Source organism: Legionella quinlivanii (genome assembly GCF_900461555.1).
Lineage (GTDB): Bacteria > Pseudomonadota > Gammaproteobacteria > Legionellales > Legionellaceae > Legionella_C > Legionella_C quinlivanii.
This window is the reverse complement of the sequence record NZ_UGOX01000001.1, coordinates 505,172-620,514: the sequence shown is the minus strand read 5'-3', so window position 1 is coordinate 620,514 and position 115,343 is coordinate 505,172. Positions and strand designations below refer to the sequence as shown.

The following is a 115,343-nucleotide window of genomic DNA, read 5'->3' as shown; positions in this document are numbered from 1 at the left end:
CAAAACCGAAAAAGTGCTCGCCGACACGCCCTTTATTTTGCCCCTGAGAACCTAATACATCACGGTCTCCCTGGGCAAGAACCAGCGGCAAGGATTGACCCAAATCTTTAACACTATCATCTGCAAGAAAACGTCCATTGACGGTTTTAGGCTCTTTATTTTCAAATTGAACCAGATGTCCCTGATATAAATCTTTCTTCACACTGCCGCGAAGCTTCCCTTCAAATACCCTAAGCTCAGGTTCCCACTTACAGGCGGTCATGATTTTGGGTTTGCCGCTGGAATATTCGCCAAAAGCAAGCTCCTGTTCCTGAACCTGCATGCCATAGGCTTTTGCTACTGAATTGGCAAAATATTCCAATACGGCATTGGTGTTTTCCACCTCAGGATCAGAAAGCCTGACTTTTTGGTATATGGCTGTGGCCGGGGTCTTCACCAAGTCAGGCAATGACTTGATGGCATTGGTTTTTTCCAGACGATCTTTTGGCGGCGACACTTTACCACTAGGCGTATCATTGTAGTCCTGCTTGATTAACCATAAATCAAGCTTTTGCTGACTGGGATTGTTTAAGTTTCCAGTTTTTCCCTCTTTTTCAATTAGCTGACTAAAATTCAGAAGCTGCCCATAGTTTGCATGAGCAGGTTCGGCAACCAGTCTTTTAATTGTTTCTCTTAACTGATTCATTGGCATGCTATTATCAAAAACAGCAGGCATTACCTCACTGATTCTTTGTCGAAAAGCAGGATTGATTTTGACACCCAGAAATCCTGGCTCAACCCCACCAGGCTTATCCCCAACATAAAAAAATTCGCCGAGTACGGTGCCTACGGGATAATGCCGATTCTCTCCGCGAGGAGGAATGATGGTTGGATCAATTTTTTCATAACTCATAATCAACTTATCCTTAAGAAATAGCAGCTGTCCAATTGATTAATTTTTGATTATTTATAGTAAATATTATACAATGCCTGGGCTGATTTTGTTTTAAATTTTTTATATAAGCTATTTAATAGCTAGATAATATCGGTTTCAACTGGTTAGATAAAGTAAAAATCCTGATAGGAGTTGAGTTATGGCAAAAGAAGTAAGGATAGAAAAAAGAAGAGACAATAGAAATATATTATCCAGAACGATTGGAAAAGTGATTCAGAAAGCAAAGGATTATTCCTCTGCTTTGACCAACACCATCGCTTTGGTATTCAAATATAACGCCGGAAAAGATCTCAATGCCTTTCATCATCTTCTGGAAGACCGCTTCAGAGAGCTGCCTATAGATCAAACCAAGATTCTTGATGTTCCAGTGATTTCTCCGAGCATTTTTCCACCCAGACTTGTGCAACGAGTCGTTGCTATCGGCAATCCCTACGTGCTTTTGGAAATTGAAAAACTCCCCTGCGCGCAATCGTTTAAAAAATGGTACGAAGACAACCCCGAGAAGCCTCCCATTAAACGCGGTCGAGCATTTTCCTCAATTCTTGAAGCGATTGGCATGGGAATTCTCACTGAAGATCAGAAAATTCACGATGACTTTCTCGATCAAATGCACAGTTTACAATTCAGCGGAGTTAAAGATCCTAAACACCCCAATCATCAGTTTCAAACGAATTTTCTCGAGGTAATAAAAAAAGAAACCGACGATTTAATTGAAACGATCAAGGCACGCTCTGGAAATAATGAAGCAATTGAATTAGATTTTCTGGTATTCTCCTTAAAGATTTTTCTCAAATCCTTTTATCCTAAATCGGACTGGAGTGACGAGAACTGGATCAATCAACTGGCCCGGCAAATTGAAAATGTGTCTCATGAAGCATTCAAGAATATTATGGATCCCTACGGGAATATTCAGTCACTGCGAGCGCTTGCCGCCAAGCATTTGGACCCCTTTATTGACAAAATTCTTGAAGATGAAGAGCCAGCCTATCTAAGCGCCGACTATGTAAAAAGAACCAGCCGGGATATTAAAAAGCAAATCATAATTGCTTTGCTCTTTGCAGGGGGAGATAACATCAGACGCCTTATTGAGCACGGTCTGGTTAAATTCGGACAGGATGAAATTTACCAGAAATATTTTTCCAAAGGGGTGACGCCTTCCGATTTGCAGACTTATGTGAAAGAGTTAGAGCGCCTGATAACCATTATCTATGCTCAACCCGGAGAGGCCGAAGAAGATTTCGTTATTGAATTTGAGGGCGAAGAATTTTTCGTTAAGGAAGGCGATCAGCTGCATTATACCACCTGGATTGCGACCACTGATGAAAAAGAATGGGGAGAGCATGCGCGGGAGTATAATCCGGAAGCGAATAAAGACAAACACAAGGAGTTGAAAGCTGACTTAACATTTGGTGCAAATCGGCGCCGCTGCCGTGGAAATATTGTCACTCACGAGATAATTCATGAGCTTTTCATGAGAATTTTGAATGAATTCGAAATTGAAAGCTTTGTCAATGGCCAAAAAGGGATTCATCCTATGAAAAAGGATTTTAATAATGAGGTGGATGGACCAGTTACCGTTAGATATACACCGAAGGCCGCTCAGAAACCAGGGGTTGAGAAGGGATGCGTCAATTCAGAAGAGCAGCGGAACCCCGAAAATACCAGTAAGGTGAAAGACTGTTACAGAGGCTTGGCTGAAAAAGGGTTTATAAGTCAGTTAAATAAAACAGAGCTTCCAGAAGTTGTCCAGGCAATGGACGTCGCTTTTGAGCCCGAAACTGAAGGTTTTTTAACCATGACCTAATCATGCTCACTGCCGTTAAATTAAGAAAATTCTGCAATGACCTGTAATGATATGGACCCATTCTCCTATCAAACGGCTTCGTAATGAGCCAAGATTAAGTTGATATCCACGAGATATCTTAATCAACAAGGAGACGGGTCCATGAAAGAGATTACCCTATTAGGAATAGATTTGGCAAAGAATGTTTTTCAATTGAAAGGATTAGATAAACATCATAAGGAGGTTTTTAAGAAGAGATTGAGTCGAAGCAAACTGGAGTCATTTGTGCGAGGCTTGCCAAGTTGTACGATCATGATGGAATCGTGTGGAGGCTCAAATCACTGGGGCAGAGTGTTTGGCACGATGGGTCACGAAGTAAAATTAATAAGCCCGCAACATGTCACGCCCTATGTAGGGAATCATAAGAATGATGACAAGGATACCGATGGGATATTGGAGTGCGGAACAAGACCCCGCACCAAGTTTGTCACTGTAAAAACGCTAGAGCAACAAGATATGCAAAGCACATTACGTATTCGAGAACGATTAGTAGGTAATCGAGTAAGTTTGAGTAATCAGATAAGAGGCTTACTACTGGAATACGGCATAGTAATACCCCAGGGTTTTTCTCATTTGAAGAAACATATTAGCCAACTTCTTGATGCAAATAGCAACGAGCTGAGTGAAGAATTAAAAGAAGGGATTAGCGATTGTTATGAAGAGTTTAAAGAGTTGAGTAAACGCATAGCCTATTATGATAGGAAAATAGAGACTATCAGCAATAAGCATGAGTATTGTCGCTTACTTCGCACGATACCTGGAGTTGGTCCGATAAGCGCCCTGGCACTTTATGCGGCAGTTGGTAATGGAAGCCAATTTAAAAATGGGCGGATGATGGCTGCGCATATAGGATTAGTCCCCAAGCAATCGTCCAGTGGGGAAAAACATCGGCTTTTAGGTATTATCAAAAAAGGCCATGCTGATTTAAAGAAACTACTTATTCATGGAGCCAGAGCGGTTGTTTATCATGCAGGTAAAAAAACAGATTGGCGAAGCGAATGGATCACTGCTCTATCTTCCAAGAAGCATACGAATGTGGTGACTACTGCTGTAGCGAATAGAACAGCTCGAATTGCATGGGCGGTATTGCAATCATGTAAACCGTATCAGGCAAAAAATGATGAATTAGTAGAAGGTAGCGCGTGTTACCCACAGCCTTATCATGCTCTCCGCAAGAATGAGGGGCTCCTAGCATGATAAAACTATGGATAACACGCGCGCTGATTAGAAATAGAAAGAGTACGTAGTACCAAGCAAGGCGATTAATCGACTATGTAAACAGGTAAGAACCGGCTTTCTCAAAACCTGACCAACCTGCCGACTATAAAAAGTCGTTTTGTAGATAGGAGAGAAAGCGCTGATTTTCATAGAGGCCAGAGTCAATAGACTCATTAACAGGTCGAATATATAGGTGCAATCTTACTTCTATTTATTTGTTGATTATAATTTTGCTTGTAAAAACGAATGGGTCCATATATAGGTTGGGCCCTTGGCCCAACCGCTCAATAATCTAATTTTAAATAAGCTTCAAACCACCCATGTAAGGCTGTAAAGCCTCCGGAATATGGATATTTCCTTCTTGATCCTGGTAATTTTCCATGATAGCGACCAGCGTACGGCCAACCGCCAGACCAGAGCCATTTAAAGTATGAACCAACTGTGTTTCCTGCGTTTCAGGATGGCGATAGCGAGCCTTCATTCGTCTGGCCTGGAATGCTTCCATGTTGGAGCAGGATGAAATTTCTCGATAGGTATTCTGACTAGGCAGCCATACTTCGAGGTCATAGGTTTTGGCAGACCCGGCTCCCAGATCACCGGTACATAAGCTGACCACACGATAAGGCAAACCAAGGCGCTGCAAAATTACTTCGGCATGGCTGGTGAGTTTTTCGAGCGTTTCATAAGACGCTTCCGGCTTGGTTATCCACACCAGTTCTACTTTTTCAAATTGATGCTGTCTTATCATTCCTTTCGTATCTTTGCCGTAGGAGCCAGCTTCACTACGAAAACAGGGAGAATGACAGGCGTGCTGTATTGGTAAGTCCTGATGAGGAATAATGCAATCTCGTACGGTGTTAGTGACCGGTATTTCTGCGGTTGAGGTGAGATAATAATTCTGATCACCAGTTAACTTGAACAGGTCATTCTCAAATTTGGGTAATTGCCCTGTTCCCAATAGGCTGTCTGCATTGACAATATAGGGCACATAAATCTCATTATATCCGTGCTCCTGAGTGTGAATATCCAGCATAAACTGAATCAAGGCCCGATGCATGCGAGCAAGCTGCTGTTTCATCACTACAAAGCGGCTGCCAGTTATTTTTACAGCCAGAGAAAAATCGAGCAAGCCTTTCGCCTCACCTAACTCGTCATGCGATTTAACTGGAAAATCAAAGCGAGGAACCTCGCCCCAACGACGTACTTCCCTATTCTCTGTTTCATCCTTCCCTGTGGGAACTGTTTCATGAGGAATATTGGGAAGAGAAAGTAACAAAGCATCCAGTTGTTTAAGAACGGCTTCCAACTCCTGCTTGTTTATTTCCAGCTGTTTTCCAAGTTCGTTAACCGCATCACGCATCGGTTCAATATCTTCGCCGCGTGATTTGGCAATCCCAATCATTTTGGAACGTTGATTACGCTCGTTTTGTAAAGCCTGCGTGGCCACCTGCAATGATTTGCGTTGTTCCTCCAGCTTCAGGAATTGTTCTGTATCAAATCGAAAGCCGCGTGTTGCCAGTTTCTCGGCAATCAGATGGGGATTTTCGCGCAACAACTGGATATCCAACATGAATTCACCTCAATTATCATATAACCAACGCCAGAACTAACCGATGGTTAATTCAGCATTCCATTGTAAAACACGGCCCGACTCGATTTTGCCATCCAAAAACTTCAAAACGTTATCTACAATGGCGGGTTCGTCCACAAACTCAAGGACCATCGGCAAATTAAAATGCATATCCATTAATTTGACCTCTCGCAGTTTGCCTGTATGACCAAAGCCCTTCACTCCGCGAAAAATAGTGGCGCCCTTTACTTTCTGATCATGAAGATAGTTATATATCTCATTCAGCCAGGGAGAATCCTCACTAAGATAAATACGCACGACTTTAACCTGCATCAATATATTCCTCCAAGCCAGCGTCCCAAATGCATGCCAAGAAAAGCCAATCCTAAAGCTAATAAATTATTCAATACCACATTCAAACAGGCAGTCCAATATTGACTATCCTGATAGAGCATCCAGGTTTCCCATGAAAAACTGGAAAAAGTGGTGAATCCACCGAGAAAGCCTACCATAAAGAATAAGCGCCAGTAATCGCTGACAGCAAATCGCTCTAACAGCAAAATCATTAAAAAGCCAGCCAGAAAAGAGCCAAAGCTGTTAACTATTAATGTGCCATAAGGAAAACGGGAGCCCCAGAGTTTCAAAGCCAGGAGACTGGTTCCCAAACGCGAAACAGCGCCTAGTCCACCGCCTGCAGCAACCAATATGACTGACCACATAGTTCACCTGATTATTAAGATCCATTTAAGTAGATTGGCCTTGACCTAATGACGCAGCCTTAAAAGCTTAACCTGACTCCCTTACCTTTCTCGGCTTGTCCCATAAGTATCTACACATCTCTTAATACAGAGTCTACTCCTCGCTTCTACGTCCCTCGGCTTGTCCGGGGGATCCAGGAATCTCATAGAGAAACACTGGACCCTGCGGACAAGCCGCAGGGCGTAGCTGTGATGTGTAGATACCTATGGGTTTGCCCGAGGGATCCAAATCTCATGCCAGGATTGGATCTCTGGATCCCTCGGACAAGCCGAGGGACGTAGGTAAATATTTTAAAGCAGCGCATTGGCCCAACCTACGATAATTCCCTTACCTGACAATACCTCGCGATGATTCATTTAAAGCATCAATCATTGGTATCACCTCTGGGCAATCAACCTGCATCTGCTCTAACTCAGCCACCGCTTGCTGAACCGTTAATCCTTTCCGGAAAATAATTTTATACGCCCGTCGCAGACCATCAATCGCATTGGATGAAAAACCGCGTCGACGCAATCCGACGGTGTTAATTCCGCAAGCAGAAGTCGTATGTCCGGCAATCATTACATATGGTAATACATCTTTGGTCACATAAGTTGCCCTTGCGATAAAGGCATAAGCACCGACCTGGCAGAACTGATGAACAGCTGCATAAGGACCAATGATGGCATAGTCATGAACAGTCACATGACCAGAAAGCGCCGCATAATTGACCATAATAATCTGGTTACCAATCATACAATCGTGGCCAATATGAGAGTAGGCCATCAGGAAATTGCCATTGCCAATACGTGTTACGCCGCCTCCTTTCACAGTGCCGCGGCTAATCATACAGTATTCGCGGATTACATTATCATCACCAATCTCCAGACGAGTCGGCTCTCCCTTATAAGTAATATCCTGCGGCTCGTCACCTACGGAAGCAAACTGAAAAATTTTGTTGTTTTTTCCAATAGTAGTCGGTCCTTGAATTACCACATGAGGCCCAATCCATGTACCTTCGCCTATTTCAACATCGGCTCCAATAATGCTGCCAGGACCTACAGAAACCCCACTCGCCAATTTGGCCGAGGGGTGAATAATTGCACCTTCATCTATCACTTTTTCACTTCCTTCGCTGCACTCATTAAATCAGCGGAGCAGGCCAGTTTGTCGCCGACAAATGCCTCGCCATGCATACGCCAAAAATCTCGTTTTTGCCCTACAAGTTTTACTTCCAGACGAAGCTGATCGCCCGGAGTCACTATCTGTTTAAACTTTGCGTTATCAATTCCGGCAAAAAAATAGATAAACTCGTGGCCCTCTTTGGGGCGCCGTGAAAGGTTGGACAAAATTGCGCTAGCCTGAGCTAAAGCTTCCAACATTAATACACCCGGCATAATGGGATTACCTGGGAAATGTCCCATAAAGAATGGTTCATTAATGGTAACGTTTTTAATTGCAATCAAATAATCCAAGGACTTATACTCATGCACTCTATCCACCAGGATAAATGGATACCGATGCGGTATAAGCTCAAGAATTTTTGGTATATCTATGGCCTCACTCATGTAATATCTCTCAATCTTTGATAATGCCTTCAATTGAAACGCTTTTGCCTAAACAACTGAAACGAATCAATCTTCTCTCAACCGATCTTTTTCTAATCTGACAAGCCGTAAGATATAATCGTCAAGACGTTTAAATCGTGCCGCATTACGCCGCCACCGATGATGCTCACTAACCATTGTGCCCGACGAATAAATTCCCGGCTTGCTTAATGACTTGTTCACCGTTGACATACCGGTTATTACCAGATCATCTCCCAAAAGAAGATTCGCCGCTACGCTGCATGCCCCGCCAAGGATACAATGAGAACCAATTTGGGTAAATGCTCCGATTACAGTACAGGCAGCAATTGCAGTATGCTGGCCTATGTTAACATCATGTGCGATTTGAACCAAATTATCTATTTGTACTCCACGGCCAAGCCAGGTGTCTCCGACTACCCCTTTAACGATCACCGTGTTGGCTCCAATAGTAACCTCATCGCTGATTACTACTGAGCCTGCTGCAGATAAAGCAGACCATCGTCCCTTGACTTTATAGCCATGAAATGGTTCAGCTCCAATCACGGCTCCACTATCGATCATGCAATGTGATCCAATAATGACGCCCTGCTCCAAACTCACATTATTCGCTATTCGAGTATTTTCACCAACGACTACATCGGAGGCAATCGAACAATTAGCACCAATATGGACATTTTGACCCAGTTTGACATTCTCAGCAATCCGGCTATTTGCCTCAATAGAAATATTTTCAGCTAGCGTCGCAGACGCATGGATTACCGCATGAGGATGAATTGCAGCCAAAGGAATTTCCTTTGATTCTGCAAACAAAGCGTGTATGGCCTGTGCAGCAGTCAAGGGATTAGAAACAGCAATGGTGCTGACAGGAGAATCGGATACATGGCGTGATGCTAATAACACAGCGCCCGCCTGTGTGTTTTTCAACATTTGCAGAGGCAGGTGGCGATCATAATATGCAAGTTCAGAGGAATTGGCCCTGAGAAGAGAGGAAAACCCCTGGATGGGCAAGCTGGGATCCCCAACGATTGCTCCATCCAGGTAATCAGCCAGAAAGGCCAAAGTATAAAAAGATTTCACGAATTAGTTGATTTGCTTCAGAACCTGATCAGTGATATCCAGTTTGTCGATGCTAAATGGAGTCGCATCTTTTTGCAGAATTAAATCATACTTTTCATTCTCAGCTACTTTACTGATTGCTTTACGGATTTTGCCGTATAACTCTTCCATAGCTTCATTATGAGCAGTACTTAATTCCTGCTGGTATTGCTGACCTTCCCTTTCAAAAGTTTGTTGTTGAGAAACAATTTTTTTCTCCATATCTTTTTTCTGGGTTTGGCTCATGACAGTGCTGTCGCGTTTAAACTTTTCCATGTCTTTTTTCAGACTTTCTTCCATAGCAACCAGCTTGTCACGTCTGGGCTTGAATTCTTTTTCCAGTTTTTGCTGAATGGCTTTCATCTGACTGGAAGTTTGCATGATTTTTTGCAAATCAACCACACCAATTTTTGACCAGTCTGCAAACGCGTTAGTCATACCCAAGCTAAACAACAATGCAATAAATAACCCGCTTACACGCTTCATGTTTTTCTCCTGATTTCAAAGCCACAAATGCTAGCACAAATTCATAACACTTGCGATAAAGGGAATCAATATCTCTGATAAAAAATTTAGGCCTGTTGAGGGGACAATCTTTCTAAAAACACGGGCAAAAGTAGCCTTTGAGACTGAACCGACAAATAAGCCCCTCCTCTACCCTAAGAGTCTACGTACCCCGCTTTATGCGGGGTATCCATAACAATGGTAGTGAGTTTTAAAATGCTTTTGCCAATCAGACGCATTCCCTACGTACCGCGCATAAAGCGCGGTACGTAGGGGTGATGTGTAAATGCCTTGTCGCGGTTTCCAGGAATGCTTGTAAAAGGTCTGCCTCTGACTAAAATCCGGAGGTCAGTGAGAACTGGAAGAATTGCTGTTCGTCACCAGGCTGCATATTCAAGGGTTTCGCAATACTAAAGGCTAATGGGCCAAAAGGTGAACGCCATTCTACAGAAAGACCTGCTGAATAACGCATTGGACCATCCCCCCAGCCAGCCAGCGCTAATGGGGTTCCACGAACAAACACATTACCGGCATCAACAAAAGCCATTGTTCGAATATTGTCCCGGCTTAAAGGATAGGGCAAGGCGATACCTGCACTGCCATTGACCAGGAAATTCGCTCCCATCGCATTACCGACGCTGTCTCTGGGTCCCAGAGTATAAGTCTGGTAGCCGCGTACCTGTCCTGGTTGAGCAATACCCCCAGCGTAGTAGTTTTCAAAGAAGGGCAAGCCCTGGTTGTTAAACCCGTTTCCGTAAGCAATATTTCCCAAGAGTGAGAAAATAAAGCCATGCATTAAGGGATAATACATATGTGCTGAATAAGAGGTTTTGTAATAGTTCAAAGAATCTGAGGTCGCAGGCAATGCAAATAACAAGCTGGCCTGTTGATTCATCCCTCGCGTCGGATAAGGCATCTGATCATAGGTATTACGGCTCCATCCCGTAGTCAGGCGAATCTCATTAAAGCTTCGTCCGTAGATATTGACAAAGTTCTGGATCTGCTGAGAAGTACCGACCGATTTAATAAATAAATTCTGGAAACCATAGCCGAACTGCACACTGCTGTTTTCACTCAGCAACACGTTATAATTGACGTCCCCTCCTACACGATCCGAGGTGTAGGCGCTAATATCGAGTTTGCCGGGATCAACTGTCTGATAGTAAATGTTGACTCCACGCCCTACACCGGTATTGGTATAGAACGGGTTGTAGTAGCTCAGGTTATAATCCTGACCGTAATAACTTGCATTAAATGAAAAGCCCAGTGAACGGCCAGTTCCCATAAAATTATGCTGATTCACCGAAGCATTAAATTGCGGACCATTAGTACCATAGCCTAAGGAAGCAGTCGCCTCAGCTGAGGGAGCCTCCTCCATCTGCACATCCAGATCGACCTGATTGTTAGTGCCTGGAACAGGATTTGTTTTGATATTGATATCTTTTAAATAACTTAATAGCCTCAGTTGCCGCTCAGATTCTTTAATATTATGCAAAGAAAGCAAGCCGCCTTCGTTCTGACGAATCACGCTTCTTAATACGTAATCACCGGTTTTGGTATTGCCATGGAAATTAATCCGGCGAACGTACACATGGCGGCCAGGCTCAATCACAAACGTAATAAAGACCGTTTTGTCATTTTCATCAATGCGCGGCTCGGCATTGATTGCCGGAAACCCATAGCCTATATCTCCAAGGGCGAGACCAATGGCTGAAATACTTTCGGTTACTTTTTTTCGTGAAAACACATCGCCCTGCTTCACCTGGACCAAGGCATCGATTTTCTCTTTCGGCAATATGGTTTTACCCGCCAGTGCATAACCCGCGAAGCGGTATTGCGGACCTTCTTCAACATGAATATTGATATATACATCTTTTTTATCAGGCGATAGCAATACCTGGGAAGAGACCACATTAAACTTCAGATATCCTCTATCCAGATAAAAGGAGCGGATAGACTCAAGCGACGCATCCATCGCAGCTTTAGAGTACTGATCTTTTTTACTAAAGTAAGTAAAGAGATTACTGGTGGACAGCGACATTTCAGATAGTAATTCATTATCTGAAAAGTCATGATTGCCAATAAAGCGAATTTCTTTAATACGGGATACCCGTCCTTCAGAAACCGTGACGTTGATGGCCACGCGGTTTTCAGTCAGCTGGGTAACCTGGGATTCAATACGGGCATTATATCTGCCGCGGCCGTTATAAGCCTGTTTTAATTCTTTTTCCAAGCGCTCTAATGAAGAACGTTGAAATACTCTGCCCTTTGCCAATCCCATTTGCTTAAGCAGTTCTTTCATTTTATCGCTGGGAATTTCGGAGTTACCAGTCACGGTAATCGAACCGATAGTAGCACGCTCCACTACATTGACAATCAGGGTATTTCCCTGACGCTCCAGTGATACTGATTGAAAGAAGCCGGTATCGTATAAAGCGCGAATAATTTCTCCAGTAGAAGAAGCATCCACTTCTTCACCCACCTGTACTGGTAAATAATTGAGTACTGTCCCCACACTCACGCGTTGTAAACCAACAACCTTAATATCTCTTACGATAAATCCACCGGCCGCATGCAGTTGTATCGAAAGCGTAAGCATCGCGGAACAACAAACACCTAATACTAATTTTTTACTGACTTTATTCATTATTATTCTACGTCCAGTACTGCTTAAAATTTTGCCGACCAATCTTTTTTTATCGGCAGGCTTGGAGAAAAACAATTGCACCCTTTTATCGGAACTGATCTATCCTGTCAAGGATTGCTTGTTATCCGCAGGAGCTGCAACTCATAAGATCTTGTCATAAACAGGGGCCTATTTTAACCTGTCAGGCGGGAGAGATCATTAGTTAAAGCTAAAAACATTAATGTTACCAAAAAGGCTAAACCGATATATAAGCCTATTGTTCTAAATTCGTCTGACAATGGTTTTCGTCTAATCAGTTCGATCAAATAAAACAGCAAATGCCCCCCATCGAGCATAGGAACTGGCAAAAGATTCAATACTCCAAGGCTTATACTGACCAATGCCAGGAAAGAAAGGTAATAGGCAATGCCGCTTCGACCTGACTCGCCTGCACCCTGGGCGATTCCTACCGGACCACTTAACGTATCTAATCCCAGCTGTCCAGTTACAAAGCGCCCGATTAGTGAAAAAGTCGCCCCTGTAAGTTCAACCGTTTGCTGCATGGCAATTTTCAGAGCAGGAAGAGGAGCCTCTCTTTGCAGACGCAGCCATTGACTTGGCCAATTCACTTTTTCCGATTTAACCCCTAAAAATCCGTCGACTTGTCCATCAGTCTCTTTCGCACCTATTGTCACAGGAACTTCCAGCAGTTTTCCATTTCTTAAAACTGATAAATGCATCACCTGGTCAGGATGTTCTTTTACGAAATCCACCAGGAACAACCAGTCGTTTAATTTCTGCTTATCCATCATCTCGATGCGATCCCCTACCTGAAGACCCGCCTGATCGGCAGGCGAGCCGCTCATCACCTCACCGACTACCGGTGGTATCGAGGGTATAAAAGGCACAATACCAAGACTGCCTAACAGGTCCGGTTTCCTAGGATTGATTTCCCAGTTTTTGAGAGAGAGCCAAAGCGTTTTATGCTCACCATTGACCATTGACTTTACAGTCAGGGATACTTTCTCATCACTTCCCACCAAGGGCATGAAGGCATACTGAAAATCTCGCCAGCTGCTGATTTTTCGATCTTCCATAGCCACAATTTCCTGTTTTGCAGCCAGACCGGCATGAGCAGCAGGAGTTCCCGGTTTAATTTCATCAATCATCGGAGCAAGCGATTTAATTCCGATGATTAAAACAAGCCACAGACAGATAAATGCAAATAGTAAATTAAAAGCGGGGCCGGCAACGACGATGGCGATACGCTGCCAAACCGGCTTATTATTGAACGCCAGATGTTTTTCTTCCGGAGATACCTCGCCTTCACTTTCATCGAGCATTTTGACATAGCCCCCCAGAGGAAGGAGCGACCAGGCGTATTCCGTACCCTTTCGATCATGCCATCTGGCAATCACTTTTCCAAAACCGAAAGAAAAACGCAATACCTTGACCCCGCACAAACGGGCAACCCAGAAATGACCAAATTCGTGAATGGTTATCAGCAGAAAAAGGGCGAGAAAAAAATAAAGCAGCGTTAATATCATGGCATTATCCAGACATCCAGAACCAACCGTAAAAAAATGGCGCTGCGGCAATCATACTGTCCAGGCGATCTAAAATACCGCCATGTCCTGGTATTAAGTGGCCGGTATCCTTAATCTGCACACGTCTTTTAAACATACTGATAATCAAATCGCCAACCAGCGAAATCAGAATAACGGACAGTGCCATAAGAAACCATCTGATTGCACTATCTGGTTTAAAATAAGAGTAACCTGCTACTGCAACTGCCAGAGCCAAACCCAATCCTCCGCAAAGCCCCTCGTAGGATTTACCGGGACTTACTGCAGGAATTAATTTATGTCGTCCCCATTGCTTTCCGGCCATGTAAGCGCCGATATCCGCCCCCCAGATCAGCAGGAGAAGATAAACGACCAGTGCTTTTCCCTGAGGGAGAGCAAACACATTAATCATGCTTTGGCCAAACAAAGGTAATAATAGTATAGCTGAAAATGCGATGATGCCCGGCTTTCCCCAATAAGCCTGCGATTGAGGAAATCCGACCAAGGCAGCAATAACCAGCAGCCAGGCCAATAACCCGGGAATAAGCCAAATTTCATAAAAAAAATAACATAGAATGGAAGCCGCAATTAAACTGGCCATAAATACCAGTTTCAAAGGAAGCCGGGTAATTGGTACCAATTGCAGCCATTCTAATCCGCAGGCCAGTACCAGCAAGAAAATAACCGCAGCGAAAAACCAGTAATTCGCATAATACATGCCCAGTAAAACCAGAGGAGCCATTACCAGTATGGTTAATAAGCGCTGTACAAACATTAGACACTCCCTCTGATTTGCTCTGAGGTTTTACCGTAGCGTCTTTGCCTTTGGCTAAAGCTCTCAATTGCTTTTTCAAATTCGGCGCTGGAAAATTCAGGCCAGGAAACAGGTGCAAAATAGAGTTCTGTATAGGCAATTTGCCAAAGAAAAAAATTACTGATTCGATGCTCGCCGCTAGTTCTTATAAATAAGTCAGGATCAGGAATTTTGCGGGTATTCAGATAGTCGGCGACCAGAACTTCATTAATAGCTTCCAGTTTAATTTTTCCGCAGGAAACATCTTTTGCTATTGATTGTACAGCCTGAACAACATCCCAGCGCCCACCATAATTAACAGCGATATTCAGGAGCAATTTGCCATTGTTAACGGTTAGCTCTTCCGCTTTTTTCATCTCTTCGCATAAGGCGGCAGACAAATATTCCCTGTCGCCTAAAAAACAGAGACGAATCCCGTTCTGATGCAATTCATTGACTTCTTTATTAAGGGCATTCATAAATAATTGCATCAGAAATTCAATCTCTGGCTCTGGACGTGACCAGTTCTCACTGCTAAAAGCAAACAGGCTTAAAACCGAAACGCCTTTTTCAAGACAGCATTTAATTACTGTTTTGACGCTATCTACTCCAGCACGGTGCCCTTCAACACGATGCATACCGCGTTGCTGCGCCCATCGCCCATTGCCGTCCATCACGATAGCTATATGTTGAGGTACCTTAGTATTCAAGCTTACACCTTAATATCGCAGAAACAAGAGTTACAATGGCCGATAGTCTAACTGCTTTATTAAAAAATATTAAGCCCTTTGGTAAATATGATGACAGCTTAAGAAAAGGCATGCGTATGACAGTAAAGCATACGGCACACCATGAAAAATGAAGTGGAGTGAAGGCTGGTAAAATTAAGTGTCCTTTTATAAACTGACGAGCACAAAAAACAACGGAGCTTCATTAATGAATAAAACAATAGCCGTCCTTTTGGGCACAGGCCTTGGTCTGACGTCAACCGTATCGCTTGCAGATGCTTTCCAGACTACTTCATTGCCTCAGGGTTATAAAAACACTTTGGTTGCTGATTCATCAACACCCGGCAGCGACACCAGTACCCAAACTCAAACCGATGATGGAAAAGACGATAAAAAAGGAGAAGGTAAATGCGCTGCTGGCAAATGCGGAGCGGGTAAATGCGGTTCTTCCAACTAATTATTTGCTGAAGATTTATGCCAAGCGTTTCAAAACCAATAGCCGGTACGGGGCTGGGATTAAGAACCGGCTTTTTAAAGGAATTGATTCATACCTCAGATATCGCCTTTAATTTCCTTGAGCTTGCTCCCGAAAACTGGCTGGGAATTGGCGGATGGCGGGCCCGTGCACTTAGCGCCGTCAGGGAACGATTTCCGCTAAGCGCACATGGTTTAGGACTCTCTATTGGCGGCATAAGCCCTATCAATACTCAGTTCCTCGATCAGCTGATGTTGTTCTTTAAACAGTACGGCATTCAGCAATATACCGAGCACCTGAGTTATTGCAGTGATGAGCAGGGTTATCTGTATGAACTATTGCCCTTGCCTTTTACTGAGGAAGCAGTAAAGCATGTGAGTGCCAGAATTCGCTTTGTTCAGGATTATCTGAGCATGCGCATTGCCTTTGAAAACTCGAGCTATTACTACTGCCCTGCGCAAGAGATGACAGAAATAGACTTCATTAATGCGGTGCTTGCGGAGGCGGATTGCGACCTATTGCTGGATATCAACAACCTTTATGTAAATAGCATCAACCATCAATATCAGGCAAAAGAGTTCATCATCAAGCTGCCTGCCCATAAAATTCAACTTGTTCATGTGGCAGGTCATGAGTCTATTGATAATGATTTAATTCTCGACACGCACGGCAGCCCGGTTTGCCCGCAAGTCTTAGAGCTTTTACAGTTCCTGTATCAGCAGAAAGGCCTCATACCCACCTTGCTGGAACGCGATCAAAATATCCCGGAATGGTCTGAATTGATGCGTGAAACCAGAGCAATCCAGCAATTGCAGAGCAATATATGAGCAATTCAATAAAAATCCTGCAAACGACATTTACCAGCTCTTTACGCCAGTCAGAACAATTAGCCGACACTTCGAGAATAAATCTCTACCACAACCTGGTATTTTCAAGCTTTAATGATTTGATTAAGCCCTGTTTCCCTGTATTAAAATCCATTCTTTCGGTTTCACTTTGGGAAGAGCTAATTCGCGATTTCATTCAAAAACACCCAGTTTCCACACCTTTGTTTTATCAAATTCCAGGGGAATTTGTGCGCTTTCTTCAGGAAAGCGCAAATCTCTCCAGGCACCCTCCTTTTCTGGCTGACCTGGCCCATTATGAATGGATGGAGCTGGTGATTGAACTGGCTGTGGAAGAACAGATACCTGTTATAAAAGTACCGCCACTGAGGAGTGTTTTTCGATTTAGCTCGACCGCCGCCATGCGGCATTACCACTACCCGGTTGAACAAATCAGCCAGAATTATCTACCGCAGCAACCCGAGGACTCTTTTCTGATTATTTGGAGAGACGCCAATGACAAAGTGGAATTTATGAAAATCAGCGCCTTTGTTTATCATTTGCTAAATCATATGACAGAGAGCAAAACCTCAGCCAGCAGCACACTCGATCTGGAAAATCATCCACAAAGAGAGGAGCTGACTCCTCTTTGCGAAAGACTGTTAAACGATCTGATAGACAAAAATATTTTATTTCCAGCCCGTTAATCACTCAAAACGCAAGCCCCCTTGCCATCGGCACTCCATTGAGTATTGATCGTGTAAACGCTGCTGCAATCCGCATTTTTACAAATCATGTTAGCTGGAATCACCTGGCAAGCACCCGCCCAGCCATTGTTATTGAATGCAATGGACAAAGCCTTTGCTCCCGCGGGAAGATTGGCTGTGCCTGTGCGTCCATTGACGGTTGCAGCTGCTATCCAGTTCCCTTGTGAAGCGTCTGAATTGTAACTTAGGCTTAGTTGAGTAATTTGCCCGAGATTTCCTGCATTAAAATTAACGGTTACCGCCTGCGGCAAACCATCTTCATGAGCTCCACCTGAAATGTCGGCTTTTTCAGGGATATCGTAATTCTCACCCGATAATTTGCCGCCATACTGAAATGGATTGTAATTAAAATAGTTCATAATCACCCAGGCATTGGATGTTGTGCTCGGTAAGGTATTGGCATTCCAGCCAAAGGGAATGGCGAAACGCTTACTGGCGTAAAGGTAGGCTTGCCCCGATTGATTATCGAGGCTTACGAAATTCTCTTTGGGGGTTGCGCCGTCAAAACCTGCCGCCAGATACTGATCGTTTCGCAAATGCTTGATTCCCTGCTGCATGCTGGTCAGATCAGCCTGCAATGGGCTTATGTCTTCACCCTTTTGAGAATAATAATCAATAAGCGACTGAACCATATTAATAGCCCCCGCAGTCCATTCGGTCGACATAATATTTTCAGGATTATCCCCGGAATTATTATGCAAGGTATACCCTACTCCCCAGAGCTCGCCTTGCTGGTAATAACCGCCCTGCGCTTTGATTTTTTTCCAGATAGCCTTAGACGTTCCGTCGCCAAACCATTTGTCAACGGTTTCTGGCCCTAAGGAGGCAATTCCCCAGGTGTTAATATCAATAGCCATCGCAGCCGCCGAGTCAGAGGTGTCGGGTTGCCAGTCAGAGAGGGAAGAAGGAATCGGTGCGGTGCCATGCGTATAAAAAATGCCATGCTTTTGATCATAGGCCCCATTATAAATGAAGCTTAGTAAGCCCAGCGTTTTATAACCATTCACAGTGGTTCCACCATTAAGCATTACATCAACTTGCTGCAAAGCCTGAGTCAGTTGCGGGGTTTGCTCGCTGTTTTGCAGCACTTTCTTTAAAATCTGCAGGCCGCCAAGCGCTGAAAAATTATTTTCAACTGAAATTTCCCCTTGCGGTATCGGTCCCTGGTTTCCTTGTGAACCGCCCGGCGCGTAGTAAAAGGCACCAATTCCAGCCTGCATCGCAGAAAATGCACTGAGACTATTCATTGCATTGATTAAGGCGGGAGAATTGGCGGCTACTTTACCGTCATTCAGGAGTAATTCTGCCTGCAAAGGACCTATTAATTGTGCCCAGGCATTTTCTCCGGTAATCGGTTTCCAATCTGACCAGGTAGATACGTATTCAAAAAATTGTGCAGGATGCTTATCGGGATCATTTTTGGCTAATTCTTCCGAGTCGTAATCCCAGCTGAGCTCTTCCTGATAGCGTCCTTTATAAAAGGGATCTTTATTATGGAAATCAGCCGTGATCATCCGAAAAGTGAAGGCTTTACTGGCGTCGCTTATTGAGTTCTGATACCCATATTTAAATTGCTTGTCAGTGGCGCGATTATCCTTGTTCATAATCGCTTGCAACTGATTGCCAATCAATGTTTTTGCCTGTTCGGCTTCCAGATAATTATTTTTGGCAGCCAATGCCAGGGCGATTTGCCAGGTCGCGGCATCGTAAATATCCGCACCATACTTCATATCCGTTCGTTCAAGCTGGGCTTGCGCCTGTGCCATGTCAAGATCGCCGCCTTGCTGAGGCGGCAGGCCGCGTCCCAGAATAGCATAGGGATCATTGTATAAACTGTCCACAACGCTGCAGGTATCTGAAGGTTTACAGATATAATCACCGAAATATTTGTCAATATCTTCCTGATTGCCCGTATAGTAACTCAGTGGAACCGATTGGCCATCCTTACTGCTTACCAGAAGATCTTTGGAAACCAGAAAGCTGACCAGCTCGCGGATTTCCTTATTCTGCGCATCCTCTGCAAATAATGCTCCTGGATTGCAAATAAGACTGCTGATCGCCAGGACCAGGGGAAGTTTTCTCATCAGTTTCGCTCCGGCTAGAATATCAGGCCGGATTATAAAATTACCATAATAACAGAGAGCGTAAATTTACTAATATTTACGCTTTTTTAGCGATTGGCTTGTCCTGGGGGCGTGTTTTTGTAATTTGACTCGATAGCCTGAATTTCGCTTGCCGCTTTTTCGCTTTCTTCATTAAGAGGGGTATTAAACCAGCTGGCAAGAATTTCCTTCGCCAAATCGTCAGTCAGCAATCGATTGGATAACGCAAGGACATTGGCATTATTCCACAAACGAGAACCCGCAGCGGTTTGAGCATCAGTGCATAAGGCGGCTCTGATCCCAGGAATCTTGTTAGCGACGATTGAAGTTCCTGTGCCTGTCCAGCAAAAGAAAATACCTTCCTGGCAAGCTCCCGAACTGATTGCTTTAGCTGCTTCCTCAGTTGCAACGATCCAGGACTCATTGCTACGCGATCGCAGTGCGCCAAATAACACCGGTTCGTGTCCTGACTTTCTCAACGCTTCAACTACAAAATCATTTACTGGATAAAGCTCATCGCTGCAAACTGCTATTCTCATCGCTATCACTCCCAGCCTGACTATTTGACCAGATTAAAACCGGCATCAATCCAACCCTGTGATCCGCTCTCCAGAGAATACACCTGCTCATAACCCATTGCCTGCAGATTATCCGCAACCAGAGCACAGCGAAAACCGCCGCTGCAATACACCACGATTGGAGTCTTTAAATCTGAAATTTGTTTCTCGATATCGCGCTCAATAACTCCTTTGCCTAGATGGACAGCTCCTGGAATATGCCCGGTTTCCCATTCATTGGTTTCTCGTACATCAATGAGCTGAAAAGATTCATTGCTATCCATTTTTTCTTTCAAAGCGAGCGGAGAAATCTCTTTAATGCGTTGCTTTGCCGCTGTCACTAACTTCAAAAATCCGGGAGAATGTTGTTTCATAATAATCCTTAAGGAGAAGTGTCTCTATTATAGAAATAATATCCTTTTTAATTTAAATAAAAAAACATTGCAATCGACATCGAATGCTCGCCTAAACCTGTCCGATAAGTATATACTTAGAGATCTAATCTTTCCTGCTCAGGAAGATTTCCTTATTCTCTAATTTTGTCGGAGTTACCCCATGCAACAAAGAAAACCATTAGTATTAATGATTCTTGATGGCTGGGGCTATAGCTGCAACCAGAACCACAACGCAATCGCCGCAGCAGACACTCCTCAATGGGATGACTGGTGGGCACATCGGCCGCATATCTTGCTAAACGCCTCTGGACATGTCGTTGGTTTACCTGATGAGCAAATGGGCAATTCAGAAGTGGGGCATATGCATATTGGTGCAGGCCGTCTGATTTATCAGGATTTAACCCGTATCAATCACGCCATAGAAACCGGAGAATTCGAGCAAAACGAATTATTTCTGACTACTATTCAGCAATTAAAAGAAAGTGGCAACGCCTTGCATGTAATGGGACTTTTATCTCCGGGAGGAGTTCACAGTCATCAAAATCACTTATTTGCCTTTATAAAAATTTGCCATCAGCTTGGATTTTACAATGTGTATCTTCATCTGTTTTTAGATGGCCGTGACACTCCGCCACAAAGTGCCTTAAGCAGTATCGAAGCTCTGGAAGAACAGCTTGAGCGTTATCCGGCAGCACATATTGCTTCAATCAGCGGGCGTTATTTTGCTATGGACCGCGATAAGCGCTGGGAAAGGATAGCACCGGTTTATCATATGCTGACTCAAGGCAAGAGCCAATACCATTTTGACAGCGCAAAAGAAGCAATCCAGCAGTTCTATGCAGACGGCAAATCGGATGAATTCATTCCGCCTACTTTGATTGAAGAACATAAAGCGATCGAAGATGGGGATGCTCTGTTCTTTTTTAATTTTCGTGCCGATCGCGCAAGGCAGCTCACTGAGGCATTCATTAACGACTCATTTGAGGGCTTCATTCGTCATAGAAAACCAGAGTTGGCTGCCTTTATCAGCATGACTCAGTTCTCAAAAAGCTTACACACCGCAATCGCATTTCCACCGATTCCTTTAAGGAATACGCTCGGAAAAGTGCTTGCCGATTATCGGTTAAACCAGCTGAGGATTGCGGAAACGGAAAAATACGCCCATGTCACCTTCTTTTTTAATGGCGGATCAGAACAGATTTTCCCCAATGAGGATCGCATACTCATCCCCTCTCCACCTGTTGCTACCTATGACTTGCAACCGGAGATGAGCGCACCTCAATTAACCCATGCCCTGGTGGATGCGATTAACAGCGATGCCTATGATGTGATCATTTGCAATTATGCCAATGCCGATATGGTGGGCCATACAGGCGATTTTAACGCCACAAAGAAAGCAATTGAGTGCCTTGACCGTTGTATGAGTGAAGTTTGGCAGGCTTTGGAAAGAAAAGACGGCTGCATGCTAATCACCGCTGATCATGGCAATGCGGAATTAATGTATGATGAAAACACCAGCCAGGCACACACCGCTCATACCTGTGAAATGGTTCCCTTTGTTTATGTGGGTAATACCCAGAGACATTTTAAAGTCAGCCAGGGTACTTTAGTGGATATCGCGCCGACCATTCTGTCTCTGCTTGATTTATCAAAGCCGGATGAAATGACAGGACAAGCCCTTCTGGTGGAAGATCATGCTCATTCTGTCTAATTTCAGGTGTTATATTTCAGGATTTGTCATTGCTCTTTGCCTGGCAGGTACAGGCTATGCGGCTGATAGCTCCTCTGTATTACAGACCAAAACCAAATTAAAGCAGCTGGACACGCAAATTAATCGTCTCAAACAAGTGTTGGCAAATGCCAATGATCGCCGCGGTCTGTTGAATCGTGAACTGGCTGGCACCGAAAAACAAATAGACAAAGCCATTCAACAGCTGCGCTCCATTCAAACTGATATCGATAGCAAGAAACAAAAAATTGTAAGCCTGGAACAGCATATCAGCGAATTGAATCAGCAACTGATAAAGCAGCAGCAACAACTGGCAAACCATATCCGCACCCGCTATCAAATAGGAGGTTATCAGCCGGTTAAATGGATTATCAATCAGGATGAACCCTATTCTATCAGTCGCCTGCTCACCTATTATCAATACATCGTTCAGTCACGGCAACATATTATCGATGCGATTGATAACACGAAAAAGAATTTAACCTCCAATCAGAAAAGTTTACAGGATGAACTGGCTGAACAGCGCCAGCTACAACAGCGGCTTCATATTCATCAGGCCCAGTTACAGGAAGATAAACACTATCATAAGGCAGTTATCCAATCGCTGAGTAAAGAAATCCAGAGCAAAGAGCATACACTGGCGGAGTTTGAACATAATAAAGAGAATCTCTCCAATCTTTTAAAGAATCTGGCTTTGAAAAGCGTCGCCTTACCTAAACAAAGCTTTAACCAGATGCGGCATAAACTTCCACGCCCCATTCAAAGCCGTTCTCTTCAACGGATGAATCAGGGCGTGACATTTTTTGCCGGAGAAGGAACACCGGTTCATGCCGTCTCTTCGGGCAAAATTGTCTTTAGCGATTGGCTTAATGGCTATGGGCTATTAATCATTATTGATCATGGACAGGGCTTTATGACCCTGTATGCGCACAATCAATCCTTATATAAGCGCAAAGGGGCAACTGTACAGCAAGGAGAGCAAATTGCCTCCGTTGGACACAGCGGCGGGATAAAACAAAACGGTCTATACTTTGAGGTGAGGCAACGTGGCAAAGCTGTTCCACCACTTGAATGGTTAGCTTGATTTGTGTAATTTGACAATCATCGACATAATAATAAACATCAGCCAGAAGTAGTCAAATCCAGCTTGGTGATTCTGTGATCGTTAAGAAAGCAGTTGTGATAAACGGATTTTTCGGTTTCTGTCCCGTATGCTGTGTTGATCATGCTCGAAGTAATAGCCTGAAGCTGACGAACCCCGGCATTGCAAAAGCAATTTCCGATAGAAGTTTTCTTCTCAATAGACTCTCTGGCATTTATATTGCTTCATGTAATTTGACATCGGAAGGTGACCGCATGATGCGTGGCACACTATCCAAGGAGAACATTATGCGCAACAAACGGTTTTACTCTGGTGCTCTGGCGACAGTATTAACAACTGCGTTTTTGTTTCCAGCTCAACTCTATGCAACTGATGCCTCGGCAACAGCGACAAACACCAATTCAGAGGGGAATAAAAAAATTCCATTGGAGGATGTCCAACGCTTCTCAAATGCCTTAAGCCAGATTAAAAAATATTATGTGAAACCGACTGACGATAAAGAGCTGTTTGATAATGCCATTAAAGGCATGCTAAGCGGTCTGGATCCACATTCCACTTATCTTGATGAAGATGCATTTAAAGATTTGCAAACTTCAACAAGCGGTGAATTTGGCGGTCTGGGTATTGAAGTCACCATGGAAGAAGGAGTGGTGAAAGTAGTCACTCCTCTGGTTGATACACCAGCCTATCGTGCGGGTATCAAAGCCGGTGATTATATAATCAAACTGGGCAACCAATCCGTTCAGGGCATCACTCTGCAGGAAGCCGTTGATTTAATGCGCGGAAAAGCGGGTACGACTATCGATTTGACCATTCTGAGAAAAGGTGAAAGCAAACCACTGGTATTCTCTCTGGTTCGTGAGAAGATTCTTATCAAAAGCGTGAAAAGCAAGCTCCTTGATGACAATTACGGTTATATACGCCTGACCCAGTTTCAGGCAATGACCGGTGACGATATGGAAAAAGCCATCGCTCAACTGAAACAACAGGCTGGCGGCAATCTGAAAGGCCTGATTCTTGATCTTAGAAATAATCCAGGAGGATTGCTGGATTCAGCGATTCAGGTATCCGATGCGTTTCTGGATACCTCGAAAGATGGCAAGCAGGAAATGATTGTCTACACACAAGGGCGCTTACCCGGTTCAAAATTCACGGCACTGGCCAATCCAGGAGATATTTTGAATAACGCTCCAATGATCGTTCTAATCAATAATGGCTCAGCTTCAGCTTCCGAGATTGTTGCCGGGGCTCTTAAAGACAACAAACGGGCAATTATTGTCGGCACACAAAGCTTCGGTAAAGGCTCTGTACAGACTATCCTGCCGCTTGACGATAAACGGGGAATCAAACTGACAACGGCCCTTTATTATACGCCATCCGGTGTGTCTATTCAGGCCAAGGGTATTACTCCTGATATCGTCATCGATGAAGTCACTGTGGCAAAAGACGATAATAAAGCCAATTTCACCGGCTTTTCAGAAGCTGATTTAAGCGGCCATCTGGCAAACACCAGCGAACAAACCAAAAGCGTCGAACACTCTAACAAGGATGATAAAACGCTTCTGCATGAGGACTATCAACTGTATGCTGCCTTGACTATTCTCAAAGGTCTGGCTGTTGCCCGTAACTAAATCAAAAGCCTCTCCTTCTACGTCCCGCGACCAGTTCGCGGGATCCACGATTCGAATAACACCACTGGATTCTGCGTATAACCCGCAGAATGGCGCTGCCTTAAGGCTTTAATCCTCTCTCTCCACGTCCCTTGGCTTGTTCCTGAGAGATGGTCACACAATTTAACCATTCTATAAGAGCCCCCTGTAAGAGCCCACATGCCCCCTGTAAGAGCCCACATACCCCTTATAAGAGCCTACGTACCCCGCTTTATGCGGGGTATCCATAACAATGGTAGTGAATATTAAAATGCTTTTGCCAATCAGACGCATTGCCTGGATACCCCGCATAAAGCCTGAGGGATCCCCTCATAATTCTCTCCCTGCAACGAGTATCTCTATTTGCAGGGCCTCGACGGCTTTATCATAATCAATTCTATATTTAAATTTCCTTTGTATGATTCGACAGCCGAGATAGAACAAAGAAAGCACTCGTTTTTTTTGGGATGTGTTGGCTTGAAAAGAGAGATGCCATCGCTTGTTTTCAGCAACGAAGCCGGTTAAATAAGCAATTAAAGTAGCCAACATAGCAATCATTAGTAACACTTGAATTCGCTCTATTGATTTTGAGTAAGCATGTTCAAAGCTAAAGCCATATTGAGATGACTTTAAATCTCGAAAATTCTGCTCTATTTGCATGCGTTTGAAATAGATTGAAAAAGGGTTAAACGATGTTTCTGTATTGTTTAATGAACTTGCTAAAAGCCAAGGTTCATTGGCTGATTTTGAATACACCTTGTCTTTCTTGCTTTGCGCTTTCTTTTTGTACTTATTAAAACGTGTACGTTTTTTTCCGGATAGCTTTATTAAATAAAGAAATGTTTCTATTGGGTCTGTTTTAGAGACAATGCCCCACCCCAGAGATTGCCCTTGTTCGGTCGCCTTTTCCTTTGAATCACAATAATATTCCCAGTAAGTATGGGTATCCAATCGATAACATATATTACCCCGAATACGGCCAACATAGTCCCAACCTTGTTTTAACACCAACCGAAACCATGAATTATAAAAACCAGCATCCGTAACTAATATCGGGAGACTTGTCTCAGGCAGAACTTGCTTTAAATTCTGTAAAAATAAGTGATGCGCTTTGTCACTATTTTCATATTGGCGAGGAAATACCTCTTCATAGACTGATAACGCACGGCCTTTAGCGACTAATGAGGCTCTAAGCAAATAATGCGTTGTATTAGGAACATGGCTCCAATCTACCAGGATAATAGGACGACTATTTGTTCCAATTAACCTATGGGCTGTTTTTTGGTATATCGAGAATCGCTCTCCATGCAGGTTTTTATTCCCTAAAAAACGATCACAGCGTTTAATATTATTCTTTTCTTGAGCCTTATTTTTTAATGCTCGCCCCAACTGAGTTAACGACAGCTTTTTTTCCCTGAGTAAGGCATTGATAAATAAATTAAGCGTATTAAATCGTTTTCCATGGATAGTACTTGATAGCAAATTGTGTAAAAATCGCTTTATGTGCATGAGATATCCTAATCAAAATTGTTCGCAAAACTATTTGATCATATATCTTCATGCACTGCCACTTTTTAATATCCTTATTTATGAGGGGAGCCCTCAGGCATAAAGCGGGGTACATAGGGATTTAACATTATAATTATAAATCAATCGGTTATATAAAATTTGCGACCATCTCTCAGGAACAAGCCGAGGGACGTAGCAGTAGGAGTTAAAGCCTTAAGTAAGTGTCATTAGGCCCCTTTGCCTAACATTGAGTTCGGAGTGGTACACCCCTACTTAACTCAATGGCAATGGGGCCTAAAGTATATCCCTTAATAAAACCTTAACCATTTCTGACTATAATTAGACCAATATAAATAACTAATGAGCAATATAATGGCTAGAGCAAAGCGGGATAATTCTTCGTTAAAAGCGTTAGTTGTAGGAGATGCAAATAGTGCATGGTCTGAGTTCCTGGAACCTACCATTCGAAAATCCAGGACAGCGCAAGGGGAAACTAACACAGAAAACTCTTCTGTTGTTAGAATCCGAAAACCTCTCAGAGAACCTACTGAAGGCGAGTTAAGACGACATCGGAACAATCCCTCTGCTCTTCAGGCAAATATACTGAGTCAGGATCATGCCCCTTTTTTGAATCTGGTAAATGCCACAGCCGAACCCGCGCGAGCCAGGATGCATGTGGGTAAAGATGAGAAGAGCGCGGATGTGCTCATTTATGTCGTTAACCTATCCAGTGACCAAAATAATATTGAAGAATTAAAAGCAAATATTAACACTTATCTCCAACAGATGCGCCCGGATACACGATTGATTTTAGTAGGAACTCATCCTTCCTCGGGTCTGTTTGACTTTCCCCAAACATCCGACAATGAGGAGGTTCTGAACAGCCTTCGAGGTACTTTTGCGGCAAGATTAATTCATGTGCTTAACCTTCCGCCCAATCCTATAAACCCTTTCGGTGCGAATCCTAAAGATAAAGAAATAGAGAATTTTATAACACAACTCGATTTCTATGCGAGCAACAGGCCGACACCCCAGGTACAGTTATCGCAACCGGCCACTCTAAGTCACACAGCTCCAGCGGTTGAAAACGCAAGAACACCACGCCTGAATTTAAATATTGAACTCGAGTTTCCCTCTCCACCCCAGCAATCGCCAGCTCAACCTTCTCCTGCGCCGCAGAATGTATCTCTGAACCGACATAATTATCCAAAGTCATACCATGCGATGTGGACCAGGCAAACACTCCCGCATTTATCCATGGAGAAAAGGAATTATCTGGCAGCGAGGACTATCCTTGAAGACTATGCACTGAGAACCTCGGATACCGCGAGCAGATGGCAACGGGCGGGGCATTTTTTTGCGCACCCGCGGCGTGGCCACACCGAAATTATTAATAACTTTTTAAAGAATTATACCGGTGAGGAGAATGTTCCGGCATTGCTTAGCGCACTCCAGCAGACATTGAAAAAAGAAATCAAAGAAGAGTTTAATCCTAAAGGAAGTCTTGCAGTCCGTATGGATTATATTGAAGAGCAGTGTAATTTGAATGATGATAATCGAATCATAAACCACCAGGAAATCATTGAGGCCAGACAGGAACGTATCGATGCAAAAAAACCCCAAAGCTTGTGCTAACTGAAATAAACATCTTGATATGCAAAAAGCATATCAAGAAGTAATATTTTCAACCGGGACGCGCAATTTCGGCAGAGCTATTATCTTCTTCGGCAGGGGCATTATTGGCGGCCTCTACCGCGGGTTCCACTGACTGAGGTCGCATATGGTTTAGTGCATCGCGAAATTTATCTGTTTTTTCAATATCTTTCTCTCTTTCCTGAGCAGGATTATCTACGTCATCAAGACTGTCCTTTTTAGTAGAATCCTCTGTTCCCAGATTATCCTTAAAGCTTAAATAAGCCTCCCGCAAAGCTTCCCCACGTTGAATTTTTTGTATTTCCTTATAGGCCTGATAAGACTCCCTCATTGACATTTTGTGCATGATGGACTGACTTAACACATAGGAGACACTTCTAAAAAAGCTCTTCAGCGCATAAAGCAGACCCAAACCTTTACTGCTTTTGGCAGCAATTTCCTTAAACTGCGAATTATTCTCCAGATTTTTAGCCTCGTTATAACGCATATTGATAGGCACAGCAGGATCGCGAAATTTATCTACAAGTTTTTCGCCAAACTCAGACAAATCTTTATTTTCTCCGGGTTTGATTTTGCTCATGTGATCATTGATGATATGGGTTACATTGTCGACAAACCGGTAAGCTTTGTATTGATTGGTCTGAATATTATCAAGCCCCATTTTCAAATCGTCCATTGACAGGCTGTCAGCTTGCCCTTCACTGATTAATTTATCCCGGTTATTCTTATAGTAAGTGCGCAATTCATTGATATATTGAGTTTTAAATGGTTCATTCAAACCTTTTCCAGACTGTACGATCGCCGGAATGTATACTTTACTTAGCAATTTTTCAAACTCGCTATCCAGTATTTTTCCTTTGCGCTCACTATAGTCTTCAGAATAAGCGTTGCCCACCTCATTCAGATAGCTCAATTTGTTAGAAAGTGCCTGCATTTTGAATTCGATATCTGTTTTTTCCTGAGGACTTGACGCTTTATTCAGATCGTCATTTAACTGGGCCATGCGGCTAGCCGTTTCTGCCTTTAAAATCGTCATAAACTGATCTTGCTGTATAATAGCCAATTTATCCTCATACGGCAGATCCAGCTCGCTTAACATAGATTCAAAAAAGACATTCAGTTTCTGCATTGTAGGCAGAAGCATAGTGCCTGGTTTCAGATAAAGATCGTCTTCCATACGGCTTATTTCTGCCAAAACTCCTTGATATAATTGTGTTTTCAAGGTGCCTGCTTTTGCAGTGGCAATATCACCAACGGTAGCGCCAAGTTCTCCCATCTGCTCACCGAAGCGTTTAAGTTGAGCCAATAAGCCTTTTGACTTCCATAATCCACCTACCTGCGACCCTTCCGAAAGCTTTTCAAGACCACGTAAAATCTTATCCGCTTCTTTTTTCATTGTCTCGGGATTGGCTAGTTGCTCACGCGTATATCCCTTAAATTTACGTCCCTTATCCACTTCAAGACCAAAATAATCGGCTAGCTGCTGCTGTTTGTCTGCAACATAGGCAGAAGCAGCAAACAGGCCGTCAACTCCCTTCTGAATGTTTGATCTGGCCGCCTGGAGCTCTTGTGCGCTCTGACTTTGCACCTGTGCTGGACTTACTACAGAGCTATAAGACGTTAATACTTTGGCAACTGAGGCATATTGCTCTTTTAGTTCAGGGGTCATGCTGTTCAGGGTATTCCAGGATGCTTTTAACTGCATGAGCACATCTTTTAAAACAGTTAATTTGGTAACCAGTGAATCGTCATTGTTCATTTGTTCAAAAGCCGCCAGCGCTTTTTGCAAATTATATAAATTATTTTCCAGATCCTTTATTTGCTTCACCACTTTGGGATCCGCTGGATCCTCCGCATGGGGCGGCATCTGTATTCGGTCATTGACCTGTGTCGATAAATTATTAATACGGGTAGTTCTGACATACTCACTCAGCTTGCCAATTGATGTAGATAACTCCATCTCCTGAATCGCAGCGAAATTACCTCGTAAATTATTAATTGAAGAAACCTGAACTGGAGATAATTTATCGACAGCAGGTAACGGCTCTCTTTCTTTGTTGGAAAGATCAGTCAGAAACAGCTTTCGAGTATTCAGCTCTCTGAAAAAATCAGGGTGCCGTAAGTCAGCATTGATTTCTGCTAACTGTGCTTTATCTCCGGAATTAAGCGCTGCGGTTATTTTTGCATCCAGTTCCTTATTCGTATGATAAATAGTAGCCTGTAGTCTTAAATATTCACTTTTTAGATAAGTCAGATCGTTCTCAGAAACTGCTTCTGAAGAGTCGACAGCTTTTTTGATTGTATCAAGCATGGTGGGCAATATTTGCTCGACGCGTTCAAGAGCATCTAATCCCATAACGCCCTGCCCACTTAGTGCTGCCGTTGTCTCGGGTGCCAATAAGGCCTTCTGATCTCTTGCGGCCAAAACCTCCTCATAGGGAACAATTTTTCCTTTGAATTTTTCCGCGAGACTAAACTCTGCTTCATTAATAATTTCCAGCTTAAGATTTTCAGCATTTTGTTTATCATCATAATATTTCAAAATCTTTTGTCTTAATCCACCAACCAGATTCACTTCTCCGTGCCAGTAACCGCCGATATCATTCATCAAACCACTAATATCCGCTTTTTTCAGTTTCTCAACCCCTTTCCAGAAGCCAGCGAACCGGCCTGCGGCCGGCGGTGCTTCTGTAGCATTAAGAGCGGATACAATTTGCTTATCCAGCTCAACATTAAAGGTTGCAACTGCCGATTGAATCACCTGATAAGACTGCTTTAATCGCTGCTTATCCTCTAAGCTGATATCCGCCAGATTTTTTCCGGCATATTGATTAAGCAGGTCAAAAAACTCTTTTGCCTGGGAAGCTTTAAACTCCAGCTCCTGTATTTCGGTATAAGACGCTACTCTCGATTCATCTAAAGCATGAATACGGCTTTGCGCTATGAATGATTTGGCCGAGCCTACTTTAGCCACTCTGAGCACATCAGCCGCATTCGCATCAGGAAGCTTTTTAACGGCTTCTGATTGAGCTATGCGTGCTTCAATGGCATCCCGTAGAACGGTTGCCTGTTCAACAATTGGATCAGAAAGAGTACCCGGTTTTAAATAATTTCGACGTTCAAAATCGTCAGCCAAAGTAATCAAAGCCGTTAATCCTTCATTGCCCCACTTGATATAAGCTTTTATTGTTTCCTCAGAAAGGTTATTTCCTTCGGCCACAAGCCGCTCATTGATCTCTTTAAGACCTTTTATGGCTTTTCTGGCAGAAGGCAGAGCGCTCAGCGTATGCTTATCACTGAATACCGCATCAATCAATTGACCTATTGCCTGCTGTTTTTTTGCGGATGTCTGTAAGGCTTCAGGACTTTGCCTGGTATCGGGATTTATCGCAGTTGCCGCAGAATTTAGCAACCGCGGCAATTGATTCAATAATCCGCTTAGCACATTCCCTTGTAGTGTAGTTTTATCGCCTTCCTGCAGTGCATTGACACCTTCTCCCAGCAGAAGCCCGGCGCCGCCGGCCAAATCCAGATGCTCATATTTTTCTTGTAAACCTAAGGCTTGCACCGCAGAAGCGAGATTGTTGTATACGGGCTGGATAAGATCCATATTTTCCCGCAATAATTCCCTGATCTCGGGTGCCGCTTCATTAAAACTATCGAGAGCCTTGTATACATTATACAGATCATGGGCAATCTGTATCTGATTGCTTAAAACACTATGCACCATTCCCAATTTACTTGAAGAATCAATCTTCTGCCATATTTCGGCCTTGGCCGCGTTCTCAGCATAATATAAACTATTAATCAGTTTTTTTATGGATGCAACCTGTGGAGGATCCTTGTCAAGATCAGTATAGGGAACGCCCTCTTCATTAGGGGTAAGCTGTTCACTAATTGGCGCACTCAAACTGGTTTTCAGCCGCTCATTCAAGGCGGTTCGAGCATTACGAATCGTCATAAATAAGGGCAGCGCAGGTGCAGTTTCAACAGCTGCTGGTACTACTGCTACTTTGGCAATAGGTTCCGCTGGAAGTATTACATCTGCAAGAGCCAAAAACGATTTAACCTCTGTATTCCATAGATCCGCAACCTCCATAGAGCGCTGTAATTCCGAAAAAGCAGGTAAAGCCATCTGGTTAATACGGCTCTCTAAAAACGAAGCACGAATTTTATCTTCCGATGTCAGGGCATTCTTGTTTCTGAGGCCGCGCAGCTCATGCAAATCTTTAACCAGACTGTTCCAGGGAATAGCCCTTAGCTCGGGGGCGGCCTTTTGGTCCTGATAGTTTGCTGAATCCAATATTTCTTTAATTTTATTGGTTAATGCAGGAAAATCAGGCGCAGGACTGCTGATAACTGCTTTGCACGCAGCAAATAGTTCACTTATTCTTGGGGTTCTGTCAGCATCTGAGGACATGAGAAAAACACTTTAATAGTCTGAATGCTTAAATTATAGTCAAAAATGAAATGCTTATTAGTCTTAGCCCCAATCCTCTTGGAAAATAATGGAGACTTTAGCAAACAACCAGTATACTCATTCTCTTTTAATGTATTTTGGCTTCGCAGTATCAATTAGTTCCAACAGCTGAAGCCAGTATGGGCTTTGGTATGCAAAAATTGTTTGGTTATGCGTTTTTACTGGCGTTTACTTCGTCTGTTCAATCCAGTGTTGAGCAGCATTTTAATGAGATCCGGCAAGATCCTAATGCTTTATACGCGTTTCTTAAAGAAATGCCCAAGGGCGGGGAACTGCATTATCATCTAGCAGGTGGCGCCTACCCTGAAACTATGATTGAACTGGCAGCCAAGCAGGATTATTGTTTGAATCCGCAGTCATTTGGTATCAATAAAATCAGTGAAGCCTGTAACGGAATAAAAAGTAATCAAATACTGAGCAATCCTGAATTGTACGACAAGCTTGTCCGAGCCTGGTCAATGAAGGATTTTATTGCGGGTAAGGAATCCGGGCATGATCATTTTTTTGCCACCTTTTTCAAATTCACTAATCTGATCATGGACAATCACATCCCGCTTCTTGCAGAAGTCATGCAGCGCGCCAGCGAGCAGCAGGAAGAATATATGGAAATCATGATGATGCCCGATTATGCCAAATCCACAGTTGTCTCAGAAAAACCTGATCTGGCACAAGGCTTTGAAAAAGCGAGAAAGCTTCTTCTTGATGATCCAGCCTTTGTTCAGGAAATCTCAAATACAGTAAAAGTCAGCGACCAGTTACTGCCAGATACCAGAAAGTTTTTGGGCTGTGACAGCAAACCCGAGCAATCCGTTTGCCATCTAACGGTAAAATTTCAGTATCATATTCTTCGTGAGCAGCCTCTTCAAAGCTTTTTTATGCAGGCGCTGCATGGATTTGCCGCCGCCTCCCAATCAGAAGCAATCGTCGCCATTAATATGGTACAGGCAGAAGACGGCATTATCTCCCTTAGAGATTATAAAAAACAGATGGAAGTGATTGACTTTCTGCACCAGCAATATCCGCAAGTCCACATTGCACTCCATGCCGGTGAATTAAAAGCCGAGGATGTGATGCCAAAGGAGTTGAGATTTCATATACGCGATGCCGTGTTAACCGGACATGCAGAACGAATAGGTCACGGGCTTGATATTGGGTTTGAGGATAAAGCCAATGACACGCAAAATTACATGAAAACACACCAGATCCCGGTAGAAATCAATCTTACCAGCAATGAGAAAATATTTAATATTAAAGGAAAAGAACATCCTGTTCATTACTATTTAAAGCAAGGCGTGCCTCTCGTCTTGTCGACAGATGATGAAGGTATTCTGCGAACTGATCTGACACGCCAATATGTGAAAGCAGTAATTGAACACGACATTGACTATCAGACACTAAAGCAGATGACTCGTAATGTACTGACCTATGCCTTTTTACCTGGCAAAAGTATCTGGGTTGATCCCGCCAGGCAAACTCTGGTTACTGAATGTGCTGATTTGAACAGCGCCGGCTGTAACAGTTTTGTAAATGGGAATCAAAAAGCAAGTTTGCAGCGAAAGCTTGAACTAAGGCTTGCTGCTTTTGAAAAACGCTTTGATAATTAATCATCAATCAGGAAGAATTATATGTTAGGGAAAACCGTTTGTGTTGCCAGTCTTATTTTGTCCTCTTCAATTAGCCATGCTGGCTTCTACATCGGCGCCAGTGTCGGACCTGAGGGAGCTGAATTCAGACAAAGATCACATGTCATCCGCCCGGGTACTTTTGACGTAATCGATAAGAATCATTTTTCCGGCACAGGCGTTTTCGGCTCCATCTTCGGAGGTTACCAGTTGCGCTATCAGCGCTATAGCCTGGCTGCTGAAGTGAATGGAAATTTGAGCTCGGTGGAATATGAACTGAACAATAAGGAATATATTCATCAAACGCTCTCAAAAACCACATTCACCGTAAAACGAAGTGCTGGAGTCAGTATCCTGCCAGGCTTTTTTCTCGCCGAAAACACGCTGATATTTGGCCGCGTGGGCTACAGCAACGCGCGAGTAAAAATTAGCGAATCCGATCCCACTATTCTTAGCCAAACTAAAAACCGCGGAGGCATTCGCTATGGTTTAGGTTTAAAACATGCCTTATCAACTAACTGGTGGCTGATGCTGGATTACAGCCAAATTAATTATAAGGGCATTAAGAGTGCTGTGTTTGAACCTTTTGGCGGAGTGTTAAAACAGACCAAAATCACGCCAAACACCGCTCAAATGGGGCTAGGTATAATTTATGATTTTGATCAGCCTAAGGTATATGTGAAGTAAAACAAAAAACCTTGATGCCTGTCTTGGGCATCAAGGTCCTTTTTCTTAGTTAAAAGGATCGCGTCTGATAATGGTGGAATCACGCTCTGGACCCGTTGAAAGCATATCGACAGGTATATTCAGTAGCTCCTCAATTCGTTTCAGGTAAGCCAGTGCGTTGGCTGGCATCTGCGACATTGACGTCAAATCAGCGGTTGATTCAGTCCATCCGGGCAATTCTTCATACACCGGTTCAAGACCTTCAAAATCCTCTGCCGATTGAGGCGGACGAGTCAGTAATTGCCCATTCTTATCACGATAGGCTACAGCAATTCGCAGCGTTTCCAAACCGTCCAGTACATCCAGTTTGGTTACACATAAGCCGGTGATACTGTTCAGTTCAATCGACCGGCGAAGCAAGACGGCATCAAACCAGCCGCAACGGCGAGGTCGTCCGGTAACTGCCCCAAACTCATGCCCACGCTCTGCCAGACGCTTTCCAGTATCATCCTGAAGTTCAGTTGGGAATGGTCCGCCACCCACACGTGTCGTGTAGGCTTTGGTGATCCCCAGAACATAGTCAAGATAGCGCGGACCGAACCCTGCGCCATTAATCACACTTCCAACACAGGTATTGGATGAAGTTACGAAGGGATACGTCCCATGATCAATGTCGAGATAAACACCTTGTGCGCCTTCAAACAAGATTGAATCGCCTTGTTCACGGTGGGTATGCAAGCTGGTGGTCACATCACAGACCATCTCCTTTAACTCAGCGGCCCACATCTTCGCATCGCGAAGAACAGGCTCTAACTCAACCTCAGGCTGTTGATAATAATTTTTAAGAACAAAATTATGATAATGTAATAGCTCAGTCAGTTTTCGGGCAAAACGGTTTTCATCAAACAAGTCGCTGACTTTCAAAGCCCGGCGAGCTATTTTATCTTCATAGGCAGGACCAATTCCACGCCCTGTCGTTCCGATAGCTTTGCTTCCCTTTAGTGTTTCACGGGCTTTATCGAGAGCAACATGATAGGGTAAAATCAAGGGACAGGCCTGGCTGATTTTCAGACGCTCACGAACATTGATTCCCTTGGCTTCCAACTCACGAATTTCCGCAAGCAGGGCTTCTGGCGAAAGAACAACGCCATTGCCGATATAACAGCTGACATGAGGCCTGAGCATTCCGGACGGGATGAGCCGCAATACTGTTTTTTCACCGTTAATTTTCAAGGTATGGCCAGCATTGTGACCGCCCTGATAGCGGACAACAGCCTTGACGTTCTGGGTCAGTAAATCGACAATTTTACCCTTACCTTCATCGCCCCATTGCGTACCAACTATTACAACATTCTTGCCCATAATTAAACTCTTACTCTATAAACTGGTGAATAATGGAGAGGAGAATAACTCCCGCTAACATACTGAGAAACCCTGCCATGCGAATTATTTTCACAACAAAATGTCTCAAAGAAAAAAGGGTTAAGCGAACTTAACCCTCTTCAACAAAATAAAAAATTATATCAGTTTTTCTTTGTTGTATCACCACTTTTTACTAAAGAATGTCTAAAGTAGTCAAAAAAAGAACTGCTTTGATCCAATACCAATAAATCCTGTTTACTGGCAAAACTTCCCTCGTAGGCCTTTAAACTGCGGTAAAATGAAAAGAATTGAGTATTCTGACCAAAAGCCTCCGCGTAAATGGCTGCTGCTTCGGCCTGGCCCTTTGCCCGAATAATCTGGCCTTCGCTTTGCGCCTTCGCCAAGGTTACAGTCACTTCAGCATCTGCTGCCGCCTGAATAGCTTCTGCTGCAGCCTGACCATCGGCTCGATGTCGATTGGCAATTTTTTGCATGTCAGCCCGCATGCGTTGATAAATGGCGTTACTGGTGTTAGCCGGTAGTTCAATTCCCTTGATCCTGACATCAACCACATCAACCCCCAAGCCCTGCGCCTGCTGTTCCGCTTTTTCACGCAACACATCAACCACGTCGTCTCTGCCGCCTGACACCACATCAGAGATAGTTCGCTTGCCAAATTCAGCACGCAGCCAGGTATTCAATTGCTGCTCCAGCAAAGTTTCAGCTTTAAACTCATTTCCACCGGTAGACTTAAAATACTGAGCCAGATTGCCTATGCGCCATTTAACATAATAATCGACAATCACATCTTTCTTTTCCTTAGTTACAATACGCGAGGATTTAATGTCCAGGGTTTGCAGGCGTGTGTCGAATAAACGCAGACTCTCAATAAACGGCGTTTTGAAATGCAAACCAGGCTCGAGCACCTTAACCTTATCAGTCTGTTTATCAATAACCAGACGCCCCAGGCGTAAAAGAATCCCTTGCTGGCCCTGATTTACAGTGAAAACACTGGCTAGTATGACCACCAAAATGAAAAACGCCAATACGACCAGAGTTGTTCTTAAAGCATTCATCTATTAATTCCTCACTTGTCGATAAGTTTGCCGGATTATCGGGCGTGTGGTTGCATGATCGTCATACTCGCCAGCGGCAGAACTTTCCTCCAGATTGGCAGCCACTTCCTCCACAGCAGGTTTGGGTAAAGAAGCTGTCACTGCGTTATGCGCCAGTTTATCCAGCGGCAAATAAAGTAAATTCCCTGATTTGCTATCTACAATAATCTTGCTGCTCTTGCTTAATACCTGTTGAATGGTATCAAGATACATTCTTTCGGAGGTTACAAGCGGGGCCAGATTGTATTGCGGTAATAAGGCCAGAAATTCAGCGACCTCACCTTTCGCTTTTAATACCACCTGCTTTGCAAAAGCCTGTGCTTCCTCACGAATACGCTGGGCATTACCTTCGGCGATAGGAACTACCCTTGCCTTGTAAGCATAAGCCTGTTCCTTAAAGCGCTTTTCGTCCTCTTGCGCCTTAATGGCGTCATCGAAAGCGTCCTGAACATTCTCAGGCGCTCTGGCAGGCTGCGGAGACACGTTGACAATCACAATTCCGGTTTTATAACTGTCAAGAATTTTAATCAGAGAGTCCTGTACATGCGTTGCCCATGCTTCCCGGCCTTCGGTGATGATTTCATTCAATGTGGTAGTTCCAACGACCTGGCGCAGCGCGCTTGATGTTGCCTGTTGCAAACTTTCCTGAGGATCAGTCACATTAAAAAGATAGGCCTGCAGATCGCCAATGCGGTACTGAACGGCCAGTGAGACTGAAACCAGGTTTTCATCCTTGGTCAGCATATGTCCTGAATAGGAATAGTCCGAAACACGTTCAACATTTCTTACCACTTTTGATTCTATAATACGAGGTATCCAGTGCGGCCCAGGCCCTACGGTTTCTACATATTTGCCAAAACGCTGAATTACAGCCTGCTCGGCGGGATCCACAATAAAAATGCCTGAAAGCGCCCAAAGAATGAAAATAACCAGTAAAGCCAGGAATGCCAGCATACCAGCACTTTTTCCAGGTACGCTTGAACCCGGATCGCCTTCCTCACCAGAATTTCCCCCCAGTAAGGTTTTTTTTAATTTATCCTGAAAGCGTTTGAGGGCTTCGTCTAAATCAGGCGGCTGATTTTGACCATTCCATTGATTTTTATCTTTATCTTTGTCTGGTTCTTTCCATCCCATTGAGTTCTCCACCCGGTACGTAAAGCTAGGATTCTAGGGCTTGCCGGAAGTTTAAGCAAGCCTCTGTACCAAACTCTGGAACAGGAATTTATTCATTTTTTCAAAACAGGTATGCGAAGCTTCGCCCGCATACCATCTCAAACTGCGGCCAAGAATCTAGATCATAAATCGTTCTTGCGCCTTTTCCTCTTCCTGCTGGGCTATCTCATCAAGAAGTGCTTCCAGCTTGTTATCCAAAGCTAATGCCGATTTGTTGTGAACACTGCTTTTATTGCTTTCAATGAGGTTATATATAGTACTTGTACGGGTACCTGCCCCTTTATCGGACGTTGCATATAATCTCACTTCATCCCAACTGTTAAACCGGCCTTCCCCCAGATTCCAGAAGCCAGCGGCCCAGGGATTCCCGCCGCAGCAAGCCTCATTGCGATTTTTATAAAATAACCGGGTAAAAACCGCCAATTTAATTTCATCACTACTAAAATGTCTATCCTTTTTCTTGTCTGGAATCTTTCCTTCAGCCTCTTTCTTACGATATTTAAGAGTCGCTTCCAATACCAGGTTTTCCATTTTTTGGGTCACTTTACCTGGATTACCCGCTAAATGAGAGAAAAAGCCGGATTCCGGGTAGAAAATTTTATGCCATGTGTTCTTGGCGTGTAATTGCAGGATAATAAACTTCGAACGCTTGTAGCTATTTTCGGCATAACTTGCAATCTCACTCGCAAGCTGTTCCCGGTATTGGGTAAGCAATTTTCGATGATTTTTACTTTCCGGAACAGTTGACCCGCGGCATATCAGCATAGCAATACCTGCCAGTAGAGAATTTATTTTATTCTTATCCTTTTCATTGCTCAGATGCTGACAAAGCACGTTGATTGGGCGATCCTGTGTATTTCCTGTGGGATCACAAATTGGAGTGTTGACTTTATCTGCAAGCAATTTCTCTTTATCTGCGCTCGATTTCTCTCCATCTGCAATTGATTGTCCTTTAAGCAATACTTGTAAGGCATCAATTTTTGCGTAACGAATGGCGATAACAAAAGGAGTGATTCGGGTGGCGGGATTGTAATAAATTTCAGGGTTTGCTCCGCTTTCAATCAGCATCCTGACCCCTTCAGCCCAATCATCTCTTACCGCTTGATGAAGGGCAGAATTCAAAACTTTGCTTTTTTGCGCAACACGGAATGCGGTCGGTTCATCCAGTCTCGGTTTTCTTAGCAATACCGCCTTAAGACTCTCTGCATCTCTTGTCTGTACTGCTCGAGCAAGCAGAGTAAAACCATTCTCGTCTGTAGAATCAATCAGACGCATCATCCCCACAGGCGCTTCATCGTCGTGCTCTTCAACAAGAACCCGAAAACGCGCATCCCTGGAACCCCAGATTTGCTCTTCAGCTTTTCCTTTAAGAGGCATAAAGTGGCCTAACAGAGGCGGAATCAGATCAAGCTTCTTCTCACGCAGCGCAAAATGAACCGGTTTGCCGCTAATGAAATTATCATGAGGCAATATATAGCTTATATGAGGTATTAAATTCAGCTCATTCGCATCATGTTTTAAAATGAGATAGTTAAGGAGAGTGAAGTTGCCAACGCCTGTAATTTCATACTTTTGCTGGGCCAGAAATCCCAGTTCTTCTTTTGATATTTCCCCGTCTTCTGATAACTCCAGGTAATCTCTCTGCTCCTCATCGGCATTAATGGATTTCAAATAACTCAAAAATTTCGACAATTCGCCGTCTTTCAGTACAGAATCCAGTACACTGAAATCAATCATTTTCAATAATCCTCTTTGTTATTAGAAGTCGGAGCCATTTAAAAGAGCATATTACACAGGCTGAAGTCCAAGTTCAAAAATTCTTTACTAATTAACAAAAAATTTCTCAATTTATTACTCACAGGCACGCCGTCATCTTGAACGCAGTGAGAGATCTCCCAAATCTGACAGGGCATGACACAGTTTGATGAAGACTCTCGAAATTGCTTTCTCTATTAATCCCCTGGTGTCGATTTCATAATGCGCTTAATGATCTATTAATAAACAAATGCTATAGTATCTTATTTTTGGAAATCCTATGGCGATAGCACATCCAAATCTGCTTAAACTTGCAATGGAACTGGGCCTTTATAACAATCCCGAAGGCCTTTGTCATGGCTTTACCATCCAGTGGATAGAGGCTTGCCTTAGCAGTGATGCAGATGAGCAGCGTTTTGAAAAATGCATCGCAGAAATTGCTGCCTCTTCTCCAGAGATCCTTACCGCGGAAATTAAGAAAGCCAGACTCAAAAGCGATAATGCGGAGTTGCTTTCGGAAAGAGAGCAGGAACTTATTGAGATCTATCAAACCGTACGCCGGATCTGTATTTTCCATAATCCCAGTAACTTTTCAGAATTATTCAATACCGGATTTCCAGTGCTTCAACGGCATTGGGAAACAGTTTCCTCAGCCATCTCTACAGAAGCTATTCAACAGCAAGGTGGACTTAAGGACTTATACTCCGCGTCTTTTGTGTTTAAGCCTGAAGAAATCAAAAGCTATCTTACAGAACTCAATGACTTACTGGAATTCAAGGAGCGGGCTGAGAAACTGAATGCGCCTGTGGCCCTGCTTTTAAATAATGCGCATCATGCCATTGGACTGGTCTATAAGCCCAATCAGGGATGGAGTTGTCGTGACATTAATCAGGATTTTACGACAGATAAGGCAGTAGCCAAAGATCCGGCGTTACTAACCGATTTTATTCATACGGCCTATAGAAATAATAGCCCCTATATTGCCTTTAATGCTCGCGTTATCCGAACCGCTTTTGCTCAGGCAAACCCGGATCTAGAGAAAAAACTGGAGCTATTTAAAAACTCACATGTGATTAACGAAGAAATGGCCCAACGACATGATGAGTATGCAAACCTGGCTTGGATTGCCGCAGTATCTGGCGATAAGACACTTATCAGTAAGTTGTCTGAATATTCAGCCAATCTGGATTTTCAGGGTATGCAGGGGATGACGCCTGCCTGCATGGCTGCCCAAAATGCTTATCCTGAAATCCTGAGTGAATTAATCACTATGGAAGCCGATGTCAATCTGCCTAACAATAGTGGCGAAACACCTGCATATATTGCAGCTAAACAAGGATTGAACGCCATCATCGAGGTCCTTGGACCAAAAGCGGATCTGGGTAAAACAACCAACGAAGACAATGTCTCTCCACTGTTTGCGGCTTCCCAAATGGGCTTTACCGATACTGTTGTATCATTAATCAAGCATGGGGCCAGTCCAAATCAGCGAACTGCCAAGGGAGCGACCAGTTTAATAATTGCAGCCCAGAAAGGCCATCAGGAAATCGTACAGCACCTAATCGGACTGGATCATACGGATGTAAATGCTTTGGATAATGGTAAAGCAAGCGCAGTCTACGTGGCAGCACAAAATGGTCATGACCAGATTGTCAGGCTGCTGGCCGAAAAGAAAGCCAACTTAAATCAGCCAAGAGATAATGGTGACACACCGGCAATCATAGCGGTCAAGAATAAACATCTTGCCGTAATTAGAGAACTTGGAGTTCATGGAGCTGATTTAAATCAGGAAAATTCAGAGGGCCTTACACCCTGCCTGATTGCAGTCGAACAGAGAGACAGCGCGATGATTAGGGAATTAAGTGCTCAAAAAGCTGATCTGAACGCAGTCAACAGCGGTCAGATGTTTCCCATATTTCTGGCAGCGCAACTGGGTTTTGCGGAGATTGTCGACATTCTGGCCGAAGAAGGCGCCAATTTAGACCAGATTGCCTACAATGGCGCCACTCCAGCCATGGTTGCTGCATTTGAAGGTCATACGGAAACAGTAAAAACTCTGATTGCTCGCAAGGCAAATTTTAATTTATCCACTGCGGATGGTATAACCCCGCTTTATATGGCCTGCGAACTGAACTTTCCTGAGATTGTGAAACTTTTGCTGGACATACCAGTAGACACCTCAATTGCCTTTCGTGCAACTCCGGCTCAGCTGAGAGAAATTATTATAGGTAAAGGTATGAGCGCAATTCAACGAATGGGAAACTTTATTGCTGCAGAATCCCCGGATAGCGAAGGAAAAATAAAGTTGCTCCCGAAAGATATTGCAGAGATTTTAGGGCATCAGTCGATTGTGGAGCTGTTTACTCAGTCTGCAAAACTCAAAACAGAGGCGGTTTTTAGTGACCCGCGCTGCTTTTTTAATCAACCATTGTCCAGAGCGGCATCACTTGAACCGGCTATCAGCTCCCCGGAACGATCTATGCCTCTGTAGAGGCATACAATCGATAAATAACAGCCTAATCTGCTACTTGATGCGACTTGCGGGGTTGCTTCATAACCAAAAAAATCGTCTTTGCAAGCATTAGCGAAGCAATCCAGATCCAAACTTTGTTCAAGGTTCGATCTGGATTGCTTCCCTTTGTTCGCAAAGACAATAGGTTGGTTGTTTCTTCCTACCGGTCTTCTTTATTTTTTAATAAAAATAAGATCCCAGACGTCATGGCCTAAACCCTGTCCCCGTTTTTCAAATTTGGTAACCGGTCGGGTTTCCGGTCTTGGCGAATAGCCTCCCTCGGTCATTTTATTGACAAGGGTATTCTCGTTTGAAAGAACCTCCAGCATTTGCTGGGCGTACTCTTCCCAATCGGTAGCACAATGAATAAACCCGCCCTGCTTAATGGCAGCAGTCAGAGTTTTTATTAGTTCAGGCTGAATTAAACGCCGCTTATGGTGGCGTTTTTTAGGCCAGGGATCGGGAAAAAAAATCTGTACTCCCGCTAGACTATCAGGCGGAATTTGCTTTGTGAAAATCTCAACCGCATCATGGACGACAATGCGGACATTCTCTATATTTTTTTCATGAAGATCGGCGATAATACTCCCCACTCCTGCTCGATGCACTTCAATACCAAGAAAATTCTGTTCCGGATGCGCCTCGGCCATAGCCAGCAGGGAGGCTCCCATCCCAAAACCAATTTCAACCACGGTTTCTGCATCCCGTTTAAACAGCTCTGACCAATTCCAGAAAGTGCCAGTAAAAGGCACCTCATAATGCGCCAGTAAATTATCCAGTGCGAATTGCTGCCTGTTACTGATGCGCCCGGCTCTCAGCACATAGCTTTTAATAGTACGTTTCATAAAACCTGCGATACAATAAAAAAGGGAAGGAGTATAACAAAAAAGCGAGAGTCTCGACCAGCACCAGAAAAAAGGGTATAATCCATTATCTTTGGTCTACAAAGCACTTTTTGATTGCATAATTTGACATTTTTTGCTATAAAAGCGCTCTTGTATTATCCCCGGCTGATTTGTGGCTTAAGCCTTTAATTCAAGCCCAGCTAGATGTAAATCTACAGAACCTTTGGAGCAACAATATGTCAAGAGTATGTCAGGTAACTGGCAAGCGACCAATCACTGGTAACAATGTTTCGCATGCCAATAATAAAACCCGCAGACGTTTCCTGCCTAATATTAAACGACGTCGTTTCTGGTTTGAAGAAGAACAACGTTTTGTCACACTCAGAGTCAGCACTAAAGGTCTTCGTACTATAGACAAACTGGGTATTAAAGCAATTGTTGACAAACTTAGAGCCGAAGGCGAAAAAGTTTAACTGACTGAGGAATTTCAAAATGGCTAAAAAAACCAGGATCACATTAAAATTAGTATCCACCGCTGGAACAGGGCATTTCTATACTACTAGAAAAAACCCAACTACTACTCCGGAAAAACTGGAATTCAATAAATTTGATCCCGTTGCTCGTAAGCACGTACCTTACAAAGAAGCAAAAATCAAATAAAAAAAAGCCTCCACTTGAGGCTTTTTTTTCATCGTGTTTAAAGCTCATCTAAAATTATCTGCTTGTTCTTTTGCAATTAAACCCACTCAAAATAAAAAGTTTTGATTCTTGTCCAATCCCCTACTGGATAATCCAAGTGAATCAGTTAAACTTACTAGTATAAACGCGGGTAAACAAAGAGGATTTGAATGAAACCATCGTTGCAGCTCAGTATTAGTCAGCAGCTGACATTAACCCCACAGTTACAACAGGCAATACGCCTGCTTCAGTTATCCACCCTGGATTTACAACAGGAAATTCAACAGGCGGTTGAATCCAATCCCATGCTTGAGGCAAGTCCCAATGAGGATAAGGAGGATTCTTCAGAAGCAGATCACCAAATCCCCGATGAGTTTGCCGACTTCCAATGGTCGCAACTGTACTCCAATAGCGGAAAACGTAGTTTGTTTGAAGATAATGATCTTAATTATGATAATCTGCATTGCACCACCACTAATCTGCAGGATCATCTACGCTGGCAGCTAGAGCTGACTCCGATGAGCGATGTGGATCGGGTAATTGCCACTGCAATTATTGATGCTATTGATAACGATGGCTTTTTAACACAGAGCCTGACAGAGCTCCATACCAGCCTGGATAGCGAAAGCCATCCTCTCGAAATGGATGAAATTGAGGTGGTGCGGCATCGCTTGCAGCATTTTGATCCCGTAGGCTGTGCCTCAGTCAATCTTTCTGAAACCCTTTTAGTACAGCTTGAACAACTACCCGGTGAAAACAGCGATGTCGAGCTTGCCAAGGAAATTATACGAAACAGCATCGAATTACTGGGCCAGCACAATTACCGGCAGCTTATTAAAAATTACCAGACTAGTGAAGAACAGTTAAATCGTGCCTTACAGATCATCCAAAAGCTTAATCCAAAACCTGGCACAGTGATTCAGGAAGAAATTACCGAATATATTATTCCGGATGTTATTGTCAAAAAAATAGATGGCCGGTGGCAGGTATTATTAAATCAGAGTACCCTCCCCCGTTTATCAATTAATAATCAATATGCTTCATTGATTCAAAGAGCGGACAATAGCCCCGATAATCAATTCCTTAAAAATAATCTTCAGGAAGCCCGCTGGTTTTTAAAAAGCATTCAAAGCAGGCAGGAAACCTTATTAAAAGTTGCCAGTTGTATTGTCGATTATCAAATGGATTTCTTCGAGCATGGTGATGAGGCGATGAAACCGTTGATCCTGAACGATGTCGCTCAGGCTCTGGATATGCATGAGTCCACTATTTCCAGAGTGACTACGCAAAAATTTATGCATACCCCGCGCGGCGTGTTTGAACTTAAGTATTTTTTCTCAAGTCATGTCGCCACTTCTACGGGCGGCGAATGCTCATCAACGGCTATCCGTGCAGTAATAAAGAAACTCATTGCTGCAGAAAATAGAAAAAAACCGCTGAGCGACAGTAAAATTGCAGAGCTTATTGCACAACAAGGGATACAGGTTGCCCGTCGTACTGTAGCAAAATATCGGGAGGCAATGGGGATACCCCCTTCCAATGAAAGAAAAAGTATTTCATAATGTAGTTGTAATCAAAGAAGGAGAAATGTTATGGAAATTAATTTTACAGGCCATAATGTTGATGTCACCCCTGCTTTAAGAGACTTTACTAAAGGTAAATTCAATAAGCTTGAGCGTCATTTTGATAAAATAACGGCAATCCATGTAGTTTTCGATATCGAAAAGCTGGTAAAAATTGCTGAAGCGACTATCTTAGTTGCCAAAGCCGAGATTCATGCTCGAGCCGAATCTGAAGATATGTATGCAGCCATTGATGTGTTGGTCGACAAACTCAACCGCCAACTCATCAAGCATAAAGAAAAAATTCAAACCCACCGCGAATAATTAACCGATTAAAAGTTAAATCGGGCCTTTTGGCCCGATTTTTTTCTGCATCACTTCCACCTTCGCACAAGGGTGTCAACATAAGAAATTCTCCTTAAATCCTCTCTCCCCTGGGGAGAGAGTTAGAGAGAGGGGATTTCTCTAGTAAACTTACTCCATATCACCAGTATATTCACCAAAGCAAGCCATACTGTTTAATTTCGCGCGTTTCAATAAAGCAGCCTGTGCTTTCTCAACATTCTCTGATTTCCCTTTCCATGCTTGCAGACAGTCTTCCTGTAAGGCTCTGCCATAAGAGAAACTTAATACCCAAGGCTGATAACCTGTGCAGTTAATCGCATTCAAATTGGCAGTAGCCTGCTCCGGACTTTGACCGCCTGAGAGGAAATTGATTGTTGGAACCGCTGCAGGAACCATGTTACGGAATACGCTGATCGTGTAATCAGCTACTTCTTCAGGAGTAGAAAATGGATTATGTTTTTTACCGCTCGTAATCATACTTGGCTTCAGAACAATGTTTTCAAGCTCCACCTGATGAATGAACAGTGAATGGAAGAGTTCGTGCAGAACCATTTCGGTCGCCTGGGCGCAATGCTCGATATCGTGATCTCCATCCATTAATACTTCAGGCTCAACAATAGGTACTATCCCGGTTGCCTGACAAATAGAAGCATAACGAGCCAGCATTTCGGCACCAGCCTTAATTGCCGTTAAACTGGGGGTGCAATCGGTAATTGAATACACATTACGCCATTTAGCAAAGCGCGCACCCAATTTTTTGAAATGAGCCAGACGCTCAGCCAGACCATCAAGTCCCTGAGTAACTTTTTCATCATTGGTGTTGGGCAATGTAATCAATCCCTTATCCACTTTAATGCCAGGCACAATCCCTTTGGCAGCAAATAATTCAGCAACAGACGTTCCATTCTGGTCGCGGTGTTCAAAGGTTTCTTCAAATAAAATCACGCCATTGATGTACTGCTCCAAACCCTCTGTGTTTGCCAGTAATAAACGGTAATCGCGGCGATTCTCTTCCGTATTTTCCACATTGATGGTTTCAAAACGTTTGCCGATCGTCCCGCTGCTTTCGTCGGCGGCCAGAATACCCTTGCCATCTTGTAAAAGCTGATCCATTGTCGTTACCAATTCATCATAATTCATAGTCACTTCTTCTCCTCATTGTTTCTTATTTCAGGATTTATTCAGCTTTGCATCAATTGGAGCTGCAATCCGGTTTTTGAGTTACCGTGAAATATACTTTTCGCGTATAACCTGTTGAGTAGCAAATCCTTTGGATTTTAACAGTTCAAAAGACTCGTCGATCATACCCGGATTTCCACATAAATAAACTATATCTTCTTCTGGATTCAGACTTAATTCGGTAAACGCGTGCTGTACATAGCCGCTGAACTGATGCTCAATTAAGGATTCGCTGGGCTCACGGCTTAACTGCGCTCTGAAAATGACCTGCTGCGGAAACGCCTTGGCTAGCTCAAGAAACTCATTTTCATACAGGACATCGTTGCGGGTTTGTCCACCAAACAAAATAACCAGCTTGAGATCGGGATCCATTTCCATACGACGCTTTAATTCAGGCAGCATTGCCCGGTATGGAGTGACTCCGGTACTGGTCGCTACCAGCAAATACCGCTTCGGCGGCTCTTCCTTTAGCGTCAGTCTTCCAAAGGGACCACTAATCTGAATCACGTCCCCTGGCTGCAGATTAAATAAGAATGCTGTGCCAGGGCCATTTTCTACATAACCTGCCGCAAACTCAATGCGATTGTCACACAATGGAACATTGGCGATACTATAGCTGCGCTTTAATTGTTTGCCATCCCGGTCGAAATGAATACTAATGAACTGACCTGGCAAGTAAGTAAAAGGCGGATCCTCTTGGAGTTCAAATATAAAATGCTTTACTTTTGAGGATAACATGAAAGCATCAGCTAGTTTGGCAGAGATAGTTTTGACTGGCATTATTGAATTACCCGATAAAAAAAAATTTAATATAGTAAAAAAACTGTATTTGCAAGAGATCTCTTTTTAAAAAAGTATATAATTAAACCATGAATAGTGCAGATTTAATTCAAATGATCGGCAATTTAAGTCGATCCCTCTTTCCTGTACAGTCCCTGATTTCCGGATTGGCCTATATATTGGGCATTTTATTCTTCATGACCGCGATTGCCAAACTGCGAAAAATTGGAGATTATCGCGCCAATTCATCTTCACAGGAAAAAATGTTTGGACCCATCGCCTATATAGTAGGCGGAGCTGCTTTGCTTTTTCTTCCCTCAGCAGTTTCTTCCTTATCAAATACGGCTTTCGGGGTTGGAAATATATTGCAATACGCTAATTATAATCCCACAAATATCTACAGCTCAATGGACTTGGTCATAAGAACCGCGGGATTGATCTGGTTTGTTCGCGGCGCTGTACTGCTGACTCATGCCAGTGAGCCGGGAGTGCAAGATGGCCCAAAAGGCCTTGCTTTTCTGGCTGGAGGTGTGTTTGCCATGAATTTTGATAATACCATTGCATTCATGGGCTGGATTGTCAACCAGTTGACCTCATTGGCACTCACATTCCGCTATGTTTAGCAGGGCGGCCAAAAAGCCAGCCTGTTGATTAATCCCCTTCCTTACAGATTTTCAAATCATTTTCTTTGGCGAAATCCATAATAGCCTGGTATACCTGCGGGCTGGTTTCTTTAAGTTTGGGATCAAGTAAAACGCATTTGTAGCCTTCTGCATTAACACTTGGCTGTAATAAGGGAGAGTATCGAATTCGACGATTTTTAAAACTGGCTAAGGTACCGCTCATGCGCTCAGCCCAATCGCTGGGACGAAAGGTTTTTCCCTGCTGAGTTACCCCTTCAATTACAATTTTCTTATCATCAGAATCAGACATTTCAAACGCATAAACAAAACAGTATGCCTATTATAGCATCATATTGAAAAAACAACGACTCGCAAAATTACTCTGACAGAAAATATGACATTCTAAATCAGAGCTATTCTTCTGGATCTAATTCAGGCTTAATCACTCAAGAGCAATAACGAATAAACGCTAACCGCTGATTATAACAAATTTATTAGAAAAGGATAATCATGGCGAGACACTTGCCAATTATGCTAGGATAATTCAATTTTTATGTAGCAGGTATTAGCAGTGAACCCCAAAGAGAGTCATTCCGGGATCTATTTACTCCCCAATCTTTTTACAACAGCAAGTCTGTTTGCAGCGTTTTATTCCATTGTCGCCTCATTAAAGAACCAATATGAAACGGCTGTCATTGCTATTTTTATTGGCATGCTCGCTGATGGCCTGGATGGCCGCATCGCACGTTTGACCAACACACAAACCGCTTTTGGCGCACAATACGACAGTTTATCGGATATGGTCACTTTTGGAGTAGCCCCTTCGTTGCTGGTTTACAGCTGGGGATTGGACAGGCTGGGTAAAATTGGCTGGCTGGTTGCTTTCGTTTACACAGCCGCAGTCGCCTTGAGATTAGCCCGTTTTAACACCCAGGTTGAGGTAGCCGATAAGCGCTATTTTCAGGGCCTGGCCTGCCCTCCCGCGGCTGCAATTGTCTCTTCTTTCGTATGGCTTTGTTTTCAAAATGAGTTTAATCATCTTTCTATTGTCATTCTAACTGCTGCTATTACAGTGATTACCGCAGTACTGATGGTCAGCAATATTCGTTATCATAGTTTTAAAGAAATTGATTTCAAAGGCAAAGTACCTTTCTTATATCTGCTGATCACCGTTATATTATTTGTGGCGATTGCTGCCAATCCCTCAGTTGTTTTATTCATTGGATTTGTTCTTTACGCATTATCCGGACCGCTTCAGCTTCTGGTATCGCTGCATAAAAAGCGGCGATTTGAAAAACAGCCTCCGGCAGAATGAGTGTGCTGGGTTTAGCTGTGGCTAAGGCTTAACCCCTGCTCCCTACGTCCTCCTCCTGTACTCCCTACGTCCATCGGCTTGTACTCCCTACGTCCCTCGGCTTGTCCGAGGGATCCAGGAAACTCATAGAGAAGCACTGGACCCCGCGGACAAGCCGCAGGGCGTAGGGGGGTGTAGATACCGATGGAACAGGCAACGGGCGTAGGTGAATATCAAGTAGGTGCCATTCGGCTAAGGATTATCCCACTATTATTCCGGCTCTCCAAATCGGTTATTGATCAACGCGACTAATGCCTTTTCCATTTCAACTTCATCAGGGCCTTCAATCACCAGCTCCAGCTCACTGCCCACTCCACCCGCCAGCATCATCACGCCCATAATGCTTTTCCCATTGACGGTTTTTTTGTTGAAAGTCACATCGATCTGGCTCTGATAACGTGCAGCCAGGGCAACAAATTTGGCCGAGGCTCTGGCATGTAAACCGAGCTTATTAATAATTTTTACTGTGGTTTTTATCATAAACTCTCATCTGCAGTGAATCGGTTATTAATTTTTATCCGGGGATTATTTGGTGCTTCCATTAGTCGATTAAAAAGCTCTTTTTCACAAGTCAGCCCGCGGCATATTCCAGTAAATTCCGGGTCGGAAAACTGAACAATGATATCACGCAATAATTTCAGATGACGCTCGCTTTGATTTTCAGGAACGGCCAATCCAATGATTAAATCCGTTAGCTGCCGGTCTTCAGCACAGAAATCAACAGGATGCAGCAAGCGGATGAAACAGGCTCTAGCCTGATTTAAATCCTTAACACGCACATGGGGAATGGCGATACCCTGGCCAATTGCCGTACTACCCATGCTTTCTCGCTTCCAGTAAGCACTGAAAAGATCTTCACGATTTAATTCAGAAAAACAATCGCTTAATATCTGGCTAATCTTTTGTAATACGGCTGCTTTACTTTTAGAATTTGAATCAATATTGACACAATCAGGAGCCATTATTTGAGCTAAGAACATGCAAGCCTCTCCAAATCCGGCCTTGTTATATAAATAGAAAACCCGTCGTCTTTGCGAACACAGTGAAGCACTCCAGATTGAATCTTGAGCAAAATCAGGAACTGGATTGCTTCGCTGACGCTCGCAAAGACGGTTTTGTATGCACCTGTCTTCATTTATGCAACAACGCCTCCAAATCCGCAGAGTCTGTATTTTACTGCTCTTGCCTACAGAGCACAATCTTTGTTTTATATCTCAAACCAGGCACAGAGAGGCAGGTGATCAGATAAGGTTCTCCAGGGTTTCCCATGCAGACAAAGGGCTTCCAGAGGTTTTAAACCCCGATAATAAATACGATCCACGCAAAGCGTGGGTTTTATAGCTGGAAACGAACGAGCGGGTTCACCCTTCAAAGTTAGAAAGGCTTCATATATCTGAAGTTCTTCCGCCAAAGGTTTAGACAAATGCAATCGCCAATCATTAAAATCACCGGCCATGATCAGAGGTTCATCCTCTGGAATAGACTCTGAGATTCGCTGCATCAACGCCCGGCATTGAAACGCCCGTTCGCGTTTGAATAATCCTAAATGTACGCAAAGCAAATGCAGATTTTTTTGTTCACTCCCCTCGCCGATTTTAATTTGACTATGAAGAATGCTTCTGGAAGCGCGGTTTCGACTGGATAAGTTAAGATTTTCAAAGGCCTCGAAGCTATATTTGCTAAGGATTGCATTCCCATGATGACCCGATTGGTACACAGCATTCTTGGCATAAAGAAAATGAGGCCATTCTTTTTCAGCAATATATTCAAACTGCGGTCTATCTGGCCATTTCCCAATTCGCTTTTCTCTGCGAATATGAAGTCCCTGCACTTCCTGTAAAAAAACAAAATCAGGGCTCAGACCAGATAAGGCCATACGCATTTGCGGTAGTAAAAACCGAAGTCTTCCCGCGCCAAAACCTTTGTGAATATTGTAGGTAATTATTGAAAAGGTTTTTCCAGATGTTGCCATGGAGCTCTTTGTCAGATGCCTGTATATCAAGAATACCACTATTTCCTGGTGCTGAAACAGATAGTTCCATATATTTCAAACTCGATGCAACAAGGTTTTATTGAAAGTTACCAGCGCATAGCTCACAATAGCGTCCCATCTTTGGACACAACGAATTAATCAACATCATCTGATTCAACCAGGAACCAACCATGTATCATAATTTAGGGCTTAACTATGACCGCAGCATTGATGATGTAGTCGCTGAATTAGAAGGAATTGACCCGGAGGAAGTGAAACAGCTTAGCATCGATTCACTTGATTCCAGTCTGTTTTCTTATGAAGACCTGCTCACTATTAGTCAGAAAGCCCCGGGATTTATTGAAGGCCTGGATATTAGCAATTTAAACCCTAATAAATTTGATCTGCAAAAACTGGGGGAGTTCTTTTCACAGCTGCCCGAACAATTTTTAAAAATCGGGATTAATATAAGAGGATTAAAACTACAGCCCATTGATAAAGTCTGCGGCTTAATAACCAGCCTGGCATCCACAGCAATACACCATTTGGAATTATCGGATAATGCCACCGACGAAATGAATATTGATGGAATCAATGAAGAGAGTTTTTTTGACCGCAGCCCCGAAGAAATTATTAAAATGGCTCGCTCATTACCTCCTCATATTCATTCATTGGCTCTGGTTAAAGCAAATATTCACAGCGGAAACTACCGAAATCTGATTCTTTTTTTACAAAACCTGCCTGAAACAGTGACGAGTCTTGATTTAAGCGAAAACTCATTTGATAATTTAAATTTCGGCCAGATACTGCGCATTTTAGCGTCTATTCCCAAACAGGTGACCTCACTTAAGCTTTGCAATAACAATCTGGGCAGATTTTCCAGGGTAATGGCTCTATTATGCGACGTATTACCTAAAAATCTGATTAAGCTGGATTTAAGTTTCAATGATTTTGCCGGAGCTTTTATCAATTTAAAGCCACTTGAGCAGCTCTGTAAATTAAAATTAGCCGGTAACAACTATGAAGCATTGCATTATCGAGCGCTAAGACTTCGTTTCCAGGGCTTGCCTGCGCGGGCAACACAAGTTATGTTCTGCTTCTCTCATCCGGAAAATCAAAGAAGCTCCTACATAAACCCGGCCAACTTCAGCTTTGCTGATTGGAATCAATCCAGCATGAAACAATTTTTTGATGTTCAGAGGTTATTTCCTCAGCCCGCTTCGTCTGGTCGATTCAATTTCTTTCCCCTGGAGGGTAGCGACAGTCAGCCTTCAGATGAGGTCAATGAAACTGACAACACAGTCTCGTTAGCAAAAGACGGAACATCTCCGAGAAGACCGTTTTAGAACTATTGCAGATTGAAACAGATCAGGGTAGATTGTTTTGCCTGATATCAACCTGGTATAGCTTCAAACCGGAATTGTTTTTTGAGGATTGGAATGTCCTGTCGATTTGAGCTTAGCAACAGCGAGCCTTGGAACTTGTTTATAGAGGTTAGTGCCGAACTCACATTCCTGCCGCTCGAGAAAGAGCAAAACCTGCAAATAATCATCAATGCGTTAACTTCGCAATTTTCTCATATGAGAAAGGTCACTCTTGCCGGCAACGGTTTAATGCAGTTCGATTACGAGGAGTATGTCAGTATATTACGCGCGCTTCCAAAAGGGCTGCGCAATCTCGATATATCCGCTAATTATTTAGATCGTTTCAATATTGAACAACTGGTATTTCTCGGGTATGTATTGCCCGCCCAATTACGCTGTATCAAAGCAAACAGGAATAACCTTCCAACACAACTGCTTGTTTCGTTTCTTAATGGACTTGCATGTAATTTGCCTTTACTGGAACAACTGGATATACGTTACAACCCACTTCCATCCTACAACAGCTTTGCGCTTGTCAGCATCTGGCAGGCGTTGCCAAGAACCTTGCGGCAATTGCTCGCAGATAGTGTCGATCTGTCAGAGTATCCCCCGGAACAGATTATTGAGCTTATTCCTCATTATCCTCTTTCTTTACGCAGCCTGCACATAGACTTTTGTTCAGGAGGCTGGAGTGCTCAATTAGTATTTTCCTTATTGAGACACCTGCCGCCTCATCTTAAAAAACTGATAATTGCCATTCCTTTTCCTCAAAGCATTTCGCAAAGCATGCTAGAAGCCTGGAAGACAGTACCCAAACATATCAATGAAATTGAAATTCTGGATACTAGTTTACAAAGAGACTGGATCAGTAGTTTGTCTGTTTTTATTGAGAACCTGAAAGTAGAAAAACTAAATCTGGCTTATAATAATCTGGGTCTTGTTGAACCAGCAGATGCGGTACTTTTAACTCGCTCCATCTCTCCTTCCACAAAGCATCTGGACTTATCCAACAACCAATTGTTAAAGAGTAACATACCCTTCTTTTTTGCCGGACTTTCAAAGGGATTAAAAACCCTTTTTCTTCACGGCAATGGTTTTGAACGCCTTAGCAGAGAAGAACTGATTGCTTATTTCAAGTTTCTTCCCCCTGGCGATATCCGTATTCATTTTGGTAAGATGAAGATTACTCCCAGAGAATTTGAGACTTCCAGGTATATAAATTACTCTCCTTTTTTATCAACGGAGCCTATTTCGAATGATAGCCCTATCATTGGCGATCCTGTCCATTTAAGCGAAAGTATTAATTTATTGCGCCATAGCTTCCACTGTCGATTTTTCAAAACGAAACATAATTTAGTGCAGCCCCCAAAAGAAAATACTACAGAGTTCACCCAATGCTCCTCTCCCACGATTTTGATGCCGTCTCCCAAGCATCCGCAATCAATTAGCTGGCTTCAAAGCAGATAAGTTCAGATGGTTTTAGTTATACTATAACGAGTCAACTGATTTAAACATTGCAGAGTAATTATGGACAACTTATATTTTGATATTCCCGGCTTTCAGATTGCCGGTAGAACCTGGGGTGACAAAAGTCTGCCTCCATTACTATGCCTGCACGGCTGGCTGGATAATGCCAACTCGTTTGAACCTCTGGCTCCCTTTTTGAGCGAAAAATTTTATGTTATTGCCGTAGACTTGCCCGGGCATGGTTTGTCATCTCATTTACCTGACGGATATCATTATCATTTTAGTGATGGCATTTTCACTGTGTATCAGATTATTAAACAGTTGGGTTATGAGAAAATTCATTTACTGGGGCATTCGATGGGAGCTTGTCTTGCGAGCCTTGCAGCCGGTGTACTTACGGAGAATATTTTGTCGTCGGTCTTAATTGAAGGTTTAGGCCCCTTGTCCTCTTCAGAGGAAACATGTAGTGAACAACTTTCCAATTATATAAAACGCAGCCTTTATAGTCCTGCCAAAGCGGCCAAACCTTATCCCTCTCTTGAACTGGCAGCACAGGCAAGAGCCCAAAACGGCCACTTACCCATTGAGTATGCACGAATTCTCTGTCAGCGCGGTGTGGATGAACAAGTAAAAGGTTATTATTGGCGGCATGACCGTAAATTGATTCACCCCACTCCACTGCGAATGACCGAAGGGCAGGTTCTTTCCTGTCTCAAAGAAATTATTTCCCCAAGCTATCTTATCTGGGCCGATAATGGCTTTGGCTTTCCCAAGGAAGCAATGGAAAAACGAGTCCAGGCTGTTAAAGGTATCCAGGTGCAGATGTTGTCAGGCGGTCATCATATTCATATGGAAAATCCGGAAACGGTTGCAAAAGCTATGCAGAGTTTTTACAAATCGCTTGAATAAGCCTTACAGGAATAGCATGATTAAGAGATGCCCGGTCAAAGCGACCGGGCTTAAGAAAGACGATTAGCTACATGAGTTGTAGTTAATAGCGACAACGCCTAATGATTTTTTGATGTCGTCGACTGAGTAGCCCAGGTCTTTCGCTGCGCTAATCATACCGCAACCGCCTTCATCAAATGTCTCATAAGGTGTCCAGTAATCCATATTAGCTTTAACCATCACGTCAAAAGCCTTTTTAGGATCCCAGCCAGCCTGATTAGACAGTGTGTAATACAATCTGTTATACACACCACTGGAGAAGTGAACGTCCAGACTGCTATCGTATTCGTCGGCGGAATCGATTGACATACCATCTTTACTGGGTACATCCATATAACGCAGAGTTTCCCAACCGCTGTCTTCTTTCATGATTTCAGCGCCGATCATCCAACTGCTTTTGCCCACTGAATAATACTCAGCTGCCATTGCCGCCATGTCAGAGAATGACTCGTTCATTCCGCCTGATTGACCATAGTATTCCAGTCCGGAATGCTGTTCAGTAAATCCGTGGCTTACTTCATGGCTGCCGACACCCAGAGAAACTAATGGATACATAAAGGTATCACCATCACCGAAGGTCATTTGTTTGCCATCCCAATATGCATTTTCATAACCTTGACCATAGTGTACGCGCATTACTAACTGCATGGGCGAACCATCTCGTTTCTTCAACGCTTCTACACCATACCAGTCGTGGTACATGTGTTTGATTACATAACCCGCATACAATGCATCATTGGTTGGTGAATAGGCGCCATTGTCGCGATCATAGCCATCCGCTTTGTAACCAGTCCAGAAAATGTCCTCATCCCCATCATTCTTCTTACAGGAGAAACTCATGGGCTTGTTGGTTGAATAATAACTATGCTCCATATCCACTACACGGACTTCTTTATTCTCCATATAGCATTTATTGAGCAGTTTGGAGCGGGTAATTTCCAGGAGTGGAAGATCACGGCCATAACTCACTTCACCTACTTTGCTGTTACCGCCAAAGCCTTTCCCTTTAACCGCAGCACGCCCTGTCTTGATATCATTCCATTGGACAAATGGTTTTAAAGTATCAGCGTCCAGAATTGCGGAGGGTCTTTCCGGAATACGGTCATCATAACGAACATAAACGCTTACTTTATAAGCCCAGTGCGCCTTGTTTTGTTTATCGATAAACACTACCGGCGTAACTTGCTCTTCGCTGACATCATTTAAATTATATTGCGCTTTGAATTGATTCAGCGCCGCGTCGCCATTTTTTATAAAATCAGCAGATGGTTTGCCTAATTCCGCTTTTAAACCGGAATACACTTTACCATTCATTGAAACCTTGCCTTTTCCAGCTACCAGGCTGTTCGCCGCATTGGTGCTATGAAGAATGGCATAACCACCGATTACATTATAACCCGCATATTGCTGCTGCATACGGACATGGTTTACATGATTTTTATCAGTGCTTTGCTGCAAATATTGCAGACTATCGTCAGACGTCGACAGACCTTGCTGTACCCCGGGTAAAGCCAGATGAAACTGTTGTTGGAGATTCTGCAAAGACGCATTTTGTAACTGCACAGGCTCGGCTGCATGGGCAGAAGAGGCAATGATGAGTGACAAACCTGCTGCAAGAGGTGATAATTTGAGATTGTAGTGCATTAATACTAACTCCTTAAGCTAATACACATGAGGCAGCTCGTCCCAGAGAGCCCATGTTGTTAAAAAACACCAGACTTGACTCAAAAAATTTGACAGCCTGACTTTGAAAAGTCTGGTAACAACCAACCAGTAAAAACAACTAACTGAATCGGTTTCCGAATTCCAGCTTAAAGCATCTGAGGTTGGCTTATACCAAAATCCGTGAAAGCAATTCTATCAGCTAGCAGTCAAACTACCATAGTTTTATTTAATTTTAAATTGTTAATTTTTAATCTGTTAATCGCCCATTATTTAAAGAATACCTTATCAGGCTTTTGCACTTGTCTGCTCTTATACTGTACAATACCGCTTTCTTTTTTTTCGTGCTTGGCATGGCTACTATTATTACTGATATTGATTTGGCGGCTCATCAGCTCATCCGGGGTGATATTGTGGCCATTCCCACAGAAACCGTTTATGGCCTGGCAGGAAATGCCAGCGATGAAGCAGCTATCGCTAAAATCTATCAACTGAAAAACAGACCCCTAAATCATCCGCTGATAGTGCATGTGGCATCGGATAGCGATTTGCTGGAATGGGTAAGTTATATTCCTCCTTATGCGTATAAACTTATGGAGAAATTCTGGCCTGGTCCTTTGACTTTAGTGTTCTCAGTCCGCCCTGGAAAAATCAGCCCATCAGTGACAGGCGGTCAGTCGACCGTCGCAATACGCTGCCCGGCTCATCCCATTGCCCAAACTCTGCTTCATAGCCTGAACTTTCCATTAGTGGCTCCCTCCGCCAATCCTTTTGGAAAAATAAGCCCGACCACCGCCGAACATGTCCAGGACAGCTTCCACAATGATTCATTGCTTATTCTCGATGGCGGTCGAGCGACAGTAGGTATTGAATCCACTATTATTGATGCGACGCATCCTGAAAGTTATCAATTATTACGAGCAGGCATTATCAATGAAGAAACACTGGATACCTTTCTCAATGCAAAAGCCTTGTCTTTAGAAAATGAAACCCGTGTTTCAGGCAGGCTAAAGCAACACTATCAGCCCGAAAAAACACTTTTTTATTTTGATAACCAATACAGCCTTAAACAATTTATTCAAAACCAATCGCAATCGGTCTACGCCCTATGCTTCGAGAAGCTTAGTCTGCCAGCTATTCATGCCAGTTATCAATTACCTGCCGATGCCAGCGAACTCGCTTATGAGCTTTATTTCCAATTACGGCGTGCTGATAAATCGGAGGCCGTAGTCATTGCCATCGAACTGCCTCCTGATACTGTAGAATGGCAGGGAATACGCGAACGGATTATCAAAGCAGGAAGACCTGGAACGTAAAAGGATAAAACCCTGAATCTATTTAGAAGCAATCTTGCCGGTATCATGCCGATATGTTCGAGCATCTGGACAATATTAAATTCTTCAGGCAGAATCCATCCAATTTTTGCAAGTTAACTAAGTCATGAAGAAAATTCTGGTATTACATGGCCCCAATTTGAATCGGCTTGGAACTCGGGAACCAGAGGTTTATGGAACATCAACCCTGGACGAAATCAATCAACGCTTACAAGAAGATGCCGGCAAAGCCCAAGTCTCAATTGTCTGTCTTCAAAGCAACAGCGAGTCAGAATTGATTGACAGAATCCATCAGGCCGCGGATGAACAGGTAAACCATATAATTATCAATGCCGCCGGCTTAACCCATACCAGTATTGCTCTTCGTGATGCACTGGCTGCTGTAGCCATTCCATTTATTGAAGTACATTTGAGTAATATTCATTCACGCGAAGTGTTTCGCCACCATTCTTTTTTGTCCTCAATCGCGGAGGGTATAATTTGCGGCTTTGGTGCCAATAGTTATTACCTTGCATTGCAAGCGATTGTGAATAATTAATAATTTTTAGAGAGTAACCAATGGATATCCGCAAAATCAGAAAATTAATCGAACTACTGGAAGAAACCGGTATTTCAGAAATAGAAATTAAAGAAGGCGAAGAGTCAGTGCGCCTAAGCCGTCATTATACGATGGAAGCGCCGCAAGCCGTCCGTTATGCTCCGCCTCCTGTTGCGGCTCCTGCCAACCAGGCCAGCCCTATGCCGGCTACTGCGGAAAACAAGGAGAACATTACAACAACAGCGAAAGGACATCGGGTCAAATCACCGATGGTCGGCACGATGTATACCTCTCCCTCTCCTGATGCTCCTGCATTCGTTACGATAGGCCAGACTGTTAAGGCCGGCGACACACTTTGCATCGTCGAAGCAATGAAAATGTTCAACGAAATTGAAGCAGATCGGGCAGGCAGAATTGTCGATATTCTGGTGGCTAACGGGGAGCCGGTTGAATACGACCAACCCTTGTTTGTGATTGAAGAATAAGGGAGTCCTTATGCTTAGTAAAATTGTAATTGCCAATCGCGGAGAAATTGCCCTGCGAATTCTTCGTGCCTGCAAAGAGCTGGGAATTCAAACGGTTGCTGTACACTCCGATGTGGATAAAGACTTGCTTCATGTGCGGCTGGCCGATGAAACGGTGTGCATTGGTCCTGCTCCCTCTCAAAAAAGCTATCTTAATATTCCGGCTATCATCTCGGCCGCTGAAATTACTGATGCCGTAGCCATCCATCCCGGTTATGGATTTTTATCAGAAAATGCCGATTTTGCCGACATTGTTGAGCAAAGCGGTTTCACCTTTATTGGCCCGCGCGGCGACACTATTCGTCTGATGGGAGACAAGGTTTCTGCAATTGCCGCCATGAAAAAAGCGGGCGTGCCCTGTGTTCCAGGCTCAGATGGTCCCCTGACTGATGACGACAAATTAAACTTGTCTCTTGCCAAGCAGATTGGCTATCCAGTTATTATTAAAGCCGCAGGCGGAGGCGGCGGACGAGGCATGCGGGTTGTTCATTCTGAAGCCAACCTGCTTAACGCAATCGCCTTAACCAGCAGTGAAGCGAAAGCGGCCTTCAATAACCCGATTGTCTACATGGAGAAATTTCTTGAAAATCCTCGCCATGTGGAGTTTCAGGTGCTGGGCGATGGAAAGGGCAATGCTATCCATTTGGGCGAGCGTGACTGCTCTATGCAGCGCCGCCATCAAAAAGTGATCGAAGAAGCGCCAGCTCCCGGTATTACAGCAGACCTTCGCAAGGAAATTGGCGATCGCGTAGTGAACGCCTGCCGTGAGCTCAAATACCGCGGTGCAGGAACCTTTGAATTTCTTTATCAGGACGGTTGCTTTTATTTTATCGAAATGAATACCCGTATCCAGGTAGAACATCCGGTCACCGAGATGATCACCGGTATCGATTTGATTAAAGAGCAAATCAAAATCGCCAGCGATTTGCCATTCACTCTTAAACAAGAAGACATTAAGCTGAAAGGCCATGCGGTTGAATGCCGTATTAACGCGGAAGATCCCAGAAACTTCATGCCCTGTCCCGGAACAATTCGTCTGCTGCATCAGCCAGGAGGGCCTGGAATTCGCTTTGATTCGCATATCTATAGCAGCTACACCGTTCCCCCCAATTATGACTCCATGATTGGAAAGCTTATCAGTTATGGGGAAACCCGGGCAGAAGCCTTCGCGAGAATGCGAAATGCGCTCGATGAAATTATTATTGACGGGATTAAGACCAATATTGAATTACACCAGCGCATTCTGCGTGATAAAGCCTTTATGCAGGGTGGAACCAATATTCACTACCTGGAAAAAATGTTGAAGGAATAAGGCTGTGTGGTATCAAATACAAATTGAAAATTGTCAGCATGAGCAGATTGAACTACTCAATGACTATTTGGAAAATGCCGGCGCCTTATCCATTACGCTCACTGACAAAAATGATGATCCGGTATTGGAACCAGCGCCAGGCACAACCCCTCTCTGGCCCGATGTCGTCATTAATGCCTTATTTTCAGAAGAGAGCGAGGCGCTGCAGACATTGAACAATCTGCAATCCGATTTCCCAATGCTGAACTCTCATATGGAGTCACTTCCAGATCAGGATTGGGAGCGAAGCTGGATGGACGATTTTAAACCCCAGCAGTTTGGCAAACGCTTATGGATTTGTCCTTCCTGGCATACTCCCCCTGAACCCGAAGCGGTGAATCTCATTCTGGATCCAGGTCTTGCCTTTGGAACTGGCAACCACGCGACCACCAGCCTTTGTCTGCATTGGCTGGGAAATAACGATGTCAGCGGTAAAACGATAATAGACTATGGTTGCGGCTCCGGGATCCTGGCACTGGCAGCGCTTAAACTGGGTGCAAAGAAGGCCTATGCGGTAGATATCGACCCGCAGGCTCTGCAAGCGACCGAAAATAACGCGATCAGCAATAATTTACTTAACGAGAGCTTGTTAATTAGTTTACCGGACGCGCTGACTGAACCGGTCGACCTGATGATAGCCAATATCCTTCTTTCTCCCTTGCTTCAGCTAAAAAATGTATTTCACAAGCTGCTAAACTCAAAAAGCAGATTGCTGGTATCAGGCATTTTGAATGAGCAGGCCGAGGGCCTGGTTAAGGAATACGAGGATCGCTTTGCATTACTGCAAACCCACAATCATGAGGGATGGAGTTTGCTGGAATTTATCCGCAATGAATAATTCATTGAAATCTCCACTATTTTCCGAAAAAAAGGCTACAGGAGTATTTTATGGCTGAACAACACTGGCAAACTTTTTCTCCAAAACGTGCATTGCTTAGTGTCTCCGATAAACAGGGGATCGTCAGTTTGGCTAAACTGCTGAATGAATATGGCGTCGAACTGGTAGCTACCGGCAATACCGCTGTAATACTTCGAGAACAAGGCTTGGCAGTCACCGATGTCAGTGATTACACTGGCTTTCCTGAAATTATGAATGGGCGTGTCAAAACCTTGCATCCCGCGATTCATGCAGGCATCCTGGCCAGAGGAGAACAAGATTCTCCTGTCTTGCAGCAACATGGAATCAAAGCTTTTGATCTGGTTATTGTTAATCTTTATCCCTTCGAGCAAACGATTAGCAATCCGGAGTGTAATTTTGACAGTGCGATAGAAAATATAGATATCGGCGGCCCGTCAATGATACGAGGCGCTGCCAAAAATCATGCGCATGTCTCGGTTATCGTGAGTCCGGCTGATTACGATAAACTCTCTGAATATATTAAGGCAGGAAAGAAACCCGCGCACTGGAATTTCGAGCTGGCCAAGAAAGCCTTTGCTCATACAGCCGCCTATGACGCAGCCATTGCCAATTATTTTGGAACGCTGAATGAAAATAAAATTCCCAGCGGCTTCCCTGATACCCTGACCTGCCAGTTTACCAAACATTTTAATTTACGCTATGGGGAGAATCCTCATCAGCAAGCTGCGTTCTACCTGGAAAAAAAAGCATCTCCTCATTCATTGGCTCGGGCTGAAATCATCCAGGGCAAGGAATTATCTTATAACAACCTGCTGGATGCAGATGCCGGTTTTGATACCATCAAATCATTTACCAGAGAACAGCCTGTCTGTGTGATTGTCAAACATGGGAATCCCTGCGGTATTGCGCAGGCTAAAACCCAGTTACAAGCCTATATTAAGGCCTATGAATGCGATCCGGTTTCTGCCTATGGCGGTATTCTCGCCTTTAATGGCTGCCTGGAAGCAGAAACAGCACAGAATATCCTTTCTCGGCAATTCGCCGAAGTCATTATTGCGCCGGCGATTAGCGCTGAAGCCAAAGTCATTCTGGCAGGCAAACCAAATATTCGCGTGTTGGTTACGGGCGGCATAGCACCTTCCGAGCGTTTCGAACTGGATTCACGTCGAGTGGAAGGCGGCTTATTAATTCAGGAACACGACAGCTTTCCCATCGCCTCAGAACAATTCAAAATTGTTACCCGACAGCTCCCCTCCGAGCAGCAGAAAGAAGATCTGTTATTTGCCTGGGCGGCAGTAAAACATGTGAAATCCAATGCCATAGTTCTTGCTAAACATCATGCCACCATTGGTATTGGTGCAGGTCAAACCAGCCGCGTAATGAGTACCCGAATAGCCCTCTGGCAAGCCAAAGAGCGCCAGTTTGATTGCCGGCAAGCGGTCATGGCATCGGATGCTTTCATCCCCTTCGCGGACAGTGTGGAAATGGCCATTGAGGCAGGCATTACCGCCATTATTCAGCCGGGAGGCTCAATCCGGGATAATGAAGTTATAGAGGTAGCCAATGCCGCAGGCATCAGCATGATATTTACCGGCTTTCGCCATTTCAGGCATTAATAAAAATACTTATTTAAGCTTCCAAAAGTGATTAGCCCGATTATAATCAACCGGGCTATATCGAAGACTTGGAGCGCTTAGTCCTTAATCAATCCCAATTCTTTAACCGCTGCTTTCTCTTGACGCAATTCTTCAAGAGTCGCCTGGAATTTAGCTTGTCCGTAGTCGTTTAAAGGCAAATTCTCAACTACCGACAATTTGCCATTCTGTACGCGGCAAGGGTAGGAGAAAATTAAGCCTTTATCGACACCATACTCGCCATTTGAACGAAGGCACATAGAAAAGGATTCATGAGATACGGTATCGGTCACCAGATGATTCACACCCTGAATAATTGCATTGGCCGCAGACGCAGCTGAAGACGCGCCTCTGGCTTTGATTACTGCAGCACCGCGCTGCTGAACCGTAGAAACGAAAGTTTCTTTGAGCCAGCTTTCATCATTAATGACTTTGGCCGCTGACTCGCCTTTAATTTTTGCATTATAAAAATCAGGATACTGTGTCGCAGAATGGTTACCCCAAATAGTCATTTGCGTAACATCCGTTACCGGCACACCCGCTTTTTTAGCCAACTGGGTGCGGGCACGTAATTCATCCAGCATGGTCATCGCATAGAAACGATCACCAGGAACATCTGGCGCACTGTGCATAGCAATCAGGCAGTTTGTGTTGCAAGGATTTCCAACCACAAAAACACGGACGTCATCTGCTGCATGATCATTAATCGCCTGGCCTTGTTTGGTGAAAATACCGCCATTAATCTGCAATAAATCAGAGCGCTCCATGCCTTGTTTACGCGGAACCGCCCCCACGAGAACAGCCCAGTTAACGCCATTCATCCCGTCTTTTAAATCGGCAGTACAATGGATTCTTTTCAGCAATGGAAAAGCACAGTCATCCAGCTCCATAGCTACACCCTCAAGAGAAGGCAATGCCTGCTCAAGCTCCAGTAAATTCAGTTCCACTTCGGTTTCCGGACCAAACATTTGCCCTGAAGCAATACGGAACAGTAAGGCATAGCCAATCTGACCAGCAGCTCCAGTCACTGCAACTCTAACACGATTACTCATTATTTTTTTCCTTCTCTAACCATTGTTTGACTAAAAAAAGCGCCGCAATGCTGCGGGCTTCAGAAAAATCGGGGCGTAATAAAAGCTCATTGCTAGCATATAATGGCCATTCAATAACCTCCGGAGGTTCAGGCTCATCTCCAGATAATGACGCCGGATATAAGTCCCTGGCCAATACGACATCCAAACGCGCCCCAAAATAACCCGGAGCCAGGGTGAGAGAGTGTATCCAATCCAAACGCCTGGCTCCAAACCCTGCTTCCTCGCGCAACTCCCGATCAGCGGCCTGCAAAGCTGACTCTCCCTTTTCAATCAGCCCCTTGGGAAATGCCACTTCATAGGCATCAATCCCGGCAGCATATTCTCTGACCAGCAGCAAAGATTCGGAAGGTGTCAAGGCAACTATTAATACAGCCCCATGCCCATGATGACGAATCCGCTCATATACCCGCTGGGAACCATTGCTAAATTCTAATTGCATTTGCTCAATAGTAAACAAATTGGATTTTGCAATCACGGTTTTTTGCTTACAAACAGGTTTTTCACGCATTGATAAACTATCCCATCTTGTTAGCGCGGAGAGGATTAATTTTAATCACTCCACTTCTTTGCTGCCAAACAGCCCCTTGTGATATTATTACACTTCCACATAAGTCAGTCTAATCCGAGTCAATGATTCCAACATCACTGTATATTCATGTTCCCTGGTGTATTCGTAAATGCCCCTACTGCGATTTCAATTCACATAAAAGCCCTCAGGAGTTGCCGGAGCAACAATACGTCCAGGCTTTACTAAATGATCTCAAACAGGATCTCATTGATTTTCCTCAACGGCAAATTATTTCCATTTTTATTGGCGGAGGTACGCCCAGTTTATTATCAGCGAGCGCCTATGCCTGTCTTCTGGAAGAAGTTGGCAAACTGCTGCCCCTGGCCGAGGATATTGAAATTACCATGGAAGCCAATCCTGGCACGGTAGAACAGCAACGTTTCCGCGGCTATCGTGAAGCGGGAATTAACCGTCTCTCGCTTGGCATTCAAAGTTTCAATCCAAATCATTTAAAAACCTTAGGCCGGATTCATGATGAAAAGCAAGCGCATTTCGCCATAGAAACAGCCCGCAGCGCAGGATTTGATAATTTAAACCTTGATTTAATGCATGGATTGCCCGGACAGACTATAGAACAGGGACTAGACGACCTTAAGCAGGCACTGGCCTATGAGCCTGAGCATTTATCCTGGTATCAGCTAACGCTTGAACCCAATACTGTTTTTTACAAGCAACGCCCTGTCCTTCCAGAGGATGATGAGATCGCTCTCATGGAAGAACAAGGCTTTGCCCTGCTGCAGCAATCTGGATATCAGCGCTATGAAATTTCTGCTTTTAGCAGAAAAAACAAGGCATCCCGGCATAATCTTAACTATTGGTTATTTGGAGACTATTTTGGTATTGGTGCAGGGGCGCATGGTAAGATAACCCAGGAGCTCACTACACCGAAGATTGTTCGCACTAATAAATACCGCCAGCCTGCTGACTATCTTAATAAAGACAAGCCCTATTGCGCCGGTAAAGAATCAATTGATGCCGACTCCCTGCTTTTTGAATTTTTCTTAAACACCACCCGCCTGGAACAGGCCATTCCCTTTGAACTGTTTACAGAAAGGACCGGATTATCTAAAAGCCTCTTGCTTGGCAAGTTAAAAAAAGCTGCTGACCTGAAACTAATCGTTCTTCAGGATGACTACTGGCAGGTAAGCCCTTTAGGAAGACAATTCACCAACAATCTGCAGGAACTTTTTTTGCCCTGAGACTCTTATAGCGGTTTATCAGGAATAGATTCTAGCTAACCCTTCACAAGCTTCGCAGTTTAACTGATAATGACTATTTAAATCGCCACTGCTCAGGAGAGGTTATGCTAAGCTTTTTGCTGTTTGTTTTTGTGGTTGTACTGGGTTATTTATCCGGGTCTGTCTGTTCCGCCGTTATCGTCAGCCGCATATTCTCCCTTCCCGATCCAAGAACAGAAGGCTCACAAAATCCTGGCGCCACCAATGTGCTTCGGCTGGCCGGAAAAAAATACGCAGTCATTGTTCTATTATGCGATGTGCTGAAAGGTCTGGTCCCCGTTCTCATTGCAAAAATTTTGCATGCAGGACCTGCAGCAATCAGCTTTACCTGTCTTGCAGCGGTACTAGGCCATATGTACCCCATTTTCTTTGATTTTAAAGGCGGAAAAGGAGTAGCTACAGCCATTGGCGCTTTTCTTGGCCTGCATTTTGTAATGGGAGTTGTGGTCATCGCCACCTGGCTTTTAGTCGCTAATTTCACCCGCTATTCATCGCTGGCCTCAATAATCGCAATATTGCTTGCCCCTCTGTATGCCTTATTAAGCCTCGGCAATCTGGATACTTTTCCGCCGCTCTTTTTTATTGCCCTGTTTGTTTTATATAAACATCGCGACAATATTACCCGGCTCATCGACGGCGAAGAGCCAAAGCTTCACTTCGGCCGCTCGAATTTAAAAAATATGACGGAGGAAATCCTTACGGAAACCGCTGAATTTACTTCACACGAAGCTGCAGAAGAAGCAGTAAACCAGGCTCCGATGCATGATAAGGTAACGGAACTTCAGCCTAAAAAACCTGCAAAAAAACGAAAACCAAAGCCCACTCCCCCTTGAGGCGAAGGGATTTCCGGTTGTCTGGAACCGGAAATCCTTTATAGCAGACTACAAAGGCCAACGCGCTTTCACATCAATGGCAGCATCATTATCCTGCCGGCCAGCCAGCAAATGTAAACATCCGGTATAGGCAATCATCGCCCCGTTATCAGTGCAAAACTCTAAAGGTGGAAAAAAAACGCGTCCCCCCAATTGAGCGGTCATGCTCTCTAAACTCTGGCGAAGCTTAAGATTCGCGCCAACTCCCCCTGCCACAACCAGCGTATTAGCCTGTGTAGATTCCATTGCCCGCTTGCATTTAATAAGCAGCGTATCGACAATTGCCTGTTGAAAGGCATAGGCAATAGCGGATTTGCTTTCTTCACTTTTATCACTGTGATTCCAGGCATTTAAAGCATGCGTTTTTAGCCCGCTGAAACTGAAGTTCAAACCCGGTCTGTCAGTCATAGGGCGTGGAAATGCCGGAAGGCTATTTCGTAAATGAGCGGGACAGGTGTCCGCCAATTTTGCCAGCTGTGCCCCGCCAGGATAAGCAATACCCATAAGCTTGGCTGTCTTATCGAAGGCTTCGCCCACCGCATCATCAACGCTTTCCCCGAGCAGCCGATACTCATTCAGTTCATTAATTTCAATTAGCTGGGTATGCCCGCCTGAGACAAGCAAGGCAAGAAAAGGAAAGTCCAATTCTTTTGCCTGCATTTTAGCCACTAAAATATGCGCTTCAAGATGATGAACTGCTAAAGCCGGAATCTGCAATGCAAACGCTAAGGTTTTAGCAAAACAGGCACCGACTAACAAGGCGCCGATGAGACCTGGGCCGGCGGTGTAGGCTATAGCATCAATGGCAGATTTCTCCAGACTGCTTTTACTCAATACCTCATCAAGCAAGGGTACGAGATGATTAATATGATCCCGGGATGCCAGTTCGGGAACGACTCCGCCATATTGTTGATGTAAAGCGATTTGTGAATAGAGCGCGTGAGCCAATAAACCTTTATCAGAGTCATAAAGCGCCAGGCCTGTTTCATCACAGGACGATTCGATACCTAAAACCAGCATTAAAAACCTCAAAAATCAGTTACCGCCAGGCGAAACCAGGGAAAGAAATTGCAATATTAACAAACTTACTTCAAACTGGCATGGAAATTGATTACAATTATTAAACTAAAGTCAATCAATAAACTTGACCTTAAGCGGATCTGGCACTAGAATTGCCAACCTATTGTGTTTAATTATATCAGAGGACTATTTAATGCCCACCGTTCGTGTGAAAGAAGGTGAAAACCCCGAATACGCACTTCGCCGTTTCAAGCGCTCCTGTGAAAAAGCAGGTATCCTGACCGAATTACGCCGTCGTGAATTTTATGAAAAACCCACTGCTGAACGCAAAAGAAAGCAAGCTGCTGCAGTGAAACGTCACCTTAAAAAAATCTCACGCGATACAACTACCCGTCGTGCTATCAAACATCGTCGTAAAAAAACATCATGAGTATTAAAGATCGCATTAGTAATGACCTGAAAGACGCCATGCGTGCCAGGGACAAGCAACAGCTTGAGACCCTGCGGCTCATTACTGCTGCAATCAAACAGGTCGAAGTAGATGAGCGCATCGATGTGGATGATGCACGTTTGTTAGTTATCCTGGATAAACTTGCCAAACAGCGTAAAGAATCCATTAGTCAATTTACCTCTGCTGGCAGAACCGACCTGGTTGCTCAGGAAGAATATGAGCTGGGCATCATCGGCAAATATTTGCCAGAGCCTCTTTCTGACGAAGAAGTTATGACCTTGGTCACGCAAGCAATTGCTGAACTTGGCGCTGAAAAAATGAGTGATATGGGCAAAGTAATGGCGCATTTAAAACCCATGCTGCAAGGCCGTGCCGATATGTCTCAAGTCAGTGCTATCATCAAGGCCAAACTCAGCTAATTTTCCGGGAAACATACCCAACATGTCTGGCTTAATTCCACGGCCATTTATCGATGAGCTCCTAAACAGAACTGATCTGGTGGAGCTCATCGAGCATTATGTTCCCTTAAAAAAGCGCGGCAACAGCTATATCGCCTGCTGCCCGTTTCATAATGAAAAAACCCCCTCTTTTAATGTCGTAGCCAAAAAACAGTTTTTCCATTGCTTTGGCTGTGGAACCAGCGGAAATGCCATCAGCTTTATGATGTCTTATCTGAATCAAAGCTTTACCGATGCAGTCGAAACACTTGCCGTTCGATTAGGAATGACTGTTCCCAAAGAGCTCGCATCAAGCGAGGTCAAACAAGGGCCTAATCTTTATCAGTTACTTGCCAGGGTTACACGACATTATCAAGCTTTATTAAAAACAGCTCCCGCCGCCGAGGCAGTTAACTACCTGCGTCAGCGCGGATTGACGGGTGAAATCGCTAAACAATTTCAATTAGGATATGCCCCAGCGGACTGGAATGTTCTCGAAAAACACTTTGTTGCGGATAAAAAAGGGTTAATTGATACCGGGATGCTGATTAAAAAAGACAATGGAAAAACCTATGATCGCTATAGAAACCGTATTATGTTTCCCATTCATGATCGCCAGGGAAAAATTGTCGGCTTCGGCGGAAGAGCAATAAGCCCTGATCAACAGCCTAAATATTTAAACTCCCCAGAAACGGTCCTCTTTCAAAAGAATCGCGAACTATATGGACTATATCAGGTTTTACAACAGCCTCGCCAGGATCAGATCATTGTTGTAGAAGGCTATCTCGATGTGATTGCCTTGGCTCAGTACGGCATCAATAATGCAGTGGCCGCCCTGGGAACAGCGACCAGTTCCTATCATGTTCAGATGCTCAGCAAATATTGTAAACAGCTCATTTTTTGCTTCGATGGTGATAAGGCAGGACGCCAGGCTGCCTGGAGAGCACTGGAAAACTCATTACCGCATTTGAATACCGGTATGGATGTCCGCTTTGTTTTTTTACCCGAAGGACAGGATCCCGACAGTTTTGTACGCGAGGCAGGCCGCAATAAATTTCTTGAAATGCTGCAATCGGCAGTCTCTTTGAATGACTATTTTATTTCAAATCTTTCTGAAAATCTTGATTTGCATAGCATCGCCGGAAAAACACAGTTTATTAATCTGTCCAAACCTTATCTGGCTAACATGCCGGAAGGCACTTATAAGCAACTATTGATTAATGAGCTTTCACAGATAACCCGTCTTGAAAATCACCGCATTGAGCTAGTAATTACAGAACAGAATACCCCATCCCAGCAGGTAAAGCCCAAAAAAGGGATCAGCCGCTCCCCCATTCGCCTGGCGATTGCATTGCTGATTCAAAATCCCGAGATCTATTCAGAGGCTCAGCAACAGATTAATCTGCAACTTCTTGGTGGTAAGGAACAAGAAATTTTAAAGCAATTGATTGAGCACGTTGCGGCAAATCCCAAGATTAATACTGCGTCTTTAATAGAACAATGGCGAGACACATCCTTTTTTGAATCGCTTAATAAGCTGGCTGCCTGGGATCATCAGGTTCCTGAAGAAGCCTTGACCAAAGAGTTCCTTGATATTATTATTTTTTTACAAAAACAGAATAGCGGTAATAAAATTAATGAATTTCTTGAAAAATCCCGAAAAGAAGGCTTAACTCTTTCAGAGCAAATGCAATTGCAAAACTTGTTAAAGCAACGCCATCAAAACAGGCGTGATAAAAATTAACACATTTTTGCTGGCATGTTTTTGACGTGAGGGTTATAATCAAAAACATTTTTGTAGATTCCCCTTCATTATCTGACTAAGTGCCTATGAACATAAATGACCAAGAACAACAACGCTCACAGATCACTAAAGTCATTAGCCTAGGTAAAGATCAAAATTACCTGACTTATGCACAAATAAATGATCTGCTTCCCAATATTGTTGATACCGAACATTTTGACGTTATCATCAGTATGCTGGAGAGCATGAATATTAAAGTCTTCGAGCTCCCGCCGAGCGACGATGAACTAGCACTTCTTGGTACGACTGAAGAAGCACCGGAGGATGTGGAAGAAGCCGCAGCCGTATTGGCCTCCGTCGACAAAGAAACCGGCCGTACTACCGATCCGGTTCGTATGTACATGCGCGAAATGGGTACAGTTGAACTGCTGACTCGCGAAGGCGAAATCCGGATTGCCAAGCGTATTGAAGAAGGGATTTATCAGGTCCTGCGCTCATTGGCGCACTACCCGGAAACGGCTCAACTAGTACTTGAAGACTACGATCGCGTACAACTAGAAGAAATGCGTCTGAGTGAAATCATCAGTGGTTTCGCCGACAGCGAAGAAGAGGCGCCGCCCTCAAGTATTGGCTCCATGTTGGATGAAGGCCAGCAAGACGAATTACTGGTTGAAGAAGTTAATCTTGATGATGAAGACGAAGACGGCGAAGGCGGAGGCGGCCTTGAAGCAGATGACGGTCCTAATCCCGAAATAGCCAAGGTTTACTTTGACGATCTGCGCGAGAAATACGATTTTGCCATGACGGCTTTACGCGAAAAAGGACGCAGCAACAAACTGACTGTTGAAAAGCTTGACTCCATGGCAGAATCCTTCCTGAAGCTGAAGCTGACTTCCCGTCAGGTTGACAAATTGACGCGCCACTTCCGACTGCTGAGAAATCACATTCGTGAGTTTGAAAGAAGCATCATGCGTTTGTGTATTGAAAAAGCAAGAATACCGCGCAAGTTGTTTATTGAGACATTCCCAGGTCAGGAAACTGATTTAAACTGGTTACCTGATTTAATCAAGATTCATGGCAGAAAACTTGATATGGCTCGTCTCGAAGAGTACAACGACGAAATCAAGCGTCTGCAGAGCCGACTGGCTGCTTTTGAAGAAGAATTTGGTTTAACGATTAGTGAAATCAAAGACATTAACAAGAAAATGTCTATCGGAGAAGCGAAAGCCCGCCGTGCTAAAAAAGAAATGGTGGAAGCGAACCTGCGTCTGGTAATTTCAATTGCCAAGAAATATACCAACCGCGGCTTGCAATTTCTTGATTTAATCCAGGAAGGGAATATCGGTTTGATGAAAGCTGTTGATAAATTTGAATACCGTCGCGGTTACAAGTTTTCAACCTATGCCACCTGGTGGATTCGACAGGCAATTACCCGTTCGATTGCAGATCAGGCGAGAACCATCCGTATACCGGTTCACATGATTGAGACAATCAACAAACTGAATCGAATTTCGCGGCAAATCCTACAGGAAACCGGCAGAGAGGCAACACCTGAAGAACTGGCAGCTAAAATGGATCTGAGCGAAGATAAAATTCGCAAAGTTCTCAAAATAGCTAAAGAGCCGATTTCGATGGAAACCCCAGTAGGCGATGACGACGATTCGCATTTAGGCGACTTCATCGAAGACGTGAATATCGAATCACCAATTGCACGAGCAACTGCTGAAGGCCTACGAGAAGCGACTCTGGAAATATTGGAAACACTAACCCCCAGAGAAGCCAAGGTACTGCGCATGCGTTTCGGCATCGAAATGAACACCGACCACACTCTGGAAGAGGTCGGCAAACAATTCGACGTAACCCGCGAACGTATTCGCCAGATCGAAGCCAAAGCCCTACGCAAACTCCGCCACCCTTCACGCTCAGAAAAACTGAGAAGCTTCCTGGAAGGCGACGACGATTAAACCCAGGAGCCGAAAGGCTCCTGAAAAAGTTCAAAAAAAAGTGGTGTTACACATAATTTAAGATTACAATAACACCTTCTCTCCGGGCCTATAGCTCAGTTGGTCAGAGCAGCGGACTCATAATCCGTTGGTCCTAGGTTCAAGTCCTAGTGGGCCCACCAATAAAATCAAGTAGTTACGGTAGTTTTCAGAAAGTTCGAAAAAGTCATGTAGACGTAATGTAGACATAAAAGGAACTTAAGGTTGAGATCTAAAAATAATGAGTAACTTTCTAATAGGCTTATTTACTTTAACTGGAACCTTAAGTGGTATATGGTTAAAGGATTACCTAGAACATAAGACCTCCCGTTTAAATTCATTGAAACAGAAAGCCATAGCTACCTATATTTTGTGCAATCACTTACGAAAAGCTCTAATAGTACAACAGATAGTTTGTAAAGGGATAATAGAAGATCCAAATTACAATTACGCACAGCTTAAGCAAGATCGCCCTGACACAGTATTAGAAGATCTTGAGAAAATGGAAATTTTGATTGTTGAAAATTTTAGCAACTTATATGAGGACTTTTTGCAATTTAACTCGATGATAATTAGTCACTATCGATACTTGCTCAGGATAATGAGTAATAAACAACAAATTTCAGTTAATACGGATGAACTTAAAACTGAAATTGATAGTTATGAATCCCAAATGACTAGGTTAACTAATAACTTAAATCAAAAACTTAAAGAGCAATTTATAAATAGACCAGATATCTATCCAAATTTTTATAGATATAAAGCTGCAGTAATTAGTTTTTGGCAAAACTTCTTTAAAAAGGACTTCAATTAAATCCTGGCCCATCACCATATCCGGGGGATAGAGCCATTTAAAAGGACTTTCACTATGCTACAGGATTTTTTAAAAGACAAAGTTACATTAGTTAAAAATAATGGTACAAAGGTTAGATCTGAAATTCCTGCACAAGTTTCTTCAAATAGAATAATCATATTTGATTCCTCATTACCTATAGAGGTTGGTGATCATATTCTAAGAGAGTTAAAAAGTGGTCTCGTTGAAGATTTTATAGTTGATGATCCATGTTTTCAAACTGGACATGGAAGTATCCCAGACTCATTTCAAATCAAAGTTCACAGAAGCGGTGAACCAACTGCCAAACCAGAAGTCATTATTAATCAAATTTCAGGAAATAATGCACGCATTAATATCCACTCAACCGATAATTCAACAAATATCGTTGGCGACCACAACCAATTGTTTTCAACAATGAATCAGTTAATAGAGGATAATATAGACTCTGATGATGAACGCGAACGACTGAGGGGCTTAGTATCCGAATTAAAAGAAAACGTTGGTAAGCCAAACTTTAAAAATGCATATGATAAATTCATTGAGGGTGCAGCCAACCACATGACAATTTTTGTTCCCATTATTTCAGCGCTATCATCACTTCTTTAGTAAGTTGTGTCATAGTGACTAATCATGAAGAGTTTAATTTTTATATATGGACTTGATCAAATATTACACGGATGAAATAGTAAAATACTTTGGCCATATTTTATCATGGCTATATAATCTGATATCTAAATATACTCCTGAATTTGTGAGTGCAGCTGAGTCCAAAGATTCTATATTTGGTTTTGCAGAGTTTATATCTGCTCTTGCACTTTTAGTAATTGTCTACACAGTAACTGATATACGATATAAGTTTCGTGTTTCCGTAGCTCCAATTCCACTGTTTAGAATTACTTATTACTCAATAATCATCATTGGCATTACCGCTCTTTTTTCAGATGTTTGGTTTGCTAAACAATATCATTTGCCTGCATTTTTAAATGACCAAATTTTGGTACAAGGATTATTGGCCGGTGTCTTTCTAGTATTAGTAGTCATGTGGGTTCATTATGCTTTTATCAACCCATCTATTTTTGGTAAACGTAATTACAAGAAATACGCCCAGCATATTTACCATCTTATTCTAAAAGGCTCTGAACATGATTTATCTATCATGGCTGATGAATTAGCAAGATCTGCCAAACCTATAGTTCAATTTTCTAAGACACTACCAACTCCATGGGAAAGAAATGAAAAAACTGACAGGGATAAACATTCTATAGAAGATTATGCATACGAACTACTTCTACTAATTGGCAATAAAAAATTCTGTAGGCACATTATTTCCTCATCGCCACATACTGCAATACTTATATTCGATGAAATGACAAAACTAGAAAAGTACAATCTGCCGATAGGCCAGTTTGCCGAAAATATTACTGCAGAGGCTATCAGCAACAGTGATTCTCTCTTGTTTCACGAAGAGCATGGGTATGAGTCAGGTTTAATTGGATATATTAAACCTTTTAGCAATGCTATTTATGGTAATAGTGAATTAATAAACCAACTAGCAACAGAACACCGATCCCCTTTAGATATTAATTATAAATTCATTAGAGGTTGGAACGCGCAACAATTTGCAGCATACACACGTTGTGTTCTAATATTCCTAGAAGACTATCTAAAGAAAAAACTATGGGTACAGCACTCGTATCCGTTACATAGAACATTAGATAATATTGAGAAGTCTTGTTCGGATTTATACAAACTTGATAAGGTAGAAATTGAATACCAATCTGATATATATCAGCGCCTCCAGGTTGTGGTCGATTTTGTTGCGGATTTTATCAGTCTAATTGATAAACTCAATGAAAAGCCACCTTGTAAACTTAAAAGAAAAGAGAATGATTGCATCAAAAACAATGACATATACGATAAAATAGCAGATCTACAGTTTAAAATCATTTTTGAAGCCTCTTCTGTTACAGCGCCTTCAGATACATCTTGGTTTATTCAACATAATTCAATCTGGAGTCGATTCTTCGGAATCACTGCACGTAATGAGACATATAAAATTATACAATTTAAGTTAAGACGCCTTCTTTATAATGAAATCAAATATTTTGAAAAATTTATAAATTATAAATCTGCAAGAACTCTTGGTTTTTGTTTAAATGTAATGGGACTGGTGATAAGTACTCGTAAAGATAGCGGCAGGGCATATTATCCACTTCGATACATAGCAATTAAATGGACAAAAAAAAATTATTTATCTCTTAGAAAAGAAAATCCTGATGTTGCAGATGCCTGCCTAATGGGCTCAATCAGTTTTGACAAAGAAAATTCAAGACTGGTTAAAACCTACTTCAAAGGATTAAACCTCGAAGCACCAAAAGAATACTTGGATTTAGATTCATAAAATAAAATTTTTCGTAATCGGTATGAGAGCATTCCCATATTAGCAAGCGTAGGTCGGGCGCTTACTAATAGGTGACCCCTTTTATTGTTACGGGATTAAATTGTAGTAGTTCAAACTTGATCTGACAGTTGCCGGTTTTTAAGAAGTGTCTGTCAGGTCAAATTCAGTTTATAAATTTTTCCATCCAGATTGGTTTGCTATCCACCAAAGTTTGCATTGGGGTTCGTCCACAACACATTTTGCCCTGATGGGTTCGCTCATTATTGTAGTAATAAATCCATTCGTCCAGATCTTTCTGAAGTTCATCCAGATTATCGTAAAGTTTCTTACGGAATGTCACCTGGTAAAACTCCTGTAAAATTGTTTTATGGAAGCGCTCACAGATACCATTGGTTTGTGGTGATTGCGCCTTGGTTTTTGTATGTTCGATATTGTTAATCGCTAAATACAACTGGAAATCATGCTGTTCCACCTTTCCGCAATACTCAGTACCTCTGTCGGTTAAAATGCGCAACATCGGCAGTTGATGGTGTTCAAAGAAAGGTAGAACTGACGTGGTCAACCAAAATGTTACACCCCAGTTAAGCAACTTTCATTAATAAATCGCTCTGTTTTTCAAATTGATTTGGGCTTAAATATCCCAAATATGAATGTAATCTGTGGCTGTTATAGAACATGGTGATGTAATTCAAAATGTCCTGTTGAGCTTCCCATCGGGTTTGATAATTTCGCCATTGAACTCGCTCTTGTTTTAAGCTGCCAAAGAAACTTTCAACAACGCTGTTATCCCAGCAATCACCTTTTCTGCTCATGCTCCCAATGTATCCTTTGCTCTTTAATAAATTGCGGTATTGGTAACTAGCATATTGAGCTCCTCTATCTGAATGAACAATAAGCCCTGCTGGAGGTTTTCGCTGCCAAATTGCCATATTCAGAGCATCACAAACCAATGTTGCTTTCATTCTGGATCCCATGCTCCAACCAACCACTTTCCTTGAAAATAAATCCAGAACGACTGCTAAATAAAGCCAGCCTTCCTGTGTCCAGATATAGGTAATATCTGATACGTAGGCTTTATTGGGCTCGCTTGTGTTAAAGCGCCTATTCAAAACATTTTCATAAACCGGCTGTTTATGGTTGCTATTGGTAGTCACTTTATATTTTTTTCGATAACGAACAAAAACTTTGGCTTCTTTCATTAAACTTTGAGCTCGCCTTCGACCTACTGGATAGCCTAATATATTTAAAGCATTCTTCATCCTGCGGCTTCCATAACAATACTGGCTCGCTTCAGCTATTTTCTTCACCCACTCAATAACCTCCTCATGCTCAGGATCATCTGGTTTATTTCTCTGGCGTTGCTGATAACTGTAATATCCATGCCGTGTAATGCCCAGGAGTTGGCACATTAAGCCAACTGGCCAGGTCTTCTTATTTTGGGCGACAAACGAATATTTTATTTCGTTTCTTGAGCAAAGAAGACCGCGGCAGATTCAACCGATCATTGCAACACCTCGTTCAATTTATCTGCTGGAGACAGAAAGTTCAATGTTTTCCTAGGTCTTTCATTTAATTCTTTAGCAATTCGATCCAAATCAAATTGAGAATGAATACCTAGGTCTGTTTTTTTAGGCATATATTGTCTCAATAGACGATTAGTATTTTCGTTGGTTCCTCGTTGCCAAGGCGATTTAGGATCACAAAAATATACCTTTATTTCAGTGTCGATTGTAAATTTTTTATGCTTTGCTAATTCCATTCCACGATCCCAAGTAAGCGATTTTTTTAACTGGTTTGGAAGCTCTATAATTTTATTGGTAATAGCGTGTACAACACTGGCTGTATCGTTACCTGTAAGCTTAACTAACAAAGTGAATCTAGATGTTCGTTCAACTAATGTAGCAACGTAAGATTTATTTGAGCCGCAGATTAAATCCCCTTCCCAGTGACCTGGTACAGTGCGACTATCAATTTCTTTTGGCCTATCATGAATAGATACAGCATCTATAATCCCGCCTCGTGCGTTACCTTTTGTGTTAAATTTCTTGGACTGCCGCATGACTCTCTGTGTCCGCAGATGCGTCAATAGTTCTTTCTTTAGATGACCTCGAGATTGGACATAAAGTGTTTTATAAATAGATTCATGAGAAATATTCATAGCAGTATTATTCGGATAAGTACGCTTAAGATAACCAGATATTTGTTCTGGTGACCACTTGTTTGAAAGCTTATCTGCAATTATATCATTCAACAGTATATTAATTTGGAGCTTGGATTGTTTAGGGCGTTTTGCTCTTATCCATGTTTGTTTATCCGCTAATATGGCTCGATATTTTGAAATTCCTCCATTACGATTTATTTCCCGAGATATAGTCGACGGTGAGCGATTTAATGTCTTTGCAATAGTCCTGATAGATAAATTTGCTGATAAACCACGTGATATTTCCTCCCGTTCATACAAAGTTAATGCTTGTTTTGAGCGAATAGATTTAACAGGCTTTATACCACCGGATTTTTGTAGGAAACAAAAAATTGAACCCGCATGCTTGTTAAGCTGTCTTCCAATTTCACTAAGTGATTTGCCTTGCGACCATAAAGACCAAATTACATCTTGCTGATGTTCTGTAAAACTCCGTTTTGATAAAGCACGCACCATCGTCTCTCCTAAAAAGTTAACTATAACAAATTAGGTGTTGCAATGATCGGTTGAATCTGCCGCCGCCTTTTTTAAGATTTCCTTTTCCATTTTCAGGCGTTTATTTTCTTCCTGCAGGCGACGTATCTCTAATTGTTCTGCTGTTAACTTCCCATTTCCTCGAAATGCTTGCCCATCTTGTTCTTTGTGTTCTTTTATCCAGCGACTTAGTAGCGCTTGACCAATGCATAAATTATTTGCTGCTTCTGTTACCCCGTAACCTTGCTCTAAAACAAGACTAATTGCATCCAGTTTAAATTCTTTGGGGTATTTCTTTCTTATCGTCATTACTTTCTCCAGTTAAGTGCATTATCTCTTAACTGGGGTGGTCAAATCTATTAAACCACGTCAGTTAAGCTGGGTCGAGAAAAAAAAACTGATCTCGCGACAACCCTTGTACGGGATAAGCGATTTCGAATAAGAGCAGTTGCCAGGGCACTGCAGGTTTCTCGCTCCCACTTAACGCAGAGGTTGAAAAATATGGAACACTCCAGAAAACAAACGGTTAAAATACGTGATCAGGAACTACTGCCTTACATTCGTGAAATAACGGATAAACGGAGTAGCTATGGCTATCGTAGGGTTACAACGCTTCTTAATCATGAGTTAAAAAAGACAGGTCTTGCCTGCGTCAATCATAAACGTGTCTATCGTATTATGAAGCAAAATCAATTATTACTGCCGGCGTATGGCAAAAAACAAACACGAGTACATGATGGGAAAGTCATTACATTGCATAGCAACACTCGTTGGTGTTCAGACTGTTTTACCATACAGTGCGCTAACGGTGATAGAGTTCATGTCGCTTTTGCAATGGATACTTGTGACAGAGAAGTATTAGGCTATATTGCCTCGACAGTGGGCATTGATGGAGAAGCAATCAGGGACTTATTGCTAGAAAGTGTAGAGTATCGGTTTGGTGCAGCAGAATACATGCCCAAACAGATACAGTGGTTAACTGACAATGGCCCTTGTTATGTGGCAAGGGACACTGTTTCTTTTGCAAGAAACCTGGGCTTTGATGTGAGGACAACACCAGCATATAGCCCTGAAAGCAATGGTATGGCAGAAGCGTTTGTTAAAACGTTTAAACGAGATTATGTCGCTTTTTTTGATCTTGATGATGCGCAGACTGTTATGAAAAAGCTTCCTGAATGGTTTGACGATTACAACGAAGTTGCGCCTCATAAAGGCTTAAAAATGATGGCTCCCAGGGAATATATCAGGAGCTTATTAGCGGTGAGTTAGGTGGTTCGGTTTTATAGGGGCAACTCCATAACCGAACCGTCAGGTATGACTGGTTAAGCCAATTTTTATTCGAAAGTATTGCAGAGGTACAGCTTCATGCGACACAATGGTTATGGATGTACAATAATGAACGTCCTAATACGGCTATCGGAGGCATTCCTCCAAGACAAAAATTGGCATTAGTTGCCTAATTCCTCTATTTTTGGCTTCAGTTAAAAAGGGGGGGATTACCATATAAACGAGCGTCTTCAGTTTGTTACACTTTTTTTGTTATAATATTGGTTTACAATCAATTAGTGAACTAGCTTAGCCTTGAAGAATTCAACTTGTTCAAAAAGAACAGGCAAAAAGGCTTGCCGATGATCCTGCACATCACTTACACTTTTCAGTGTCACATCGCAGCCCATAGAACGAAATATACGATATGCTAAAGCTGAGTTGCTAAATGGTACATCCGTATCACCTCGACTACCAACTAACAATAGGCTGGCCTTTGGTGTAAATTGGTATCGGTTAAATTCACGACGTAACTGCACTAAATGTGGTTCTGTTCCTTGTTCAAAAGCATTAAATAATGCCGGATGTAATAATGCCTGTGAATTTGCAGGTAATGCCATTAGAATAGTATCGGCATCATGTTGACCATCAAACAATTCTGGAATTATTTTATCATAGGGATGCTGAAATACTTCGCTCAAGTCGGGCCAATATTGTTGGTAATGGTATAATGAATAAAAATAAAACGCTGAATAAAAAGCGCCCTTTCTCTGACCATTAAATAAAATATACTTCAATGTTTCATCCATATCATAAGGTCCGGCACCAGGAGCAGCAGCTGTAACGGTTAATTCAGGAAAATCCTTTTCAAGAGCTTCCAACACTGCCAAGGTTGAAAATCCACCTTCCGAATAACCTGCTAAAAATAATTGGCTAGTCACAGTCAAAGATAATTGTTCCGCTAATTCCTTAGCTGCTATTAATGCATCTATACTGGCTGATGCAATAGTAGGTGCATCAACATAGGGATGCAAATTTAAAGGACTGTCCCCATAACCTAAATAATCTGGCATCACTAACATCCAACCATTGACATTACTAAAAATGGCGGAATAAAAATCATAACCTGGTAAAAATCCATCGCTAGGAACATCATTATGCAGCACTCGAGTACCATGAAGATACATGACAACCGCCAAGGATTTTATATGCTTGGGAATAATCACTAGGCCGGAAGCTTGGGTTAACTTACCACCTGGGCCTGTGGTTTGATAAGTAATTTTATATAGCTGACTATCATATTGAGATTTTTGATTAGAAAAAGGAGGCAGCCTTTTAAGCCGCTGCAATGCTTCCACCTTCGTCATCTCACCCAGTAATTGGTAATTCAATAAATGGGAAGCATATGATGCATTAAATAACAGTACCAGCCATACGCCTAATACTATGTTTGACAAAAATCTTTTCATAATAATTTCTTCAAGAAAAAGGCCAGTCCTTATAATGAAGCTTCGTTAATCACATCCAAATATGATGCTAGGCTTTTCAGATCATCAAACTCAAACAATATTTTTAAAGGTAATGAAATATTAAATTTAGCCTCAATCCGCGTATTTAACTCTACTGCCTGCAATGAGTGGCCGCCAAGCTCAAAAAAATTATCTGTTATACCAACTCGCTCCAGTTCAAGTATGTCTTGCCATATTTTAGATAAAACAATTTCAGTTTCCGTTAGAGGAGCTATATACTTAGCTTGCAGCTTTGATAGATCAGGCTTAGGTAATCCTCCCAGATCGACCTTACCATTAACAGTTAACGGAAACTTGTCTATCAATATAAACTCTGACGGTAACATATAGTCAGGCAAGACTTGTTTAAGATTATGCCGAAGCGAGTTAATTAGTTTTTGGCGTAGGTCATTATTTTCCACCATATTGGCTGCACTTTCAGAGACCACTACATAAGCAACTATGCGTTTATCACCATTGAGAGTTTCTGTAGCCAACACCACCGCATCATTAACGAGCGTATCAGCTAATAAAACAGACTGAATTTCACCCAACTCTATTCTAAAACCACGGATCTTAACCTGCTGATCAACCCGGCCTAAAAATTCTAAGTCACCACAAGGTAACCAACGAACTAAATCACCCGTTTTATAAATGCGTGTGCTGCTATTGGGATCCATAGCATCGTAAAAAGGATTCATTACAAACTTTTCAGCTGTTAAAACTGGTTGGTTTAAATAACCCCGAGCAAGTCCACTACCACCAAGATACAACTCTCCTTTGACACCGATAGGAACCAGGTTCATTTCTTTATCCAACACATAAGAATTCCTGCTACTTAATCCTTTGCCTAATGATATTTTTTTAGTTGTATTTAAATAATTGGGGGTCAGCTGTTTCCATAAACTAAATGTTGTATTTTCTGTTGGCCCGTAAACATGCAACAAGCGTTCAGGTGCACTATGTTTCATTATTTTTTTTACAGCCTGTAGCGAGCAATCTTCTCCACCAAATAACAGATACTTTAAGTCCTTTACTACATCAGGTTTAATGATAGAGAAAAGATTTAACAATGCCGTAGTAAGAAATAATGTATCTACTTTTTGCTCATGAATAATCATTTGTAGCTTACTAGCATCAATTAAAGAATCCTTATTGATAATAACTAGCTTTGCACCATTTAGGAGAGCTCCCCATAATTCAAATGTCATTGCATCAAAAGACATATTCGAAGCTTGAGCAACGATATTGCTTGGACCTAAGGGTAAGTAATTTGAATTACAGACTAATGAGACAACATTTTCATGTTCTATCATCACCCCTTTAGGCTGACCAGTTGAGCCAGAGGTATATACTATATACGCCAAATGGCTCGAATTTAAACTTGACAGTTGCGCATCAAGATTATTTGTTGGCTGTTTCGTTAACTGTTGTGCAAACACCTCATCATCTAAACAAATGGTTTGTTTAGTAATAATGGGGTTCTTCAATAAAATATGACTTTTCGTTAATAGTATTGTAGGCTTTGCATCATTTAAGATATAGTTTAAACGTTCATTAGGGTAGTTGGGATCTAAGGGGACATAAGCCCCACCAGCTTTTAATATTGCAATAATACTCACAACCATATCAATGGAACGCTCGACACAAATACCAACCAAGGTATCTGGCTTTACATGATGCTCAGTCACTAAATAATGCGCTAATTGATTTGCCTTCTCATTTAATTCACGATAAGTCAGTTGATGCTCTTCAAAAACTAATGCAATCGCATTTGGGTTAACGATTACGTGTTCTTCAAACAGTTGATGAATACAACGATCTTTCGGATAATTTATCTGGATATCATTCCACTCAACAAGAATTTGATGACGCTCCGATTGAGGTAGTATAGGAATTTCTTTGACTGGCTTATTCGGCATTTCCAACAAAGCATGAACCAAGCCTTCAAGACTCGTTTGCACATAACTTAGTACACGCTCTGCACTTACAGAACAGTCTACACATAACGTAAGTTTAAATTCTACACCATAGTCAGTAACTGATAGGTCAAATGGGTAATGGGTATATTCCTCACTACTAAGGTGTTCTATATTGTTTTTAACAAAAACACCATTTTCATTATGTAAAATTTCGCCTAGTTCAACCGGTGCCGAATGCCGATAATTTAAAATAGCGCTAAACAAGGGTGAGCCAAACGGAAGATTCGCACACTTTTGGGCCTGAACTAAGGGGGTTTGCTCATAATATATTAAATCTTGAAGTGAATTTTGTACTTGTTTTATTATTTCAACAGCACTACACCCATCCAACTTAACTCGCAGTGGTAATGTATTAATAAATAGTCCTAGCATGCGTTCAGCACCAATTACTCCTTGAAGCCGACCAGATAACAAGGTACCAAAAACCACATCATTAGAACCACAACAGCTTGCGACAACCATTGCCCAAACTGCATGAAAGATCACTGCAGGGCTAACTTTTAAATCTTTCGCAATTTTTCTAATCTGGTGACAAAGCTCTAATGGAATTATTTTTTGAAGTTCGATTATTTCGCTACTGTCAGTTTGAATATCAACCAAATTAAATGGCGTCGAAGGTTGATCTATACCGGCCAGATTTTTTTGAAAATGTGTTACAGCATCACCCTGCCTAACCTGATTCAAAACATGAGCTATAAACTTACTATAAGGCACTACTGCCGTCAGGTTATCACCTAACCCTGCTTGATAAAATAAAACCTCTCTTCGAATAACTTCTATGCCAATATGGTCAAATATAATATGATGGTATTGCAACAAAATGATATATTCTTCTGAATTAAAGTCGTGTACTATTTTTGATCTCAGTAATGGAGCTTGATTTAAATCCATTTGCTGTAATTCAGGTGCACAGAGATCTTGCATGTATTTTAAACAATCACTCTCTGCTTCTAACTTAATCCAACTAACTGGTAACTCAGCTTGACGACAAACTACCTGAACAGGGGTTGATAAATTCTCCCACAAAAAGATTGTACGCAGTACATCATAACGATTAATTATAAACTGCAATGCATCCAGAAATTTATCAACTTCTGGTTTACTCTTAATTTTGAACAAATCACAAAGAACATATGGGTCACCATTTTTTTTCACACGATGATGAAATAAAACTCCTTCTTGCAGTGGACCAAGCGAATAAATATCTTTTATATTACCTACGCCACCAGGTACTTGATTCACAACAAGATCAATCTCTTCAGGACTGAGCGATACCAATTGCAACATTGCTGGAGTAATATGCTCACAACCTGTTGGTATTAAACTCTCAGTGGTCTTTAAGGATGGAACCTTATGCTCAATGGAGTTTTCAATTGATAAAGCTAGATCCATTAAAATAGGTGTGACAAACAGCTGATGAGCAGTCATTGTTATATGATGGTGCTGCAAGCTCTCAACTAATTTCATAACCAACAGCGAATGGCCTCCCAGCTCAAAAAAGTTATCAGTAATGCCAATGCGCTCGACGCCCAATACTTCCTGCCACTTCTCGCATAAAATTTCTTCTATTTCATTGCGAGGTGCTACATATTTTTTCTTTAAAGCATCTATTGCTGGTTCAGGCAGCGATTTACGATCTACCTTACCATTTGGTGTCAACGGCATACTGTCCAGCAATACAAAGGCAGCCGGAACCATATATTCAGGCAGTTTTTTTCCAAGGTGCTGACGCAATGAATTAATTACTTCGGACTGTGGACCATGAGAAATATCCTTATGAAGCACGACATATGCGACTAGAATTCCACTAGATTTATTGGAGTCTTTAACAATCGTAACTGCGTCTTTAATCATTTTATGCGAAAGAAGCGCACAATCGACCTCTCCCAACTCGATGCGAAAACCTCGGACTTTGACCTGAAAATCTTTCCGGCCAATAAATTCGATATTTCCATCTCTTAAAAGGCGCCCAAGATCGCCTGTCTTGAACAATCGATCACCAGTATCAGGATGAACGATAAAGCTACTCTTGGTTTGCGCATCATCACGCCAATAGCCGAGCGAAACTCCAACTCCACCTATGTATATTTCTCCCACAACGCCATAAGGGGCTGGGCGTAAATCACTACTAAACACAAATAAATGTTGATTAGTTAAAGCTTTACCATAAGGAACGCTTTTAACAAATTTAGATGTTTTATCTATATAGTAAATACACGAAAAAATAGACGCTTCAGTATTGCCCCCTAAGCTAATCTGAATTGCATTTGGGAACTGGACTCCTATTTTAGATGGTAAGTCAGTTGGAATCCAATCTCCTGCCATCATAATCAGCCTTAGCTGATAATTCACGCTTTTAGTATCGAGCTTCGTTAGAATTTGCATATAAGCAGGAACGGTATTCCAAATCGTAATTGATTCCATTTCCAAATATCGTTCCCATGCATTCACATCCTTGGTTTCCTTTTCCTGCGGAATTACAATAGTACCGCCAACAGACAATAAACCAAAAATATCGAAAACAGAAAGGTCAAAATTTAAGTTTGATAAAGCTAATACGGTGTCAGTATCAGTTAAATTAAATCGCATGCATAAATCATCAATGGTATTAGCTGCACCTTCATGTGAAATCATTACTCCCTTTGGTACTCCCGATGAACCTGATGTAAATATCACGTATGCGAGGTCACTTGGACTGCTACGTAAATCCAACCCGTTCATAGGAATATTAGTCATTGATTTATGTTCAAATTCGCTATCAATGGTGAAAATTGATAGCGATGTTCCGGCCAATAATATTTTCTCAAACTCGGATGTAGTAACAACCTGCGTTATTTCTCCTAATTCGAGTAATAATCTAATCCTATCTTCAGGTAAATGCGCATCAATCGGCAAGTATGCCGCACCTGCACGTACGATTCCCAAGACAGCCACGACTTGTTCCCATCCTTTTTCCATAAGAATCGCAACCAGCTTGTTGCTTGAACAACCGCTCTGGATCAAGCTATGTGCTAACGCCCCGCTCATCCTCCATAATAGTTCATAGGTCAACGATTTCTTGGAGGTTTTCACAGCAATTTTGCTGCCTCTAATCTTTACTTGTTCTAAGAAGCGGGAATGCAGCAAACGGGGTTCAATACGAACACAAAGTTCATTTCCCTTTTTACCCAAGTTTAATAGCTCCTCACATTCCTGTTCGTTTACCATACGAATGCTGGATACACGTGCGTGCGGTGTGTTCGTCAATGAATCTAAAAATACACTAAAATGGCGCGACATCTCCTCAATAGTTAATGAATCAAACAGATCTGTGTTGTATTCCCAAGTTAAAGATAGACAATCTTTACTCTCCGTAACAAATAATGTTAAATCGTATTTTGCAACATCATTAGCTTGTATTAGAGGAGTAATGCTAAGCCCAGGCAACTCCATCGAGCTAACATGATTGCCCTGCAAAGCCAACACAATCTGGAATAAAGCAGCATGATTGGTATGCCGCTCTGGTTGTATTCGTTCAACGATTTGCTCAAACGGTGCTTGTTGATGCATGTAGGCATCAATTAGTATGCCTTTGCTGCGCTCCAAAATTTCACAAAAGGAAGGATTATCGGAGAGATTAATGCGCAGCACTACGGCATTGACGAAGAAACCGATCAAATCTGAAACTTCTTCCTGCTCGCGGTTCGCTACTGGTGTTCCCATAACGATATCGTATTCATTGCTATAACGCGACAAGAGTGCAGAAAAAGCAGCATGCAGCCCCATAAACAATGTAGCACCGTATTTTTGGCATAGATTACTTAAAGCCTTGGTAGTTCGCTTACCAACATGCGAATACACTTTCGCCCCGGCAAAGCTCTGTATATTCGGACGCGAACGATCTAAAGGCAATCCGTGAGATACTGGTAAATCAGTAAGTTGTTTTTCCCACCAGCTAATTTGTTTCTCTAATAAACCGCCATTGAGCCAATTACGTTGCCAATGAGCATAATCGGCATACTGGATTTCTAACGGAGGTAGTGGATTTGTTTCCCCTTTTACAAAAGCAGAATACAAAGTACTAAACTCGTTAAATAATATTGTTACAGACCAGCCGTCAGATGCAATATGGTGCATCGTAGCTAGTAAAACATGTTCATTTTCAGCCAGTGCTATTAATTGCACACGTAACATCAAATCAGAATCTAAAGAGAAACTTCTATTTGATTCGTCCAACATAATCTGTTTAAGCTTGGTTTGCTGCGATGATCCATCCAATTGGGTAAGGTCAATCTGCGTGATAGTCAGTTCTGCATTAGGCTGGATAACCTGACATAGCTCGCCACTTTCATTAAGTGTGAAAGTTGTTCTCAAGCTTTCATGGCGTTCTACAATTGCACTGAAAGCGCGTTGTAGAGCTGTCAGATTAACGTGTCCATATAGTCTAAACGCGCTTGGCATATTATAGTGCGAACTGCCTCCATCAATAATGTCCAATAACCACAGACGCTGTTGGGCAAAGGATGGCAACATTAGACGTTCGCGTTCGACGCGAATAACTGGGGGCTGATCTATGCCTATATCTAACTCCAAAACTGTTTGCGCCAAATGCTTCGGAGTCTGTCCGGTAAAAATGGATTTTATCGGTAAGGCTACATTGAATGTTTTGGAAATACGTGCCACTACTTGCGTGGCTGTCAAGGAGTGACCACCCAGCTCAAAGAAGTTATCAGTTACACCAATTCGTTCAATACCTAGTATATCCTGCCAAATCTCGCATATTTTTTTTTCTATTTTGGAGCGTGGAGCAACATATTGTTGTTTTTGAGTAGCTAAATCTGGGTCTGGTAGCGCCTTGCGATTTACTTTACCATTAAGGGTAAGAGGTATATGTTCCAATAACATAAAGACAGAAGGCACCATATAGTCAGGTAATTGCTTGGCAAGGTAAGTACGTAAGGAGTCTATATCCTCTTTACGGTCCAGGTGCCCTCCTTCATTAAACACTATGTAAGCAACTAAATATTTATCACCGGAGGATGTCTCTTTAGACTGCACAATTGCTTCTTTTACACTATCGTGATCGATAAGATTTTTTTCGATTTCACCGAGCTCAATGCGGAATCCACGAACTTTTACCTGTTGATCAGTTCTCCCTAAGAACTCCAAATTTCCATCTGGTAACCAGCGAACTAAATCACCAGTCTTATACATCCTTTCACTACTTGCAGGATTTCCAGGCAAATAAAACGGATTATCAATAAAAACCTTTTCCGTTTGTATAGTGTCCATCCAATAGCCAGCACCCAGACATACACCAGTAATAAATAGCTCACCAGGCACACCAACAGGTACCGGCATACGGTTTTGATCTAAGACATACACACTAACATTAGCAATTGGCTTGCCTATAGGGATTCGTAACAAAGGAACTTGAGGCAGTCGATAAAATAACATCCCTATCGAAGTTTCCGTGGGGCCGTAACCATTGATTAAATCGATGGTTGGATAGGCTTGCTTGAACTTTCTAGCAGCGTTAACGGTGATAGCTTCTCCGCCGATAATGAGTGCTTTTAAGTGTGAAAGAGTATCAGCTGGCCAATTCCTGCTGCAGAGCTCATCTACAAATATTGAGAATAAAGCGGGGGTAAAATCTGTCATGGTTATCTTATGACGCGAGATAGAGTCAATAACGTAGCCGATATCTAGATTCTTATTTTTATCTGGAATGTAACAACTTCCCCCACTCATCAACGGCCAGAATATCTGCCATATGCAGGAGTCAAAGCAATGATGTGTCATCAACATAACAGCTTGATCTTTTGGATTAAAAAAGAAACGATTCATATAAGCCAGCCGATTCACAATACCTTTATGTAGATTGATCGCGCCTTTTGGTTGGCCGGTTGACCCTGATGTATGGAAAATATAGATTGGGTTATCGGGTGTTATGCTAAGTTCTAGATTATCTGGCAAAGATTTCGTGTACCGTAAATCTACCACATAAACATTTATACGACTGGTCAATTCAAGGGAAACTGAGTTATCGGCCAATACGATTTTTGGCTTTAACTTGCTCAATGCCGCTTGAATCCTATCGGCTGGCCAGCGCAAATCAATAGGAGCAAAAATAGCACCTGCTTTCATAATGGCTAAATAAGCTAACGGAATCTCTATACCCGTTTCCATCATCACTGGCACAACATCGCCTGGAGTTACATTTGCCGCTAGCAGATCATGCGCTAAACCATTTGCATAAGAGTTTAAAGCTTCATAACTAAGACTGATACTATCAGTAAAAATCGCTTTGCTATGAGGATGCTGACATACAATTGCTTCAAATATTTCGTGAACGCACTTGTTGGGCGTAAAATTAATAGCAGAGCCTGCCCACTCTGTCAGCAACTGATGCCGTTCCAACGTACTTATCATATTGACATCAAAAACGCTTTCATCTGGGTCTGACAATACTGAAGAAAGCAATATATTGAAATGAGCTGCCATGCGTTCTATAGTTGAAGCATCAAACAGATTAGTATCATATGTCCAACCTAATTGAAGCTCTTCCGAACTTTCTCGAACAGTGAGCGTCAAATCGTATTTGGCGTAGGTGTTTGCTAGCCTCATAACATTTAGACGAAGCCCCGGAAGATCCAGCGCCTCTTCGCCGATGTTTTCCAGAACTAGCATGATCTGAAATAATGGGCTATGGCTTAGACTCCGGTTTGGCTGAAGTCGTTCTACTATTTTTTCGAATGGCACTTGTTGATGCATGTATGCATCAAATAATGTTGATTTGCTTTGCTGTAGCAGCTCAATGAACGATGGCTTATTTGAGAGATCACTTCTCAATACAAGAACATTAATAAAACAGCCAATTAAATCTGTAACCTCAGGCTGGTCGCGATTGGCAATTGGACTGCCAATTACTATGTCATATTCATTACTATATCTCGATAAAAACGCAGCGAATAATGCATGCAAAGCCATGAACAGGGTTGCGCCATGAACGTGACATATATTATGAAGTTTTGAGCGAGTAGAGTTACTAATTTTGGCATAAAACGTTTTACCAGAAAAACCTTTTACATTTGGGCGCGTATGGTCAAGCGGTACATTATGAATAATAGGCAAATTCGCTAATTGCTTTTCCCAATAATTAAGTTGTTCATCCACTACTTCCCCTTGAAACCAATTGTGTTGCCAATCAGCATAATCGCTATATTGGATTAAAGGTGGATTTAAAGGATTATCTTTACCTTGCAAATATGCCGAGTAAAGGGTCGAGAATTCACGTACCAATATGGGCATTGACCAAGCATCTGAAACAATATGGTGCATAGTTACCAGCAGTGTATACTCACTCTGCGCTTCTTTTATTAGTGATGCACGTATCATAATATCCGAACTAAGTTCGAACGGACGGCTTGTTTCCTCTACCATCAATTCTGCAATTTTTTCATTTCTTCGATCTTCTTCAAGAGAAGATATATCATGAACAGTAACAGAAAAATCAGGAGTGGGATTAATTTGTTGATAAGGCTGCTCCTTAGCATCAATTAAAAAGCAAGTCCGTAAAATTTCATGCCGTTCCAAAATAGTATTGAAGGTTCGATTGAGAACTTCAAGATTAACGGAGCCGGAGAGTTTTAATGCGTTTGGCATATTATAATGCGCTTTGCTATTATCTATCTGGTTTAACAGCCATAATCTTTGTTGAGCAAATGACAATGGCACTTGAGATGATAAAGCACCTCCTCTTTTCATTATACATGGCTGAGGAGTACTTATAACCTTATTCTGAGATTGGAGGAAATGAATAATACTTAATTTATTTTCAGCTACTAATTTTCTAAGTTCGTCTGTTAATGCGCCTTTTGGAGCTCTGTAAGCAAGATTACTACCTTTTAGCGAGAGCTGTATTCCATTTTTAGCCAAAAGCGATATTATTTCCTTGATCATTTTTAATATTTCCTGTGCAAGTATTGGTATATACCACATCGACACAGTTAATATTCAAGAGCCAATAGTTCAAACTACAAGCAAGCATGCTTCAAAAAGCATTAATTTCCATGGCGATTAAATGGTAAACACAAGGGTACTGCGAGTGTTATATTCCAGACTTGAATGACTACAAATCAACCATCTTGCCTTTATTGTATCATTAAAAAATTAGTTTCAATATATCAAATTCCAACTCCAGTTAATAAAAGAAAAGATTTATTTAGTTCACAATGATATTATTAAGGCCATCTTGATAAAAAACACAGGAAGATATTAATGACCCGCTCAGACTGGTTGTTTATACCTAAACCTCTTGCATTCCCACGTTTAAGACTTATATGCTTTCCATATGCTGGTGGGAATGCGTCAATCTATAAATCTTGGGGTGAACTGTTACCTAATAACGTTGAGCTAATTGCTATTCAACCTCCCGGTCGAAGTAATCGTGTTTCTGAACATGCTTTTTCAGATATGAATGAGCTGATGAAGGATCTTTTGCCCTCTATAAAAAATGCCATTGATATACCTTACATTTTATTCGGTCATAGCCTGGGTAGCAGGATATCCTTTGAATTGATGTGTCAATTAAATAAGATAGGCGCTCCTTTACCAATACATTTCATCGCCTCTGGTAGCAGAGGACCTTATATCCCTTGTACTAAAAAAGCTATATATAACTTACCTGAAAACGAATTTATAAAAGAATTAATAAAATTGAATGGAACACCTAAAGAACTACTTGAAAACAAAGAGCTAATGGCACTATTACTTCCTACGCTCAGAGCTGATTTTGAATTATCACATAAATATTACCCTTCTTCAGAAAACACTTTTAATTGTCCTCTTTCCGTTTTAGGTGGAACCGAAGACACTGAAGTAACCCCATCTGATTTACAAAGTTGGGAAGCCAGCTTTGCTTCATCAGCTACAATTCATATGATTCCAGGCGATCATTTTTTCATAGAGAGTAATAGACATCTTGTTTTACGGAAAATCAATTTGATAATCAAGGAATGTTTACTGGAATTAGCATCTTCTGATAGTCGGCAGAGCGAATTAACCTATTGAAATAAATTAATTAGTTTGATTAGATAGAGGTAAAATAGACTAATTTTAGTATAGTTAAATTTACTGTATTAGGCTAGCACTAATATGATATGAGAATAAACAGATATACTTGTAATCTAAGGCAATTATGAACGTCAGAACAACTGAAGAACAAGATTGGATGCTCTTAAAAAACATTCGACTCGCGGCACTTCTTGATACACCGACAGCATTCGGTGTTAGTTATCAAACTGCTATCAATAATAGTGACGAACAATGGAAACAACGTGCATCCTCTGAAACTGAACCAAGATTTTGGCTAGCATTTAACAATGATAAAGCGATAGGAATGATTGGTGCTGGTATAGATAAATTAAATCGTTACAATTTGATCGCGATGTGGGTTGAACCAGAATCACGTAGAGCAGGGGTCGCAGAATGTTTAGTTAATGCTGTTAAAACTGATGCATTCGATAGAGGGTTCAAAGAAATTTATCTCGATGTATCACCTGATAACTTAAAAGCCTTACGATTCTATATGAAACATGGATTTTTCTTTATTGATGAAAAGAAGCCGCTTGAAAGTCATCCGAATATTCAAGTACAAACAATGAAATGGGAATTGGTGCTTTAAGCCAGCACAAATTCCAGATCCGGAATAGAGCAGACAGGGTCATTCACTACCAAGATTGCAAAATTATATACATAATCACAAAAAAGATATAAAATGCTCATCATTTGCAGTGTAATTTTGAACCAAGCATGTTGAATCAAATCGACAATGATCAAAAAATTTATAATGTCGTCATCAATGATGAAGGCCAATATTCAATATGGCCAGCTAACAAAAACAAGCCAGAAGGATGGAGCGAAGCTGGCTTTCAGGGCTTGAAAAAAGACTGTTTGCTATACATCAAAGAAGCATGGAAAGACATGCGCCCATTATCTCTACAGAGAAAAATGGCTATAACACCAGAATCTGAAATGGAATAACTGATGGTGTAAATTAATTTGCTGGATGCATCTTTGTTATAGGAATGACTTAATAAGCAGCTAAAACTAAAAATTATAAAATAATGAGGTGGCTTTTTGCCGCTATTGTTCACAATGCCTATTTTTTTAGCTTTTATAAATACAAACAGTGTAAAAAAATGATGTAAAAGGAACTTATAATGTCGAGTAAAACGCTTCCTCTAACTCTCGCACAACAAGACATTTACTATGATCAGCTTTATCACACTGAAAGCCCAATATATAATATTGGTGGGTATATTAAGCTTGGGCAAATTAATGTTGGAAAGTTAATTGAAGCACATAAGCTACTTGTTAATTCCAATGACGCTTTTGGTATTCGAATAGCAGAGCATAACGATGAAGCTTGCCAGTTTATAAGCAAAGACCGGTTAGATTCATTACCCATAGTTGACTTTTCTAATTATTCCAACCCAATAGCTGAAGCTGAAGCTTGGGCTAAAAAGCTTTTCGAGACTCCGATTAGACTAATTAACAATCAACTTTGTTATGCCCATTTGGTAAAAATTTCTGATAATTCATTTTGGTATATAGGTATAGCCCATCATATTACTCTTGACGGCTGGGGCTTTATGAATTGGTCTGAGAATTTAGCTAAGCTTTACAGCAGCCCTCCAGAACCTTTTAACAATAGTAGTTGGAGTCAGGTCGTTCTAGAGGAGCAACAATATTTAAATAATAGAAGATATGCCGAAGATAAAAAATATTGGCTTGATTACTGTGCCGAACTTCCAGATAAATTACTTTCAGCCCACTATTTAAAGCATTTTAAAACCCAAAAAACTATTCCTAGTCGCCGGTACACTGTTAATCTATCCAGTACCTTATTTAAAGGATTGCAGGAACTGGCAAATAACTTAAAGATTGGGGTGTCCAATATATTTTTGGGAGTTTTGGCTGGTTACTTTTCGATTGCACATGGGCAGGAAAAAATCGTTTTTGGTATTCCATCACATGGTCGAAGGAATCCAGTTCAAAAAAAAATGATAGGTGTTTTTACGAGTGTGAGCCCTATAATTTTGAATATCAATAATAATAATAATAATTCATTCCAAGAACTAATAAAAAGCATTACAAAACAGCAGAAAACTAATTATCGTCACCATCGATTTTCCATAGGACAAATTGTCCGAGAGCTGCCTTTTAGAAGCAATCGTAGTCCTTTATATGATGTTTTGTTTAACTATCTGAAGTTCGATTATGGTAATTTAATGTTTGATGAAAATGAGGCCAGTCTCTTTTATTTGAGTCATAATCATCAGCAAACACCCCTATCTATCATAGTATGGGAAGGAGACAAAAATGAAGTAGCTCTTCATTTAGATTACAACCTGGCATATTTTTCCGAAAAAGAAGTAATGTTACTTGCTAATAGAATTAAATTTTTATTGGAATCTCTAAGAAATAATTTATACAGCCCTTTAAGAAATATAAGCATATTACCTGAAACAGAGCGAAATCGGCTGCTGGTGGAATGGAACCAATCTAACATGCCATGCTCTTGGATTACTATACATAGTTTGTTTGAGAACCAAGTAGCTTGCACACCAGACGCGATGGCACTCGTATATAAAGATCAACAGCTTAGTTACTCTGAACTCAATGAACGTGCTAACCAATTGGCGCATTATCTGAGGTACCGAGGTGTAGCACCTGAAGTGTTGGTTGGCCTCTTCGTGACACGTGGCGTTGAAATGATAATTGGAATATTTGGTATTCTTAAGGCAGGCGGTGCCTATGTACCGATTGATCCTAATTACCCCTCAGAACGTATTGGCTTTATGATTAATGATTCAAAGCCAAAAGTGTTGCTTACGCTGCACAACCTAAAGCCCATTGTAGATGCCGGGAACTTTTCGGTTGAGACTTTTTATTTGGATTCAGACTGGAATAAGATCAAACGGCACAGCACAGAAAATTTAATAAACAGAACTGATCCCGCTAACTTAGCGTATGTCATTTACACATCAGGTTCTACAGGTAAACCGAAGGGAACTTGTATCACGCATGAAGCTGCTATAAATTTAAAAAATGGTTTAATAAACCACCTATACAAAAATATCGGTGAAATTGCTGGTATGAAGATTGGGCTCAATGCGTCAATTTCTTTTGACGCATCAGTCCAACAATGGCTCTTATTGTTGCAAGGGGCCGCCCTATATTTGATTCCAGAACACATCCGCGGTGATCCGAAATTATTAGCTTCAACACTTAGCGCCTGGCGACTAGATGTTATAGACTGCACGCCGTCGCAACTACCACTTCTGCTTTCATCAAATCATTCTGTTGAAATAGCTAAGATTTTTCTCGTTGGGGGGGAGGCTATCAGCTATCACTTGTGGAATACACTCCAGCAACGATTAGGGCAGAGCTTCTACAATGTCTATGGCTTAACCGAAACGACTGTTGATTCCCTATTCTGCAATATTCAAACTGCATGCAATAGTCCTGTGTTGGGGCGTCCGTTCGATAATGTTCAAGTATATCTTCTTGACACGGAGCTAAACCCAGTTCCTATCGGCATTGCCGGAGAAATATATATCAGCGGTGCTGGCCTAGCTCGATGCTACTTAGGCCAGCCCGAACTCAGTGCCGAAAAGTTTATTCCTAACCCATTTAGCAACGAACCTGGTGCACGCATGTTCAAATCAGGTGATGTGGCACGATACCTACCGGACGGAAACGTAGAATATCTAGGACGTAATGACCACCAAGTTAAGATCCGTGGATTCCGAGTCGAATTAGGTGAGATCGAAGCCGCCTTGATGACCTTGGCTGGTGTGCAAGAAGCAGTGGTTATTGTCAAAGAAGACGTTCCCGGAGACAAACGTTTGGTAAGCTACCTAGTAATGGCTCAGGGGAAAGTATTACCAGAACATAAAGCGTTGCGTAATCAGTTGCTTCAATTCCTTCCGGAACATATGGTGCCAGCATATTTCTTAACATTGCCAGCATTACCTTTGACTCCAAATAACAAAATCGACAGAAATGCCTTGCCTGACCCTTGCATTCTAATCAATGAATCCGGTAATACTAGCTTCCACACAGAAACTGAAACAGTTTTATCTAACATCTGGACAGAGGTTCTGAAGCTAGATGGAATCGACAGGCTAGATAACTTCTTTGAACTTGGCGGACATTCGCTCTTGACTACACAAGTAGCCGCTCGCGTTAGTGAAGTTTTTGGCGTGGAATTACAGATTCGAACTTTTTTTGAGAACCCGCAGTTAAGCGATTTAGGAGCGGTAATAGATGCGGCCCTACAAGAGAAAATATGTGTCTCAACTATCCCACCGTTAGTCGCACAACCACGACCTCCACGCTTGCCTTTATCGTATGCGCAAGAGCGTTTATGGCTGTTAGAACAAATCGAAACGATGGGGTCAACCTACAATATTTCTGGGGCGATACGCTTTATTGGTCTATTTGATAATCATGCATTCGAACAAGCTTTAACAGAAATTGTACGTCGCCACGATTCTCTACGTACACGATTTGTCGCTGACGATGAAACTGTCGAACAGATAATTGACATGCCAGGTAAATTTAAAATACACAATATTGACTTATCTAACCTTCCAGACGAACCTAGAGCTAATGAGACAAATCATACACTGAACACGGCAGCATCACATGTTTTTAATCTATCATCCGGCCCGCTATTTCGAGTTACAGTTATAAAGCTTGCCCCTGATGAGCATATTGCTGTCATTGTGATGCACCACCTTGTCTCAGATGGCTGGTCGTTAGGTGTATTAACCCGTGAACTCGGCGCTTGCTATACATATTACTCCCAAGGATTCGGTTCTCCGCTTCAAGAATTAACATTACAATACACAGATTATGCTTTATGGCAGCGTCATTGGCTGCAAGGTGAAGCACTTGAGTGCCAAATTAACTACTGGAAAGATAGATTAAACGGCATTCCTCTTGGTCTAGATCTCCCGCTTGATCGACCTCGCCCAGCTGTACAAAGCTTCCGTGGAGCAAGCGTGAATTTTTCACTGCCAAAACTATTGACTTATAAAATGACGGCTTTGGCACATGCAGAAAATGCAACTTTGTTTATGGTGCTACTCGCCTGCTTTCAGTATCTGTTATCTCGTTGGACCGGTCAAAATGATATTGTTCTCGGTACGCCAGTAGCTGGACGCAGAGAACGACAAACGGAAGCGTTAATAGGTTTTTTTGTTAATATTCTAGTGTTGCGCACCGATGTCTCCGGTAACCTAAGCATGCGGCAGTTACTTGCACGTGCCAAGGAGACTGCGTTACAAGCATATAATCATCAGGATTTACCTTTTGAAAAGTTGGTCGAAGAAATTAATCCAATAAGGGACCTTTCTCGGCCACCAATCTTTCAGGTGATGATCAATTCAATTCCAGCAAGTGATAGACCAGAAGCACTACAGCTTCCAGATTTGAAGGTCGAAACACTTTCAGCTGGGGAAGTTAAGGCGCGTTATGAGCTAATGTTACGCGTGAGAGAGGACAGTGATTCTATCGCTTGTTCTTTAGAGTATGCTACGGATTTATTTGATGCCTGTACTATAGAAAAGCTCGCTGAGCAGTACCAATCATTACTTGAGCAAGCGGTATCATTACCAGATAACTTATTATCTGATTTCTCATTACTGAACGCGAAAGAGCGATACTTAATTTTAGAAGAATGGAATACTAAGTTGCCTGCTCTAGAGTCACAATGCGTGCATCAAATGTTTCGAGCACAAGTTGGTTGCGAGCCTAGGAGAATTGCGATCGAACTCAGCGAGGGAAGTATAAGCTATGACACTCTAGATAAATGGTCAGATTGGTTGACTGCTCATCTTCTTACCAGAGGAAGTGCACCTGGAGTGGTTGTTGGTTTAATTATGCAGCCTTCAGCAGTAACTATTGCGGCATTGTTAGGTATTCTAAAAACAGGTGCTAGTTGTTTGCCAATTGAACCCGATTATCCTAAAGCACGTATATTAGAATTGCTATCAGAAAGTGGATCATCATTAGTAGTAGGTATTCAGGCATGCAGACATAATTTGGCGAACTTAAACTATTCTATTGTTGAGCTAGATGAAGAGATAGATAAAATGACTATTCTCTCTTCTAAATTTATTGATATGCCAGTGGGAATAGATAATATCGCCTTTCTATTTCCAGAATGGGATACTAGTAACAAACTCAGGTTTTTGTCTATAACACACCGGGGCATGTCACAGCGGTTGATGAAAATGGCTGACTGCGTAAATTATAAAACGCATAAATATGCTCAACCCTTCGAGCCTTCAGCACGAGATGTGCTGCTGCCGCTAATGGTTGGTGGAAACATAACGATGGTTAGCGAATACGGATTCACTCAGAAAGAAGAAATCACTCTTTACGGCATATCCCGATACACGGAAGTTCTGCCAGGTCTATCACAGACAAAAGCCTCTGTGCATGGACGCCCTATTCCAGGAGTTTTCGCTTATATTCTTGATGAGCGATTGGCATTAGTTCCATCAAACGTGATTGGAGAGCTTTACATTGGTGGGGAACCTTGGACTCTTGGCTATTCAGGCCGTTCTTACGGAGAAGAGGATTATATCCCTTCACCTTTCATGACTGGACAACGTTTATTCCGAACAAAGGAGCGTGCGCGTTGGCGTTCGAATGGGCAGATTGAATTCATTGATAGAGCGCAGCAAGAATTAATCGATGGGCGATACATTGACTTTAGGGAAATTGAATCGGCATTGAAGGCCAATTCAGCAGTAAGCGAAGCTATAGTAATTGCATACGAAAATTTTAACCAAATGCAATTAATAGGATATATATCGCTGCACCCTAATCTTTCAGCAAAACAAAATGAAATCAACTGGCATAATGATTTATCAACAGTACTTCCAGCACACAAGTTGCCAGCTAAGATTATAATCGTTGAACGATTACCGAAGTTAGCTGGAGGAGGCGTTGACTGGGATAAATTACCGTCACCGGAAGGCCATAACATCGCATATGTAGCTCCAGAAACATTGCTAGAAAAAGAGATCGCGGCAATTTGGATTGAATTTCTGAGAGTCGAAAAAATTAGTATGGAAGATAATTTTTTCGATTTAGGGGGACATTCACTTTTAGCTATGCTTTTACTGGCACGGCTGCGTCAAGATTATGGTGTAGATCTTTCAATCCGTACATTGTTTGAATCAAAGACTCTAAGAGAGTTTGTTGAACTTGTGGTACAAGCCCAGCAGTTGAATAACAACACTTTAACATTGGAGAGCGAAAACAATGTTGATGACGAGGTGGGGATTTTTTAGTTAATTTGGAGGGTGCTAGTAAGTAATTTCTGGCAGTGTTAATTTTTTAAGGGGATTTAATAGTGGATGTACTTCAATCGGCAAGCCCATCAGTGTCTCTGCACGCTGACGCAAGAATTTATAAAGGTAAAAACTTAACGCATCGATTGATGGAATGTATCAGCTTACCTCAAGTATTAGAAAAGCTACAATCATTTAGTGAGACAATGCCTGCATTAACTTGGTATGATAGTGAGAAGCTGTCACAACAATACTCCTATGGTGAGCTATTGTTGCAGATTAAGAGGCTTGCCCAATGGTTTGTTATTAAACACGGCGTAACATATGGAGACCGTGTGGTTGTAATTTCTAAAAATTGTCCTGAAGCCTTCATCGCTCATTTATCGTTAATGTCTATTGGCGCTATAACTGTACCAGTAAGCAATACTGAATCTCTTCGTGTTTTGCAAATAATAGTCGATAAAGTGCGCCCTCACGTTCTTGTAACAGGCTCAGGAGTTGCACCGGAACTATTGAAAGCTGAGAGAGTAGCTGTGCACTCTTTACCATGTCTACCCTTGTTAGCAAATGTCGACGAAGATAATTTTATTTGGCCGGCTCAAGATGTGGCACCAGATGACCCTGCTGTAATTTTATTCACATCCGGCACAACTTCAACTCCGAAAGGTGCCTGTTTAAGTCATTATAACCTACTGGTCAATGCTGAAGGCTTAACAAGAACACATCAACTGACTAAGTTTCGAGTCCATATGTGCGTTCTCCCGCTTTTTCATGCTAATGCTTTTGGGTTTTCTATGATTGCGTCTCTTTATGCTAGCAATCATGTGGTGTTATGTGCAGGATTACCTGGCTCCGCAATCTGGTCAATCCTAAATGAACAGAATGTGAATATTATTTCACTGGTACCTGAAATGATTCGGGTCCTTTCAGCAATTTCTGTATCTAAATTAACTTTACCCAAACTCCAATATGTCGTATCAGCAGCCGCTCCTCTATCTAGCGCTGTAGCGCGTGAATTTATGGCTAACACTAACATTGACATACATCAGGGTTATGGCTTAAGTGAATGTGTAAATTTTGCTGCAACAATCCCTTGGAACGTTACTGGCAAAAGCCTGCAACGCACAATTGAAGGTTGGAAAGTTCCAAGCATCGGTCCAGAATTGTTTGGATGTGAAATCAATATATTACGCGAAGACGGCACAACCGCCTCGGAAGAAGAAGAAGGAGAAATAGTTATCTCTGGTCATACAACAATGCTAGGTTATTGGGATGAGGTTGCTGCTACACAAATGGCTCTCGAAGGTGGGGGCCTGCGTACAGGCGATTTGGGATTTTTCACAAAAATAGATGGGCAGCGATATTTCTTTGTAACGGGCCGCAAAAAAGAAATTATAATACGCTATGGGGAAAACTTGTCTCCTCAAGCTATCGAAGCTGAACTGGAAGCTTTGCGTAGTTTTTGCCGATTTGGGATCACAGGGTTCCCTAACGATTTAGCAGGCGAAGAAATTGGTTTGTATATAACCGCAGAGCGCACTCCTGCGAATGAAGAAAAGGTGCTGAAGATAGTTCGTGCTTGCACGGCACGCTATCGTCCAAGGTTAATCTTATTTGGAAATGAGCCTATCCCTGCAACTCCAACAGGTAAAATAAAGCGCAGCTTACTAGCTCAGCGTTTTCAAATCGATAGAAAAGCATTTTTTGGTGATGAGCCTGTATTAGAATCGGCTAAAATTTGAAATATTCACCCTATCAACTATGAGCAATAAATTTAAAGAGGAAAGAGGAAAGATCGTGAAAAATAATGAAAGCTTTATACCTTATCAGTTATCACATGGCCTGCTATCAAATATGGAGTCGGATATTCACCCTACTCAGTTATGGGGATGCTCACATGATTTGTTGCAATTACCAGAAAACGCGACACATTTCGGGTTTGTTTACGATGGAACTTTAATAATAAATCACGCATCTGGTGAATTTGAATTAAAAAAGGGTATGTACTTTTCGGCACCAGGAAAAACAGAAATAAGAGGTGCAGGCAAAGGCATTGCAATATCTCGTTTGGGCTATAGAGGCTTCTTTAATATTGGAGGTCCAGTCGAAGCTCAAGGCCGCTTGAACTATATTGATGGCTGTACAGACTCATTATTGATTCCGCCTATTCAAATGGGTGATAGCTGTTTAAATATGCTATATTTCCCTACAGGTATTGACCAAACGATTCATACACACCCCTCGATGAGAGTTGGTATAGTGATTCGCGGTAAAGGCGAATGCATCACCCCTTTTGGAAATATCCCATTAATGCCAGGTTGTGTTTTTGTTATACCCGCAGATGGTGAACATGGTTTCCGAACAAAGGACTCTGAAATGTCTGTTATTGCTTATCATCCAGATAGTGATTTTGGTCCAACTCACGAATTTCACCCAATGTTAAATAGAACTATAGTTGATGGTGTTTCTGCTAACAAAATTGAAAGAATATGGACCAGAGTATAACATCAAAATTCTTGTTAAAATTTATGGTTAAATCGCATGTGAACGAACCTTATCAAGACAGGTTTTTGAGATTGCTTTTTGTATGGAATAGCCATAATATGATCAATAATATTTTAGTCATATCTTCAGTAAGTTTGTAATTGGAGTTGCCCCTATAAAACCGAACCACCTAACTCACCGCTAATAAGCTCCTGATATATTCCCTGGGAGCCATCATTTTTAAGCCCTTATGAGGCGCAACTTCGTTGTAATCGTCAAACCATTCAGGAAGCTTTTTCATAACAGTCTGCGCATCATCAAGATCAAAAAAAGCGACATAATCTCGTTTAAACGTTTTAACAAACGCTTCTGCCATACCATTGCTTTCAGGGCTATATGCTGGTGTTGTCCTCACATCAAAGCCTAAGTTTCTTGCAAAAGAAACAGTGTCCCTTGCCACATAACAAGGGCCATTGTCAGTTAACCACTGTATCTGTTTGGGCATGTATTCTGCTGCACCAAACCGATACTCTACACTTTCTAGCAATAAGTCCCTGATTGCTTCTCCATCAATGCCCACTGTCGAGGCAATATAGCCTAATACTTCTCTGTCACAAGTATCCATTGCAAAAGCGACATGAACTCTATCACCGTTAGCGCACTGTATGGTAAAACAGTCTGAACACCAACGAGTGTTGCTATGCAATGTAATGACTTTCCCATCATGTACTCGTGTTTGTTTTTTGCCATACGCCGGCAGTAATAATTGATTTTGCTTCATAATACGATAGACACGTTTATGATTGACGCAGGCAAGACCTGTCTTTTTTAACTCATGATTAAGAAGCGTTGTAACCCTACGATAGCCATAGCTACTCCGTTTATCCGTTATTTCACGAATGTAAGGCAGTAGTTCCTGATCACGTATTTTAACCGTTTGTTTTCTGGAGTGTTCCATATTTTTCAACCTCTGCGTTAAGTGGGAGCGAGAAACCTGCAGTGCCCTGGCAACTGCTCTTATTCGAAATCGCTTATCCCGTACAAGGGTTGTCGCGAGATCAGTTTTTTTTCTCGACCCAGCTTAACTGCTTCACGCAGAATCTCATTTTCCAATGTCTTTTGTCCCAGAACTTGCTCAAGTTGCTTAATACGTTTTTTCAACGCCTTGGCTTCACTTTCAGGGATGACTTCTTCTTCTGTTTTAACGCTGGTCAATGCACCATTCTCCATTATTTTTCGCCAGTAAAATAGTTGACTGGGGGGAATACCGTGTTTGCGTGCAATAAAGGATACTGTTACGCCTGTTTGGTAGGTTTCATGAACTATTTGTTGTTTTTCGTAAGCTGTCCAACGTTTTCGCTTACGACTGGAGTGAATTATTTCGCTACATTCTATTGTTGTTATAGTCATATTACTAGTCCTATTCCTAGTCGTTAATTTAAAACTAGGTGGACCGGTTTATTTGGGGGGCATTACACTTGAGGAATGGCATAATTATTAGAGTTTATTTGAATTAACTTATTTCCTCTGATTAATTTTCTAAATGTTGATGGATGGCAGTATTTATAATTTGGTAGTCTTTGATGGTTGTTTTTTGAAATTGACAGCTTTTCATATAGTTGTTCTTTTTCTACAAATGAATATTTAGTCAAAGACTTATAGACACAATAATGATCTTCTGGTAAGAAATTCTGATCTTCCAATAGACAAATCCAGTTTTGTTTTAAAATCTCATGATCTAAATTATCAAAGAAGCCTTTTATGTCTATTACCAATGCCACACAGTTACCTAGGCTTACTATTTCTCTAAAAGCATGGTTTGCAAAATCTATATTACACATATTTTTTTCGGACTGAGGTTTTGGTATTTTTCGAAAGGCTAGTACATGATTGGCTAAGCCTTTGTTTAATAGAAATTGTTCATATTTTTCAGACAGTAAATGTGCATAGTATGAATAAATATGAGAATCAGCATGGGATGCATATAAAACTTGTCTTTCTTTTACATTCCTTTCAAGAGAGTTATTAATTTTTTTTTCACACAGTGTGTCTTTTATGAATGGATAGAACGAATGCTTAATAATACAGGCTGGGTTTGTAACTAATTTGATAGTGTTTTTAAGAGATAAACGACTATCAAAATGTATGTAGTTCCTTTGTTTAAACCAACATGGACTTGTTTCCCTATTCATACAACTATGTCCCTATAGAGGCTTCTGCTAAACCGATATAACTTTAGATGGTGACGGTCTACTCTATACAGAGACGTTATATCGGCTATAACACGTGATGATTAAATCACATCACAGAAAACTGCAGTCACCTGAAGTTTGAAATGTTATATACTTACATTAAGGACAAGCACATGCTATTACACATAATACTACCTTGTTTGCCGGTATTCGCATTGTTTCTCGGCGTTTCGCCGGGATGCGTAACACTTGACATTCAGTACATATCCCTAAGCACAATTGCTTAGGTACTATAATTATAACATAAGTTAATAAACTCGGATAAAACTCATAGAGGACTATTATGTCGAACAAGGGGAAAAATCAACATGTTGTCAAACATCCAAATGGCTGGGCTGTTAAGGGAGAAGGAAATAGCAAAGCTACAAAGGTTACATCAACACAAAAAGAAGCAATAGATATTGCTCAGAAGATTGCACGTAATCAACACTCAGATACTAAAATACATGGTGTTGAGGGACAAATAAGAGCCGGAAATAGTTATGGAAATGACCCTTGTCCACCAAAAGATAAAAAGTGAGAAATACTATATTTGATTACTATATTATTGAAAAATTTTATTTAACGGGCTTAGAAGATTTCTTTGGTTTTGCCTTGGATTTTAACGAACTTAACTCCAATCGGCGCTTTTCTGTTTCATCAGGGAGGATATACAGATGCTGAAGTACTTCTTTAATGACTTCGATAAGAAAATGAATTGTTGGTCCATCAAAATCTTCCCAGTCGTTTTCATGAAGCTCTTGGCTGGTTAAAATGTGAATTGCTTTTAGTTCATCTAAAAGTTCAGAATCAACCTGACTATACTTTTGTTTTAAAAGTTCTATTCTGTGATCATGAGAAAGAAAATCACCGCTATCATTAGTCTCAGGGATTCCTTCATGTTGTAATAACTTATAAATAGCTTTTCGTAATCCAGCGGAAGATCCTGTAATAAGATTATTTTTTAGAGAATTATACGATTCACTCAATGGTTTTCTAATTGAAGCTGGAACACGTTCATCTATGGTAAAAAATGATGAAGGCTCATTATAATAAAATAAATCATCAAGTTCTGATATCGGATTACCATCGTTGTCCAATATATCCACATAAATTAATTTCCCACCCTCTGCCTTTTGATTTGCAGTAGGCCTTCCATGCTCTGGTGAAAAATAAAATTTGTATGATGATTGGTAAAGGTGCTTTAAAGCTATGTTGTGTGCACTGAGATGGAAAGAGTCTTTTCTGCAATCATCATCTGAGCATGTAACAACATAAAAATAAACGGTCTTACTATTTGAACTATCAAATGAGCCATGGTCAGTTACATAATAACTTACATGTCTTCGATTACAGAACGGACAATTATACACTTTATCATTGATAAAGTACTTCATGTCTTTATGTGATTGATCATGCTTTGACACTTCATCTTCCTTTATAATCTGTCTACATTGCGTCTACATGACTTTTTCGAACTTTCTGAAAACTACCGTAACTACTTGATTTTATTGGTGGGCCCACTAGGACTTGAACCTAGGACCAACGGATTATGAGCCCCTCAATGTCCAAATAAGCAATTGATTTTATTATAATTTATATCGCAGGATTCCACTACAAATGTCCTACGGTGTAGAACAATGTCGTACTTAAATACGCAAAACCCCCACATAGTGAAATTATATTTACCTAATGAAAATATAAAAGCTCTTAGTAAATATAAATAGGATAGGATAATTGGAAGATTATGAAAATGATAAAATCACAAATCATATTATGTTATAAATTAAAAAAACCTTTTTTTAATATAAGTTAATGCCTTCCAATATTAGTGCTATTGACTATTCGTCATCTTATACAATCAAAATACAATAACAAATTGGATACGAATTTACGTATCTAACCCTTCATTCCCTTAGGGTTAGAAGATCGTAAATATAAGGTGTTACAGAATCGATTCGATTTTATCGCATTTTCATTTATTTTTTGTCAAAGCAATGTAGAAAAATGAGTATCACTTAAGTTGGTTTACTAAACTATGTTTTCAAACCTTGTAGTTTAATAAGGACGACTAGTTTCTTTACCACCGTGCAAAATCACAGTTGCTTTATTAGACCCTAAGTTTACACTGGATACATTTAATTCCTCATGAGCACCATCATTAAGTTTAGCTTCCAAACTTGAAGAGTATTTAGTATTCACTTGTATTACTCCTTCTCGATAAGCTGAAGATGCAGATGATACATTGGTGATAGTAAAAGCTAATATGTAGTGGTCTAATATGCCTGGACACTTTTATAGGTTAAAATATAACCAATAGGAGTGAAAGTAATGAATCAAAGAAAGAGACCGTATTTTAGTTTAGAATTCAAACAGGATGCTGTTCAGTTGGTGCTATCAAAAGGCTATAGCATTCCAGAAGCAGCTACAAGTTTAGGTGTTTCGATTAGTGCCCTAAGGAAATGGGTTAGTATGGAAAAAGGGGCTGAAAAGAAAGGGGCTAGTACCTCAGGCTCTCAGCTGAGCTTAAACGAACGAGAAGAGTTGTTACGCCTCAGAAAAGAAAATAACAAGCTCAGGATGGAGAGAGAAATTTTAAAAAAGGCCGCGGCAGATTCAACCGATCATTGCAACACCTCGTTCAATTTATCTGCTGGAGACAGAAAGTTCAATGTTTTCCTAGGTCTTTCATTTAATTCTTTAGCAATTCGATCCAAATCAAATTGAGAATGAATACCTAGGTCTGTTTTTTTAGGCATATATTGTCTCAATAGACGATTAGTATTTTCGTTGGTTCCTCGTTGCCAAGGCGATTTAGGATCACAAAAATATACCTTTATTTCAGTGTCGATTGTAAATTTTTTATGCTTTGCTAATTCCATTCCACGATCCCAAGTAAGCGATTTTTTTAACTGGTTTGGAAGCTCTATAATTTTATTGGTAATAGCGTGTACAACACTGGCTGTATCGTTACCTGTAAGCTTAACTAACAAAGTGAATCTAGATGTTCGTTCAACTAATGTAGCAACGTAAGATTTATTTGAGCCGCAGATTAAATCCCCTTCCCAGTGACCTGGTACAGTGCGACTATCAATTTCTTTTGGCCTATCATGAATAGATACAGCATCTATAATCCCGCCTCGTGCGTTACCTTTTGTGTTAAATTTCTTGGACTGCCGCATGACTCTCTGTGTCCGCAGATGCGTCAATAGTTCTTTCTTTAGATGACCTCGAGATTGGACATAAAGTGTTTTATAAATAGATTCATGAGAAATATTCATAGCAGTATTATTCGGATAAGTACGCTTAAGATAACCAGATATTTGTTCTGGTGACCACTTGTTTGAAAGCTTATCTGCAATTATATCATTCAACAGTATATTAATTTGGAGCTTGGATTGTTTAGGGCGTTTTGCTCTTATCCATGTTTGTTTATCCGCTAATATGGCTCGATATTTTGAAATTCCTCCATTACGATTTATTTCCCGAGATATAGTCGACGGTGAGCGATTTAATGTCTTTGCAATAGTCCTGATAGATAAATTTGCTGATAAACCACGTGATATTTCCTCCCGTTCATACAAAGTTAATGCTTGTTTTGAGCGAATAGATTTAACAGGCTTTATACCACCGGATTTTTGTAGGAAACAAAAAATTGAACCCGCATGCTTGTTAAGCTGTCTTCCAATTTCACTAAGTGATTTGCCTTGCGACCATAAAGACCAAATTACATCTTGCTGATGTTCTGTAAAACTCCGTTTTGATAAAGCACGCACCATCGTCTCTCCTAAAAAGTTAACTATAACAAATTAGGTGTTGCAATGATCGGTTGAATCTGCCGCGGCTTTCTTTGCTCAAGAACAGAAATAAAATATGAATTTATCAAAGAGCAAGAGAAAGCCTATTCGATTAAACTGTTATGCAAAATGATGCAAGTTAGCCGAAGTGCTTATTATCGCTGGTACTCTAAGGGCCACCATCCTAAACCACAAGACACAATGCTTGAGGTTAAATTGAAAGCACTCTTTGGAGACAGTAAAAATACATATGGTTCCAGACGACTAGCCAAGGAATTAACTGCCCAGGGATTTCCCGTGGGGCGTTACAAAGTTCGTCGGATAATGGAAAAGCTGCGGCTAACTGTACGTTATCCAAAGCGGTTCAAACAAACGACGGATAGTCGACATGGGTTCGAACTGGCCTCTAACCTCTTGAATCGCCAATTTAAGGTGACTGCTCCGAATCAGGCTTGGACCACGGATATTAGTTATGTATGGACTTTGGAGGGCTGGGTATATATTGCAGTCGTCATGGATCTGTATTCACGCCAAATCATCGGTTGGGCAGTCGATGATCATATGCGCACATCTTTGTGCTCCAAAGCTCTGCGGATGGCGTTTTGGCGCAAAAAACCCTCTCCAGGATTACTGCACCACTCAGATCGCGGCAGTCAATATGCGAGTTATGAGTACCAGGAGCTATTGAAATTAATGAAAATGCAGCAGAGTATGAGTCGCAAAGGCAATTGCTGGGATAACTCCCCTACAGAGCGGTTTTTTCGAAGCATCAAATATGAATCCTTGAATTATCATCGATTCGCTACTAAAGCCTGTGCCAAGCTTGCTGTGATTGACTATCTTGCCTTTTATAATGGTAGACGGCTTCATTCAACTTTAGGCTATAAAACACCGTTAGCGTTTGAACAGGAGTTTTATCAGAGAATCGCTTGAAACTGCTCAATCAGGAGCGCTGGACTGCGCGGGATTGAGGAGTCGACAAACCGCGGAAGCGGTGCGTCAGCAGGGATAAATTTTGTTTAGTAAGTTGTTTAAATAAGTGTCCGAATTTACTTGACCATTACAAATATACTTATCATCAATAAATGATTTTTTTGATTGAACATTTATAACTCCTTTCTTAATAGTTACTTATTACTGTAATGCCCCCCAAATAAACCGGTCCACCTAGTTTTAAATTAACGACTAGGAATAGGACTAGTAATATGACTATAACAACAATAGAATGTAGCGAAATAATTCACTCCAGTCGTAAGCGAAAACGTTGGACAGCTTACGAAAAACAACAAATAGTTCATGAAACCTACCAAACAGGCGTAACAGTATCCTTTATTGCACGCAAACACGGTATTCCCCCCAGTCAACTATTTTACTGGCGAAAAATAATGGAGAATGGTGCATTGACCAGCGTTAAAACAGAAGAAGAAGTCATCCCTGAAAGTGAAGCCAAGGCGTTGAAAAAACGTATTAAGCAACTTGAGCAAGTTCTGGGACAAAAGACATTGGAAAATGAGATTCTGCGTGAAGCAGTTAAGCTGGGTCGAGAAAAAAAACTGATCTCGCGACAACCCTTGTACGGGATAAGCGATTTCGAATAAGAGCAGTTGCCAGGGCACTGCAGGTTTCTCGCTCCCACTTAACGCAGAGGTTGAAAAATATGGAACACTCCAGAAAACAAACGGTTAAAATACGTGATCAGGAACTACTGCCTTACATTCGTGAAATAACGGATAAACGGAGTAGCTATGGCTATCGTAGGGTTACAACGCTTCTTAATCATGAGTTAAAAAAGACAGGTCTTGCCTGCGTCAATCATAAACGTGTCTATCGTATTATGAAGCAAAATCAATTATTACTGCCGGCGTATGGCAAAAAACAAACACGAGTACATGATGGGAAAGTCATTACATTGCATAGCAACACTCGTTGGTGTTCAGACTGTTTTACCATACAGTGCGCTAACGGTGATAGAGTTCATGTCGCTTTTGCAATGGATACTTGTGACAGAGAAGTATTAGGCTATATTGCCTCGACAGTGGGCATTGATGGAGAAGCAATCAGGGACTTATTGCTAGAAAGTGTAGAGTATCGGTTTGGTGCAGCAGAATACATGCCCAAACAGATACAGTGGTTAACTGACAATGGCCCTTGTTATGTGGCAAGGGACACTGTTTCTTTTGCAAGAAACCTGGGCTTTGATGTGAGGACAACACCAGCATATAGCCCTGAAAGCAATGGTATGGCAGAAGCGTTTGTTAAAACGTTTAAACGAGATTATGTCGCTTTTTTTGATCTTGATGATGCGCAGACTGTTATGAAAAAGCTTCCTGAATGGTTTGACGATTACAACGAAGTTGCGCCTCATAAGGGCTTAAAAATGATGGCTCCCAGGGAATATATCAGGAGCTTATTAGCGGTGAGTTAGGTGGTTCGGTTTTATAGGGGCAACTCCATCAAGGATCTCCTATAAGTGGTGTTCTATCAAATATTTATATGCTTGGCTTTGATCAGAAAATCAATGAGTTAATAATCAACGGTATATATTATAGATATTGTGATGACATGTTATTTATTGTTCCAGAGGGTAATATTGAAGCTTTTCATAAGGATGTATCCACTGAGCTTCTGAAACTAAAGCTTAAAATTTCTGAAAATAAGACACAAATATGTAAATTTACAACAATAAAAATGGTACATCTCAAAAAATATATCGTAGAAAGATATATATAAGATATTCCCACAAAGGAAGAAGGAACTTTATTCAATATGGTCATAGAGCAGCAAAAATCATGGATACTAAGTACATTAAAAAACAATTAAAACCATTCTGGAAAAAGCTAAAATTAGAGTTAGATAACGCTGATAAAGAATCGTAGCAAGTGTAGCTGCTAGAACTACCCTTAATGGACACAGCCGGCTCAATAGCATTGGTATTTTGAAATACAATTTTTTCTGTTGCGTTCCCGATGCATTGAGAAGCTGTTACAAAGACATCCCCATGCCAACCCAGTTTATCAACACATCGTGCGCGAGCGTCTACCGGAAAAACCTGTAAATAGGAGGCTAATAAATCGCGGGCAGCCCTATTGGGAGAAATACTCAATCCCAATCTTGCCAGCTCCCGCCTTACATCTGAGGCATCACCCTGCAATAAAGCCAGCGGCATCGCCCACTGATGAGTTACCCCATCATCATCCTGCCATTCCAGTAAACGCCCCCATTCACCGCTCTGAGCATCTCGAGTTTTGGCAACGACATGCAATGCTGCACATATCCACATAGGTGGTAAAGGAGCGCCATCCTTATCAATACCGATAAAGGTTAGCCCCTCATTAGTTAACCTGAAGCGACCACCGGCATAGTCGCATACAATTGGACGCTGCTTTAGTGTATTGGCTAATTCAATAACATGATTTTGTGACATAGATTATTCTCCAAACAACAGTCAACCATCGGAATGAATCCAATTCATTCTGACGAATTTTAAATTTATGCGTTCTCAACGAGCGGTAACTGACCTTCGTCACTGGTTGAATAATAAATTTTTTGTTGTTGGAGAAAACTCATCACATCGCTTTTTCGGTACAACACCTTGCGACCGATTTTTAAATAAGGAACACCACCACCCGACCAACGGTTACGTTCAAGTAACTGGGTGGAACAGTTCAATACTGCAGCAATCGTTTGTTGATTAAAAAGCGCAGAATGTGGCGCAGATTCAAATTCGTTTAATAAATGTAAACGTGTTGGTTTTTGTAAAGACATAGGGACTCCGCATGTGACTATTCATTCAGCATAATGCCGACCTGCACCGTCCCTGGAGATGAATTCAAATGCCTATCCGACTAAACTTGGACAAGTAATTGATATTCACTAGCCTTTTGGCTATGAAAGCTTCAACTTCAAGCTCGGAAAAAGTATTGCGTATTCCTTCAAATCTTGTCAAGCAAAAAAGATCGAATTCAAAACGGTGTTAATGAATGATATTGATTGATAATGGAAATAAATCCTAAGCATGGCATGTCATAAGCTCGCAATTCGCAAATTAACCATAACTTTGAGAGTAATTAACTAAGTGAAGGGATTATCTGTGTCCCATACGCCCCAAGGTTACAAAATAAGGAGGGGACGAGTCTAACCCAGTAATGACATGGATGCCCCACTTGTCCCTTTGGTCCCAGGCGTTTTTAATATGTCTGCAAATACAAGCTTCAATTGCTGAATTTAATTTCATTTGCGCAAATTTCCAATGAACATATTTATTCTCTTTAAAAATGATAAATGCATATTAATTAAACTGAACAAATTTTTACTTAGATTCCATTTTGGACGGACTTATAATCCATATTGGACGAAACTGAAAAGTAAATATAACAAATTAATTGCATATATTTGCAAAACTATATTTATATAAATTACAATTGCAAATAACACACCCGCCAAGCCTATGGAGACCACTGTCTTTAAGCTCAAATCGTGCGGGTTTTTAATAACCAAGATTTTTTACCCACCATCACTGTAGGATCACTGATTAATAAGATTTTGCGCATCGAGAAAAAGACATTAAGTATACATAAATACTACATATTTATAGGATTACTGTACACTTAATTAAATAATCGCCATAAGTAGACATTTATACTATAATTATATGGAATAAACGTCCACTTAAATTCGCCATGAATAAAGAAAACGCAACTAACGTACTTAAAGAACAAGATAGACAAGGTAAATATATTTTTACTAATCGTGATCTAGCAAAGCTATTTCCAGAGGACTCCTTCAAAACATTTAATGAAGGACTGCAACGTCTAGTCAAATCAGGGATACTTAAACGAGCTTGTCGAGACGTATATGTTAATGAAGATGCCAGGCAATTTGACAGTTATGCCATCGAACATATTGTAAAAACACTCAGACGAGGTGAGTACAATTATGTCAGTTTGGAATCTATGCTATCCGAATATGGCGTCATCTCACAAATTCCTATCGATAGAATTACGATCATGACAACAGGCAGAAAAGGCATTTACAAGACAGCCTATGGTGTTATTGAATTTACACATACTAAGCGGACGGTTAAAGATATTCTCAATAACACCATCAAAATCAATGAACGACCGCTTAGAATGGCTACTAAACAAGCAGCTTTAAGAGACCTAAAACGAGTTGGTCGAAATATGAATTTAGTTAATTTGGATGAATTAGTATGATTAAACCTACTGCCATTAACAGGGAAGATTTTAATTTATTAGTAGAACTTGCCATGCGGGAAGAAGGTTATTCGCATATGAGGCCTGTCATTGAAAAAGAATTATTACATTATGATTTGCTTTTTGCTCTGGATAAACAAGGGCTGTTGGATAAATTGACCTTTCAAGGCGGTACATCACTTCGTCTATGTTATGGCTCTTCACGTTTTAGCGAAGATCTCGATTTTGCTGGAGGTCATGATTTTACCACATCAAAACTAATGGATATGAAAGAGTGTATTGAAGGCTATATCGCCTCTCGATATGGTTTGGAAGTATCGGTGAAAGAACCGGCAGAAATGTCTATTGAGCCTGAGTATCAAGATATTAAAGTTGATAAATGGCAAATTGCCATTACTACATCACCAACTCGAAAGGACTTACCCAAACAAAAAATTAAAATCGAGGTATGCAATATCCCCGCATATACAAGAACGCCACAGGCTCTAAATACTAATTATGATTTTTTGCCTGATGGTTATGGCGATGTGCTGATCCTGACAGAAAGCCCAGATGAAATTATGGCCGATAAATTAGTCTCCCTGGTTAATACAACCAAATATGTACGTCATAGAGATATTTGGGATTTACGCTGGTTAAAGCAACGCGGAAGTTCTATTAACAAGCAATTTATTTTATCCAAAATCAATGATTACAAAATTAATGATTACCAAACTAGACTTGAATCAACAATTGCAAACATTGAAAAAATTATCTATAGCGAAGCGTTCCATAATGAGCTATCACGCTTTATTCCCTTAGATGTTCAGGAAAGAACTCTAAAAAAAGATAAATTCAAGGATTTCTTGATTAATGAAACTCAATTATTGTTATCCGAGTTATTGACGTTATTTGATGGCAAATCAGGACGAAATGAATTTTATATTTAAGGAGTGTTTTGGTCGAGTTAGACTAACACCTGATCAGGGATATACTGCAAGTACATAGGAAATTCAGTTTGCAATCCGGCTATATTGGGAGTATTTATCACCATCGTACATTGCCCTCTTTTATACTTTAAGATATCAATTTCTTTTGATAACAATTCAAATCTATCAAGCAAACTTCCCGGCTTTTTAGCACAAGAAATATGAATTGTTTCCATCGTTTTAATATCACGCCAAACAATTTCCTTATTAAATAGCCAAGCATTAAATACTTCTATATCTAGTACATGACAGTCGTGCACAAATAAATATTCCCCCAGACAACAAGATGTCAGAAGCAGTTTGATAGTTTTTTTCTTCGTTATCCAATCATCGGACAAAAATTCTGATATTTTAGGATTTGTCCTATCAAACTTATATTGATTTTTAATTACATGATTTACATTTGTTTTCAGCTTATAGCATTCTTGATGTATCTTTTCATAAAGGACTTGATGATCTTTGAAGTAAAATGGTTGTAAGAAACGTTTGCATTCAATGAAAAACAATGTGTCATCAATTTCAAAAATAAAATCAAATTCACCTTTGCGATTCGA

91 protein-coding genes, 1 tRNA gene and 6 pseudogenes (2 of these 98 running past the window's edge) are annotated in these 115,343 nt (G+C 41.7%); 52 read left to right on the top strand and 46 right to left on the bottom strand.

Translation table 11 applies throughout. The features are described from left to right. Positions 1–892 carry the start of a hypothetical protein gene (locus DYH61_RS02735; protein WP_058508277.1) on the bottom strand. 1,352 nt of this gene lie to the left of the window's left edge, so the window shows 892 of its 2,244 coding nt (coding positions 1–892); it begins with the start codon at positions 890–892; the stop codon falls past the left edge of the window. A gap of 181 nt (positions 893–1,073) precedes the next feature. Between DYH61_RS02735 and DYH61_RS02730 the strand changes: the two genes are divergently transcribed. Beyond that, positions 1,074–2,738, top strand: a complete 1,665-nt coding sequence (locus DYH61_RS02730) for a cytochrome P450 (RefSeq protein ID WP_058508278.1) — start codon at positions 1,074–1,076, stop codon at positions 2,736–2,738. Positions 2,739–2,879: 141 nt separating this feature from the next. Then, a complete protein-coding gene (locus tag DYH61_RS02725) occupies positions 2,880–3,974 on the top strand; it encodes an IS110 family RNA-guided transposase (RefSeq protein ID WP_115343301.1) in 1,095 nt (364 codons plus the stop codon). Positions 3,975–4,293: 319 nt separating this feature from the next. Here DYH61_RS02725 and serS read toward each other — a convergent pair whose 3' ends face one another. From serS to DYH61_RS02670, 11 genes are all read right to left on the bottom strand, one after another. Next, on the bottom strand, positions 4,294–5,565 hold the full coding sequence (serS, locus tag DYH61_RS02720; RefSeq protein ID WP_058508168.1) for a serine--tRNA ligase: 1,272 nt from the start codon (positions 5,563–5,565) through the stop codon (positions 4,294–4,296). 36 nt (positions 5,566–5,601) lie between these two features. Then, a complete protein-coding gene (locus DYH61_RS02715; protein ID WP_058508169.1) occupies positions 5,602–5,898 on the bottom strand; it encodes a DUF190 domain-containing protein in 297 nt (98 codons plus the stop codon). Further along, complete coding sequence (gene crcB, locus DYH61_RS02710; protein ID WP_058508170.1) at positions 5,898–6,284, bottom strand: fluoride efflux transporter CrcB; 387 nt, start codon at positions 6,282–6,284, stop codon at positions 5,898–5,900. Before crcB ends, DYH61_RS02715 begins: the two co-directional genes overlap by 1 nt. Positions 6,285–6,651: 367 nt before the next feature. Further along, positions 6,652–7,422 (bottom strand): acyl-ACP--UDP-N-acetylglucosamine O-acyltransferase, encoded by a 771-nt coding sequence (gene lpxA / locus DYH61_RS02705; protein WP_058508171.1) that lies wholly within the window; start codon positions 7,420–7,422, stop codon positions 6,652–6,654. After that, entirely contained in the window at positions 7,419–7,871 is a 453-nt protein-coding gene (fabZ, locus tag DYH61_RS02700) for a 3-hydroxyacyl-ACP dehydratase FabZ (RefSeq protein ID WP_058508172.1), read from the bottom strand. Before fabZ ends, lpxA begins: the two co-directional genes overlap by 4 nt. Positions 7,872–7,937: 66 nt before the next feature. Then, positions 7,938–8,969 carry a UDP-3-O-(3-hydroxymyristoyl)glucosamine N-acyltransferase gene (gene lpxD / locus DYH61_RS02695; RefSeq protein ID WP_058508173.1) on the bottom strand — a complete coding sequence of 344 codons (1,032 nt, stop codon included), beginning with the start codon at positions 8,967–8,969 and terminating at the stop codon, positions 7,938–7,940. A gap of 3 nt (positions 8,970–8,972) precedes the next feature. After that, positions 8,973–9,473 (bottom strand): OmpH/Skp family outer membrane protein, encoded by a 501-nt coding sequence (locus tag DYH61_RS02690; protein ID WP_058508174.1) that lies wholly within the window; start codon positions 9,471–9,473, stop codon positions 8,973–8,975. 352 nt (positions 9,474–9,825) lie between these two features. Beyond that, entirely contained in the window at positions 9,826–12,138 is a 2,313-nt protein-coding gene (gene bamA / locus DYH61_RS02685; protein WP_058508186.1) for an outer membrane protein assembly factor BamA, read from the bottom strand. A gap of 173 nt (positions 12,139–12,311) precedes the next feature. Next, on the bottom strand, positions 12,312–13,664 hold the full coding sequence (rseP, locus tag DYH61_RS02680; RefSeq protein WP_058508175.1) for an RIP metalloprotease RseP: 1,353 nt from the start codon (positions 13,662–13,664) through the stop codon (positions 12,312–12,314). Between the two features lie 4 nt (positions 13,665–13,668). Next, entirely contained in the window at positions 13,669–14,457 is a 789-nt protein-coding gene (locus tag DYH61_RS02675) for a phosphatidate cytidylyltransferase (protein WP_058508176.1), read from the bottom strand. Then, entirely contained in the window at positions 14,457–15,185 is a 729-nt protein-coding gene (locus DYH61_RS02670) for an isoprenyl transferase (RefSeq protein ID WP_083499249.1), read from the bottom strand. Before DYH61_RS02670 ends, DYH61_RS02675 begins: the two co-directional genes overlap by 1 nt. Positions 15,186–15,411: 226 nt before the next feature. Between DYH61_RS02670 and DYH61_RS02665 the strand changes: the two genes are divergently transcribed. From DYH61_RS02665 to DYH61_RS02655, 3 genes are read left to right on the top strand one after another with little or no spacing between them, the layout of a single operon-like run. After that, positions 15,412–15,660, top strand: coding sequence for a hypothetical protein (locus tag DYH61_RS02665; RefSeq protein ID WP_058508178.1), 249 nt, complete (start codon positions 15,412–15,414; stop codon positions 15,658–15,660). A 17-nt stretch (positions 15,661–15,677) separates the two neighbouring features. Continuing rightward, positions 15,678–16,505, top strand: a complete 828-nt coding sequence (locus DYH61_RS02660; protein WP_058508179.1) for an HvfB family MNIO-type RiPP peptide maturase — start codon at positions 15,678–15,680, stop codon at positions 16,503–16,505. Beyond that, entirely contained in the window at positions 16,502–17,209 is a 708-nt protein-coding gene (locus tag DYH61_RS02655; protein WP_058508180.1) for an HvfC family RiPP maturation protein, read from the top strand. The genes DYH61_RS02660 and DYH61_RS02655 overlap by 4 nt, the downstream gene beginning before the upstream one ends. Here the strand turns inward: DYH61_RS02655 and DYH61_RS02650 are convergent. The 3 genes from DYH61_RS02650 to DYH61_RS02640 all read right to left on the bottom strand — a co-directional run bounded on the left by DYH61_RS02650 (position 17,206) and on the right by DYH61_RS02640 (position 20,302). Beyond that, positions 17,206–19,353, bottom strand: a complete 2,148-nt coding sequence (locus tag DYH61_RS02650; RefSeq protein ID WP_058508181.1) for a hypothetical protein — start codon at positions 19,351–19,353, stop codon at positions 17,206–17,208. The genes DYH61_RS02655 and DYH61_RS02650 overlap by 4 nt on opposite strands. Before the next feature lie 86 nt (positions 19,354–19,439). Then, complete coding sequence (locus tag DYH61_RS02645; RefSeq protein WP_058508182.1) at positions 19,440–19,910, bottom strand: RpiB/LacA/LacB family sugar-phosphate isomerase; 471 nt, start codon at positions 19,908–19,910, stop codon at positions 19,440–19,442. A 20-nt stretch (positions 19,911–19,930) separates the two neighbouring features. Beyond that, positions 19,931–20,302: a rhodanese-like domain-containing protein gene (locus tag DYH61_RS02640; RefSeq protein WP_058508183.1), complete on the bottom strand. Its 372-nt coding sequence runs from the start codon at positions 20,300–20,302 to the stop codon at positions 19,931–19,933. Between the two features lie 181 nt (positions 20,303–20,483). Between DYH61_RS02640 and gpmI the strand changes: the two genes are divergently transcribed. From gpmI to DYH61_RS02625, 3 genes are all read left to right on the top strand, one after another. After that, positions 20,484–22,034: a 2,3-bisphosphoglycerate-independent phosphoglycerate mutase gene (gpmI, locus tag DYH61_RS02635; protein ID WP_058508184.1), complete on the top strand. Its 1,551-nt coding sequence runs from the start codon at positions 20,484–20,486 to the stop codon at positions 22,032–22,034. Further along, a complete protein-coding gene (locus tag DYH61_RS02630) occupies positions 22,018–23,136 on the top strand; it encodes a murein hydrolase activator EnvC family protein (protein WP_083499250.1) in 1,119 nt (372 codons plus the stop codon). The genes gpmI and DYH61_RS02630 overlap by 17 nt, the downstream gene beginning before the upstream one ends. A 305-nt stretch (positions 23,137–23,441) precedes the next feature. Beyond that, on the top strand, positions 23,442–24,785 hold the full coding sequence (locus DYH61_RS02625) for a S41 family peptidase (protein ID WP_058508185.1): 1,344 nt from the start codon (positions 23,442–23,444) through the stop codon (positions 24,783–24,785). A gap of 348 nt (positions 24,786–25,133) precedes the next feature. On the opposite strand, the gene DYH61_RS02620 is transcribed toward DYH61_RS02625, so the two are convergent. Continuing rightward, positions 25,134–26,312: an IS4 family transposase gene (locus tag DYH61_RS02620; protein ID WP_115343300.1), complete on the bottom strand. Its 1,179-nt coding sequence runs from the start codon at positions 26,310–26,312 to the stop codon at positions 25,134–25,136. A gap of 372 nt (positions 26,313–26,684) precedes the next feature. On the opposite strand from DYH61_RS02620, the gene DYH61_RS02615 reads away from it, so the two are divergent. Continuing rightward, a complete protein-coding gene (locus DYH61_RS02615; RefSeq protein ID WP_058508398.1) occupies positions 26,685–27,947 on the top strand; it encodes a DUF5617 domain-containing protein in 1,263 nt (420 codons plus the stop codon). Between the two features lie 49 nt (positions 27,948–27,996). Here the strand turns inward: DYH61_RS02615 and DYH61_RS02610 are convergent, their stop codons facing one another. Beyond that, positions 27,997–32,385 (bottom strand): hypothetical protein, encoded by a 4,389-nt coding sequence (locus DYH61_RS02610; RefSeq protein WP_058508399.1) that lies wholly within the window; start codon positions 32,383–32,385, stop codon positions 27,997–27,999. A 191-nt stretch (positions 32,386–32,576) separates the two neighbouring features. Between DYH61_RS02610 and DYH61_RS02605 the strand changes: the two genes are divergently transcribed. Together DYH61_RS02605 and DYH61_RS02600 are read left to right on the top strand one after the other, a co-directional pair. Beyond that, entirely contained in the window at positions 32,577–34,049 is a 1,473-nt protein-coding gene (locus DYH61_RS02605; protein ID WP_058508520.1) for an adenosine deaminase family protein, read from the top strand. Positions 34,050–34,070: 21 nt separating this feature from the next. Then, the gene (locus DYH61_RS02600; protein ID WP_058508400.1) at positions 34,071–34,754 is read left to right on the top strand and encodes an outer membrane beta-barrel protein; all 684 of its coding nucleotides are present in this window, start codon (positions 34,071–34,073) and stop codon (positions 34,752–34,754) included. 45 nt (positions 34,755–34,799) lie between these two features. Here DYH61_RS02600 and DYH61_RS02595 read toward each other — a convergent pair whose 3' ends face one another. The 4 genes from DYH61_RS02595 to DYH61_RS02580 all read right to left on the bottom strand — a co-directional run bounded on the left by DYH61_RS02595 (position 34,800) and on the right by DYH61_RS02580 (position 40,120). Next, the gene (locus DYH61_RS02595; protein ID WP_058508401.1) at positions 34,800–36,095 is read right to left on the bottom strand and encodes an adenylosuccinate synthase; all 1,296 of its coding nucleotides are present in this window, start codon (positions 36,093–36,095) and stop codon (positions 34,800–34,802) included. Positions 36,096–36,256: 161 nt separating this feature from the next. After that, positions 36,257–37,171: a protease modulator HflC gene (hflC, locus tag DYH61_RS02590; protein WP_058508402.1), complete on the bottom strand. Its 915-nt coding sequence runs from the start codon at positions 37,169–37,171 to the stop codon at positions 36,257–36,259. Positions 37,172–37,174: 3 nt separating this feature from the next. Continuing rightward, on the bottom strand, positions 37,175–38,344 hold the full coding sequence (hflK, locus tag DYH61_RS02585) for an FtsH protease activity modulator HflK (protein ID WP_058508403.1): 1,170 nt from the start codon (positions 38,342–38,344) through the stop codon (positions 37,175–37,177). 156 nt (positions 38,345–38,500) lie between these two features. After that, the gene (locus DYH61_RS02580; RefSeq protein ID WP_058508404.1) at positions 38,501–40,120 is read right to left on the bottom strand and encodes an ankyrin repeat domain-containing protein; all 1,620 of its coding nucleotides are present in this window, start codon (positions 40,118–40,120) and stop codon (positions 38,501–38,503) included. A 298-nt stretch (positions 40,121–40,418) separates the two neighbouring features. Here DYH61_RS02580 and DYH61_RS02575 point away from each other — a divergent pair, with 298 nt between their 5' ends. Beyond that, positions 40,419–42,629, top strand: a complete 2,211-nt coding sequence (locus DYH61_RS02575; RefSeq protein ID WP_058508405.1) for an ankyrin repeat domain-containing protein — start codon at positions 40,419–40,421, stop codon at positions 42,627–42,629. A gap of 194 nt (positions 42,630–42,823) precedes the next feature. Here the strand turns inward: DYH61_RS02575 and trmB are convergent, their stop codons facing one another. Further along, positions 42,824–43,495, bottom strand: a complete 672-nt coding sequence (gene trmB, locus DYH61_RS02570) for a tRNA (guanosine(46)-N7)-methyltransferase TrmB (RefSeq protein WP_058508406.1) — start codon at positions 43,493–43,495, stop codon at positions 42,824–42,826. A gap of 236 nt (positions 43,496–43,731) precedes the next feature. Here trmB and rpmB point away from each other — a divergent pair, with 236 nt between their 5' ends. From rpmB to hpf, 4 genes are all read left to right on the top strand, one after another. After that, a complete protein-coding gene (gene rpmB / locus DYH61_RS02565; protein WP_058508407.1) occupies positions 43,732–43,968 on the top strand; it encodes a 50S ribosomal protein L28 in 237 nt (78 codons plus the stop codon). Between the two features lie 19 nt (positions 43,969–43,987). Continuing rightward, positions 43,988–44,155, top strand: coding sequence for a 50S ribosomal protein L33 (rpmG, locus tag DYH61_RS02560; protein ID WP_058508408.1), 168 nt, complete (start codon positions 43,988–43,990; stop codon positions 44,153–44,155). Between the two features lie 188 nt (positions 44,156–44,343). Next, entirely contained in the window at positions 44,344–45,735 is a 1,392-nt protein-coding gene (locus tag DYH61_RS02555; RefSeq protein WP_058508409.1) for an RNA polymerase factor sigma-54, read from the top strand. A gap of 30 nt (positions 45,736–45,765) precedes the next feature. Further along, complete coding sequence (hpf, locus tag DYH61_RS02550; protein WP_058508410.1) at positions 45,766–46,059, top strand: ribosome hibernation-promoting factor, HPF/YfiA family; 294 nt, start codon at positions 45,766–45,768, stop codon at positions 46,057–46,059. A gap of 150 nt (positions 46,060–46,209) precedes the next feature. Here hpf and DYH61_RS02545 read toward each other — a convergent pair whose 3' ends face one another. Both DYH61_RS02545 and DYH61_RS02540 read right to left on the bottom strand, forming a co-directional pair. Continuing rightward, positions 46,210–47,220 (bottom strand): class I fructose-bisphosphate aldolase, encoded by a 1,011-nt coding sequence (locus tag DYH61_RS02545; RefSeq protein WP_058508411.1) that lies wholly within the window; start codon positions 47,218–47,220, stop codon positions 46,210–46,212. 81 nt (positions 47,221–47,301) lie between these two features. Continuing rightward, a complete protein-coding gene (locus DYH61_RS02540) occupies positions 47,302–48,039 on the bottom strand; it encodes a ferredoxin--NADP reductase (RefSeq protein ID WP_058508412.1) in 738 nt (245 codons plus the stop codon). Positions 48,040–48,128: 89 nt separating this feature from the next. Between DYH61_RS02540 and DYH61_RS02535 the strand changes: the two genes are divergently transcribed. Then, positions 48,129–48,662, top strand: coding sequence for a hypothetical protein (locus DYH61_RS02535; protein ID WP_058508413.1), 534 nt, complete (start codon positions 48,129–48,131; stop codon positions 48,660–48,662). A 28-nt stretch (positions 48,663–48,690) separates the two neighbouring features. Here DYH61_RS02535 and DYH61_RS02530 read toward each other — a convergent pair whose 3' ends face one another. Next, positions 48,691–48,972 carry a DUF3579 domain-containing protein gene (locus tag DYH61_RS02530; protein ID WP_058508414.1) on the bottom strand — a complete coding sequence of 94 codons (282 nt, stop codon included), beginning with the start codon at positions 48,970–48,972 and terminating at the stop codon, positions 48,691–48,693. A gap of 261 nt (positions 48,973–49,233) precedes the next feature. On the opposite strand from DYH61_RS02530, the gene pssA reads away from it, so the two are divergent. Next, complete coding sequence (pssA, locus tag DYH61_RS02525; protein ID WP_058508415.1) at positions 49,234–49,977, top strand: CDP-diacylglycerol--serine O-phosphatidyltransferase; 744 nt, start codon at positions 49,234–49,236, stop codon at positions 49,975–49,977. 249 nt (positions 49,978–50,226) lie between these two features. Here pssA and DYH61_RS02520 read toward each other — a convergent pair whose 3' ends face one another. The 3 genes from DYH61_RS02520 to DYH61_RS02510 all read right to left on the bottom strand — a co-directional run bounded on the left by DYH61_RS02520 (position 50,227) and on the right by DYH61_RS02510 (position 51,988). Next, positions 50,227–50,496, bottom strand: coding sequence for an HPr family phosphocarrier protein (locus DYH61_RS02520; protein WP_058508416.1), 270 nt, complete (start codon positions 50,494–50,496; stop codon positions 50,227–50,229). Then, complete coding sequence (locus tag DYH61_RS02515) at positions 50,493–50,996, bottom strand: PTS sugar transporter subunit IIA (RefSeq protein ID WP_058508417.1); 504 nt, start codon at positions 50,994–50,996, stop codon at positions 50,493–50,495. The genes DYH61_RS02520 and DYH61_RS02515 overlap by 4 nt, the downstream gene beginning before the upstream one ends. Positions 50,997–51,223: 227 nt before the next feature. Then, positions 51,224–51,988 (bottom strand): endonuclease/exonuclease/phosphatase family protein, encoded by a 765-nt coding sequence (locus tag DYH61_RS02510; RefSeq protein WP_058508418.1) that lies wholly within the window; start codon positions 51,986–51,988, stop codon positions 51,224–51,226. A 191-nt stretch (positions 51,989–52,179) separates the two neighbouring features. On the opposite strand from DYH61_RS02510, the gene DYH61_RS02505 reads away from it, so the two are divergent. The 3 genes from DYH61_RS02505 to DYH61_RS02495 all read left to right on the top strand — a co-directional run bounded on the left by DYH61_RS02505 (position 52,180) and on the right by DYH61_RS02495 (position 55,728). Further along, entirely contained in the window at positions 52,180–53,334 is a 1,155-nt protein-coding gene (locus DYH61_RS02505; RefSeq protein ID WP_058508419.1) for a leucine-rich repeat domain-containing protein, read from the top strand. A 93-nt stretch (positions 53,335–53,427) separates the two neighbouring features. After that, complete coding sequence (locus tag DYH61_RS02500) at positions 53,428–54,819, top strand: leucine-rich repeat domain-containing protein (protein WP_058508420.1); 1,392 nt, start codon at positions 53,428–53,430, stop codon at positions 54,817–54,819. 60 nt (positions 54,820–54,879) lie between these two features. Continuing rightward, positions 54,880–55,728 carry an alpha/beta fold hydrolase gene (locus DYH61_RS02495; protein ID WP_058508421.1) on the top strand — a complete coding sequence of 283 codons (849 nt, stop codon included), beginning with the start codon at positions 54,880–54,882 and terminating at the stop codon, positions 55,726–55,728. A 63-nt stretch (positions 55,729–55,791) separates the two neighbouring features. Here DYH61_RS02495 and proA read toward each other — a convergent pair whose 3' ends face one another. Beyond that, the gene (proA, locus tag DYH61_RS02490; RefSeq protein ID WP_058508422.1) at positions 55,792–57,411 is read right to left on the bottom strand and encodes a zinc metalloprotease ProA; all 1,620 of its coding nucleotides are present in this window, start codon (positions 57,409–57,411) and stop codon (positions 55,792–55,794) included. A 371-nt stretch (positions 57,412–57,782) separates the two neighbouring features. Here proA and DYH61_RS02485 point away from each other — a divergent pair, with 371 nt between their 5' ends. The 6 genes from DYH61_RS02485 (at position 57,783) to purH (ending at position 63,651) form a co-directional block, all read left to right on the top strand. After that, positions 57,783–58,745, top strand: a complete 963-nt coding sequence (locus DYH61_RS02485; RefSeq protein WP_058508521.1) for an L-threonylcarbamoyladenylate synthase — start codon at positions 57,783–57,785, stop codon at positions 58,743–58,745. A gap of 124 nt (positions 58,746–58,869) precedes the next feature. Next, positions 58,870–59,301 carry a type II 3-dehydroquinate dehydratase gene (aroQ, locus tag DYH61_RS02480; RefSeq protein WP_058508423.1) on the top strand — a complete coding sequence of 144 codons (432 nt, stop codon included), beginning with the start codon at positions 58,870–58,872 and terminating at the stop codon, positions 59,299–59,301. A gap of 20 nt (positions 59,302–59,321) precedes the next feature. Beyond that, positions 59,322–59,786 (top strand): acetyl-CoA carboxylase biotin carboxyl carrier protein, encoded by a 465-nt coding sequence (gene accB, locus DYH61_RS02475; protein ID WP_058508424.1) that lies wholly within the window; start codon positions 59,322–59,324, stop codon positions 59,784–59,786. A 10-nt stretch (positions 59,787–59,796) separates the two neighbouring features. After that, entirely contained in the window at positions 59,797–61,137 is a 1,341-nt protein-coding gene (gene accC / locus DYH61_RS02470) for an acetyl-CoA carboxylase biotin carboxylase subunit (RefSeq protein ID WP_058508425.1), read from the top strand. A gap of 4 nt (positions 61,138–61,141) precedes the next feature. Then, positions 61,142–62,014 carry a 50S ribosomal protein L11 methyltransferase gene (gene prmA / locus DYH61_RS02465; RefSeq protein WP_058508426.1) on the top strand — a complete coding sequence of 291 codons (873 nt, stop codon included), beginning with the start codon at positions 61,142–61,144 and terminating at the stop codon, positions 62,012–62,014. 50 nt (positions 62,015–62,064) lie between these two features. Further along, positions 62,065–63,651 carry a bifunctional phosphoribosylaminoimidazolecarboxamide formyltransferase/IMP cyclohydrolase gene (gene purH, locus DYH61_RS02460; protein WP_058508427.1) on the top strand — a complete coding sequence of 529 codons (1,587 nt, stop codon included), beginning with the start codon at positions 62,065–62,067 and terminating at the stop codon, positions 63,649–63,651. Positions 63,652–63,728: 77 nt separating this feature from the next. Here the strand turns inward: purH and DYH61_RS02455 are convergent, their stop codons facing one another. After that, a complete protein-coding gene (locus tag DYH61_RS02455; protein ID WP_058508428.1) occupies positions 63,729–64,721 on the bottom strand; it encodes a malate dehydrogenase in 993 nt (330 codons plus the stop codon). Further along, entirely contained in the window at positions 64,714–65,271 is a 558-nt protein-coding gene (gene nudE, locus DYH61_RS02450) for an ADP compounds hydrolase NudE (RefSeq protein WP_058508429.1), read from the bottom strand. Before nudE ends, DYH61_RS02455 begins: the two co-directional genes overlap by 8 nt. A gap of 122 nt (positions 65,272–65,393) precedes the next feature. Between nudE and hemW the strand changes: the two genes are divergently transcribed. Together hemW and plsY are read left to right on the top strand one after the other, a co-directional pair. After that, a complete protein-coding gene (gene hemW / locus DYH61_RS02445) occupies positions 65,394–66,530 on the top strand; it encodes a radical SAM family heme chaperone HemW (protein ID WP_058508430.1) in 1,137 nt (378 codons plus the stop codon). A gap of 104 nt (positions 66,531–66,634) precedes the next feature. Next, positions 66,635–67,402, top strand: coding sequence for a glycerol-3-phosphate 1-O-acyltransferase PlsY (plsY, locus tag DYH61_RS02440; protein WP_058508431.1), 768 nt, complete (start codon positions 66,635–66,637; stop codon positions 67,400–67,402). A gap of 48 nt (positions 67,403–67,450) precedes the next feature. On the opposite strand, the gene tsaD is transcribed toward plsY, so the two are convergent. Then, complete coding sequence (gene tsaD, locus DYH61_RS02435; protein WP_058508432.1) at positions 67,451–68,461, bottom strand: tRNA (adenosine(37)-N6)-threonylcarbamoyltransferase complex transferase subunit TsaD; 1,011 nt, start codon at positions 68,459–68,461, stop codon at positions 67,451–67,453. Positions 68,462–68,654: 193 nt separating this feature from the next. Between tsaD and rpsU the strand changes: the two genes are divergently transcribed. From rpsU to DYH61_RS02395, 8 genes are all read left to right on the top strand, one after another. Next, positions 68,655–68,891 carry a 30S ribosomal protein S21 gene (gene rpsU / locus DYH61_RS02430; RefSeq protein WP_058508433.1) on the top strand — a complete coding sequence of 79 codons (237 nt, stop codon included), beginning with the start codon at positions 68,655–68,657 and terminating at the stop codon, positions 68,889–68,891. Further along, complete coding sequence (locus DYH61_RS02425; RefSeq protein ID WP_058508434.1) at positions 68,888–69,331, top strand: GatB/YqeY domain-containing protein; 444 nt, start codon at positions 68,888–68,890, stop codon at positions 69,329–69,331. The genes rpsU and DYH61_RS02425 overlap by 4 nt, the downstream gene beginning before the upstream one ends. Positions 69,332–69,353: 22 nt before the next feature. Then, positions 69,354–71,093: a DNA primase gene (gene dnaG, locus DYH61_RS02420; RefSeq protein ID WP_058508435.1), complete on the top strand. Its 1,740-nt coding sequence runs from the start codon at positions 69,354–69,356 to the stop codon at positions 71,091–71,093. Positions 71,094–71,179: 86 nt separating this feature from the next. After that, entirely contained in the window at positions 71,180–73,057 is a 1,878-nt protein-coding gene (gene rpoD / locus DYH61_RS02415) for an RNA polymerase sigma factor RpoD (RefSeq protein ID WP_058508436.1), read from the top strand. Between the two features lie 84 nt (positions 73,058–73,141). Further along, positions 73,142–73,218: transfer RNA gene (locus DYH61_RS02410), tRNA-Ile, on the top strand. Between the two features lie 98 nt (positions 73,219–73,316). Further along, a complete protein-coding gene (locus tag DYH61_RS02405; protein WP_058508437.1) occupies positions 73,317–73,889 on the top strand; it encodes a hypothetical protein in 573 nt (190 codons plus the stop codon). 54 nt (positions 73,890–73,943) lie between these two features. Continuing rightward, entirely contained in the window at positions 73,944–74,516 is a 573-nt protein-coding gene (locus DYH61_RS02400) for a hypothetical protein (protein ID WP_058508438.1), read from the top strand. A 46-nt stretch (positions 74,517–74,562) separates the two neighbouring features. Beyond that, positions 74,563–76,311 (top strand): hypothetical protein, encoded by a 1,749-nt coding sequence (locus DYH61_RS02395; RefSeq protein ID WP_058508439.1) that lies wholly within the window; start codon positions 74,563–74,565, stop codon positions 76,309–76,311. 163 nt (positions 76,312–76,474) lie between these two features. On the opposite strand, the pseudogene DYH61_RS02390 reads toward DYH61_RS02395, so the two are convergent. The 4 genes and pseudogenes from DYH61_RS02390 to DYH61_RS02375 form a co-directional block, all read right to left on the bottom strand. After that, positions 76,475–76,873 (bottom strand): annotated as a pseudogene (locus DYH61_RS02390) (integrase core domain-containing protein); the annotation flags it as partial. Positions 76,874–76,892: 19 nt separating this feature from the next. Then, positions 76,893–77,795 (bottom strand): annotated as a pseudogene (locus tag DYH61_RS02385) (IS3 family transposase); the annotation flags it as partial. A 17-nt stretch (positions 77,796–77,812) separates the two neighbouring features. Beyond that, positions 77,813–78,967, bottom strand: coding sequence for an IS30 family transposase (locus tag DYH61_RS02380; RefSeq protein WP_058508500.1), 1,155 nt, complete (start codon positions 78,965–78,967; stop codon positions 77,813–77,815). Between the two features lie 63 nt (positions 78,968–79,030). Next, positions 79,031–79,294 (bottom strand): annotated as a pseudogene (locus DYH61_RS02375) (transposase); the annotation flags it as partial. Positions 79,295–79,363: 69 nt separating this feature from the next. Between DYH61_RS02375 and DYH61_RS02370 the strand changes: the two are divergent. Together DYH61_RS02370 and DYH61_RS02365 are read left to right on the top strand one after the other, a co-directional pair. Beyond that, positions 79,364–80,254, top strand: coding sequence for an IS3 family transposase (locus tag DYH61_RS02370; RefSeq protein WP_115343299.1), 891 nt, complete (start codon positions 79,364–79,366; stop codon positions 80,252–80,254). 29 nt (positions 80,255–80,283) lie between these two features. After that, positions 80,284–80,445 (top strand): annotated as a pseudogene (locus tag DYH61_RS02365) (integrase core domain-containing protein); the annotation flags it as partial. A 102-nt stretch (positions 80,446–80,547) separates the two neighbouring features. Here DYH61_RS02365 and DYH61_RS02360 read toward each other — a convergent pair. Both DYH61_RS02360 and DYH61_RS02355 read right to left on the bottom strand, forming a co-directional pair. Continuing rightward, positions 80,548–81,720 carry an alpha/beta hydrolase family protein gene (locus DYH61_RS02360; protein WP_065236182.1) on the bottom strand — a complete coding sequence of 391 codons (1,173 nt, stop codon included), beginning with the start codon at positions 81,718–81,720 and terminating at the stop codon, positions 80,548–80,550. 29 nt (positions 81,721–81,749) lie between these two features. Continuing rightward, on the bottom strand, positions 81,750–91,682 hold the full coding sequence (locus DYH61_RS02355) for a non-ribosomal peptide synthetase (RefSeq protein ID WP_058508624.1): 9,933 nt from the start codon (positions 91,680–91,682) through the stop codon (positions 81,750–81,752). 318 nt (positions 91,683–92,000) lie between these two features. Here DYH61_RS02355 and DYH61_RS02350 point away from each other — a divergent pair, with 318 nt between their 5' ends. From DYH61_RS02350 to DYH61_RS02325, 6 genes are all read left to right on the top strand, one after another. Beyond that, on the top strand, positions 92,001–92,792 hold the full coding sequence (locus tag DYH61_RS02350; RefSeq protein ID WP_058508623.1) for a thioesterase II family protein: 792 nt from the start codon (positions 92,001–92,003) through the stop codon (positions 92,790–92,792). Between the two features lie 127 nt (positions 92,793–92,919). Then, positions 92,920–93,405: a GNAT family N-acetyltransferase gene (locus tag DYH61_RS02345; protein ID WP_058508622.1), complete on the top strand. Its 486-nt coding sequence runs from the start codon at positions 92,920–92,922 to the stop codon at positions 93,403–93,405. Between the two features lie 128 nt (positions 93,406–93,533). Further along, entirely contained in the window at positions 93,534–93,764 is a 231-nt protein-coding gene (locus tag DYH61_RS02340) for an MbtH family protein (protein ID WP_172463583.1), read from the top strand. A 179-nt stretch (positions 93,765–93,943) separates the two neighbouring features. Then, a complete protein-coding gene (locus DYH61_RS02335; RefSeq protein ID WP_058508621.1) occupies positions 93,944–100,096 on the top strand; it encodes a non-ribosomal peptide synthetase in 6,153 nt (2,050 codons plus the stop codon). A 62-nt stretch (positions 100,097–100,158) separates the two neighbouring features. Beyond that, positions 100,159–101,838 (top strand): class I adenylate-forming enzyme family protein, encoded by a 1,680-nt coding sequence (locus DYH61_RS02330; protein ID WP_058508620.1) that lies wholly within the window; start codon positions 100,159–100,161, stop codon positions 101,836–101,838. A gap of 55 nt (positions 101,839–101,893) precedes the next feature. Then, positions 101,894–102,601: a cupin domain-containing protein gene (locus DYH61_RS02325; RefSeq protein ID WP_200823642.1), complete on the top strand. Its 708-nt coding sequence runs from the start codon at positions 101,894–101,896 to the stop codon at positions 102,599–102,601. A gap of 169 nt (positions 102,602–102,770) precedes the next feature. Here the strand turns inward: DYH61_RS02325 and DYH61_RS02320 are convergent. Continuing rightward, a protein-coding gene (locus tag DYH61_RS02320) for an IS3 family transposase (protein ID WP_420812639.1) occupies positions 102,771–103,990 on the bottom strand; the annotation gives its coding sequence in 2 pieces (ribosomal slippage) (positions 102,771–103,651 and positions 103,651–103,990; 1,221 coding nt in all). A 62-nt stretch (positions 103,991–104,052) separates the two neighbouring features. Then, positions 104,053–104,772 carry an RNA-dependent RNA polymerase family protein gene (locus DYH61_RS02315; RefSeq protein WP_058508609.1) on the bottom strand — a complete coding sequence of 240 codons (720 nt, stop codon included), beginning with the start codon at positions 104,770–104,772 and terminating at the stop codon, positions 104,053–104,055. 343 nt (positions 104,773–105,115) lie between these two features. On the opposite strand from DYH61_RS02315, the gene DYH61_RS02310 reads away from it, so the two are divergent. Further along, complete coding sequence (locus DYH61_RS02310) at positions 105,116–105,352, top strand: DUF2188 domain-containing protein (protein WP_058508608.1); 237 nt, start codon at positions 105,116–105,118, stop codon at positions 105,350–105,352. A gap of 37 nt (positions 105,353–105,389) precedes the next feature. Here DYH61_RS02310 and DYH61_RS02305 read toward each other — a convergent pair whose 3' ends face one another. Together DYH61_RS02305 and DYH61_RS15585 are read right to left on the bottom strand one after the other, a co-directional pair. Continuing rightward, positions 105,390–106,238, bottom strand: coding sequence for a hypothetical protein (locus DYH61_RS02305; RefSeq protein ID WP_058508607.1), 849 nt, complete (start codon positions 106,236–106,238; stop codon positions 105,390–105,392). A 631-nt stretch (positions 106,239–106,869) separates the two neighbouring features. After that, positions 106,870–107,013 (bottom strand): hypothetical protein, encoded by a 144-nt coding sequence (locus DYH61_RS15585; protein WP_157072311.1) that lies wholly within the window; start codon positions 107,011–107,013, stop codon positions 106,870–106,872. Positions 107,014–107,142: 129 nt separating this feature from the next. On the opposite strand from DYH61_RS15585, the gene DYH61_RS15965 reads away from it, so the two are divergent. Continuing rightward, on the top strand, positions 107,143–107,538 hold the full coding sequence (locus tag DYH61_RS15965; protein ID WP_115343298.1) for a transposase: 396 nt from the start codon (positions 107,143–107,145) through the stop codon (positions 107,536–107,538). Here the strand turns inward: DYH61_RS15965 and DYH61_RS02295 are convergent. After that, positions 107,436–108,590 (bottom strand): IS30 family transposase, encoded by a 1,155-nt coding sequence (locus tag DYH61_RS02295; protein ID WP_058508500.1) that lies wholly within the window; start codon positions 108,588–108,590, stop codon positions 107,436–107,438. The two genes, DYH61_RS15965 and DYH61_RS02295, sit on opposite strands and share 103 nt — an antisense overlap. A gap of 54 nt (positions 108,591–108,644) precedes the next feature. Here DYH61_RS02295 and DYH61_RS02290 point away from each other — a divergent pair, with 54 nt between their 5' ends. From DYH61_RS02290 to DYH61_RS15960, 3 genes and pseudogenes are all read left to right on the top strand, one after another. Then, a complete protein-coding gene (locus DYH61_RS02290) occupies positions 108,645–109,541 on the top strand; it encodes an IS3 family transposase (protein ID WP_115343297.1) in 897 nt (298 codons plus the stop codon). Between the two features lie 272 nt (positions 109,542–109,813). Continuing rightward, positions 109,814–111,033, top strand: a protein-coding gene (locus tag DYH61_RS02285) for an IS3 family transposase (RefSeq protein WP_420812639.1) whose coding sequence is annotated in 2 segments (ribosomal slippage) — positions 109,814–110,153 and positions 110,153–111,033 — 1,221 coding nt in all. Because the reading frame shifts where the segments join, the coding sequence is not laid out codon by codon here. 35 nt (positions 111,034–111,068) lie between these two features. Continuing rightward, positions 111,069–111,338, top strand: a pseudogene (locus tag DYH61_RS15960) (reverse transcriptase domain-containing protein); the annotation flags it as partial. Positions 111,339–111,450: 112 nt separating this feature from the next. Here the strand turns inward: DYH61_RS15960 and DYH61_RS02275 are convergent. Further along, a pseudogene (locus DYH61_RS02275) lies at positions 111,451–112,032 on the bottom strand (DUF927 domain-containing protein); the annotation flags it as partial. Positions 112,033–112,097: 65 nt separating this feature from the next. Beyond that, on the bottom strand, positions 112,098–112,373 hold the full coding sequence (locus tag DYH61_RS02270; protein ID WP_058508612.1) for a helix-turn-helix domain-containing protein: 276 nt from the start codon (positions 112,371–112,373) through the stop codon (positions 112,098–112,100). A gap of 914 nt (positions 112,374–113,287) precedes the next feature. Between DYH61_RS02270 and abiEi the strand changes: the two genes are divergently transcribed. Together abiEi and DYH61_RS02260 are read left to right on the top strand one after the other, a co-directional pair. Beyond that, positions 113,288–113,821 (top strand): type IV toxin-antitoxin system AbiEi family antitoxin, encoded by a 534-nt coding sequence (abiEi, locus tag DYH61_RS02265; protein WP_058508613.1) that lies wholly within the window; start codon positions 113,288–113,290, stop codon positions 113,819–113,821. Continuing rightward, complete coding sequence (locus tag DYH61_RS02260; protein ID WP_058508614.1) at positions 113,818–114,750, top strand: nucleotidyl transferase AbiEii/AbiGii toxin family protein; 933 nt, start codon at positions 113,818–113,820, stop codon at positions 114,748–114,750. The genes abiEi and DYH61_RS02260 overlap by 4 nt, the downstream gene beginning before the upstream one ends. A gap of 17 nt (positions 114,751–114,767) precedes the next feature. Here the strand turns inward: DYH61_RS02260 and DYH61_RS02255 are convergent, their stop codons facing one another. Continuing rightward, positions 114,768–115,343, bottom strand: partial view of a hypothetical protein gene (locus tag DYH61_RS02255; RefSeq protein ID WP_133129143.1) — the 3' portion only. It continues 111 nt past the right edge of the window; the window shows 576 of its 687 coding nt (coding positions 112–687); its start codon lies off the right edge, out of view; its stop codon occupies positions 114,768–114,770.

What these genes read in the sequence shown, in the direction of transcription:
- crcB (WP_058508170.1), bottom strand. Translation starts at nt 6,284, where the DNA reads ATGTGGTCAGTCATATTGGTTGCTGCAGGCGGTGGACTAGGCGCTGTT.
- tsaD (WP_058508432.1), bottom strand. Translation starts at nt 68,461, where the DNA reads ATGCTGGTTTTAGGTATCGAATCGTCCTGTGATGAAACAGGCCTGGCG.
- DYH61_RS02510 (WP_058508418.1), bottom strand. Translation starts at nt 51,988, where the DNA reads ATGGCAACATCTGGAAAAACCTTTTCAATAATTACCTACAATATTCAC.
- bamA (WP_058508186.1), bottom strand. Translation starts at nt 12,138, where the DNA reads ATGAATAAAGTCAGTAAAAAATTAGTATTAGGTGTTTGTTGTTCCGCG.
- DYH61_RS02260 (WP_058508614.1), top strand. Translation starts at nt 113,818, where the DNA reads ATGATTAAACCTACTGCCATTAACAGGGAAGATTTTAATTTATTAGTA.
- fabZ (WP_058508172.1), bottom strand. Translation starts at nt 7,871, where the DNA reads ATGAGTGAGGCCATAGATATACCAAAAATTCTTGAGCTTATACCGCAT.
- DYH61_RS02600 (WP_058508400.1), top strand. Translation starts at nt 34,071, where the DNA reads ATGTTAGGGAAAACCGTTTGTGTTGCCAGTCTTATTTTGTCCTCTTCA.
- DYH61_RS02665 (WP_058508178.1), top strand. Translation starts at nt 15,412, where the DNA reads ATGAATAAAACAATAGCCGTCCTTTTGGGCACAGGCCTTGGTCTGACG.
- accC (WP_058508425.1), top strand. Translation starts at nt 59,797, where the DNA reads ATGCTTAGTAAAATTGTAATTGCCAATCGCGGAGAAATTGCCCTGCGA.
- DYH61_RS02575 (WP_058508405.1), top strand. Translation starts at nt 40,419, where the DNA reads ATGGCGATAGCACATCCAAATCTGCTTAAACTTGCAATGGAACTGGGC.
- hemW (WP_058508430.1), top strand. Translation starts at nt 65,394, where the DNA reads ATGATTCCAACATCACTGTATATTCATGTTCCCTGGTGTATTCGTAAA.
- purH (WP_058508427.1), top strand. Translation starts at nt 62,065, where the DNA reads ATGGCTGAACAACACTGGCAAACTTTTTCTCCAAAACGTGCATTGCTT.
- DYH61_RS02380 (WP_058508500.1), bottom strand. Translation starts at nt 78,967, where the DNA reads ATGGTGCGTGCTTTATCAAAACGGAGTTTTACAGAACATCAGCAAGAT.
- DYH61_RS02640 (WP_058508183.1), bottom strand. Translation starts at nt 20,302, where the DNA reads ATGAAACAACATTCTCCCGGATTTTTGAAGTTAGTGACAGCGGCAAAG.
- DYH61_RS02405 (WP_058508437.1), top strand. Translation starts at nt 73,317, where the DNA reads ATGAGTAACTTTCTAATAGGCTTATTTACTTTAACTGGAACCTTAAGT.
- DYH61_RS15965 (WP_115343298.1), top strand. Translation starts at nt 107,143, where the DNA reads ATGAATCAAAGAAAGAGACCGTATTTTAGTTTAGAATTCAAACAGGAT.
- DYH61_RS02355 (WP_058508624.1), bottom strand. Translation starts at nt 91,682, where the DNA reads ATGATCAAGGAAATAATATCGCTTTTGGCTAAAAATGGAATACAGCTC.
- DYH61_RS02725 (WP_115343301.1), top strand. Translation starts at nt 2,880, where the DNA reads ATGAAAGAGATTACCCTATTAGGAATAGATTTGGCAAAGAATGTTTTT.
- hflC (WP_058508402.1), bottom strand. Translation starts at nt 37,171, where the DNA reads ATGAATGCTTTAAGAACAACTCTGGTCGTATTGGCGTTTTTCATTTTG.
- DYH61_RS02615 (WP_058508398.1), top strand. Translation starts at nt 26,685, where the DNA reads ATGGCTAGAGCAAAGCGGGATAATTCTTCGTTAAAAGCGTTAGTTGTA.
- DYH61_RS02520 (WP_058508416.1), bottom strand. Translation starts at nt 50,496, where the DNA reads ATGATAAAAACCACAGTAAAAATTATTAATAAGCTCGGTTTACATGCC.
- DYH61_RS02730 (WP_058508278.1), top strand. Translation starts at nt 1,074, where the DNA reads ATGGCAAAAGAAGTAAGGATAGAAAAAAGAAGAGACAATAGAAATATA.
- DYH61_RS02620 (WP_115343300.1), bottom strand. Translation starts at nt 26,312, where the DNA reads ATGCACATAAAGCGATTTTTACACAATTTGCTATCAAGTACTATCCAT.
- DYH61_RS02605 (WP_058508520.1), top strand. Translation starts at nt 32,577, where the DNA reads ATGCAAAAATTGTTTGGTTATGCGTTTTTACTGGCGTTTACTTCGTCT.
- abiEi (WP_058508613.1), top strand. Translation starts at nt 113,288, where the DNA reads ATGAATAAAGAAAACGCAACTAACGTACTTAAAGAACAAGATAGACAA.
- DYH61_RS02395 (WP_058508439.1), top strand. Translation starts at nt 74,563, where the DNA reads ATGGACTTGATCAAATATTACACGGATGAAATAGTAAAATACTTTGGC.
- DYH61_RS02495 (WP_058508421.1), top strand. Translation starts at nt 54,880, where the DNA reads ATGGACAACTTATATTTTGATATTCCCGGCTTTCAGATTGCCGGTAGA.
- DYH61_RS02340 (WP_172463583.1), top strand. Translation starts at nt 93,534, where the DNA reads ATGTTGAATCAAATCGACAATGATCAAAAAATTTATAATGTCGTCATC.
- rpsU (WP_058508433.1), top strand. Translation starts at nt 68,655, where the DNA reads ATGCCCACCGTTCGTGTGAAAGAAGGTGAAAACCCCGAATACGCACTT.
- DYH61_RS02310 (WP_058508608.1), top strand. Translation starts at nt 105,116, where the DNA reads ATGTCGAACAAGGGGAAAAATCAACATGTTGTCAAACATCCAAATGGC.
- DYH61_RS02295 (WP_058508500.1), bottom strand. Translation starts at nt 108,590, where the DNA reads ATGGTGCGTGCTTTATCAAAACGGAGTTTTACAGAACATCAGCAAGAT.
- proA (WP_058508422.1), bottom strand. Translation starts at nt 57,411, where the DNA reads ATGCACTACAATCTCAAATTATCACCTCTTGCAGCAGGTTTGTCACTC.
- DYH61_RS02610 (WP_058508399.1), bottom strand. Translation starts at nt 32,385, where the DNA reads ATGTCCTCAGATGCTGACAGAACCCCAAGAATAAGTGAACTATTTGCT.
- rseP (WP_058508175.1), bottom strand. Translation starts at nt 13,664, where the DNA reads ATGATATTAACGCTGCTTTATTTTTTTCTCGCCCTTTTTCTGCTGATA.
- trmB (WP_058508406.1), bottom strand. Translation starts at nt 43,495, where the DNA reads ATGAAACGTACTATTAAAAGCTATGTGCTGAGAGCCGGGCGCATCAGT.
- DYH61_RS02715 (WP_058508169.1), bottom strand. Translation starts at nt 5,898, where the DNA reads ATGCAGGTTAAAGTCGTGCGTATTTATCTTAGTGAGGATTCTCCCTGG.
- DYH61_RS02315 (WP_058508609.1), bottom strand. Translation starts at nt 104,772, where the DNA reads ATGAATAGGGAAACAAGTCCATGTTGGTTTAAACAAAGGAACTACATA.
- rpmB (WP_058508407.1), top strand. Translation starts at nt 43,732, where the DNA reads ATGTCAAGAGTATGTCAGGTAACTGGCAAGCGACCAATCACTGGTAAC.
- hflK (WP_058508403.1), bottom strand. Translation starts at nt 38,344, where the DNA reads ATGGGATGGAAAGAACCAGACAAAGATAAAGATAAAAATCAATGGAAT.
- DYH61_RS02625 (WP_058508185.1), top strand. Translation starts at nt 23,442, where the DNA reads ATGCGCAACAAACGGTTTTACTCTGGTGCTCTGGCGACAGTATTAACA.
- rpmG (WP_058508408.1), top strand. Translation starts at nt 43,988, where the DNA reads ATGGCTAAAAAAACCAGGATCACATTAAAATTAGTATCCACCGCTGGA.
- DYH61_RS02505 (WP_058508419.1), top strand. Translation starts at nt 52,180, where the DNA reads ATGTATCATAATTTAGGGCTTAACTATGACCGCAGCATTGATGATGTA.
- hpf (WP_058508410.1), top strand. Translation starts at nt 45,766, where the DNA reads ATGGAAATTAATTTTACAGGCCATAATGTTGATGTCACCCCTGCTTTA.
- nudE (WP_058508429.1), bottom strand. Translation starts at nt 65,271, where the DNA reads ATGCGTGAAAAACCTGTTTGTAAGCAAAAAACCGTGATTGCAAAATCC.
- DYH61_RS02650 (WP_058508181.1), bottom strand. Translation starts at nt 19,353, where the DNA reads ATGAGAAAACTTCCCCTGGTCCTGGCGATCAGCAGTCTTATTTGCAAT.
- DYH61_RS02335 (WP_058508621.1), top strand. Translation starts at nt 93,944, where the DNA reads ATGTCGAGTAAAACGCTTCCTCTAACTCTCGCACAACAAGACATTTAC.
- DYH61_RS02630 (WP_083499250.1), top strand. Translation starts at nt 22,018, where the DNA reads ATGCTCATTCTGTCTAATTTCAGGTGTTATATTTCAGGATTTGTCATT.
- DYH61_RS02530 (WP_058508414.1), bottom strand. Translation starts at nt 48,972, where the DNA reads ATGTCTGATTCTGATGATAAGAAAATTGTAATTGAAGGGGTAACTCAG.
- DYH61_RS02350 (WP_058508623.1), top strand. Translation starts at nt 92,001, where the DNA reads ATGACCCGCTCAGACTGGTTGTTTATACCTAAACCTCTTGCATTCCCA.
- rpoD (WP_058508436.1), top strand. Translation starts at nt 71,180, where the DNA reads ATGAACATAAATGACCAAGAACAACAACGCTCACAGATCACTAAAGTC.
- DYH61_RS02345 (WP_058508622.1), top strand. Translation starts at nt 92,920, where the DNA reads ATGAACGTCAGAACAACTGAAGAACAAGATTGGATGCTCTTAAAAAAC.
- DYH61_RS02545 (WP_058508411.1), bottom strand. Translation starts at nt 47,220, where the DNA reads ATGAATTATGATGAATTGGTAACGACAATGGATCAGCTTTTACAAGAT.
- DYH61_RS02580 (WP_058508404.1), bottom strand. Translation starts at nt 40,120, where the DNA reads ATGATTGATTTCAGTGTACTGGATTCTGTACTGAAAGACGGCGAATTG.
- DYH61_RS02595 (WP_058508401.1), bottom strand. Translation starts at nt 36,095, where the DNA reads ATGGGCAAGAATGTTGTAATAGTTGGTACGCAATGGGGCGATGAAGGT.
- DYH61_RS02540 (WP_058508412.1), bottom strand. Translation starts at nt 48,039, where the DNA reads ATGCCAGTCAAAACTATCTCTGCCAAACTAGCTGATGCTTTCATGTTA.
- accB (WP_058508424.1), top strand. Translation starts at nt 59,322, where the DNA reads ATGGATATCCGCAAAATCAGAAAATTAATCGAACTACTGGAAGAAACC.
- DYH61_RS02270 (WP_058508612.1), bottom strand. Translation starts at nt 112,373, where the DNA reads ATGTCTTTACAAAAACCAACACGTTTACATTTATTAAACGAATTTGAA.
- DYH61_RS02400 (WP_058508438.1), top strand. Translation starts at nt 73,944, where the DNA reads ATGCTACAGGATTTTTTAAAAGACAAAGTTACATTAGTTAAAAATAAT.
- DYH61_RS02535 (WP_058508413.1), top strand. Translation starts at nt 48,129, where the DNA reads ATGAATAGTGCAGATTTAATTCAAATGATCGGCAATTTAAGTCGATCC.
- DYH61_RS02675 (WP_058508176.1), bottom strand. Translation starts at nt 14,457, where the DNA reads ATGTTTGTACAGCGCTTATTAACCATACTGGTAATGGCTCCTCTGGTT.
- DYH61_RS02660 (WP_058508179.1), top strand. Translation starts at nt 15,678, where the DNA reads ATGCCAAGCGTTTCAAAACCAATAGCCGGTACGGGGCTGGGATTAAGA.
- DYH61_RS02425 (WP_058508434.1), top strand. Translation starts at nt 68,888, where the DNA reads ATGAGTATTAAAGATCGCATTAGTAATGACCTGAAAGACGCCATGCGT.
- gpmI (WP_058508184.1), top strand. Translation starts at nt 20,484, where the DNA reads ATGCAACAAAGAAAACCATTAGTATTAATGATTCTTGATGGCTGGGGC.
- DYH61_RS02655 (WP_058508180.1), top strand. Translation starts at nt 16,502, where the DNA reads ATGAGCAATTCAATAAAAATCCTGCAAACGACATTTACCAGCTCTTTA.
- serS (WP_058508168.1), bottom strand. Translation starts at nt 5,565, where the DNA reads ATGTTGGATATCCAGTTGTTGCGCGAAAATCCCCATCTGATTGCCGAG.
- DYH61_RS02455 (WP_058508428.1), bottom strand. Translation starts at nt 64,721, where the DNA reads ATGAGTAATCGTGTTAGAGTTGCAGTGACTGGAGCTGCTGGTCAGATT.
- DYH61_RS02485 (WP_058508521.1), top strand. Translation starts at nt 57,783, where the DNA reads ATGGCTACTATTATTACTGATATTGATTTGGCGGCTCATCAGCTCATC.
- plsY (WP_058508431.1), top strand. Translation starts at nt 66,635, where the DNA reads ATGCTAAGCTTTTTGCTGTTTGTTTTTGTGGTTGTACTGGGTTATTTA.
- aroQ (WP_058508423.1), top strand. Translation starts at nt 58,870, where the DNA reads ATGAAGAAAATTCTGGTATTACATGGCCCCAATTTGAATCGGCTTGGA.
- dnaG (WP_058508435.1), top strand. Translation starts at nt 69,354, where the DNA reads ATGTCTGGCTTAATTCCACGGCCATTTATCGATGAGCTCCTAAACAGA.
- DYH61_RS02645 (WP_058508182.1), bottom strand. Translation starts at nt 19,910, where the DNA reads ATGAGAATAGCAGTTTGCAGCGATGAGCTTTATCCAGTAAATGATTTT.
- DYH61_RS02500 (WP_058508420.1), top strand. Translation starts at nt 53,428, where the DNA reads ATGTCCTGTCGATTTGAGCTTAGCAACAGCGAGCCTTGGAACTTGTTT.
- DYH61_RS02515 (WP_058508417.1), bottom strand. Translation starts at nt 50,996, where the DNA reads ATGTTCTTAGCTCAAATAATGGCTCCTGATTGTGTCAATATTGATTCA.
- DYH61_RS02360 (WP_065236182.1), bottom strand. Translation starts at nt 81,720, where the DNA reads ATGAAAAGATTTTTGTCAAACATAGTATTAGGCGTATGGCTGGTACTG.
- DYH61_RS02690 (WP_058508174.1), bottom strand. Translation starts at nt 9,473, where the DNA reads ATGAAGCGTGTAAGCGGGTTATTTATTGCATTGTTGTTTAGCTTGGGT.
- DYH61_RS02555 (WP_058508409.1), top strand. Translation starts at nt 44,344, where the DNA reads ATGAAACCATCGTTGCAGCTCAGTATTAGTCAGCAGCTGACATTAACC.